This window comes from Chlorobium sp. (genome assembly GCF_021740465.1).
Taxonomy (GTDB): Bacteria; Bacteroidota; Chlorobiia; order Chlorobiales; family Chlorobiaceae; genus Chlorobium.
The window spans coordinates 57531-150292 of record NZ_JAIOZR010000005.1 but is presented as its reverse complement, the minus strand read 5'-3'; the positions used below and the strand labels follow the sequence as shown (position 1 = coordinate 150292).

Sequence of the window (92762 nt, the reverse complement as noted above, 5' to 3'; positions counted from 1 at the left end):
TCTCCTCTGATCGCCTCAAGCGCCACTTTGGCCTTGAATTGTGCCGTAAAACTTTTGCGGTGCTTTTCGCTCATATCTTGTCCCTTTTTTGGGCAAGTTACCACCTTAAACCTTTGTCTGAAAATCCGGGTCCACTATAACGGTTCGGGTTCTTCGAACTCAAATACTTCCTCGACAAGCTCCGGCAGCTTGAACTGCCGTTTGAGAAAACTCATGATTTCCAGTTCAATGCCAGTTATTTGACGCAGGACGGCTGACACCGGAAGAATTTCTGGTTCAGGAAACGGGGGCACGTCCAACCCAACCCTAATACGCTTAAAAACAATGGACACAATTTCACCTAATAATACGCACCCTAAGGGTAAGTAGGCCGGGGGAATTTCACCCCCAGCCTCTCGCAGAACCGGACGTGAACGTCTCCGCTCATCCGGCTCCCATTATCCAGCCTTTGGGAATGTACCCCAATTTCCAATGCACAAACGCTAATGGCTTTGCTCTCGCTATCCGTTCAAGCACACCGACTGCGCGTTTGAGACGACCTGCAAACTGTTGGTGTTTCCGCATCAGCCACCTTGTCAGATACAGATTGACATGATGCCATACCGGTTTCATTGCCGAGGCGTTGAATCGACAGAAGTAGTTCTTCCACCCCCTCAGTACCGGGTCGATCGCTTTTGATAGTTCCTCAATCTGCTTATCGCTTTTCAATTGCAGATGCCAGCTTCTTATGGTTCTTCGCATCGTTTTCAGCGATCCCGAACTCACCGCCGGTGTGAACCCCACGAATATTCGGCCATGTTTATCCTTCACCTGTCGTGGTCGAAAGGTATAGCCTAAAAACGTAAAGCTCGTTACCGGATGATCTTCCTTTCGTTTGTCATCCTTGCAATAGACGATCCGTGTTTTGTCCGGGTTTACTCGCAATCCGCACGCTTCAAACCTTTCCGTTATCTTTTTCATGACCAGTTCCGCCTGCTCTTTGCTTTTACAGTGCAGCACCCCATCGTCGGCATACCGACAGAACGGCACACCGGGAAGATTTTCGCTGACCCACCGGTCAAAGGCATAGTGCAGAAACAGATTCGCTAACAGTGGGCTTATTACCCCGCCTTGCGGCGTTCCCTTTGTCCGCTCTACCAGATCTCCTTCCGGGCTCATCATCGGCGCTTTCAGCCAGCGCTCGACATAGAGCAACACCCATTCGATCTGGCAGTGCTTCCTTACTGCTCGCATCAACAGCTCATGATTCATCGTGTCAAAGAACTTGCTGATATCAAACTCGACTACCCAATCATACTTCCAGCACCGCTCTCTCACCACTCCCACGGCATCCAGTGCACTTCGGTTCGGACGGTATCCGTATGAGTCCTGGTGAAAGATCAGTTCCAGCCGAGGTTCAAGTGTCACCTTGCCTACCGTCTGGGCAACCCGATCCGCTACTGTTGGTACGCCCAGCATCCGTATGCCGCCGGTTTTCTTGGGTATGCCTACCCCTTTGACTGGCGGCGGGAAATAGCTCCCGGAGCTGAGACGATTCCAGAGCTTGTACAAATTACCTTTCAGGTTCTTCTCGAAGGCTTCGATCGATTCCTGATCTACTCCGGCACCTCCTCTGTTTGCTTTGACCGTTCTGTATGATTCCAGAACGAGGTGTTTGGAAATCTCATAAGGCTTTGTCATTGCAGACAGCTCCTCCTGCTTGCACAGTTGACCAACTCCAATGACCGGATAATGCAATCCCTTCGCTCCAGTTCCATTACAGAACCTTCATTGCTACTACGAATTGCTCCGTCCCTTGATGACGCTTCGGTACTTTCAGCCTCGTTTTTCACACTTGTGCCTTTCCCTTGACATCGCCATCGAAGGTTCCCGCAGTTCCACACAAGAGCCCGAATCAGGATCACGCCACCTCTACGCCGGACACCGCCTGACCAGTAAACAGGTTCCCGCCAGACTTTTCCTGGAGTTACGTCCAGCTCCAGTTTTGATGTCAGTGTGTTACTAACGACGCTTGTACGGTGGTTCACTTGTGTTCGTCTTCCTTGATTCATACCTGACACCTTAAATGGTGCCTTTTCCGTAACGCTCACGACCGGGGCTTTTGACCCAAGCCGCTTACGGTGGTTTGCAACCTGCTCCTGCAAGCCGATTGCGAGGGGCCGACCCTCATCTCTCACGCAGCTTCGCTTCGGCACACGGACGTAAGTAAACGAGGTGACTGAATACAACAAGAACCTGTTTCCAAAACCTTTTGCTCATTTGCGACGCAGTAGCTGGCTAACACCTGCCCTTGAAATCCCCAGCATTCTGGCAACATCTGCATGCGATAATCCAAACTCACTAACCAAATTCCCCGCAAATTTCCGACGCAATGCAGAATATTCCCCGCTTCGACTACCTTTCAGCAAGGCACCGACCGACAATCCTTTTGCTTGACACTCCTGTTCGATCAGCTCATGTGCCTCCGACTGCCTCATCCTCACCGGCATCATATCCTTTTGTGCTTCACCTACCTCTCCGAGCACCTTTTCCACGAACGCTCCGCTGCCCAGTATCCGCTCGTCGCTGAACTGGCGCTCTCGCCGTTTTCTCATCGACAGCACTTCAGACCAACCTCCCGCAGAGCGCACCAGCCCGCCTCCCGTCAACTCTGGCTGGCGTCCAAGCTGGAGTTGCTCCTGAACAAACTCACGATAGGCCTTCCGCGCACTCCCTGCCGTTTGGCCAAACTGTTGCAACACATAGCCGGTATCCTGCCAAGAATAGTCAGCTAAACCCACAAGCGCTCTATTGCCACTCCACGGATACCGATCAAGCTCTTTCAGGGAAGCTACCAGTCCGGCGCGCAAGGGATTAAGGTGGATATAACTCACCAGCTTTATGAAATAGGGTTCTTCTTCGCAAAGTATCGACTTATAACGGTTCTGGAACAGATGACCCGATCGGTGATGCCTTTTGTTGAACGATACTGAATAACCTGTCAGCACCTTCCGCATGAACGCCGGTAACCCTTCCGAACCACTTCTGAGCAGTAGGTGAGCATGATTGGTCATCAGCGACCAGGCATAGATCACCGTTCCGGTTTTTTCTGCTGCCAGGCCAATCCGGCATAACATATCCTGCCGGTCTTTATCATCAAGTACAATAGCCGTCCGTTCGATTCCGCGAACCATCACATGATGTAACGATCCCGGAGCGTCAAGTCTCGCTCCTCTTGGCATGGCTAACTCTCCATTACGGGTTCACATTCTTCGAGCATGAACTGCTCCTTTCAAAGAAGATAGGAAATAATTTTAATTACTTTTGTCACTTACGTCCCTGATCTGCAGATCAGCAGAAAAAGAGGTGCCTTTCCGGAAAGGGCTGATTAATGGTTAACAACCTGAAATGCCATGTACGAACCCCGCCACAGCCGGCCGATCACTGCCGGCAAGTTTGTCTTGCGCATAGCCGGACATGCCGGACTGGCCTTTCTCCTGATCGGCGTTTCGCTGCTTATCGGCATTGCCGGATACATGCGCACCGAACAGATGAGGCTGCTCGACGCTTTTCTGAACGCGGCCATGCTGCTTGGAGGCATGGGGCCGGTAAAAACCGAAGGATTGAGCGATAGCGGCAAACTCTTTGCCGGCTTGTACGCACTCTATGCCGGACTGGTGTTCATTGCGGTCATGAGCATCATGCTCGCACCGGTAGTGCATCGGGTGATGCACCGGCTGCACTGGGAGGACAAGGAAGGTGATGTACCGTAGAGCCGGTTACGCGCCGTTGCGCACAACCGTTACCGCATCGCGCACACGCACCCAGTTGAAAAGCTTTTCCGCATCGGTCATGAGCAGGCGCACGCAGCCGTGGGATGCAGGGTAGCCCGGCAGGGACTGCTGGTGCATGAAGTAACCGCCGTAGAAGTTGATGGAAAAGGGCATCGGCGCATTATCGTACTTGATGGAGCGCTTGTGGCGCTGCTTGTAGTTCACGAAAAACCTGCCGGGAGGTGTCGCATAGGTTTTTCTGCCGGTTGAGACCGGTCCCCAGAAAACCAGTTTCCCTTTTTCGTAGGCTCCAAAATACTGACTGTTAAGATAGACCCTTATCTCCCGCTCTCCCCTGCTGTCGGGAATCACTTCGGGAATCGGGGCGTACTGGACGGCTTTTTCAAGGTCAACCGGCAGAAGCACGGTTTTTCCTACCGGAAAATGCCGTTTGTCCACACGGTTCACCTTCATGAAAATGGTCTGGCAGACGGAATCCTCTCCGCAAAGCCTGGCGAGCGATTCTCCCTTTTTCAGCTTCTGTGTTACAAAGCCCTCAGGAACTCCCGGCTGCGCGGCGCCGGAGGCGGAACCGCTCCTGAGCGAATCCGGAATGCCTGCATTGAGTTCATGCTTGAGCATGATACGCGAGGAGTCCGCCAGGGGTACGGATCCGGACAGGGTTTGTGCCGCCGTCTTCGGCGTTTTTTCGGCAAAAACCGGGAATGAAAAAGAGACGAGAAGCAGGAAAATGCCCGTAATGATTGCGCTACCGTAAAGAGAGTGACGATACAATGCCGTATTGTTAGTTGTTCATGACAGTTTTTCAAACAAACACCGTTGAAAGCAGAAGCGTTTCCGGCATCTTGACTACAAAAAAGGAAAGGTATGCCGGCAGACCCGAAAAAAAGAGAACCTGATACCTGCAGAATGTTTGTAAACAGTGAACCGTAACCCGGGCATCGTATCGACCGGCAGACCTGAAACCCCGCCGTTGCTTTGGACATGAGGCCTCCACCAATGCTGCCGCCTTGCGAAACGGAAGACAATGATTTTTGCAGCAATTTTATAGTGGGACAGTTGAATGTAAAACAATATCCGGAAATGGACAAGAAAATCCCCGACAGGAATGCGGCCTCCCGGGAGGGTTGCAGTCCCGCTACAGGCTTATATCAGGGCCATCCTGAAATGCCGGAAAAACCTGGCAGCTCCCGCTCTGCATAACCACCTGCAGCGGACAGTCGAAGAGTGCCGAAAGCATGGCGGAGGAAAGCATCTCCCCGGGGCTTCCGTCGGCCAGTACCCTGCCCTCCCTGAGCATCACAATGCGGCGGATTTCGGGCGGAATCTCGTGTACGTGGTGGGTGACCAGAAGAACGGTTTTCCCGCTCCTCATCAGTTTACGGAGAAGTTCGAGGTAGAGAAACGAAGCCTTGAGATCGAGCCCGGAAGTCGGCTCGTCGAACAGAAGGGTTCCCGGATCGTTGACCAGAGCCCTGGCCAGCAGAAAGCGGCGCTGCTCGCCGGTCGACAGGGAGCCGAACGCACGGCTGCGCAGATCGCCGATACCAAGCATCGCCATAACCTCATCGGCCTTGCGGTACTCCCTGTCGCCGAAAACCTGATTCCGCCAGGTATCGATACTTGAATAAAACCCGGAAAGCACAACATTGAGGCCTGGGGCTGAGGCAAGGTACTCATGCTGCAGATCGTGGGAAACGATGCCGAGACGGGAACGGAGATCCCAGACGTTCCAGCGGTTTCTGCCGAAAAGGCTGAGAGAACTGTCCGGCGAAAAACAGGGGTGCAACTCACCGGATATGAGCTTCATAAGGGTGGACTTTCCCGAGCCGTTCGGCCCCAGGATTGCCGTGCTGCATCCTTCGTCGATCTGCAGCGAAAAAGCGTCGAATACCTGTGTGGCACCGCGAAACGCCTTGATGTTGCGGATGTCGAGAAGGGTGCCCGCACTCCCGGTGAATGCGCTCAGTTCCACCGACCGTTCGATCCACCGAGAGAGTAGCGCCCCGCTCCGAGAAACACGATGGCCAGAGATCCGAAAAGGTAGAGCGTCTGCACCTCGAGCGCGTAGGCTCCGTGCTCGTTGATGGAGTAGAGATCGCCCATATGCACCAGATAAACCGCCATCACCATAACGAAGGCTTCCACCAGAGCCGCGGCCCGTGTATTGAAACCGAGAACGATCATCACCGGAGCGACGATTTCGCCGACGAGAATGCCGTGGGAGAGATACTCCGGAAGACCTGATTTCAGCAGCATTTTTTCCACGAAGGCGTAGCCGTGCTGCAGCTTGCCGATGCCGTGGAACAGCATAAGACCCCCGACGGAAAGCCTCAGGAGCAATTTGCCGAAATCGGTGTTGTTGAATGCTCGATCAAACATGCCGGATCCCTTTTTTGAGAATTTTCGTTTCATGACACTCTTTTTTTTTACCACTCATCCGGCAAGATACGCCGTCAGAAGAAGATCACTACCGAAACCAAGCGGCGCTTCGAAACTGAGCCCCGGAGCATCTCCGGGAAGTGTTACGCCGAGGGGCGCAAAAGCGCTCAGAGCGTCACCGCCGAAGAGTTTCGGCGCGACGAAAACATAGAGCTTGTCGACAAGCACCGAGCGGACAAAAGATGAGAGCAGACGGCTCCCTCCTTCTACCAGAACGGAAAGCACCCTCCGTTCATGCAGCGCATCGAGCACATGCCTGAGATCGAGACCGCACTCGGAGGGCGGCACACCCTTAAGCGTAATACCCTTTCCGGCAAGCCGGAGGGCTTTTTCGGACTGCAGCAATGATGGAGCGGTGAACACCAGGGTTTCAGCTCCCGCATCGAAAATCTTCGCGTCGAGCGGAACGGCAAGCCTCGCATCGAGCACCACGCGAAGCGGATTGCGGCCCGCACAATGCCTTACGGTAAGCTCCGAATCGTCGGCAATAACCGTGGCCGCGCCCGTCAGCACTGCATCGTAGGCGCATCTGAGCCGGTGCACTTCGGTTCTGGCCTCCGCGCCGGTAATCCATTTGGAAGCTCCCGACGAGGTGGCGATCTTGCCGTCGAGCGTCTGGGCGAGTTTCAGGGCCACAAAGGGGCGTCCCTTGCGATGGCTGGTGATAAATGCCTCGTTCAGCTTCTCCGACTCAGCCTCCAGCACCCCCTCGACTACCTCCACGCCGGCTGAAAGCAGCTTTTCGATCCCCTTTCCCGCCACCTTCAGATGCGGATCGCGGCACCCTATCACCACCCGGGGAATGCCCCGCTCGATGATCATGTCGCTGCAGGGCGGGGTCTTGCCGAAATGGGAGCAGGGTTCGAGGTTGACGTAGAGCGTCGAATTCCGAAGCAGCCCGGTATCGGCAACCGAGGCTATGGCATTGACTTCTGCATGGGGGCCTCCATACTCCATGTGGTACCCTTCACCGACAATACAGCCGCCGGAAACGATCACCGAACCCACCATCGGATTGGGGCTCACCGACCCCGACCCTTTCAGGGCAAGCTCCAGACATCGCTGCATATAGAGTTCATGCTGTTGATCCGGCACCGCTCCCCCTTTCACGTTTCTTCGACATGCACCTGCACCAGCCTGACTCCCGAAAGCCTGAGCAGTTCGTCGATGTGTTCTATTTTATAGGGCTTGTCGTAGTAGATGGTTTTGATTCCCACGTTCACGAGCACCTTCAGGCAGTGGATGCAGGGGCTGGCCGTGATGTAGATATCGGCGTCCTTGATCGACACCCCGTGCTTGGCGGCCTGCGCGATGGCGTTGATTTCGGCGTGAATGGTATTGACGCAGTTTTCCTCTACCGTGCCGTCGGGGTGAGTACTGCGGTAGATTTTGCAGTTGGTCTCGTTACAGTGAGGCAGTCCCGAAGGTGCTCCGTTGTATCCGGTGGAGAGAATATTGTGGTCCCGGACGATAACCGCGCCGATATGGCCGCGCGTACAGGTGGCGCGACGCGAAATCAGATGCGCAACGCTCATGAAATACTCATGCCATCCGAGCCGTTTTTCCTGACCTTCGTGGTTGTCGCAACCCCCGGAGCCGCAGCATCCGGACGAACACTGTTCTTCAGACATGGAGATACTTTTTAATACATTGATACCGGAACCACTGCGTCCACCCGGGAATACCCGGTTATGCAATCATCTTTTAAAATAGGGAAAAAGAAACCGTTAAAACAACTGATGCACCGCAATTACTTCACCTTCTACCATGCCGCCACGGAACTCCATGAACGGCTTGCAGGCGGTTTTGTTTTCGAGATTCACTCCCCCCGCAAAGATGAACTCAGTCTCTCTTTTATTACCGCGAAGGGTGAGCATCTGCAGGTCCTTGTGATATCGCGGATTCCGGAACTCTCGTTCTACACGAGGGAAGGCATGAGCCGCAAAAACCCCCGGAGCGCGAGCCTGCTCGAAAGCATCTGTGAACGTGAGGTTACGGGTGTGGAAATGTCGCCTTGCGACCGGGAGATCCTGGTGCGGCTTTCGGGCGAAGAGACCCTGGTACTGCGTCTCTTCGGCAGCGAGGCGAATGTCTTGCTCACGAGAGGAGGAGTTGTCACCGACGCATGCAGAAGCCGGAATACTCTCGTTGGCCGGCCGTACCCGGAATCCGGCGACCATGCAAATGAGAGCATCCTTGGGGAACTCGATCGACTTGCGCAAAGCCGGGAGCGGTTTTTCGGAAGGGTTGCGGAGCATAGAAGCGTCGCAACGGAAAAAAACGCCCTGCCGGATCTGCCGGGTTTCGACCGCGCGCTGCAGCGGAACCTCGTGGAACGGGCCGGCGGTACGGAAAATCCCGAAGCGCTCTTCACGATTTTTCAGGATATGTTCTACGAACTGCTCGACCCGCTGGTGCAGAGCGGCGCAAGCGCGGCGGGAAAACCGCAGTTCAGCCTGCTGCATCAACCCCTTCCGGGTGCGGAGATCTGCAGCTCGGTGCTCGAAGGGCTCAACCGTTACAGTTCGGCCATGTGGAGCTGGCTGCATACGGCGGAAGCGCAGCGGGAGCTGAGCGGAAAACTGCAGCAACAGCTCCGGAGAACGGAGCGTGAACTGCAGGAGTTCAGCCCGCTTGAATCCGAAAAAAAAGCCGCCGAATATGAGACCTGCGGGCATCTTTTGATGGGTGCGCTCTACCGTGAACGCAGTGCACCTGAAAGCATCAATGTGGCCGACATTTTCAACCCCGGGGGAGCGGATGTGGAAATACGCCTGAAGCCCGAACTCAACCTCGGCGACAACGCGGCGGCCTATTTCAGAAAAGCCTCCAAATCCCGGGGCAGGGCCCAATCGATGCGCCGGCGCAGGGGGGAGCTCGAAAAACGCAGGGTCGAGCTTGAAGGGCTTCTCGACGAACTCTCCGGGCTCTCCTCTCCAAAAGCCGTGAAGCGGTTTCTTGAAGCGCACACCTCCTGTCTCAGAAAAAGCGGCATTGTGCCGCCGAAGGCCGCAGACCCATCTTCGCCCTTCAGAACCTTCAGGCTTTCGGCGTCGGCAACGCTCTATATCGGCAAAAACGCCAGGAACAACGAACAGCTCACCTTCACCTTCGCCAAGCCGAACGACATCTGGCTGCATGCACGGGGCAGCGCGGGTTCGCACTGCGTGCTCAGGGGCGCGAGCATGCAGCACAGGGACGAGATACACCGCGCCGCCGGAATCGCCGCATGGCATTCGGCCGCAAAACACTCCGAACTGGTGCCGGTAATGTACACCCTGAAAAAACATGTCCGGCGCGCAAAAAACCTTCCGCCGGGCCAGGTTGTGGTCGAACGCGAGGAGGTGATACTCGTGAGACCTTCGAAAGATGCTCAATAACCCTCCACTGGCCAGGTGCGGGAGGAACGTTCAGCGGCCCGAAACCCTTTTGAGAGACATCCGGAAAAACCAAAACCTTTTACCCCTATGGAAAACTACAAACTCGTGCTGCCGGAACACCTGAACCACTACGGATTCCTTTTTGGCGGAAACCTGTTGAAATGGATCGACGAGGTAAGCTATATTGCCGTCACGCTCGACTACCCCGGCTGCAACTTCGTGACCGTCGGCATGGACAAGGTGGAGTTCCGGAAAAGCATCCGGGGAGGCACAATACTCTGTTTCGCAAGCCAGAAAAGCCGGATCGGAGAAACCTCGATCGAGTATACGGTGAACGTCTACAAGGACAGCATCGAAACCGGCGAACGGGTTATCGTGTTCAGCACGCACATCACCTTCGTCTGCCTTGACGAAAAAGGAGAGAAAAAACCGATCTGCGAAGGCAAACAGTAACCATCAAACGCATAAGCAACAATTATGAGCGCCATCTGGAACAGTTCACACCGCTTCGACCTGAAGGCTGCCGAGTGGGATGAAAATCCCCGGAGAACCGCACTTGCCGAAAGTGTGGCGAAAGCAGTCATCGAAACCGCCAGGCCCTCAGCCTCGATGCAGGCCATGGAGTTCGGGTGCGGAACCGGTCTGCTCACCCTTGCCCTCGCCCCGCACCTCGGCCGTCTTACGGCGATCGACACCTCGGAGGAGATGCTCGGCGTGCTGCAGAAAAAGATCGAAACACTCGGAATCCGGACGGTTGAAACCCGTTGCGCCGACCTTCTGCAGACTTCGAATGCGGATCTGGGAGTTGACGAGCTCGATTTCATATGCAGCAGCATGACCCTGCACCATATTGCTGATACCCAGGCCCTGCTGAACAGGCTTGTGGGACTGCTCCGCAAGGGCGGCACCGTCGCCATAGCCGACCTCGACCTCGAGGACGGCTTCTTTCACGACGACGAAACCGAAGAGGTGCATCCCGGTTTCGAACGTTCCCGGCTGCAGGCCATGCTCGAAAAGGCTGGCTTCGAGCGGGTTTCGTTCAGAACCGCCTGCGAGGTCAGCAAAACCAACCGGGCGGGAGAGATGAAAACCTATCCGATTTTTCTGGTAACCGCCCTCAAGCACTAACCATTCACCTACACACATGCCTTTTAACGCCGTTATTTTCGACCTTGACGGAACCCTGCTCGACACACTTGAAGATGTCGTCAACACGCTCAACGCCGTTCTCGAAGCCCATCACTACCCTACCCATTCGCTCGACGAAGGGCGGTTTCTGGTCGGCCACGGACTGCGGGAACTCGTCAGAAAGTCGCTGCCGGAAAACACCGCTACCGAACCGCTGATCGACGGGCTGCTCGTCGATCTCATGGACCACTACAGCCGCAACTGGAACCGTAACTCCAAACCCTATGAGGGCATAGCCCGGATGCTCGACGACCTCGACCGGAGGGGCTTGAAAAAAGCCATCCTCTCGAACAAGGCCGACCGGTTCACGCAGCTCTGCGCCGCCGAACTGCTCGCCGAATGGTCGTTCGACACGGTTATGGGCCATCACGACGCAATCCCCCACAAGCCGGACCCTGCAGGAGCGCTGCTTGTTGCCGAAAAACTGGGGCACAGGCCGGAGGATATCCTCTATGTCGGCGACAGCGGCATCGACATGCTGACGGCATCGCGTGCCGGCATGTACCCGCTCGGCGTGCTCTGGGGGTTCCGCCCTGAGGAGGAGCTGATTGAATTCGGGGCGAAAACCCTGGTAAAAACGCCTGCCGAGATCACGGAATTTCTCGAAAAACGGGGGTAGCGCACTCCGGTTTCATCCCCGGAGTTCTTCTCAGGCAAGCAGATGGAGGCGGGTGAAAACGTAATCGAGATGGTCCTCGTTCAGCACGATACGGTAAAATCCGGTATTGCCAAGTTCGCTCGGCCGGTTGTCGCGGTCGCTGATGAATTTCCGACTCTGTTTGCCGTTGAACCAGTAGACAAGCCGGATGATGTTCCCCTCGATTTCCAGTGCGGTTATGCCCCGCTTTCCGATGGCGCAGCCCGAATTGAAAACGCTTGGGATGGTGAGGGTATTGTAGAGCCCGCTGCGCAGGCCGATCTTTTTGCCCTGTTTGTAACAGGAGTCGAGCTCCTCTTTCAGGGCGGATATTTTTTCTTCGATGAGGATCCGTTCTTCGCTTCCGGCAGCAGGATAGGCCCGACAGAGCTCTTCGATGCGGTAGTTCAGATAGTCCACTTTCGAAAGGGATTCGAAAAGCGGCCGGTGAGTATGGCCGATCACCGATACGATCTTGGCATTGTTGGAAAACTCGTAAATGGATTTTTCGATGGCAAAGCGCCGGCGGCTGTTGTAGGCTATGGAAAAATTCCTGATGCCGACAGGTTTGGCGATGTATCGGAGAAAAAACACGACGGAACGACTGACCAGCGGATAGGTCTCCCAGAGCAGAACCGATGCCTGATGGCCGTGAAAGCAGAGAATGGTCTCATTTCCGTAGTAAAACTTCAGCGATTCATGCATATAGGGCGCAAGCCTGTACTCTTTCGCCTCAAGCAGCTCCGCATCGTGGTTGCCGTAGGTTTTGAATAAAAACCCGTTCTGGCGGAAGCGGATGAACAGATCGTAAAAATCACCCCACTGGGAGGTAATGCTATCGAGGGAAAACTTGAACAGCTCCTCTACGTCGCCGTTCAGAATCAGGCTGTACCCTTCGGGATGGTAGTAGTCCGCAAGCATGGTTCCGACAAGATCGGCATTCCTGCGGAATTCATCCCTCCGCCCTCCGTTACCCATGTGCAGATCGCTGAGAATGAGCACACGCGAGTTCTCTTCGAGCGAAAGCGAACGGGCGTTGTTGAGCAGACGTTCGAGATGAGGATGTTTTTTATGATGTAAAGGCATAGGTCAATGGTACCACCCGTTTACTCCGACCCACCGACCCGCCCGACATCCGGCGGCGTCGGTGAGCCACACTCCGATATAATTATTTTTTTCGTTCCGGCAAACTCCAGGAACCGTCCGCTTCCGCCTGAAAACAGTCTCATGGCTGCGGGAACTGTCGCCCAATATAGCCCGATCCGAACGATTTCCTCCGTCAAATCCATGTAAAAACAGAGGCATTAAGCCGGCCCTGAAACGCAAACCCGAAACGAAAGAACCCGCTTCTGCGGAAACGGCAGCGTGTATTCCGGAATAAAAAACGGGAAATACGGCAGGTAATTGATAGATTTGATGAATAGTGATTCAGCCCTCACACAAGCAATTCTCATTGACTCCGTTGCCTTCACCTGAACGATTCGGAAAAATCCGTCAGATGCTCTGCCGGCGGCAGACGAGCCTGACCGTTGTCATGGACAACGTCAACAAATCACACAATCTTGCCGCCCTTGTCAGGAGCTGCGATGCTGCCGGCATTCGTGATGTTCACGCCGTATCCTACCGGAAGCACATTTTTACACGCCACAACGCCGCGGCAGGTTCGAGCAAATGGGTCAACCTGAACCTCTACGGGGAGATCGAGAGTGTTTACGGCATTCTCCGCCGGGATGGGATGCAGATTCTTGCCGCAGCCTCGACACAAAACAGTGTGGATTTCAGGGAGATCGATTACACCATGCCGACAGCGCTGGTTCTCGGAGCGGAATGGGACGGGATTTCGGAAAAAGCGGTGCAGGGAGCCGACCGCTGCATTGCCGTACCGATGTACGGCATGGTGGAATCGCTGAACGTATCGGTTGCCGGAGCGGTCATTATTTTTGAAGCCCAGCGTCAGCGGCTGCTCAAGGGCATGTACGACCATCCGGAAATACCCGAAGACCAACTGCATCGGCTCCTCTTCGAATATACCTACCCCCGCCTCGCAGAAAACCTCCGCGAAAAGGGGCTCGACTATCCTCCCCTCGACGAGAATGGTTTCATCGTTTCTCCGCTGACGTAACAGCTCCAGCTGCCGGAACATTTCTGCTCCCGAAGATGGCTGTGCAGCGCACCGAGCAGCTGATCGATTTCCGAGAGCAGGTGACGGTGTTCGAAGGCCAGTGTCACCAGAAAAAGAGGGAAGGAGATATGCTCGCGCCTGAGCTTGCGCAGCACGTTGCCCATAGCTCTGGTCATGACGGGAAAAAAGTGCCTGCCGGCTCCTTCCGCCGTAGTCCGGCACTCCGAAGAAGAGGCATGACGGTAGTGACAGGTGAACAGGAAATCCTCCCTGTCAGTCCACTCGACCTCTATTCTGAACGGTTTTATATCATCCATAAGCAGGCTCATGTTCCCTGAAAAATGACTGTAGGCCAACGAGCTTATGTTACGCAATGCCGCTCTCGCAACCCAGAGTCATTCTGTTACGGTTTGGGAAATCCTGCTGCAACCTCAAAAAAAAGCCGACAAGTTCGGGCCGCCTCCCTCCGGGTTTCGATATTGACGAACAGACGCTTCAGCGCTATCTTGTCCTCTGTGAAGCGTTCCTTTTCATCCACGTAAAACTCCACTCCATCATGGCACTCCGGATTACAGAATCATGCACGTTCTGCGGAGCGTGCGAACCTGAATGCCCGGTCAACGCCATTTCGGCAGGTGACGACATCTATGTTATCGATGCGACGGCATGTACCGAATGTGCCGGATACAGCGACACACCAGCCTGTGTGGACGTATGTCCGGCAGAGTGCATCGTCGGTGTATAAGGCGCACGCTGTTCACGCACCTCGGCTGCGCTCATGGCGGGGATGGCGCCTTCAAAGCGAAAACAGGCTGGGCCGGTTTCTGTCTGTCGGAAAAAAAATCCCTGCGGGTCGCCCTACCGGATGGACTCCAGAAAACGTTCGGCATCGATGGCCGCCATGCAGCCGGAACCGACCGCAGTCACAGCCTGACGGTAGGTGTAGTCCTGCACATCACCGCAGGCGAACACGCCCGGGACACTGGTTTCGGAAGAGCTCTTTTTGGTTTCGATGTAACCGTAGTCGTCAATGGCAAGCTGTCCTGCAAACAGCCCGGCATTTGGCGAATGGCCGATAGCCATGAACACGCCGTCGCAGGCATGTTCGGAAAGCTCGCCGGTACGAACATCCTTCAGCCGTATGCCTGTTACCTTCTGGCCGTCGCCGAGTATCTCATCGATGACCGCGTTCAGAACGGTTTTTATTTTCGGATTCTTGCTGGCGCGCAGGCTCATGATTTTCGATGCCCTGAACTCCTCCCTGCGGTGCACGAGCGTAACCTGTGATGCGAATTTGGTGAGGTAGAGAGCCTCTTCCATAGCGGTATCGCCACCACCTACCACAAACACCCGGCACTCCTTGAAAAAAAAGCCGTCGCAGGTCGCACAGGCAGATACGCCCCTGCCCCGGTAGCGGTCTTCGGATTCAATACCGAGCCATTTCGCATTGGCCCCGGTTGCAATAACAAGGGTGCGGGCAAAAACTTCCCTGCCGTCATCGAGCGTGAGGGAAAACGGGCTTCTGGAAAGATCGGCTTCGACAACACTGCCATACAAAAATTCGGCATTGAAGCGTTCCGCCTGGCTGCGCATTCTCGACATGAGTTCGGGGCCGTTGATCCCTTCGGGAAAACCGGGAAAATTCTCGATCTCGGTGGTAATCATGAGCTGACCGCCGGGCTGCATGCCCTCTATCACAAGAGGTTTCAGGTTGGCTCTTCCGGTATAGATTGCCGCAGTATAGCCGGCTGGACCCGTTCCGATGATGACGACATCACGAATGTCCTTTTCCATAGTTCCGCCTGTAAAATGGAGTTGAGAAAAAAAATCCCGGCAGGTTTTCTGCCGGGATCGATCACGGGGCTGAAGAATCAGCCGATATGCTCGTCGATTTTTTTGGCGATCATGTTTTTCGGCATGGCACCGACCATCTGATCGACAACCTGGCCATTCTTGAAAACCAGCATGGTGGGAATGCTGCGGATACCGTACTGCGCGGCAGTATTGGGGTTTTCATCGACATTGACCTTTGCGATGACGGCTTTGCCTTCGTAATCGGCGGCAAGCTCTTCTATAACCGGACCGAGCATCATGCAGGGTCCGCACCATGCAGCCCAGAAATCGACAAGGGCAACCTTGTCCGATTCGAGAATTTCGGCTTTGAAGTTCTTGTCGGTAGCTGCAAGATATTTTCCGCTCATTGTTATTTCAGTTTAAAATTGTGATGGCACAAACTCTATAGCGATACAAGCAACAAGTTATAAAAGTAACAAAAAAAAACAAGACGAACTGCCAAAACCCCCGGGCGTTTTCCGGAAGTTTCGCCGCACTGCTACCCCGAAATTCTCACGTTGTCGGGGCCGAGAATCTCCTCGAGCTTTTCAATCGTCGCGTCCGCGGCATCAACGGGCATAGAGCGTGCGAATATTCTGAGGGTTTCGATATTTTCCCCCGACTGCGCCTTCACCTCGAAATCGACCGGGGTAGAGCCCCTGTGAGCCTCAAAAAGTTTTTTCAGTTGCACGAGTTTTTCGATCTGGGCCGAATCGTCGGCATCAACTTTCAGAATGATCTTGCGGATGAGGCTGCTGCGCACCTTCCTGATTGGTATCACCTCTCGTACCAGCAGTTTCAGCGTGCCGCCACTCACCTCGGCTTCTGCCACCAGCATCAGCACCTCCTCGGGTTTTATCAGGTGGCCATACTGTTCATAGACACTGGCAAAAACGGTAAAATCGGATTTGCCGGTAAAATCCTCCAGCGCCCCGAACAGCATTGCCTTGCCTTTTCTGTCCTGGTGCGGCTTGACCGACACGACAACTCCGAGCACCTTGTACTGCCGCAAAGGGGTGACCTCCTTGGCGTTGAGCGGCAGGGTCGCAAACGCCTCCCAGTCCCTCCGGTAGGGCGAGAGCGGATGACGACTGAGATAAAAACCAACCAGTTTTTTCTCCTGCAGCAGTTTCTCCGATTCCGGTATGGGCTCCCCCGGATCGAGATCAGGGTAGTGGATATCATCGGTGCCCTCCCCGCCTTCGGAGGTAAAAAAGCCGCACTGGCCGAGCGTTACCGAGCGGTTCTGCATCTGGCCGAACCTGATGGCCTTGTCGACATTTGCCAGGAGCTTTCCCCTGTTCGGATCGAGCTCGTCAAGCGCTCCGGCAAGAATCAGGCATTCGAGAGCCTTGCGGTTCATCACCCGGAGATCGACCGAGGCGGTAAAATCGAAAAGATTCACAAAGTCCCGCTTTTTTCTCATGCGGGAGGTGACGATGGCCCTGGCCGCTCCTCCGACCTGCTTGATGGCACTCAGACCAACGCGGATATAGGGTTTTCCCTTGAGGTACTCTATGGCAAAAAGCGTGTCGCTTTTGTTGATCGACGGAGGCAGCGTCATGATACCGAAGCTTTTGGCCTCGTCGGTCAGGTGCTTCATCCGGTCGGTATCGCCGATTTCGCTGTTGAGAATCGCCGTCATGAATTCGGCGGTATAGTGCGCCTTGAGATATCCTGTCCAGTAGGCAAGCACCCCGTAGGCCGCCGAATGGCTTTTGTTGAAGCCGTAACCGGCAAACTCGGCCATCAGTTCGAAAACCCTTGTGGCAAGAGTATCGTGAACCCCCTGGGCAACCGCACCGCTGACGAATTCCGCCTTGAACTGTTCCATGATTTCAGGCATTTTCTTGCCCATCGCCTTGCGCAGATTATCGGCCCTGGCCATCGAGAAGCCTCCCATAACCTGGGATATCTGCATGACCTGCTCCTGATAGACAATGACCCCGTAAGTCTCCTTGAGAATCTCCTCGAGCATTGGATGCATGTAATCGATAGCCTCCCGACCGTGTTTGCGGTCGACAAAAAGGTCAACGGCATTGCGATGCTCGTCGATTCGCGCATTCAGAGCTCCGGGACGGTAGAGCGCGCTCATGGCGATAATGTCGCCGATCTGCGTGGGCTGCAGCCGGGTCATGTAGTTCTGCATGCCAGACGACTCGAACTGGAAAATGCCGGCCATCTTACCCTCCTGAAAAATGCGGAAGGTTTTCCGGTCGTTCATGGGAACTTTCTCGAGATCGATCTCCACCTGATGCCGTTTCCTGATGAGGTGGAGGGTTTCATCGATCACGGCCAGCGTTTCAAGGCCCAGATAGTCGATTTTAAGCAGTCCTGCGGTTTCAATCCAGTTCTTGTCGAACTGGGTAACCACCTGCTTTTCATCGGCTCCCTCTCCTCCCTTGCCTCCGGCAAGCGCGGTTTCGTCGAGATCGATTTCATCGGCATAACGCCGCACCTCGGTCTCGATCTTGTTTGAAACATAGAGCGGCACCTGGGCTTCAAGCGGCCCGTCGGTGATGACGACGGCACCGGCATGCATCGAAACGTTCCGGGCCCTTCCCTCAAGCGCCCGGGCATATTCAAGCAGCGTGAGGTTCTCGGGAGTGCTTTCGACAAACTGCTTCAGCTCCTTCACGTCGCCGATGGCTTTTTCAAGCGTAATGCCCGGCTTGCCGGGCACAAGCTTTGCAAGACGGTCGACAACCGGCAGCGGCACTTCAAGCACACGACCAGCATCGCGGATGGCGGCCTTGGCTCCAAGCGTACCGATGGCCACAACTTTGGCCACACTCTCCTGACCGTACTTTTCGACGGTATATTCAAGAACCTTCTGTTTACCGACCGGCGTGAAATCGATATCGATATCGGGCATGGAAAGCCGCTCGGGATTGAGAAAGCGCTCGAAAAGCAGCTTGTACTTCAGGGGGTCGATCCTGGTTATTCCGGTAAGATAGGCTACGATACTGCCCGCGGCAGACCCCCTGCCGGGACCGACCGAATAGCCCATCCTTCTGGATGCGGCAATAAGGTCGCTGACAATGAGAAAGTAGGAGCTGAACCCCATTTTCCCTATCACGCCAAGCTCCAGCTCGATACGCTCGCGGACATCCTCCTGGGTGATGCCTTCGGCTTCCGATCCGGCATACTTTTCGGCCGCCCCCTTCCAGGTAAGGTGGCGAAGGTATTTCTCCTCGTCGTCGAACCCCTCGGGAAGGGTGTAGGGCGGAAGGATGGGATCCTTCTTTTTAAAGGCGTAGGTACATTTTTCGGCAATCGCCACCGTGTTGGCAAGCGCCCTCCGGCCCTCGGGAAAAAGCCGGGCCATCTCGGCGGCGGTTTTCAGGTAGTGTTCGCTGCCCGGAAGGGCCTGCAGGTTCTGGCTCGAAAGTTTTTCCTTGGTGCGGTTGGCGATCATTGCCCGGTAGCATCCGGAATCCTTGCGTTCGAGGTAGTGGACATTGTTGGTTGCCACCAGCTCCACGGAGAATTTTTCGGCAAGCGCGATGGTGGCCAGATTGAGTTTGTCGTCGAACGGCATTGCATGACGCTGCAGTTCGAGATAGAAGTTGTCCCCGAAAATCTCCCTGTAGTACCGGGTCACCGTTTCGGCTTCATGGGCGGAACCGGCAAGCAGCGCCCTGCCTATTCTTCCGGAACTGTATGCGGACAGGCAGATCAGCCCCTCGCTGTACTCCTCCAGAAGGCGCGATTCGAGATGCGGCATACCGTTGATGAACCCATCCCTGGAAGCCCTCGATAGCAGGATACAGAGATTCCTGTAACCGGTTTCGCTCTCGACGAGCAGCAGCAGCGAAGGGGAAACGCTGTTTTTGGCGTTCGAATGGGCTCCCGATTCAAGCAGGTAGACTTCGGAACCGATTATCAGCTTCACTCCGGCCTTTTTGGCATCGCTGAACAGTTCCGGCATATTGAAAATCGAACAGTAATCGGTAACCGCCACACTCTGCATGCCGAGCCTGCGGCATGCGGCAAAAAGCTCGCCGGGAAATACCGGACTGCTCTGCATCGAGTAGTGGGTATGAACGTGAAGATGCACAAATTCCATATAACAACCCTTCGGGGAGAGAGTTCATTCAAACGGGATCAACCAGCAGACCTCTGCCCGAAATAGTACAATTTTTTCGGCTCTTTCACCACCCGATAACCCTGTTTACCGGCTTTTTCCCTCAGGAACGGCATCCCCCGAAATCATGCAACCCTCACCCGGAGCAACAGAAGTCTGGCAACGCCTTTGCGGAGGCTGAAAAGGGAAAAATCGCTTGCGAAAAACCGTCATGAGGAACAGTAGTGCAGCACCGCTTTCCTGTTTGTCCTGATTTTATGCGTTTTACGGTAGAGGCTCACCGGAATTTCGTCGTCATAGGGAGCTTTTATGCAAATGGAAATCCTGTCGTGATAGATGGAGAAATCGATATTCCGATCCTGCCACCGGACGGAAAAGGAGAGGCGTTTCCATTTTCCAGGCAGCCAGGGCTTCAGAACCAGCCGGTCCGATTTGATCGACAGCCCTCCGAACCCGTACACAACGGTCTGCCAGGCACCTCCGACCGCGGCCGCATGAATGCCCATGGCGGTATTTCCATGCAGATTTTCAAGATCGAAAAGAGCGGTTTTCATAAAGTAGTGATAGGCCCTCGACCGTTTTCCGACAGACAGGCCCATCATGGCGTGCGTACAGTGGCTCAGGGAGGACTTGTGCGCGGTACGTTTTTCGTAGTAGTCGAAATTCGCCTGCTTTTCCTCCTGGCTGAAGGCGTGGGGAAACAGGTGCATCATCAGCAGCACGTCAGCCTGCTTGATGAGCGTCGTCGATCCGATATTCCTGTAGGTTACCCCCCTGGGCAGCTTCGGGTGCCCTTTACGGTCGAACCCTTCAATAACGTAGTCGCGAAGTCTGAAATAACCGTCGAACTGCTCTACGAGCATGTTGACGGGATCGAGGGAGAATTTCAGACTCCTGCTCACCGAAAGCCACCCGGCGACCTCTTCTTCGGCAAGTTCTATCTTGCGGCAGAGCGGTTCGAGCCGTTCGCGGTGTCGCTTCGTCATGTAGGTGAAAAGCATGCAGGCAAGTCGGAGATGCCATTTCACCATGTAGTTCGTATAGGCGTTGTTGTCGACATGCTCATGGAATTCATCGGGACCGATAACCCGGCGTATTTCATAAATGCCCTCGCTGAAAACCACCCGGCTGGCCCAGAATCTTGCCGTCTGAAAAACCATTTCAAGCCCGCACTCGAAGAGAAACTCTTCGTCGCCGGTTACCCGGAAATATTTCTCGACCCCGTAAATGACATCCGAGACGATATGATCCTCCTCCATGCCGGTATAGATGAGCCGGATGGTGCGTTCGAGTTTCGAGGCGAATCTCGGCGTCACATCCTCGCCTGTTGAGGCGGACTCCCATGCATATTTGGCTCCCCGATAGCCGTTCCTTTCGGCGTTTTTCATCGCCCCCGGCAGCGTCGCATACCGGTAGTGCAGCATGTTGCGCGCTGTTTCCGGGAAATTGTAGATAAAGAACGGCAGAATGAAAATCTCGGTATCCCAGAACACATGGCCGAGGTAACCCTCCGAACTGAGGAACTTCGCTCCGATGCTGCCTGAAAACGGAGGTCCATTGATCAGCAGCTGGTAGATGTTATAACGCAATGCCCCCTGGGCATGAGGGTCTCCCGCTATGCGGATGTCGGCCTGCTTCCATTTTTCTTCCCATACACGAAGATGAGACGCAAGATGCGCCTCGGCCCCGGTACGGACATATTTTTTCAGCTCGCATATCGAGCGGCTGAACATGCTCTCTTCGGGAATTTCCCGGCTGGTATGCACCACGGCAAGTTTTTCGAACGTATAGGACTGGCCTTTCTCGACTTCGAGGGTCATCTCGCTGGTGAATTTCTCGCCGTAAATTCTCGGTTCGGGATACGCCCTTGCGGATTCGGGAAGTATCAGTTTCCACGATGCTGACTCGGCTATGCGTATGCCCTGCTGCCGGGTCTTCATTTCGAGGTACATGAAATTCCGGCCCCGCTCGATCCTTTCAATCTGCAGATGCTTGATGCGCTCTTCGGGGAAAAAACCCCGGTTACACACCTCTCCGTTAAGACCGCTGAATACCCGCAGGGGAGCCGAAAAATTTCTCGGGGTTATCCTGAAAAGCATATAACCCAGATGAATCTGGTGCATGTATACCAGACGGAGGCTCTCGATGGTGAGAATTCTGCCGATGGAGTTCCGCATGGTTGTAGAACGATGCAGAATCCCTTTTTTCATATCGAGCACCTGTTCGTGAAAAAGCAGGGTGCATGTTGACAGGCTGAACTTCTCTCCTTCGCTCCAGACGGAAACGTCCGTCCACATGGGGCACTTTACCAGCTCCTCGACATCGGCTTCCGAGCGGTCGTAAACACCGCCGATATACATACCGCCTGCATGGCCGTCAGGAAGCTCTTCAAGACTTCCCCTGATGTTGAGATAGCCGTTGCCTGTCGTAAAGAGCGATTCAGCTATCTGGATACTGTTTGCGGTTCTTCGGAATCCTTTGCGACGCATAAGCCAAGCGTCTTCGGACAGCCCGAGAAGTGAGGCGTGCGGCAGTCCCGTACCCGCAAACCCGTTCGATTCAGTTCGGTACATCCTGGTCTCCGGGGGATTGAAAAAAAGACCTGTCTTTTTGCGTGTTTGAATGTAAACAAGGAGCCCTTTCAATTAGTTTACAGGGCAAAGCCCTCTCGAAAAAGGAGCACAAAGAGAAAAAAACAGGTTATACAACCGTAACGCTTTTTTTCTTATACTGTAAACTTTAGTTCCCGGCTGTTCCCTTCAATAAACTTAACCGCCTTGTGAATTTTGGAACAGAACACCTACAGCAATTGCCCGGTATGCCACTTTCCCCTCGCCAGTGACAGCGCTGTCTGCCCCCGATGCGGCAACGATATACTCGAGGATATCACCTCTCTGGATGAACAGAGCATGGAGATCCACCAGCGGAACATCGAGGAAAAAAAAGCCGCATGGTATACCCGATGCATTACGGAAAATCTCGGTGTGTGTGAAACCGCACCGGTGGTACCCGGAGATTGCGGCGTAAAAAACACCGGCAACCGGCACCTCTACTGCAGCCCCGAGGAGATCGAATTCCTCGCCTCATGCACGAAATCCTCACTTCTGGAAGACGGCGGGCTGCGAAGAAAATGGTGGAACAGCCTGAGCGCAGACTGGAAAGAGGTTGTAAAAAACACCCTGAAGCTTGTCAGGGAGCCCTCTGAAGGTGAAATTCTCGACTTTTTCAAAACCACCCATCTGCGTTGCGACAACCGCCGCGTGCACGATCTGCTGCCGGTGCGCATGCTCGATCTGCTCCAGCAGCTCCGCTGTGACGAGTCGCCGGTTGAAAGTCTCGAACCTCTCGCCGGACTCCGGCATCTGCAGCGCCTCTACGCTTTCGATTGCGACATCACCTCTCTCGAACCGCTCGCCAATCTCAGGAACCTGAAACTGCTCTGGGTATCGAGCACGCAGATCACTTCGCTGGAACCGCTGAAAAATCTGGTAAACCTCGAAGAGCTTTACTGCTCGGAAACCATGATCGCCGATCTCTCTCCCCTGCAATCGATCGTCACGCTTGAAAAGCTGAGCTGCTATAAAACGGAAATCAGCTCACTGGAGGCGTTGAGCGGTCTTGTGGATCTTATCGAACTCGGCATCAACAACACCGGTGTTCACGATCTCGCGCCGCTCGAAGGATTGCTGAATCTTGAATACCTCCGCTGCAGCAAAACCGCAATTGCAAGCCTCGAGCCGCTCAGGAACATCGTTGCGCTCAGGGAGCTCAACGTTTCAAGAACGGAGGTCTCTTCGGTCGAACCGCTGGCCGGACTCGTGGATCTCGAGGAACTCGATATTTCACATACCCCGGTACCATCCATAGAGCCGCTCATGCATCTGGAAAGTTTCGAAAAACTCGAGCTTTCGGCCGGGCAGGTTCCCGATACCGAAATCGAACGGTTCATTGAACTCCACCCTGGTTGTGAAGTCCTGCTGAAAAACTGAACCGCACCCGCGACCGGAAAAAGAATTCATGCGATTCCGGTTACAAGGGCTTCCGAAAGTGGAAATCGGGATGGGAGTTGCAGTAATGGCAACACTAACATAGCGAGGATGCGGGGCAAGACCCCGCTTTTTTCCTGTCTTGCCGGGAACGGAACAAAAAAAGGCTGTCCCGGTCTTGCTTCCGGGGCAGCCTCTTTTTGTTCTGCTCTTCTCTATCCGGACCGTGAAGCGCTCCTGATTACCGAGAAGCTCCTCAGGAGCGGTTCATATTACTTCGCGTATGCTATCGACCGCCTCTCCCTCACGATGGTCACCCTGATCTGACCGGGGTACTGGGCCTCGGACTCGATCTTGCTGGCAATGTCGTGGGCAAGCACATCGGCCTGTGAGTCGCTGACGTTGTCGCCTTCGACGATAACCCTGATCTCCCTTCCGGCCTGCAGGGCATAGGTTTTGAGTACGCCGGGAAATCCCTTTGCTATCTCTTCGAGGCTTTCAAGCCGCTTGACGTTCCCGTCGGCCGTCACAGCGCCTCTGGCCCCGGGCCTCGAGAGCGAAATAACGTTGGCTGCATCGATGAGGTCGGCAAGCGGTGACTCCTTATCTACATCGCCGTGATGCGCGGCCACCGCATTGATGACCAGCGGCGACTCGTTGAACTTCTTCAGGAACGCGCTTCCCGTCAAAGCATGCGGTTCGTTGCCCGCCGGAAGAACAAGGCCGATATCGTGCAACAGGCCTGCCCGTTTGGCAAGCCGCACATCGAGCTTGAGCTCGGCGGCCATGAGACCGGCAAGCATGGCAACCTCTTTGGTATGCTGCAGAAGGTTCTGACCGTAAACAGTATGGAATTTCATGTTGCCGATCAGCCGAACCAGTTCGGCGGGCATGTCGGGAAGCTGCAGGGATGCAAGGGTCTCCTCTCCGGCAGTCATGATGACATCGTCGATCTCCTTTTTGGCATCTTCATAGGCTTTTTCGATGGCCACAGGATGAATGATTCCGTCAACGAGCAGCTTTTGCAGGGTAAGCTTTGCAAGCTCGCGACGGAGGGGATCGAAGCAGGAGAGAATCACCACTTCAGGGGTATCGTCAACGATGATATCCACTCCGGTAGCATTCTCGAAAGCCTTGATGTTCCGGCCTTCACGGCCGATAATCCGGCCCTTGAGCTCGTCGCTCTGGATGTGCACCACCGAAAGTGCATTTTCGGTGGCCTGTTCAAAGGAGATTCTCTGGATAGCCGTAAGCAGGGTCTTCTCGGCAAGGCGTTCGGCCTGCTGTTCTGCATCCTCGTGAATGCGATGTATCGTTTCGGTAGCCTCTTCGCGTGCCTTCGTCACCATATTGTCGACAAGCATCTGCCGGGCCTCGTCGGCCTGCAGGTTGCTGATGCTCTCGAGCCGCTGGTTCTGCTCGGCAATGATGAGTTCAAGCTCGGAAGAACGGCTCCTGACCATTTCCATCATCTGCTCGGACTCCTTGCGCTGATCCTGCAGCTTGCGTTCGGCATCCCGGAGATCCTGGCTCTGCTTCTTCAGCTGGCCTTCCTTCTGCTGGATCTGTTTCTGGAGCTGGGTGAACTTGTTGTTCTTTATGACTACTTCCTGGTCGAACTCCCGTCGCTTCTTTTTCCACTCCTGATTGACTTCGGTAACCTTGAGCTCCTTGTATTCGTTAGCCTCTTTCTGGGCCTCCTGGACTATCTGTACAGCCCTTTCTTCGGCTTCAAGAACCCTTGTGGTGCCGATACGTTCAAGAAAATACCGTCCAAGAAAAAAACCGATGACAAAAAACACGGCCGCTGCAAATACAATCAGAAACAGGTTTATGACAATACCCATTACCGTTTACCTCCTTTTAACATGCTCCGCCTCTCAAGAGAAGGAAGCACCGTTTTAAACAAAAAAATCCGCACCAGGGCGGGATGTGTAAGATTCAAGAACCCGTGTGACACGGTGGGCGCCTCCTTCAGGTTTTTTGCTTCCAATGCGGCAGCTCTGGTGACTGCCGATGACACCCGGATAAACCGGAGAGTCAATCAAGGCCTGCAATCAAAAAGAAGAGCTCGGCTCCCGTCTTAATAGTGTTAGTTCTTTTACTTACAATACACCCCTTCTACCTGGTGCGGATATTTCTTCTACTCTAATGTAAATTATTCCTGTAAACTTTGCCCTATAAAAACATTGAGCCGGTTTATTTTCTGCCGTAACGCTTCCAGTTCCTCTTCGAGTTCGATATTCTTTTCGGCAAACGAAATCGCTGAAAGCACAGCAAGTTTAACCGGGTCAAAAGATGGCGCTTTTTCAGCGTACAGCCGCATGGCACGATCCACACCCTGAGCCGCATTTTCTGTCAGCTCACGGCTTCCGGTGCGTAGCGGATAACTGTCGCCGTAGACATTTACATCGATCTTTTCCATACGGCCTTCCTACAAGTTTCGGGGACTTCTCAGTTCCAGCTCGATCTTCTGCAGAATGAGTACAAGCTTCTGCTTGACCCGCAGTTTCTCGGCATAGGTAAACTCGGCTTCCGTTCCGGTCAGGGGAGTCGAGCCGGTATCGGGCAGTTTGCAGGATCTCAGAATGTTCTGAAGGGTCGCAAGCTCCGAACGCAGCAGCTCATTTTCTCTCCGGCATTCATCCAGCCGGGAAACGAGGTTTCCGACATTTTCTTCAAGGAGGCTGACATCAGCCGTGATGGTCTGCCTGTCCTGATCATGCATGGAACAATAAGTATCAGACTTGTCGAATTACCGCACCAAGTTGTTTTCCGGCATTCGTGCCGGCTTTTTCAAGTATACCGTTTATTCTCTCGTCCTGCAGGGTTCTCTCGTGATCGGCAATATCAAGAGCGAGCGCTACACTGCGTTCCCCTCCGTGTTCCGTACCGCGTTCGAAATGGTCGAAAACAGAAACGCCCCTGATAAGGGGATCGCTTGCCCTGACAACATCGACAAGCTTCTGAACAGCCACACCCCTGGGAAGAATAAACGATAGATCTCTCTGGACAGCAGGAAACTTCGAGGGCGGATCGTAAACGACTGAAGCGCTGAACGCATCCTGAAGCACCGCGGTATCGAGTTCCGCAAGGAATACATCCTGCTCGATATCGAATTCGCCGAGCAAAGCGCCCTCCACCATCTGAACCGTCCCTGCACGGCAGATACGGTTTTCCCCCTGTCCGGTCAGCAACAAATCAATACCAACCGTATTTTCATTATATGCAATAAGCGATGATTTGTCAAGTAAATTCAGCTTCTCGAGCAGCATCTCTACTGCACCGCTCATATCGAAAAAATCGCTCTTCACGGCAGGCTGATTCCAGAGTCGGGGATGGCTGGATCCTGTTATGGCCATTACAAGATACTCCCGTTCGCCGAATGCTTCGAGAGGCGACTCTCCTTCACGGGTAACTCCTGCGCCGAGAAAGCCGCTGGCAACCTCAAAAAGCCGGAGGTCCCTGTTGCCATGACGGATATTGTGGGCAATAACCTTAAGAAAAGCGGGAACAAGAGATGGACGCAGAACCTCCAGCCCTTCACTGATGGGATTGAGAGCGGTAACGACCCGGCTGTCGAACAGTTCGGCTTCCGAACGCCTGATGAGCGGATTGGTGAGAATTTCCCGGAAATTGAGCCCGATCAGAATACCCCGGAGATAATCGGGAAAATATTCCGGCACCTTGCGCGACTGCGGATAGGTTGTCATCATCTGGGGCGACGGCTGGATGTTGTCATACCCGTAAACCCTGGCAATCTCTTCGACAAGATCGATCTCGGAGGTCACATCCACGCGCCATGACGGAACGTGAAACTCCATCTGGCCGTCATCCGCCGTTGCAGCACACCGGAACCCGAGACGGACGAGAATGTGCCTCATGGTATCCAAAGGGATGGAGCTGCCGAGCATGGCGTTGACCCTGTCGGGCCTCAGCGTGACCCTGCCGGGCTCTTCAGGCAGAGTACCGCACTCCATGGCATCGGTTATCCGGCCGCCGGCAAGCTCAAGAATCATCGCAACGGCGCATTCCGAACCCCTTCTAACGTTCAGGGGATCGACACCCCGCTCGAAACGGTAGGACGAATCGGAGGAAATTCCGGCTGTCCGTGCGGACTTCCTGATACGGGACGCAGAAAAATAAGCCGATTCAAGCAGAATATCCGTCGTAGCGGCCGAAACCGCCGAATCGAGTCCACCCATAACCCCGGCCAGTGCCGCAGGCTTCGCAGCATCGCAGATAACCGGCATCCCATGGAAAACGGTGCAGTTTTCCTGATTGAGCGCGGTAAATGCGGCGGAGAGATCACTGCGGACCACCACCCGCTCACCGGCAAGTTTATTGAGATCGAAGGCATGCAGGGGCTGGCCCAGGGAGTGCAGGATGTAGTTGGTGATATCGACAATATTGTTTTTCGGGTTCAGTCCGATGCTTTCGAGGCGACGCTTCAGCCATGCCGGCGACTCCCGAACCTCGATGCCGCGAATCACCACCGCGGTATAGTATGGGCAGGCGTCCCTGTCGGCGATTTCAACCAGAGTGCCGATGCCGGAAAAATCGACAGGATGCCGGGACGGCAGGACAATCTCATCGGGTGAGGCAAGTTCGCGGGCCAGGCCGAGGTGCGAGAGCACATCGGGACGATTGGGCGTAACGGCTATATCAAGCATGACATCACTCTCCAGAATAGCCGAAAGCGGCGTACCGGGGGGAGTTGCAGGATCGAGCTCCATCACTCCGCTATGGTCGTCCGACAAACCGAGTTCATCTGGTGCACAGATCATGCCGAACGAGTGTACTCCGCGGATTCTGGACTTCCTGATGGCCAGAACCTCTCCGTCCGCAAGCCGAAGCTTCGCACCGACGGTCGCTACAGGCACCAGCATCCCCTGGCGCACGTTGGGCGCTCCGCAGACAATCTGCAGCGGTTCGTCGCCTCCTGTGGCGACCCGACAGACCGTCAGGCGGTCGGCGTCGGGGTGGCGCTGAACATCCTCGATCCGGCCGGCAACAACCAGATCATCCGGCAGTTGCAGGGCATGCACCTCCTCGACTTCAAGGCCGAGGAAAGTAAGTTTTTCAACAAGGGCTGGAATGTCCGGAGAAAACGACGGGAGGAAATCTTTGAGCCAGTTGACAGATATTTTCATAGGACCGGGAAAATCTGCATTTGAAAATAAAAAAAGCTCTGGACCGGCAACGTACAGAGCTTGAAAAAACAGAAACCGGAAGATACTGTCGCTCCTGCACAACTTCCGGCCGGAAGAACCGGCAGGCGCCGGTGCAGGTTGAACAAACGTGTGACCCCAACGGGATTCGAACCCGTGCTACCACCTTGAAAGGGTGATGACCTAACCACTAGTCGATGGGGCCTTCTGCGGGTGAATGAGGGGACTCGAACCCCCGACCTCCAGGGCCACAACCTGGCGCTCTAACCAACTGAGCTACAATCACCATAAAAAGCCTATGGATACACCTTGTATGCCCGACTGGACTCGAACCAGTAACCCTCAGCTTAGAAGGCTGATGCTCTATCCATTGAGCTACGGGCACAACACATCTGTCAATGAACCCACCCGGTCGGGGCACCGAGACTCGAACTCGGGACCTCCTGCTCCCAAAGCAGGCACGCTACCAACTGCGCCATGCCCCGTTTCCTTAATGGAAGGCTCACAATATAAGATATGGAACAAGATTATCAAATAAATAATCCCGCTCATAAAAAAAACTTACCGACCTCACTTCACAATCCCGAGTTCCTGACTACCGGCTACCGGCACACTGCTTATCGCTCACGTGCCACTAAAAGAGTCCCCGTCAGGCGCATCAGCTGCAGTTCGAGCATTCTTGCCTCATATCTGGCCGATGCGATGCTTTTTCTGGAATCAACCAGATTGAGCTGTGCCTCCCTGAAGGTGGTGCCGGTAGCCTGGCCGAGCACATACAGCTCTTTGGTTCGCCGGAAATTCAGCTCCGCGGATTCAATATTTTTCTCCTTGAAGCGCAGAATTTCACGGCTGTTGCGGTAAGCGTGAAAGGTGTCGGCTATTTTTTTCTCCAGAACACCGGAGGCTTTCTGCCGGAATATCTCACGGTTCAGAAGAGCAAGACGGGCATTCTGGTTTTTTATGGCCGACTGAAATCCGTTGAAGAGATTGTAGCTCAAGGTAACCGAAGCGGAAACGCCCGGCTCGGTATCTCCGATACCCACATCGAAACCGCCTGCGCTCCTGCTCAATCCGTAACCTCCCTGCACATCGATACGGGGAAAAAATTCGGAACGTGCCTGAAACAGTTCAAAGCGTGACTGCTCCACGGCTTTTTGAGCCATGAGATATTCCGCACTGCCCTTGAACGCCCTGGCCCTGAGAGAGTCGAACTCCATCAGCGGCTGAAAGGTTACCGCGCTCACTACAGCGCAGGGTGAGTCTGGAAGACGACCAAGCAGAAGATTGAGCTCTCTTTCGGCGTTCTCTTTGCGGAGACGTGCCTGAAGCCAGGCAACACTGTCGTTATTGGCGTCAACCATCGAGGATAACACCTCCTGGGTGTTTGCCTGACCGTATTCGGAGCGAAGCTTCGCCCTCCTGAACCGTTCGGCGGAAATTTCCACCGCATCTCCCGATGCCCTGAGCTGTTCGATTGCATCGGCAAGGTCGTAATAGGCCTGGCTGACGTCGATGACAATCTGCTCGATGCTGCTGCGCGCCTGGAGCCGTCCAAGATCTCCCGAGGCTTTCAGCTTGCGGAAGGTATAGATGTTGCCGAAACCGTTGAACAGGGTATACGACGCCTGAATCTGCGCCGTGCTGGTCGTCGATTCAATGGCTGAAGGCACCGTGCTTCCGGGATTCTCCGTATAGGCAGCCTTCGAAACCAGATCGATTTTCGGCAGAAGCCCGGCATTGCCTATATGCACATTGTTACGGGCAATGCGTTCTTCATTCCTTGCAACCTGAATATCCGGGTTTTTTTCAAGCGCAAGCGCGATGGCCTGTTCGAGCGATAGAGGTTCCGGGGCAACGGCCGCCCCCGCGGATTCCGGCAGCGCAAAGAGCAGCAGGAACAGGCATATGGAGAACAATGAGTGCTGTATTCGTTTCATGACATGGTGCAGACAGGAATTTGCCCGTATAATTAGTGCGTATCTGAAAACAGTTCCTCCCGAACCGCCGGTTCGACCTCTTCTGCCGTAACCCCCCGTTTTTCCAGCAAAGCGAGAATCCGCTGTTTCGCGCTGTTGAAAAGCACGAGTAGCGCGGGCAGCATGAGAAGGGTCAGGGTGGTACCGAACAGCAAGCCGTAGGCAACGGAAATCGCCATGGGCGAAAGAAATTGCGCCTGCCTGCTCTGCTCGAAAATAAGCGGGCCAAGCCCGGCAACCGTTGTCAGCGAGGTAAGAATAATCGGACGAAACCGGCTTATGCCCGTTTCGAAAAGCGATTCGGTAAACAGCCCCCCCTCTTTGAGGCGCGTATTCAGCGTGCTGATAAAGACAAGAGAGTCATTGACGACGATACCTATAAGCGCGATCACCCCGTACAGAGAGAGCATGCTGAGAATGTAGCCCTGAATGAAATGGCCCCACGCCACGCCGACAAGGCTGAGGGGTATCAGCAGAAGCACAATGAACGCCTGGAGAAAGGAGCGGAAGGTGAACACGATGATGAGGTACATGCACAGAAAAAGCACAGGAAAGGCGATCTTCATGGATCCGGTGGTTTTGGCGCTCTCGCGGCTCTGGCCTTCGAAGTTGAAACTTACGTCGGGATAGTCTGCAAGAACACCCGGCATGATCTCCCTTCGGATGCTTTCAAGCAGATCCGGAACCGCAGTATTCGGGTCCGAGACATCGGCCTCGATTTTCACAACGCGCTGGGCATCGATATGGTTGATGGAGGAAACTCCCCTCGATATGCTGATCCGGGCGATCTCCCGGAGCGGAACCGAGCGACCCTCGCCGAGCTGTATGCGCATATCCTCAAGAGCGCCAAGAGAAGCGCGTTCATGCTCACGGTAACGTACCCACACCTTGATCTCGTCGATCCCTCTGAGCAGACGCTGCGACTCGAGACCGAAATAAGCACTTCGAATCTGGTTCATGACTTCGGAGGTAGTGAGGCCGAGCGCGTATGCCTTGTCACCGAGCTTTACTGAAACCTCCTCGAGGCCGGGGGGATCGTTATCCGAAACATCCTTCAGTTCTTCCTTGCTTTTGAGTGCGATTTCAAGCTTCTCCCTCGCCGCCCTGAGCTGCTGAAGGTTATCGCTCTTGAGCGCAATGGAAACCGGCATGCCCCACATCCCGCCCCCGCCGATCTGGAGTTTGCGGGCGCCGGCGATCATGCCGGTTTTCCGGCGGATTCGATCGGCAATCTCCTGGCTGTCGATTTTGCGCAAACGGCTGTCAACCAGCGAAATCCGCAAGCCGCCCTGATGGCCTTTCGGGCCTATCGTGCGACCTATGGCCGTTACGAGCCCATTCTCGTTTTCCTGCCCTTTCAGATATTCATGGTGCACCTGCCAGACATTCTGTTCCATCGCGGCAAGCACGCTGTCGGTTACGGCATCTCTGGTACCGGCCTGCATTTCAAGGGTCACCTGAATGTTGTCCTGTTCGATGACCGGAAAAAAGGTTGTCTTTATCAGGCCGCCCTTCATGGCGCCGATGGTTATAAACATCAGTGCCACCGGCACGGCGATTGTAATGAGCGGATTTTTTATGCCGAATTTCAGAACGGGCGCATAGAGGATGTCGCGCTGGAAGTGCAAAAACTCCTCGGACTTTTTCAGCAGCCATGTTTTTTTGCCGGGAGCTTCATGCAGCGCACGTGAGTGCGCAATGTGCGCCGGAAGAATGAACACGCTTTCCACAAGCGAGATCAGGAGAGTAGTCACGGCGACGAACGCGATATCCTTGACACGCTTGCCGAGATCGCCGTCGAGAAACAGAAAAAGCAGAAACAGCACGACCGTTGTCAGGACAGCGGCGGCAATGGAAGGAACGACTTCAGCTGTACCGTTGATTGCTGCCTGCATGGGGGACTCCCCCTTCTCGTATCGCTGATAGATGCTTTCGGCAATCACAATGCCGTCATCGACCAGAATACCGACCACAAGAATCATGGCAAGCAACGAAACCACATTGATGGTCAGGCCGTAGATCGAACCGAGAATGAACATGCCCGCAAAAGAGAACGGAATGCCGGCCGCCACCCACAGGGCGAGCCGTGGATTGAGCGAAAAGGAAAGAAAAAGCACAACGAGAATCATACCCACCAGACCGTTGTAGCTGAGAATGTCGGCCCGCTCCCTGACGATCGCCGAACCGTTGCGCAGCACCTCGGCCCGCACATCGTCGTGGCTGGCATCGAATGCATCCATATACCCTTTGACCCCCCCGGCAATGACGAACATGTCTTCGTCGCTGCTTTTTTCAATATCGATGGTGACCGAGGGTTTTCCGTTGAACCAGTTACGATCGGGCACTTCCGACCAGCGGTCCCGAACGGAAGCGACATCACGAAGACGAACCAGGTCCCCGGAGTTTCCCGACCTGACGACGAGATTTTCCAGATCCCCTGCCCTGTAACCCTTGTTGTCCGCCCTGATAAGCAGCTCCTCCCTCCGGCCGCGGATCGTTCCGCCGGTGATCTTGAGATTGGTACGGTTCACCGCGGAGGCTATTTCCGAAAACGTCATGCCGTAGGATCGCATGGCATTTTCGCTTACACTGATCTCGATCTCCTCCTCCGGAAAACCGCTCAGCCTGACTTTTGAGGCAAGCCCTTCGTTACGAAGATCCCTTTCGATGCGACGGGCGTATATCTTGAGCTGACGGAGATCGACATCGCCGTAAAGGGCATATGCCACAACGAAGTCCACCCGGTCCTGCTTGTAAATCTGCAGTTTTTCGAGGCCTGCGGGAAAGGAGCTTATCTGGTCGACCGCATTGGTGACCTCCTGGAGAAGCTCGTTGGCATCTGCACCTTTCTTCAGTTCGACCGAAACGGTTGCACTGTTTTCCGAGGAAACCGATGTCACCCGATCAATCCCGGTAACCCCCTTGAGCTTGTCCTCGATTTTCAGGGTAACCCCCTCTTCGAGCTCTTCGGGAGATGCCCCCGGATAGGTGGCAGTCACATAGATGAAATTGGGAGGGATATCCGGAAAAAAGTTTGTTTTGATCTGGCTGAAAGCGACCAGGCCAAAAAGCATCACGGCAAGATAAATGGCGTTGCCGAGCACCGGATATTTTACGAAAAGTCTGATGGCGCCTTTCATTCAACACTCCCGCCCGCAGGTTTTCGACAGGGAAACTGCATAGAACTAATCATTTAAGGCTTGAGCAAGGGACGGGCATCCATTCCGTCATGGAGTCCGGGAACTCTTTCGGCAGGAAGCCTGGTCCCGTCAGCCACTCCGCTGATTACCGCGCGATCGTTGCTGAGGGCAAGCACCGTAACTTTTTTCAGAACGAAACGCGAGCCCTGCAGAACAAACATCCGATTGTCGTCCTGCAGCAGGGAACGGGGTATGCTGAACGCATCCGGAACGGTAAGCGACATACGTGCCGTCAGGTACATACCGTCTCTCAACCGGGAATCGGCAACATCGACATACACCGATACAGACTGGGTGTTGGGCGTGATGTTCGTGTTGATTCTTTTGATCACGCCGCGCAAGCTTCCGGCAAAATCGTCGGAAACAACCGTAACAGGAGTATCCGGGGAAAGAAACTCTGCATCCCTGATGCCGACCGAGGCCTGAAGCTCATAGCTTCCTGTGGCGGCAAATTCACCGATTTTCTGCCCGGTACGGATAAGTGCTCCCGGATTCACTTCGGAGATGGTCACGACGCCATTAAAAGGCGCTTTTATGCGGTATTTGCCGAGTGTGGCCTCCATGCTACGGATAGCATAGAACCGGTTGTAGAGGTTTCGTGCCGCAAGATAGTTCCTCTCCCTGTCGGTTGCCGGTTCAGGAAGCGGCCTGAGCGGAGACTCGATACGGAACGACTCGGTATAGCGCTTCCATTTTGCCGACGCTTCGGGAAAATCGATAATGACATCGGGAAGCACGAGGGTCAGCAGGTTAAGAAAACTGCTTTTCTCGGCAAGCAGGCTGTTGCGGTAGACCTCATCGTCGATCACCAGCAGCGGTTCCCCCTTTCGAAAGGAGCTCCCCTCCCTGAAAGGACGTGCAGCATCGCGGAAAACCCCGGAAACCTCTGCATAGATTTCGATTTTCCTTACCGCTGCAAGTGTTCCGCTCATCTCGAAGGGAACCGTAACAGGGCCGTTCTGCACCGTCAGCAGCTGCATGGGCGCAGCCTTTTTTTCCTTTTTTTCCGGCTGCTCGTCCGGCTTCAGTTTTCCGAGCACGCCGCCGACCAGGATACCGGCAAGGATGATCGCTCCGGCAAAAAGTATTGATCGATATTTTTTCCCAGCCACCATTCGAATTCCTTGTATTATTATGATTTTTTCAACAAAAGGCGGCTCTTTCCACTTCGGAAAACAAGCCCTTCTGGTAACGGCGTCAATGCCGGTTGATTCCGAAAAAACCCGAAACTATGGCTTTCAGTTCATCATGGTAGAGCATATCGAAAGCTTCCCCGGGAGAAACCACCCGGCGCTCGCGAAGATGCATCTCATCCCATTCGTCAAGCATGGTTTCTATGAAGAAAGGAAAAACCGTCACGGAAAACTGTTTTCCGAACTTCCTGTAACGGTACTCTCCAATCTCCTTGTAGCGGACACGGCCGACAAGACCGGCCTCTTCAAAGGCCTCTTTGGCAGCAGAATCCGCCGGAGACAGCCCCTTTTCAACATATCCCTTCGGAATGATCCACCGGTCGGACCTCCTTGCCGTAATCAGCACCATCCTGTCCTCAAGAACAGGAACCACCCCTGACTGTTTAAAAAGTCTTTTCAATTTCACACACGGAAATTTCTTGTTTTTGTCTCTCTTGCCGATAAAATACAATTGATTTCCATATTTCCGAGATTGAGCGTGCATGGGTGCATGCACTTCGGAATTACCCTTATTTTCATTAAAATGTAATCATAAGGTTTTTTCAACCCAGCTTAAGACCCCACAACCATGAAAGCCATCATCCCTGTTGCCGGAGTCGGCACGCGCCTGCGTCCGCACACCTTCTCACACCCCAAAGTACTGCTGAACGTAGCCGGAAAGCCCATAATCGGCCATATCATGGACAAGCTCATCGATGCGGGCATCGATGAGGCAATCGTCATTGTGGGGTATCTCGGCAACATGGTCGAAGATTGGCTGAGAAAAAACTACTCCATCAAGTTCACTTTCGTGAACCAGTCCGAACGGCTTGGGCTCGCTCATGCCGTCTGGATGTGCAAACCCCATGTAAACCAGGATGAACCGCTCTTCATCATCCTCGGAGATACGATTTTCGACGTCGATCTGCAGCCGGTACTGAAAAGCCCTGTATCATCACTCGGGGTTCATGAAGTGAAGGATCCCCGCCGGTTCGGCGTTGCGGTTACGGAAAACGGAAAAATCGTAAAACTGGTAGAAAAACCCGACGAACCGGTCAGCAATCTTGCCATAGTCGGTCTCTACTTCCTCCGGCATGCTGCGCTTCTCTTCTCCTCGATCGATCGCATAATCGAAAGCGAGACAAAAACAAAGGGAGAATACCAGCTCACCGACGCCCTGCAGCTCATGATCGAGCAGGGAGAACCCTTCACCACCTTTGCCGTCGAGGGATGGTACGACTGCGGAAAGCCCGAAACCCTGCTCTCAACCAACAAGACCCTCCTGCTCGACAAACAGCCGAGAACAAAGGAGTACCCCGGCTGCATCATCAACGATCCGGTTTTCATTGCGGAAAACGCATCGGTTGAAAACGCCATCATCGGGCCCAATGCCACCATCGGAGAACATGCCGTGGTAAGCGATACCATCGTCAGGGACTCCATTATCGGCAACGGCGCACGGGTGAGCCACATCATGCTCGATCACTCCATTGTCGGAAACAATGCCTCCATCAGCGGCAATCCGCACGAAATCAATATCGGCGACTATTCCGAAATACGCGTGCGGTAAGAGAGTTGTTGCATGAATGCAGCCGATTGCTTACATTTTTGCTTTGTCAAGCAACGGCATCCCCATTACCTATGGACACGGTGCCGCAGGCTCTTCCGGAAATGCTGTTTCCGGTTGCCTGAGGAAAATTTTTCCGTGTCCAGAGTCTCTCCCGCTGAACTCCCGTTCACTGAAAATTCTTTTCCTGAAGCTGTTTTCTGCAGTTGTTTCTGTTGTTCGTTTAACCAAACCATTACCAGAACCATGTCACAGTCAAGGTATTTCTTTACCTCTGAATCCGTATCAGAAGGACATCCGGACAAAGTTGCCGATCAGATTTCCGATGCCGTGCTTGATGAGTTTCTCCGCCAGGATCCCAATTCACGTGTAGCATGTGAAACCTTCGTCACCACCGGTCAGGTTATCGTCGGCGGCGAAGTCACAACCAAAGGTATTGTCGATATCCAGAAAATCGCCCGCAAGGTTGTTACTGAAATCGGTTACACCAAGGGCGAGTATATGTTCGAAGCCAACTCCTGCGGCGTGCTTTCCGCACTGCACAGCCAGTCGCCCGACATCAACCGCGGTGTCGACCGCAAGGAAGAGATCGCCGACGAGTTCGACCGGGTCGGAGCCGGCGACCAGGGCATGATGTTCGGTTACGCCTGCACGGAAACTCCGGAACTGATGCCGGCCGCCATCCAGTTCGCCCAGCAGCTCGTCAAGAAGCTTGCCGAAATCCGCAAGGAGGGCAAAATCATGACCTACCTCCGCCCCGACTCGAAAAGCCAGGTGACCCTCGAATATATCGACGAGAAAGTCGCCCGCGTTGATGCCGTGGTTGTTTCAACCCAGCACGATCCGGAGCCTGCAGGAATGAGCGAAGCCGATTTCCAGGCCGTGATCAGGAAAGACATTATCGAGAATGTAGTGAAAGTGGTCATTCCCGACGCCCTGCTCGACGCCAACACCAAATTCCACATCAATCCGACCGGCCGTTTTGAAATCGGCGGACCTCACGGCGATACCGGTCTGACCGGACGCAAGATCATTGTCGACACCTATGGCGGCGCAGCCCCTCACGGCGGCGGTGCATTCAGCGGCAAAGACCCGTCGAAAGTCGACCGCAGCGCGGCATACGCATCGCGCCACGTCGCAAAAAACATCGTAGCTGCAGGCCTGGCAGATAAATGCACCGTTCAGGTCTCCTATGCCATCGGCGTCGCCCGTCCGGTATCGATCTACATCAATACCCACGGCACCGCCAAAAACGGCCTTAACGATGCCGAAATCCAGGAAAAAGCAGAAAAGATCTTCGATCTTCGCCCGGCAGCCATCATCAGACGCTTCAACCTCGACAGACCTCACGGCTGGTGCTATCAGGAGACCGCAGCATACGGACACTTCGGCCGCGACATCTTCCCGTGGGAAAAAGCCGACAAGGTCGAAGAACTCAAGAAAGCCTTCGCCATGGCCTGAGAACTATCAGACAATACCATTTAAAACCAATCGACTCTTATGACAATCGAAGCGGAAGTGCTTGACTATAAAGTAGCGGACATCTCCCTTGCCGAATGGGGGCGCAAGGAGATTGAGATCGCTGAAAAAGAGATGCCCGGCCTGATGGCCACGAGGCGGAAATATGCCGGTCAGAAGCCCCTCAAAGGCGCACGGATTACCGGATCGCTGCACATGACCATCCAGACTGCGGTACTGATCGAAACGCTGGTGGACCTCGGAGCCGAGGTTCGCTGGGCAAGCTGCAATATCTTCTCGACCCAGGACCATGCCGCAGCAGCTATTGCCAAAGCCGGAGTCCCTGTGTTTGCCTGGAAGGGTGAAACCCTCGATGAATACTGGTGGTGCACCCGCCAGATCCTCGAATTCGAAGGCGGCAAAGGACCGAACCTCATCGTTGACGACGGCGGTGACGCAACCCTCATGATCCATCTCGGCTACAAGATCGAGAACAACCCCGAACTGCTCGAAAAAACTCCCGGCAACGCCGAAGAGAAAGCGCTCTTCCAGCAGCTCCGTGAGGTGTACGGCGAAGATTCGCAGCGCTGGCACAAGGTCGCTGCAGAAATGAAAGGCGTGTCGGAAGAGACCACCACCGGTGTTCACCGCCTCTATCAGATGATGGAGAAAGGCGAACTGCTCTTCCCTGCCATCAACGTCAACGACTCGGTCACCAAATCCAAATTTGACAATCTCTACGGCTGCCGCGAGTCGCTTGCCGACGGTATCAAGCGCGCCACGGACGTCATGATCGCCGGAAAGGTTGTTGTGGTGCTTGGCTACGGCGACGTCGGAAAAGGCTGCGCCCACTCCATGCGCTCTTACGGCGCACGGGTGATCGTAACCGAAATCGACCCGATCTGCGCCCTGCAGGCATCTATGGAAGGCTTTGAAGTAACCACCATGGAAGAGGCCGTCGGAGAGGGCAACATTTTTGTTACCACCACCGGCAACAAGGATGTCATAACCCTCGAGCATATGAAGCAGATGAGGGACGAAGCGATCGTCTGCAACATCGGCCATTTCGATAACGAAATCCAGGTCGAGATGCTCAACGCCTATGCCGGAGCGACCAAACTGAACATCAAGCCCCAGGTCGACAAGTACACCTTCGAAAGCGGCAACTCGATATACCTGCTTGCCGAAGGCCGTCTGGTGAACCTTGGCTGCGCTACCGGACACCCGTCGTTCGTCATGAGCAACTCCTTCACCAACCAGACCCTCGCCCAGATCGAGCTCTGGACAAAAGAGTATGCAATCGACGTGTACCGCCTGCCGAAAGAGCTTGACGAAGAGGTCGCAAGACTGCATCTCGGACAGCTTGGCGTCAAACTCACCACCCTTTCGAAGGAACAGGCCGACTACCTCGGTATTCCCGTTGAAGGACCTTACAAGCCCGACCATTACCGCTACTGATTCACCATCAGCAAAACAGAAAAGGCAGCCCGCAAAGGCTGCCTTTTCTGTTTTCTTTTTTGATCGGTCGGATCGGTCAAATCAGTCGAATCAGACTGATCTTGCTGATTATATGCTGGGGCGGCAGGATTCGAACCTGCGAATGTCGGCTCCAAAGGCCGATGCCTTACCACTTGGCGACGCCCCACTCTTAAAGATCGGCTTTGATAATACGGATAATTAAGGGAAATCACAATACGCCGCAGAGGGAGTGATTACCTGAAAAAATGCATGAAACACGGCATGATATTTCTGATCGAACAGGCTTATATTCCATCAAATCCATTATGTTTCAGTTATGGTTAAAGTGAAAATCTGCGGCATAAAAAGCCTTGAAGATGCCCTCTGCGCCTGCAGGTCGGGAGCCGATGCGCTCGGGTTCAATTTCAGCAGGAAAAGTCCCCGTTATATCGAGCCTGAAAAGGCGGCGGCAATCATCGCTGAACTGCCACCATTTATCGCCTGTACGGGAATTTTTGTCGAACAATCACCTGGAGAAATCAGCTCGATATGCAGCACATGCCGGCTGCAGGCAGCGCAATTGCACTCAAATCGCTACACGGCGGAAAAAGCGCTGGAAATCTCCAATGTCAGGATCATCAGGGTTTTTCGTCCGGAACCCGGCTTTGATACCGCAATGGTGAGAAGATTTGCACTGGAAAGCAGGGTCAACAGTTTCCTTTTCGATGCCTGCCGTCCCGGAATGGAGGGAGGCACCGGTGAACGGATTGAACAGGGGCTGGCGGCGGAAATCTTCGAGGAACTCAGAGGATTCGGTTACGCAATTCTTGCCGGAGGCCTCAACCCCGAAAACGTAGCATCGGCGGTGCAGTTGGCCCGACCCTGGGGTGTGGACACCGCAAGCGGTGTTGAACTCTCACCCGGCATCAAAAGCCCTGAAAAAATCAAGGCGTTCATAGATGCAGCAAAAAAAGCCTGACCGAAACGCGGCTCAATTCTGAAACACCTGCCGGAGAATCAGTTCTGAGGCCGTATCGGGAAGTTCGACGGTAATCAGATGGCCGCACTCCGGAACACAAACGTAACTCCCCTTCTCGGTCATCTCCTGCAGTTTAAGGGCATTCTCGCAGGTCATGATGACATCCCCTTCACCGGCGACAAACAGCACCGGCATATCTACAGCTCTTACCATATCTGGTACAGAATCCGTGATCTCGAAAGAGGTAATCTGCCTGGTCGTTTGCTCTATTGCCTCAGGAGCGCACAAGCCGAGGCTCTTGAAGCCAATGAGAATATCGTGCAGCATGACCGTGTTTTTTGCAAGCACAAGACGGGCGAAAATATATGCAGGAAGCCACCAGGTAAGACCCCGAAGCAGGTTGTTGAACATAAAGGTGATCGAGGCGGGAGCCACGGCTGAAATAAAGGCATTGTTCGGCAGGTAACCGAAATTGAAAAAGGTCATCGAAAGAATCCTTCCGGGAGCCGAGCGGGCATAATCGAGAGCCACGAAAGGGCCGAACGAAAAAGCAGCGATGTGGAACCGATCGAGAGCGAGTTTATCGACCATTTGACCAAGATCCTTCGCAAAAAAATCGATGTGGTAGTGGTTGCGGGGGTCGTTGTCCGACCAACCGTGGCCGCGCATGTCGTAGGCGATGGTCCTGATCCCCCGGTTGTTCAGGTCCCTGATAACATGATGCCACCACATCCACCAGCAGTCCCATCCGTGAATGAGTACCACAACTGTTTTTGCATCCATCGGACCGGAATCGTGATAATGGTGTACAATACCGTTGAGTTCAATAAAATGGCTCTTCTCCATCATCTCGAGTTCGTAGCGAGCACGTTTTACTTCTGATGTAGTGGCTGCATCGAGCTGTTCAAGGAGTTGGCGATGGTAATTCCTGAATTTGGCGGTGGCCAGAGGCGGGAGAGAGTGCTCCATAACGTTACTGCTGAAGTTATAAGGAACTGCAGAGATCAAGCGCAAGGCGACAAATAAATATACAAAAGGAATCCCGTCATTGTTACGAAAATATCATCACGCATGGACAAATGCTTCCTGAGATTCGTCAGATTATACCGCTTGCAGCAGGATACACCCTGCCGGTCAGGTTCAGACCTGTCTGGTCAGGGCGGCAGGAGGCGTCTGGAAAAAAATCTTTTCGCATTCACGACGGATGATCTCCTGCTGTTCGAGAATCAGCTCGGGCTCGACTGTAAAGTGGTTAAGCAGCTGGGAAAAGATCTGGATGGAGGTTTCAAACTTTTCGGTCACCACAACATCCGCTCCCGCTTTATAGAGACTGTCGACCTCGTCGAGCGTTCTGGCCCTTACGATGACAAATGCCTTGGGATTGATTTCACGAATCACCGGGATGCATTTGCGAACAGCGCCGTTGTCCGATATGCCGAGCACCACAGCGCGGGCATGATCGATCCCGGCCCGAAGCAGTGATTTTTTCTCCGTACAGTCGCCGTAATAGATCGGTTCCCCTTTGCGGCGCATGGTTCTGACGATTTCACGGTCAACCTCAAGCACCGAATAGGATATATTTGTCGCGTGAAGCACCGCAGCGACATTCTGCCCGTTCACGCCGAATCCGATAATAGCCGCATGAATCTCCCCTGCGCAGATAATGGTGCTGTCGGCAGGGCGGACAGGGGCTGCACCGGAATCCCTTTTCGGAAGAGGAATAAAACCAAGTACGGGAGCAACCTGGTCGGCGACCTTGGGAGCGATTGCTATCATGGCCGGAGTGACAATCATGGTCACCACAATAATGGCAAGCATGGCCTGAAACACCTCGTTGGTGATGATCCGGTTATTCAGACCGGATTCGGCCAGCACAAACGAGAACTCGCCGATCTGGGCGAGCGCCATGCCGGCCATCATACTTACCCGAAGAGAGTAGCCGAGAAAAAGCGAAACTCCGGCAACAAGCAGGCCCTTGACAAGCAATACGCCGAGAGCGATGGAGACAAAAAGCGGCAGATTAATCATCTTCACATCGAGCAGGAGGCCAACGGAAATAAAAAAAATACTGGTGAAGGCTTCACGGAAAGGATCGATGGTAAGACTGATCTGATGGCTCTCGTCGGTGCTTGCGATCACCATACCGGCAACGAAAGAGCCGAGCGCAAGGGAGAGCCCGGCAAGCGAGGTGAGATAGGCCGCACCGAAACAGATGACCAGCGCACCGATAACGAGCACCTCCCGGGCGTGCAGGGAAGCAATCAAACGCACCATTCTGGGCATGAACAGCCTGAAACCGGTAAAAATGGCCGCGCCGAAGAGCAGAATAAATCCGACTTTTCTGAAAATATTCTCTACTGAAGGAGCCACATCGGGGCTGAGAAAGTTGATGCCGATCATCAGGGGAACAATGGCGATATCCTGAAAAATCAGAATGCCGAGGGCTATCTTGCCGTGCGGCATGGCGAGTTCTTCCCTGTCGGTAAGAATTTTCAGACAGATGGCCGTACTGCTGACGGAAAAAGCGAAGCCCAGGAATATGGCCGCCTCAACGGTTATCGCTTTGCCGATACCGTACAACAACCAGAAAGCCAGGCAGCTGACGGCAAGTCCGGTCACGAGGATCTGAACGATACCGCCGACCAGCACGATTTTTTTCAGCCTTTTGAGCTCTTCCAGGGAAAACTCCAGCCCGATGGTAAAAAGCAGGAGAATCACACCCAGCTCTGCAAGGGTTCCGATGAGCTTCTCGTCATACACGGCGCCGATGCCTGAAGGACCGAGCACGATACCGGTAAAAATCAGACCGATAACCGGCGGGATCCTGAGCCGCTGAAAGATGAGGATAATAGCAATCGCCAGAACACCGATAAGAACCAGCTCGCCGAGAAAATCAAATTCGTGCATAAAAAAAACTGCGGATTCCAATCATCAACTGTTTCAGGAGGGCCGCACACTCCATTGAGACTTTTCGACCGGAGCATGAGGTCAGCTTGCCTCCGGGAGCGGGTCCTTTATTTTAGTTACAAAATATCGGGCAGGTAAAGAAGCAAAAAGGCGGTCTTTTCAACCGCCCTTGCATGAAATGTTCAGAAGAAAATCATACCTGAACGTACACCGACGATTTTGCGCCGCAGATCGGACACTTTTCCGGCGGAGTGGCCAGTTCGATGTGGCCACAGATGGGGCAAAGCCATACTTCGGTTGCGTTGATATCCTGACCGTTCTGTACCGCCTCCATAGCTTTCCGGTAGAGTTCGGCATGCACCTGTTCGGCTTTTACGACGAAAGCGAACATGCGCTTTGCCGGATGGTCTTCAGCGATGGCCTGCTCAAGCATTGGGGGATACATCTCGGTATGCTCGTAGGTTTCTCCCCCGATTGCTGTCTGCAGGTTTTCAGCGGTAGAACCGATGCCCCCGAGAGCAGCCAGATGGCCTTCGGCATGAATCAACTCGGCCTGTGCGGTTGTTCTGAACAGTTTGGCGACGTTGACAAAACCTTCCCGTTCGGCTTCCTTGGCAAATGCGAGGTACTTCTGGTTTGCCTGGCTCTCACCGCCGAATGCTTCCTTAAGGTTCTCTTTCGTTGTAGGCATGGTTGTGCTCTTTTTATGATTGTTCTTCGAGATTACGTGTGGAATGGGTGGACTACACTAATTAAACAAGCCGGTGCCGGCAGAAAACAAGGTATAAACAAGAGTAGTAATGATTCGCAAATAATCCAAAAGGAACGGTAACTATCTGTTTTTTTTATAATAGCCTTTCGAGCGAATAAGACTGAACCACTCTTTTGCTTTTTTCTCGGCTGTAGTGTCCGACATCCAGTGAATGAAGTTCGCGATATCCCTTACGGCAACCTTTCCGGTACCGGGAATATCGACAAGCCTTGTTTCACCGAGCCGCCAGGCCTGGGGATTGCGCACCCGACCTTTCTCGGGATGGACGTACTCCACCGGAGGAAAAACCTTGTCGAGGGAACGCCCACGCCACTCCTCTTCGGAAAAGGTGATGCTTGCCGCAAAATCCCCCGCAGGCTTCATCGCTGCAAAACCGGCGGCAAGCATCAGGGGTCTTCCGTAAACCGACACGGTGTACTCTCCCGGCGAACCTGTAAAACCCGCGACAACCGTTCCGGAAGCAATACCGATAGCCGGACTGAAACCCGGCTCATCGTTTTCACCAAGTATTCTGGATACCTGCAGGGCATCGAGAAAAGGATCTTCGGAACCGAATGCCTCTGAAAAAAGCATTACCACAGCATGGTCGATAAACCGCTCTACCATGCAGAACCGCTCCTTCTCAAGCAGCCTCCGGATCCATGAAAGAAACATGTTCTCATAGATCAGCACTTCGGAAGGCTCCAGTTCGAGGGAGAGGCGGGAAAAACCGGAAACCCCGACATAGAGCGCTATTCCCTCAAATTCAAGACCCTTTACGGCGAACGGTCCAGACCAGGCATCCTCGATTTCAACATCGACCGTCAGCGGCTGAGAGAGCAGAAGGTCCTGAACGGTATTGAACGTATGCGGTGTTTTCACTCGTAACCGCCTGTTTGGTTGGAGAAATACAACATTTTTTGCAGCACCGACCGCAAATGGTTGAAAGACAAGGGTGAAACAGTTATATAGAATTTCTCATTTAACCTTTTCAAAACCAAAACAATACCTGTTCATTTCCATCACTTCAGCGTCGCCATGTTCAAACCCAAGCTCTTCAGCGTTCTTTCGGAATTAACTCCGCAGCAGATTTCCCGTGATATCACGTCAGGCATTCTTGTCGGTATTGTCGCGCTGCCTCTGGCTATCGCCTTTGCCATCGCATCCGGAGTATCACCGGAAAAGGGCCTCATCACGGCAGTTATCGGCGGCTTTCTCATATCGTTTCTCGGTGGCAGCCGGGTACAGATAGGCGGTCCGACAGGTGCCTTTATCGTTATTCTTTACGGCATTGTCGAGCAGTACGGTATCAACGGCCTCATGATCGCTACCATTATGGCCGGTGTCATTCTCATGCTCATGGGGTTCGCCCAGTTCGGCTCGCTCATCAAGTTCATCCCCTACCCTGTTGTGGTAGGCTTCACAAGCGGCATTGCAGTCATTATCTTTTCAAGCCAGATCAGCGATTTTCTCGGACTTGCCATCAATAAGGTTCCCGCCGACTTTATCGAAAAATGGATTGCCTACGGACGCCACCTGTCGACCCTCAACCCGGAAAGTTTTCTGGTCGGCATGCTCTCGCTCCTCATTATCGTTTTCTGGCCGAAGGTTTCCAAAAAGATACCCGGATCGATCGTCGCCATCATTGCGGCAACGGCTCTGGTGCACTACCTCAGGCTCGACGTTGCAACCATCGAATCACGCTTCGGAGAGATCCCCTCCACCCTTCCGGCGCCATCCTTACCGGTGTTTGATTTAGCCACCATAAAACAGCTCGTCATGCCGGCCACGACCATCGCTCTCCTGGGAGCTATAGAGGCACTCCTCTCAGCCGTGGTATCCGACGGCATGATCGGCAGCAGGCATAAATCGAACATGGAGCTGGTCGCCCAGGGTGCGGCGAACATCATCTCTCCGCTTTTCGGAGGAATTCCGGTCACCGGAGCCATCGCACGCACGGCAACCAACGTCAAAAATGGCGGGCGCACACCGGTTGCCGGCATGGTTCACGCGCTGACACTGCTGCTGATCATGATGCTGTTCGGAAAATGGGCTAAACTCATACCGATGCCTGCACTTGCTGCCATTCTCATCGTGGTCGCCTGGAACATGAGCGAACACCATGTGTTCCGCAAGCTCCTCAAAAGCCCGAAAAGCGACGTCGTCGTTCTCCTGACGACTTTTGGTCTGACCGTCGTTTTCGACCTGACTGTGGCTATTGAAATCGGCATGCTTCTTTCGGTATTTCTCTTTATGCAGCATATGGCCAGTCTTGCCAACGTCAATATCATTACCAGGGAACTCAAAGACCGCGAGGAGGAGGATGACCCGAACACCATCAGTACCAGAAACGTACCGGATGGCGTCGAGGTGTTTGAAATCAGCGGTGCGATGTTTTTCGGAGCGGCTTCAAAGTTCAAGGATGCCATGCATATCGTGGAAAAAGCGCCGAAAATCCGCATCATCCGCATGAGAAATGTACTCTCGATCGATGCAACCGGCTTAAACATGCTCGGTGAACTGCTTGCAGACTCCCGAAAAACCTCCACACATCTCATTCTTTCAGGTGTGCATGCCCAGCCGCTGTTTGCCATGCAGCAGTACGGTATTTACGATGAAATCGGGGAAAATAATGTTTTCGGACATATCGACGATGCTCTCGACCGCTCAAGAGAACTGCTCGGCCTGCCGAAAATGGGCAAACAACCGGATTTCATCCCGTCGGTGCAGCGGGAAACCCCCGAACAATCCTGAAAAAAAGGCCGGCTTCAGTAAACAAGCCGGCCCCTCCCGAAAACTCTTATTTTTGCCTGTATCCCTGAAATGGCGACAAATGCTTTCTGTTCCTGTCTCCAGACTCCCGACTACTGGCTACTGGCTACTTACTCTTTGCTGCTGTACGTCCGGATGCTTGCAACCGCCTTCATATCGTAGTAGGTATTGACTGCCAACCCGTCATCCCCCTCTTCGGTTACACGAAGAAACAGATCGCTGATGAAAAAAACTGCATTTTCATAGATTTGCCCCTCATTGATCTGCAGCTTGACGCCTTTACGAATTTTCCGCGACATGGTTCCATGCAGCGGCACAGATGCGTACTCAAGAATCTTTTCCCATGCCTGCATATTGCTCTCTGCCATACTGTCCTCCTTTTTTTGATTGTTACAAAACCGGAATTTTATATTACTTTATTCGGTTTAAAAGCTAAATAAGCTTCATTTTTTATTAAAAAAAAATAATAGCCTTATTATAAAAGCATATAAACCTATATCGCCTGAAAAAATCATGGCAAATATTCTATTTTTTGAAAAGCCGGGATGCCGCAACAACAGCAGACAGAAAGCCATGCTTCAACTTTCGGGGCATACAGTCGAAACCCTGAATCTGCTCGAATATCCATGGACAAAAGAGGAACTCGGCTGTTTTTTAGGGGAAAAGCCGGTTGCCGAATGCTTCAATCCTGCGGCTCCCTCCGTAAAATCCGGCGAAACCGATCCGTATGCCTGCAGCAGGGATGAAGCCCTCGACGCCATGATCGGCAATCCGATACTCATCAAACGTCCTCTCATGAAAATCGGAGGTCACTGTATTCAGGGATTCAACATGCCGCTGCTCAGAAACCTGATAAGCCTCTCGCCGCTCCCCGGAGCCGAAAAGGTTGTCGAATCGTTACGAATGACCGATATGGACAATTGTCCTCATCTTGCCAATTTTTCATGCACAAACCAGAACCATTGACCTATGGAACAATCATTACGTCCTCTCGGAACCGTCATGCAGCTGCTCGAAGAGCTCGGCCATGAAGTCACCTATGCATACGAAGACCTTGTCTTCGTAAACCACAGCGATTTCCTCCTGCAGTTTGGGGAAACCGGATCGGTCATGCATCTTTTTTTCAACAGCGACTGCCCGAAAAAAAATGCCGACAGCATTGAAGAGAGCCTTATTCCGGCTGCCGATAAAAAAGGGCTCTCCATTTCAAAAAAAGGGCGCTACAGCCTCAGCGAACAACCGGACGAAAACCTGCAGATCCGGTTTTTCGACATGTGAGTGCCGCCACGGGATTCCCCGGCAGCAACAAAAAAGTTCTGCCGGGAAAGGAACCATTTCGACAGGGAAACTCTTGTATGAATAATGACAGCTGATGGCGTTCACCCGGACGACACCACATTTATAAAGCAGTTTCCCCGCTTATGGCTACCTGGTACGACAATCTGAAAAAACCGCGTTTTACACCGCCTAAAACCGTATTCGGGCCGGTGTGGACAGTGCTTTACATCTTTATTTTTTCCGCGTTGATCGTCTATTTCCTCTCCCCGGCAAAAAGCAATCTCATTCCGGCAACGTTTTTCCTTCTGATCCACTTCTCGGCAAGCTTCAGCTGGACAAGGCTCTTCTTCGACCGAAAAAATATCCTTCTCGCCCTGCTCGATATTCTTGTTATCGACCTGACTCTCATTGTGGTGATGACCATGTTCTTTCAGGTCAATACCCTCGCCGGCATGCTCCTTGTTCCCTACCTTGGATGGGGGCTCTTCGCCGCATATATCAATTGGGGAATTTACCGGCTGAATCCCGATGACAAGAAATTGAAGCAATAAACTGGCGGAACCAACGAAGTGCAAACCCCATGAAATACTCTGAAGCACGCCAAGGCCGAATATTCGTGATCCGTCTTGAAGACGGTGAGACGGTGCACGAAAAACTTGAAAAGTTTGCACGCGATCACGCTGTCGAACGGGCACAGCTCATCATCATCGGTGGAGCGGACAAGGGAAGCTCTCTTGTAGTGGGACCTGAAGAGAGCCGGGGACTACCGATAATGCCGATGACTCACGAACTCTATGACGCACACGAGATAACCGGAACAGGCACCATCTTCCCTGATGACGAAGGATCTCCCGTTCTGCATCTGCACATGGCGTGCGGACGCGAAGAAAATACCGTTACCGGATGCATCCGCAATGGCGTCAGGGTTTGGCATGTGATGGAGGTCGTCATGACCGAGCTACTCGAAAACACCGCATCCCGTCAGCCGGATCCGCTTACCGGGTTCAAACTGCTTATCCCCTGATGAAATTCAGAGAAAGGGATTCTCGGTAAAAGGCCTGTCAAGAGAATCCGCAAGCGCGCGATGAGTGATGGAGCCGTTCCAGATGTTCAATCCTCCGGCAAGTCCCGGCGTCATCACCATTGCGCTCTCAAAACCAAGATCGGCAATACGCCGGATACAGGGAAGCGTGGCACCGCAAAGTGCCTCCGTGGAGGTTCTGGGGTATGCCGCCGGCATGTTGCTGACACAGTAATGGATGACTCCCTCTTCGACAAACACCGGAGCTTCGTGGGTCGTCGCTCTGGAGGTCTCGAAACACCCGCCCTGATCAATGGAAATATCGACGAAAACCGCTCCTTTTTTAACCGATCGCAGCATGCCGCGCTTCACGAGTTTCGAAGCAGCCGCACCGGGTACAAGCGCCGCTCCGATCAGCAGGTCGAGCGAGGCAAGCTGCTCGTCGATATGCTGCTCGGTTGAATAGAGCGTATGCACCTGCGGAGGGAGAGCTGCTTCCAGAAAACGCATGCGTTCCTGGTCGAGTTCGAGTACCGTCACATCCGCACCGCAAGACGCAGCCGCTCTGGCAGCCTGCATGCCTGCCGAACCACCGCCGAGTATGGCGACCTTTGCCGGCAGCACACCGGGAACCCCCCCAAGCAGTATCCCCTCACCTCCATGCTGGTGAGCCAGATAATAACCGCCCATAAGCACGCTCATCTTCCCGGCAATTTCGCTCATGGGTGCCAACAGCGGCAACCTTCCGTTATCCTGAACGGTTTCATAAGCGATGGCGGTCACACCGGCAGAGAGCAACTCCTGCGAGAGCTCCGGATTGCCGGCAAGATGCAGAAACGTGAAAATAATAAGGTCGCGCCTGAAATAGCGATACTCCTCCCTGAGCGGCTCCTTCACCTTCACGACCAGTTCGCTCTGCCAGACCTCTTCACTGCTTTCAGTCATAACTGCTCCCGCCCTGCGGTACTTGTCGTCGCTGAAACCGCTGCTATGGCCTGCGCCGAGCTGCACCACAACCCGATGACCACCGCTGACCAGGTGCCGCACAGCCGAAGGGGTGCAGGCAACCCTTGTTTCCATCCGTTTTATCTCTCTTGGTACCCCGATATGCATAATTCACGTTTTTTGTTCAATAACCCTCACTATCGGCAAACGGTTCGCGATAAAAACTCCCCCATCATCCTCCGCAACTGAATCTCCGGAGCGGAAAAAAGCAAAACCCTTATGGTTTTTTCCGGCAGGGATACCTATTATGCAGGACAAGACTGCAACTCCGGAACCTGAAATCGTGAACTTCAGTTTTTTTTTCGACACCATCTGGTGGCTTCTCCTGACAGCCGCCCTCATCGCGGCGGCAATACCCTCCCTTATCCGACCGTTCAGGGCTCTCCCTGTTTTCTTTTCAGCCCTCTTCTGGTTTGTTGCAATTGCTTTCGTATGGACTCGCCACGACACTCCAGCCGCTCTGGCGGCCGCGATGCTTTCACTTGCCGGAGGAATAACAGTGTTCCTTCTGGCGATTTTTTTTTCAGGCCTCAGGCTGATGACCAAAAAGCGCTACCGCTGAGAAGTTTGTCGAAAAAAGCAAAGAGCTCCGTACTGCCGGATGACACATTTCAGAAATGACCGAGATGAAGAAAAAGATTCACGCCTAAAGGCTCACTGTAAAGGGTAACCTGTTCTTCGGAGACTCCGGAGAGTGTTGCAAGAACGCATCAGATGCCGGTAGAGAACAAAATTCCTTCCCGGAAAATCCGGTTTTTCAAGCTTGAAAAGCACCACGATACATTGAGCGACCCCGACAAGCCTTACAGGAAGGTTCTCCCGATTGTTGTGCGGCAGGTACTTATAGACGAAAAACAGCATGAAATGGCCGGAACCGCCGATAAGGCTGCTGCAATAATATTGTACCGTGAAATCTGTGTCCCTGCAGGGAAGGAGGAACGGAGCTGATCAATAATGTTCATACAACAACATATCTCTTGAGTAATGGGGGTTACTATCGAAACAAGGCCTGATGCACAAAACGACAAGACCGGAAAGGCACACGGCGGGTACCCTCTGGCTTGAACAAAGGGGGTACTGCCAGGCATAGTCACAAACTTGCAAAAAATAAGGGGATGGGAGAATCAGCGTAATATAGCGCTTTTTACGATTACCAGACAAGCATTGGAAGCGAATACGGAGAGAAACGGGGCCTGGGGGAAAAAGATTCTTCAGGCCACCCTCAGACTTCGACCCAGCGCGGCACGAACTTCCATGCCGTTTTCAGATCGCGGTCGTGCTCTTTCCATGATGGATCGCAGGCGGTAAGAAGCTGTTTGAATGCTGCCGAGTGGTTCATATGAACCGTATGACACAGTTCATGGAGTATCACCGATTCGGCAAGAGGCCGGGGAAGAAAAAGCAGTTTCGAGTTGAGTGATATGGTACCTTTGGAGGTACAGCTTCCCCATCGGGATTTCTGCAGACGAACGGCCGCCTTTTCAAAACGGAAACTGTGTTTCAAGGCAAGATCCTGAAGCAGCGGCACCAGATCACTTCCGGCCTTTCTGTTCAGCCAGAGCCGGAGGGCAGACCTGCAAAGTTCGGCATTTTCAATTCGCCCCTGCAACACAAGCTCCCTATCCGGCGATTCGACAACCTTCACCCTCTTGCTGTTTTCCTGTTCAAAATATACCACATGCCATCGCACATCCGTGCACTGAAAGACAACAACCGCCGGGAGCAATGCCGAAGAAGAGGCAGCATCCATCGAAGCATGGACACCATCGATTCTTGCCATGGCATTCCCTATCCACTCACAGTGGCGAACGACAAGCGTATCGACATGGCGCATGTCGTAACGCTGCGGCACCACCACCACCAGCCCCTCGTGGGGCACCATTTTCAGGCGGGGATGAACCGCTCTTGAACTGACCCTGACCGTATAGAACAGTCCGGGAACCGCGGCACTCTCATGCCGGCTGATTTTCGCCGTAATACTCTTCATACCCTGCTACTGCTATTCGACAAGCATGACAACTCCTGAAACAAAGGAACCCATGATCAGGATAACCCCTCTCTCCATATTATATTTTCCGCCAGCAAAGAAAAACAAAACCCGCGGATTTTCTGCACAAGATTATTCCGATTGTATTATCAAACAAGATTTTTTTATTACACTTTGCATGCAAAAGAGGAATTTTCAAGAGAACACTCCGCCACAATGCGCATTTCACGAAAAATAGAGATCGATTACGGCCACACACTGCCCAACAGTTTTTCGTTCTGCAACCAGCTGCACGGCCATCGCGGCGTGGTAGTCGCCACCGTAGAGGGAAATGTAGTCCGGCGCGAAGGAGACGGCGAAGAGGGCATGGTAATGGATTTCAAGTTCCTTAAGGAAATCATGGTCGAACGAATCCATGACTTGCTCGATCACGGTTTCGCGGTCTGGAAAGATGACCTGGAGGATCTGGAGTTCATCATGAAACGGAACTCGCGGGTGCTGGTTACCGATGAACCACCAACCGCCGAGTGCCTGGCGAAATGGGCCTTCAACCAGATCAGGGACCATCTGCCCCATGGCGTTTCGCTCAGGGAGGTACGCTGGTACGAAACGCCGAATAACTGGGCGGATTACGACGGAGAAAACTGAATAAACAGACTGACAACCGAAAAAAACCATCAGAACCGCTTTTTCTTTCTTTTCCGGAAAAATTGTATTCCGAAAATTCCGCAAAGAAACAGATACCAGCCTGACAACATCAGAATATCGGCAGTAAAAACATCGGTCATGGCGATTAGCGCCCCTGGGGTGAGGTTAAAAAAGCATATGCGTAATTATACAAAAACTTATAACGAAAATAAACGTATTCAACAAACAAAAAGATACTTTAATTTAATAGGCCAATCGGCAACATGATCTGCTGAAAACTGAAAACCATACCGACACTTCCGGGAGGTCAGGAGGAAATAAAATTCACCATTACGCAGGGTGTATTACTGAGGGGTTACGGTGCCAACAGCTTGATTATACGGATAAAATCCGGTTTATCAAAACAGCCCAACGCCATGACATCTACCCTGTCAGAGGCGGGAACGTATCAGGCGGGGATCCAGAAAATCTCACCAGCCTGCTCGAGTGTTGCGAACCGGCCGCTGGCGAACAGCTCCTTCATGGTTCGCTCGACCTCTGCCCGGTCACCGAAAAAACGGGCAAGCAATGCGATTGAAAGCTCCTTTTCCTGAACCGGATGGCGTGAAACGATTGCAGTAACGGCTTCGAGCAAGTCAGCCGCACTACCGAGGTCCATACGGCCTTTTACCGGGTGCATGACCGGCGCCGCCGTCGAGAGGATGCTGACGGCACGCTCGATGCGCTCTTCGCCCGGCAGGGTAACCTGCTGGTCGGGCGCAGGACGTGTCGGAAGAACGAGATGCACCATATCGGGTGCGACCTGCTTCATGGCCTCGGCAAGTTCATGCAGGGCTTCATCGGAGTCGTTGAGGCCTCCGAGGAGCATGACCTCAACCCAGAGCCTTCCCTTGTACTCTTTGCGGAATTGCGCCAGACCGTCAAGGTGCTGCCGGAAGGAAAACCCCGGAGCGGGACGATCGATCTTTTCATAGAGAGCTTCCGATCCGGCGTTCAGGGAGGGCAGAACCGCATCGGCCTGCATAAGCTCGCGGCGGACTTCGGCGAGATGAAAAAGCGATCCGTTGGTGATCACTGCAACGGGAATCTCCGTCATCTTTTTTACCTCTTCGATCAAATGCCCGATCCCCTTGTACAGCAGGGTTTCACCGGATCCAACAAAGGTTATCCAGTCAATATGCGCGCCACTCTCGATAGATTGGCGGATTTCGGAAAGAATCTCCCCTGGCGGGTAAAACTCCCTGCGCAGGGTTGTATAGCGTTTCGTCCGGCCGAGCTGGCAGTAGACACAGTTCCAGGTACAGCTCTTCATGGGAACCAGGTCGACTCCGAGCGACTGGCCGAGCCTTTTCGAGGATACCGGCCCGAAGACATGGCTCAGTACCGACGGATCTTTTTTCCTGTCGAGAGGCATGGCGTTCAGGCCTCCCCTGCGGTCTGCATTTCGGCGATTTTCGCCTCGCTCTCTGCCTCGAACGCCTCTTTTGAAATATGCGGCAGCACGAGGCTTGAAACCGTAAAAGCGATGATTTCCATCACAAATATCGCCGCATAGGCCCACACATAGGTGCCCGAAAGATGGTAGACCACATCGCGGATGATGCCTGCCCCGAAATGGCCGAGAAATATCGCAAGACTCTGGGCGGTTCCCCACAGGCCGATATAGATACCGCTCCTTCCTGCCGTCATGGTCATCATCATGGAAATATTGGAAACACTGGCCGCACCCAGACCGATGCCGGTTACGACAAGGGCTATGCGCAGAAACTGTTCATCGCGCATGAAGCCGGCGGCAATAAGCATGGCGAAGCCGATAATGCCGAAAAAGTTGCCTATATGTGCACCGCGTTTCTGACCGATCCGGTTGAGGAGAAAACCGACAAGCAGCATGAAAACAAGCTGGGTACCGCCCATGGTAGGCCTGAAAAGCTTGGTTGTGGTGCCTACCGGCATACCGAACACATCACCGCCGAACGGGTCCATGACGATCTCGTTGGCGAAGAGCGCAAAAATGGAGATGAAGACGTAGAAGGCAAACTGCAGGGTTCTGGGAGATGAGGAGAGCAGCCTGATCGACTGGGAAAAGGTGATGGAGTGCTTGCTCTTGCCCGCCTTGACTTCGGCGTTGCGCTTCTCGACTCCCAACACCGCGAAAAGGCCGATGCAGAGGGCGATAAAGCCTCCCACCTCGGCAACGGCAATGAGGCGTTCGGGCGTAAAGACATCGAGATAGGAACCAACAATACGGGTTGCCACGATGGTGGTAAGCACCATCAGCGTCCAGCTCGCACCGGTAACCTTGCCGATATGCTCCTCCCCCACCGTATCGGCAAGCAGGGCGTAGTAGGCGGTGGTTGCCACCTGAAGGCCGAAGCCGAAAACAAGGAAAATCACGGCCAGCTTCAGGAGGCCGGTGTCGGTAATGACCGCAATGAACAGATCTGAAAAGGTTTTGCCGGCTATGCTCACCTCATAGGCGGCAGCCGGAGCGAAAATGAAAGAGAATACGCAGCTCAGGAGACCAAGCAGGATGTAGGGAGTGCGCTTGAGGCCGAAAATATGCGAACGGTCCGACATGTTGCCGGCCCATACCTTCACGCCGAAAATGGCAAGCAGTTCCTTGAGGCTTATGAGACCGAACACGATGGTCGAAGAGATCCCGAGATCCGTAGTCATGACACGGTTGAGGGTGTCGTGCAGAAATCCGAGCATGATGCCGAAACCCATCTGGAAAAGCGAAAGGCGAATCAGATTCAAGGTCTTCATAAAATAATCGATGATAACAGTTTCCGTCGGATAGCCGTCGTGAAGCCCTTAATTTACATAAATCCCCTTGCCGCACAAGCGACCTCGAGGGTGCTCCCCTTGTAAATCATGGGGTTTTTCTTTATCCTGCTGTCAGTATCGGATAACTCCGCTTTTCGCCTGCCAGGCGGTTTTTCCTGAGTTGTCCGTCATCTTGGGGGTGCTGCCAGTTCCTGGGCCCGGAAAGGGAAACCGGAAAGCGGCTGAGATCAAACCCTTGTAACTTGATGCAGGTAATGCTGCCGCAAGAAAAGATGAAGCTGATTTTCTTCCTGCAGACGCTTCTCTTTGCCTTCCGGGCTGTATGACTTGCCTTTTTCTACGTGTAACCCACAGCCATGAACACCTTTTCGGAAAACATCCACTGCCCGGAGCACCGCATGTACGGGAACGCTTCGGAAAAAACCTATACAAAAGGGTGCATCCATCCCATAGAAGTAGGCATGAGAACCCTCAGGCTCACGAACACCTACACATGCAGGGGAATGACCTTCTCCTCCATCCCGCTCTACGACACCAGCGGTCCATATTCCGATCCGGCCAAAACGGTAACCCCCGAAAAGGGACTGGATCCGGTTCGCGACAACTGGAACTTCAATCGGGAATACACGGAACCTGCGACCGACCGAAGCAACGGAACTTCAGCCGACAGGATGCCCATCCGGGCAAAGGAAGGGTGCTCACTCACGCAGCTCGCTTACGCGCGCAAGGGTGTCGTAACTCCTGAAATGGAGTACGTGTCGATCCGCGAGAACCAGCGACTCGAAGAGTGGATCGCCGCTTTCTCGATAGGGGGAAAAACCTTCGAACCTTTCACCCCGGAGTTCGTAATGCAGGAAATTGCTGCCGGCCGGGCAATCATTCCGGCCAACATCAACCACCCCGAACTCGAACCGATGATAATCGGTCGCAGTTTCAGGGTGAAAATCAACGCCAACATCGGCAACTCCGCCATGGGCTCCTCCATCGGGGAGGAGGTCGAAAAAGCTGTCTGGGCCTGCCGCTGGGGAGCGGATACCGTGATGGACCTGAGCACCGGAAGCAACATCCATCAGACAAGGGAGTGGATTCTGCGCAACTCGCCGGTGCCCATCGGCACCGTGCCGATGTACCAGGCTCTGGAAAAAGCCGGGGGTGTTGCAGAAAACCTCACCTGGGAGCTCTACCGCGATACGCTCGTCGAACAGGCCCTGCAGGGTGTGGATTACTTCACCATCCATGCCGGCATCCTCCGGGAGCACCTGCCCGCCGCCGACCGCCGCATGACCGGCATCGTTTCGCGCGGCGGAGCGATCATGGCCCGATGGTGCAAAGCCAACAACCGGGAGAACTTTCTGTACACCCATTTCGACGAAATCTGCCGGATACTGAAGAGCTACGACATAGCAGTATCGCTCGGCGACGCCCTCAGGCCGGGCTGTATCGCCGACGCCAACGACGAGGCGCAGTTCGGCGAACTGAAAGTGCTCGGTGAACTCACACTCCGGGCATGGGAGCACGACGTGCAGGTGATGATCGAAGGGCCGGGCCATGTGCCGCTCAATCTCGTGGAGGAGAACATGCAGAAGCAACTCGACCTGTGCCACGGAGCCCCTTTCTATACGCTCGGACCACTCACTACCGATATCGCGGCCGGCTACGACCACGTCAACTCGGCAATCGGCGGCACACTGATTGCCGCATACGGCTGTTCCATGCTCTGCTATGTCACCCCGAAAGAACACCTCGGCCTGCCGGATCGCAACGACGTGCGCGAAGGTGTTGTGGTGCACAGGGTGGCCGCGCATGCTGCCGATATCGCAAAGGGAAACCCAACGGCATGGCTGCAGGACGAACTGATGAGCCGAGCCCGGTACGCCTTCGCATGGGAAGACCAGTTCAACCTGTCGCTCGATCCGCTGAAGGCAAGGGAGCTGCACGCCGAAAGCATGGCCGCAAGCGGCCAGAAGGTCGAAAATCCTGATTTCTGCACCATGTGCGGCCCGGATTTCTGCTCGATGAAGCGCTCGCAGGCAAAATGAAAGGCGGGAATTCCCGCTCCTTCCGGAAACCCTCGCCCCGAGGCCGCCGTGCTCTTCGGCACTCCGGGAAATAAATCCCTGAAACAGCAGAAGGTGCCCTATCGGAGCACCTTCTGCTGTTTATCTCGTATTCACCACACGAAGCCGGAAAACCGTCGGCGTCAAGAGGCAGCTTTGACGATAGCCGCAAAATCCGCTGCGTTGAGGCTCGCTCCGCCGATAAGCCCTCCGTCGATGTCCGGCATGGCGAACAGCTCGGAGGCGTTCGAAGGTTTCACGCTGCCTCCGTACTGGATGCGCAGGCCGTCTGCGGCTTCCGCACCGTAAAGTTCGCTGACCGTCCTGCGGATAAGTGCATGGACTTCCTGCGCCTGATCGGAAGTTGCGGTTTTGCCGGTACCGATAGCCCATACCGGTTCGTAGGCGATCACCAGATCGCCGATGCCCGCAATGCCTGCAAGTCCGGCCCTGACCTGACGGGTCACCACGTCGCCGGTAATGCCGCTTTCACGCTCTTCAAGCGTTTCGCCTACGCAGAGAATGACCTTGAGCCCTTCCTGAAGCGCTTTCGATACCTTGCGGTTGACAACCTCGTCGGTCTCGCCGAAAAGCTGACGGCGCTCGGAATGGCCTATAATGACGTAGCTGCAGCCTGCGCCGAGAATCATCCTTGCCGATACTTCGCCGGTGAACGCACCGTCGTTTTCGTAATGGCAGTTCTGTGCGGCAAGAAAAAGCGGGCTTCCGGCAAGCAGTTTTCCTGTCTCGTAAAGAGCGGGATAGGTCGGCGCGAGGCCTGCCTCACAGCCCGAAAAGCCGTTTCCGAGTTCTGCGATAACCGCCGCAGCAAGCTCCACGGACTCGGCAATGGTGAGGTTCATTTTCCAGTTGCCGGCAACGATGTTTGTGCGCTTCATATGTTAATAATCTGTTTTTACCTCGCCGTAGATCTTGTCGATCTGTTCAAGGCTGAAGGTGTGTTTGCCTTTACGGGCGTCTTTCAGTTCGATTCCGCTGCTGCTGACGGAGGTTACCACCCCGTGCCAGACGCGCTGTTCTTTGGTGACAAGATTGATTTCCCGGTTCACAAGAGCCTGGTTCCCTCCGATCCGTGCCGGACGGTAGATGATTTGACGTTTACCCATAAGTAAGCGATGGTTGGTTGAACAAGCTTCTGAATATAACAAAAGCCCGGTTTTTCCCGAGCCATTATTTAACGACACTTCAGGACACGATACGCCTCAATTTTTTCCCGCATTATAGCTTTGCATTGAACCAAAAGCATGCTGATCGGCCCAGGCTGTTGTCATCAAAAAAAAAGCCCTGCACTCCGGAGCGGGAGTACAGGGCAATGTCCTGGAGGATATCCGGGCATGAAAGCCCGAAAACAGCTTATTTCACGAAAATATCGAGGATCTCGTAGTGCAGCTCGCCTTTGGGAACGGTGATGTGCACTTTATCGCCTACGGATTTGCCGATAAGCGAACGTCCGACCGGAGAGCGCACCGATATTTTTCCGAGATCGGAATCGGCCTCTTCGGACGAGACGAGCGTATATTCAACTGTCTCTTTCTCGTCCTGCAGGTTTTTCAGCTTCACCGAGGTCAGAATGTACACCTTGTCGGTCTTGATCTGCTTGGGATCGAGTATAGTTGCCGTAGAAAGCTTGTTTTCAAGGTCGGCTATACGAGCTTCGGTCTGCGACTGTTCCTCCCTTGCCGCATCGTACTCCGCATTTTCGCTCAGATCGCCATGAGAGCGGGCTTCAGCAATCTTCTCCAGAACCTCCTTTCTGGTTTGATGAACCAACACATACAGCTCATCCTTGAGCCGGTTGTATCCATCTCGGGTCAGGTAAATTCTGTCACTCATGTTGTGTGCTCTTAATGGTTAGCGATAAACGGATCGGTTAGAAGCTCACTTCCTGCAGATCACCATGAAGCCGTTTCAGGAGGAGCCGGAAGGTCAGATGGCAACAAAAAAAGTAAAGTCAGCTGCCTCTGCGGCTGACTTTACTCCCTTTCAATGTACAACACTAAACTCTTCAGGACAAGAAACTTTTACACATTGAAGGCAAAATACACCTTGCTGCCCCGACGGTCGACGAGCAGAAAAACAAGGTCGCCGCTTTTGACTTTACGCAGAAGCGCAGCATACTGCGCGTAGGATGTTACGGGCTGTTTGTTGAACGACACGATAACATCACCGGCACGCAGGCCTGCACTGAATGCGCTGCTCGACTGATCGACGGCGGTGACCACAACCTTGCCTGTCGAACCCTGCAGCTTGAACTGCCCGGCAAGCTGAGGGGTCAGTTCCGCCGCGCGGATACCGAACGCTTCGGAAGCCGGCTGCTGCTGCGAAGGGGCAGGCACCGGCGCTGCCGCCGCGGAGGGCTGCTCCTCGAGCCGGACGTTGAACACCCGCACTTCGCCGTCGCGAAGAATCCTGATTTTGGCCATGGAACCCGGAGAGAGACCGGCGATGGCGTTGCGAAGCTCGACACTCGACAGGGCCTTCCGGTCGTTGAAATCGAGAATCACGTCGCCGGTACGGAGGCCCGCCTTTGCAGCGGGACTGCCCGACACGACGGTGCCGACAAGTACGCCCTCACTGCTCTTGAGCTGCATGCCCCGTGCGATGTTCTCGTCGATATCCTGAATGCTGATGCCGAGGTAGCCGCGGGTAACCTTGCCTTTGGTGATGAGCGAGGTCAGCACCTTCTGGGCCATATTCGAGGGAACCGCGAACCCGATACCTTCGAACCCGCCGGTACGGCTGGCGATCGCCGTGTTGATACCCACCAGCTCGCCGTTGATGTTCACCAGCGGACCTCCGGAGTTGCCGGGGTTGATGGCAGCATCGGTCTGGATGAAGTCTTCATAGTCCGCAAGACCTACGTTGGAACGCCCGATAGCGCTCACGATGCCCTGGGTTACGGTTCGGGCAAGGCTTTCGCCGAGCGGACTGCCTATGGCGATCACCCACTCCCCTACCCTCAGCTTGTCGCTGTTGCCGATAAGTATGGGTTTAAGCCCCCGTTCGTTCACCTTGATGACGGCAAGGTCGGTCTTGGGATCGGTGCCGATGACTTTAGCCACGATCTTCCGGTTGTCGGAAGTGCGGATGTAGATGGCGTCGGCTTTGTCGATTACGTGATTATTGGTAAGGATATAGCCGTCGGAAGTGACGATCACTCCGGACCCCAGTCCGCGCTGTACCTCCTTGCGCGAGTTCCGGCCTCCGTCCTTCGGCGAACCGAAAAACTCGTCGAAAAAAGGATCACGGCCGAAAAACTCGAAAGGACTGATGACCCTCCGGTTCACGGTCTTTTCGGTAAAAATGGTCACAACAGAAGGCGTTGCGGATTCGGCGATCTGCACAAATGCCTCGTTGAAATCCCTGAGCGTCTCTATCGGTGAATTTTCGAAGTTGTTTTTCGCCGTGGCATAGTTCGGTTTGCTGCTGAGCCTGAAACTGGTATCGGGCCCGGAAAAACTGAACTCGATGTTGGCGAAGACAAGGCCTCCCACGGCTATTCCGAGCAGGAGCAGCAGCAGGTATTTCACTCTGTTTCCTCTTTTTTTCATGGTTAGTGTATTATTTCTTCGTTTGTTAAGGCAATTCTCCCGGATCAGTACAAATCAACGGACACCATCTGGAGCTTCGATATTCTCTACCGCCGTCAGTCCGGCCCGCATCTTGCTCATGGTCTCTTCATATTCGCTTTCGGGTTTCGAATCAGCTACGATTCCTCCGGCAGCCTGAAAATAGATGGTGCCGTTCCTGACGACCATGGTCCGTATCGTTATGGCTGTTGTGAGATTCCCCTTGAAATCCAGATAACCTACCGCACCGCCGTATATGCCGCGTTTCTCCTCTTCCAGTTCGTAGATGATCTCCATGGCACGCACTTTCGGAGCCCCGGTCAGCGTGCCTGCCGGAAAGCACGACCAGAAGGCGTCCATGGTTCCCAGATCGTCACGGAGCTCGCCGCGCACATTGCTGACGATGTGCATGACGTGAGAGTATTTTTCGATGATCATCATCTCGTTGGTCTCGACCGTGCCGACCTTTGCGATGCGACCGATATCGTTGCGGCTCAAATCGATCAGCATGAGATGCTCGGCGCACTCCTTCTCGTCGGCAAGCAGCTCTGTGGCTATACGGGCATCCTCCTCGAAGGTGCTCCCGCGTTTTCTTGTCCCGGCGATGGGCCGGGTATCGACGATGCGGCGTCCGCCCTCGTCGCGCTGGACCTTTACAAGCAGTTCGGGAGACGAACCCACGATCTGCGCATCGGGAAGATCGAAATAGTAGAGATACGGAGATGGATTGACCGTCCTGAGCATCCGGTAGACGTCGAAAGGACGGGTGGTGAGCGGACGGCGCAGACGCTGGGAGATCTGCACCTGAAAAATGTCCCCCTGGAGGATGTACTCCTTTGCTTTTTCAACCTTGCCGAGATATGCATCCCTTGTGGTATTGGAAACCACCTCTGCAGGGCGCTCCGGCTTCAGCACCACCTCGTCACGACTCAGCGGACGCAGCATCTGTTCGGCAATGGCCTCAAGACGCGCTTCGGCCTCGGCCCTGTCGCTTTCGTCGATATAGTTGGTCGTGATGAATACCTTTCTCATGATGTTGTCAAACACCACGAGCGTGTCGCAGAAAAGCAGCACGATATCGGCCATGCCTGCGGGGTCCGGCATGACAGGCTCGGGTATGCGTTCGACCAGATGCATGGCATCGTAGCTGAAATAACCGAAAACGCCGGAAGTGATCATGCGGGGTGAGCCGTTCTTGCTCCCCGGCAATTCAAGGGTATCGAACTCCCCCAGACAGCGGTCGATGACCTTGCGCAGATTGCGCTCTTCGGCGGCGATGGACTTCAGGGTGCTGAAGCGGTCATTGAACACCTCAAGCGAAACATCTCCTCCTACAGACCCACTGAGAACAGCCACGGGATCGATGGCGATATAGGAAAACCGGGCAAGACGCTCTTCTCCTTCCACCGACTCGAGAAGGCATGAATAGGGCCGCTGCAGTTTGAGATAGACTGAAACAGGGGTCTCGGTATCGGCATGAACCTCCCTGATAAGCGGCTTGAAAACAAACGAGGGAATCCGGGGCTGCACTGACATAAAAAAGAGTACGGGTTTGATAAAAGGGTTCTTCGGAGCGATCTACACAGCAAACAGGGTTGCCTGTAATAAAGAGAAAAAAATTGTATCATGGAATAGTAATACCGGTACGCTTCATGTTCCGTGCCGATGCCACCGAACCTTGACCATGATCCTCCGTTCACCTGAAAATAACGTCAATCCGCGATCCTGGATAAAGGCATTGCTCCTCTCTCCGGGTATGCTGTTCCTGTTCGGATACGTCGGCATCTACAGCGCCGCATCGATCCGGATGAATGGGTCCTTCAGGGAGCTTCTCCAGCAGCAGTATCCCGGCTCCAGCGGAAACACCCACACCCTCACCATCGGCTCGATCGAACCTGAGTTCGCAATGAACGCCATAACACTCAGCCAGGTCGAGATGACCCCGACAGAAAACTGTCCGGAAAACCTGCGGCGTCACATAAGCATAAAAAAACTCGCCCTCGCCTTTCCGGAACTTGAAAAAACGCTGTTCAGCCGCCGGAAGCTTCAGGAATCAACCGCTCTCGTCTGCAGGAAAATCCGGAAGATGGAAACAACGGTTCAATGAACCATCAGGCCGATTCGCTGCCATCTTGCCGAAAAAATCTTACCCAACGGGTCGAACAGCAGTGGAATACCAGGGTCCCACGACCAGTAAACCATCATTGCCTCACCCACAATGTCCCGTTCCGGCAGAAAACCCCAGTAACGACTGTCGAGGCTGTTGTCGCGGTTATCTCCCATGGCAAAATAATAGTTGTCCTGAACGGTATACTGTTTTACCGGAACGCCGTCCACATAGACCTGAACCCCCATAAGAGAAATATCATGCCCTTCATCGGCCACAAGGGAGCTGTAAAGCTGGTAGGTTTCTGCATTGAGAACTATCACGTCACCCTTGCGGGGTATGCGCAATGGGCCGTAATTATCCTTGTTGAAACTCGAATATTTAGGAAAGATCTGGAAATCGGCGGCTGCGGGCGGCACCTTCTGGCCGATGAACTGAGCATGCTCCGGAAGCGGAAACGCCTTGCCGTTCACATAGAGCTGCTGCTCCCTGATTTCGAGCGTATCGCCGCTGACGGCGATACAGCGCTTGATGTAGTTCAGCGAGCGGTCCTTGGGAAACTTGAAGACGATGACATCCCCCCTGTCGACGCTCTCTACAGCCGGAAGCCGGAAGCCCGCAAGCGGCACTCTGGCTCCATAAACATATTTGTTCACAAAAAGAAAATCGCCGGCAAGCAGCGTATTTTCCATCGAACCTGTTGGAATCCTGTATGATTCGACAACAAATATTCTCAGCACCGTTGCAAAAATCGCTGCTATCACGAGAGCTTCAAACCACTCTCTCGAATGTTTTTTAGCCGGTTTTTCATGTTGACTGCTCAAAACGAACAATGGTTATATTGTTTTGTATGATAGACTTTCACGTCCTTTTCCCCGTAATAAAACAACCTCTCGAATATATGACGTTCTTTTTTTTTCGTTCCGGCGATTTTTCACCGGGAACCCTGAGTGTATTCCGACCACCCGTCTCCTGCCTACCGGCTACTGACTACCGGCTACTGATTCCTCACTCGTCGATATTGAGAATGGCAAGGAATGCCTCCTGCGGCACCTCGACCCTTCCTACCTGCTTCATGCGCTTCTTGCCCTCTTTCTGTTTTTCAAGCAGCTTGCGCTTGCGACTGATGTCACCGCCGTAACATTTCGCCAGCACGTTCTTGCGCATGGCCGAAATGGTCTCCCGTGAAATCACCCTGCTGCCGATCGCCGCCTGGATGGCAACTTCATACATCTGTTTTGGAATGATACCCTTCAGTTTCTGGCAAAGCTTGCGGCCCCATTCATAGGCCTTGGAACGGTGCACGATGATGGAGAGCGCATCGACCGGTTCGCCATTAAGCAGCACATCGAGCTTTACGAGATCAGACTCCCGGTAGCCGATGTACTCGTAGTCCATCGAAGCGTACCCCTTGGAAATGGACTTGAGGCGATCATGAAAATCGAAGACGATTTCGGCAAGGGGAAACTCGAAATGCATGTTCACCCTGGTGCTGTCGAGGTAGTCGGTATTTCTGTATTCACCGCGCCTCTCCATGCCAAGCTTCATGATGTTGCCGATATACTCGGAAAGCGTGATGATCTGCATGCTCACATAGGGCTCTTCGACATGGCTTATCTTGGCCGTATCCGGCATTTTCGACGGGTTATCGACCTCAATGACATCGGAATTGGTCAGAACAACCCGGTATTCAACATTGGGAACCGTCGTGATGATGTTAACCCCATACTCTCGTTCAAGGCGCTCCTGAATGATCTCCATATGGAGCAGACCGAGAAAACCGCACCGGAAACCGAAACCCAGCGCAACTGAGGTTTCGGGAGTGTAGACCAGAGAAGCGTCATTCAGCGAGAGCTTTTCGAGCGATTCGCGAAGGTCCTCGAACTCGTTCGAGTTGATGGGATAGAGGCCGCTGTAAACCATGGGCTTGACATCCTTGTAGCCGGAAAGCCGTTCGGCTGCAGGAGCGTCGGCATGCGTTACCGTATCGCCGACCTTGGCATCCTTGACATCCTTGATCGAGCAGATCAGGTAACCTACATTACCTGCGGCAAGCCTTTCTTTCGGCTGGCGCTTCAGGCTCATCGTACCGATCTCATCGGCAGTATAGAGATGGTCGTTGGCGAAAAAGCGAACCCGGTCGCCCCGGTTCAGCACACCGTCAACGATTCTGAGATAGACCACCGCGCCGCGATAGGCGTCGAAGACCGAATCGAAAATCAGCGCCCTGAGAGGAAGATCCTTGTTGTCTTTCGGAGCGGGAATCCTGGCGATGATAGCGTCCATCAGCTCATCGACGCCGGTTCCTGCCTTGGCGGATACCTGAAGGATATCCTCCCGATCGATACCGATCAGGTCGATGATCTGGGAGGCGACCCCTTCGACATCGGAAGAGGGCAGATCTATTTTATTGATGACCGGTATGATTTCAAGCCCGGCATCGATGGCAAGGTAGAGGTTGGCGATGGTCTGGGCTTCGACACCCTGCGTCGCGTCCACGATAAGCAGAGCACCTTCGCAGGCTGCCAGGGAACGGGAAACTTCGTAGCTGAAGTCCACGTGCCCCGGCGTGTCGATAAGGTTCAGAATGTACTCCTGGCCGTCCCGGGCATTGTACTTCATCTGAACGGCATGGCTTTTGATCGTGATGCCGCGCTCCTTTTCCAGATCCATATCGTCGAGCACCTGTGCCGAGCCCATCTGGGTGCGGTCGAGCGTATGGGTCACCTCAAGCAGTCGGTCGGCAAGGGTCGATTTGCCGTGGTCGATATGTGCTATAATACAGAAGTTGCGCGTGCGGCTAACTTCCGAAGAAGACAGGGACATAAAAAAGAGCGTTTAATTTCAGTCCTCGATATTCCAAGGTGGAGAATATAAGAAATAAAGCGGTGGGATGGCAATCATGAGAGCACGAGAGGTACCGGGTACTCTTCGGGACGGAAACCTCGCAGAAATTCGGCCGCTTCCATCATTTTTTTACCTTCGAGTTGCAGCAGCTCCAGACGGATCCATCCATCGGCGGTACGGACAAGAAACCGTCCTTCGTGAATCAGCACACCACCCTGCCCGACATCCTCAGAAGGCGACGGTCCGGAGCAGGGTTGGGCCCTGTAGATTTTCAGGGTTCTGCCACCAAGCGTCGTCCATGCCGCGGGCTTCATGGCCAGGCCCCGGATAAAATCGCAGAGCTCTCCGGAAGCGGAGCTCCAGCGGATGCGGGTATTCTCCCTGGTGAGCTTCGGAGCCCTTGAGGCAAAACGATCATCCTGCCGCTGGAGCTCCACACGGCCTCCGGCAATCTGGCGAAGGGTTTCCAGAACGAGTGAAGCACCGGCAACCGAGAGCTTTGCCGCAAGGGTGGACGCATTGTCTTCCCCGGCGACCGGAATTTTCTTCATAAGGATCATGTTTCCGGTATCGACCCTCTCCTGCAGAAAAAACGTGGTCACGCCGGTCTCCTTTTCTCCCCTGATGATCGCCCAGTTGATCGGGGCAGCTCCCCTGTAAGCCGGAAGCAGCGACGCATGCAGATTGAAGGCCCCCTGAGAGGCGAGAGTGTAGAGAGCGGGAGGAAGAATGCGGAACGCAGCCACGACAATCACATCCGGCCTGGCTGCTGCTACTGCAGCGGCCAGTTCGGAGCTCGATGGGTCATCGGTCGCATAAACCGGAAGACCGAGCCGCAGGGCAGCTTTCTTTACCGGAGTGGGCTCCTCCGGCGCATTTTTTTTGCGGCGGGGCTTGTCGGAGCCGGTAACAACAAGCACGATATCAAAATCCTGCTGTTCCGATGCGATACTCTCCAGCGAAGGAACCGCAAAATCCGGGGTTCCCATGAACACGATTCTCATGAACGGTCGGGGGATAATAAAATTAATGATGCATTCCTCATACCTGACCGATGTGAAGCGAAGTCGGCACAACCGGATAGGAAGCGCTGAAGCGCCCTTCGGCAAGCGCATCGAGCTCTTTCTGCACTTTTCTCCGATCCCTTCTCTGCAGGCGGTCTACAAACAGCCGCCCGTCGAGATGATCGATCTCATGCTGCAGCACCCTTGCCAGCATGCCGGAGAACTCACCGGTGCGCTCTTCGAAATGTTCATCCCTCCAGGAAAGGTTGATAGCGGCAGGCCTGACCACATCCCCCTGCACGCCCGGAAGACTCAGGCACCCCTCCTCCATGGCCCTGTATCCCCTGGAGTCCAGAATGCCGGGGTTGATCACCACCATCGGCTTTACATTTTCATACTCCCTGATACAGGAAATATCGACTATGAGAAGGCGAAGGGAACGGCCAACCTGCGGAGCGGCAAGCCCGATGCCGGGAGCGTTGTACATGGTTTCGAACATGTTGCCGAGCAGCTCCTCTATATCTGCGTCAACGCCCTCCAGAGAAACGGCCTGCCGGCGAAGAACCTCGTCGCTGTATATGTTGATAGGTACTATCATAATACGTTATCATGAAATATTCAGTCACAATGCACACTTCCGGAACCGCTTCGAAAAACAAAAAGTTGCGGGCGTCCCTGCGGAAGGGAAATAATCATTTTCAGAGCTAAAAACCGCTTGTTGCGCGCCACTTTTCATCCTGCAGGTACGGAGATGCTGACATTCCATACAAAATTTGTAAATTTATCGAATAAAGCGTAAAAAACCTGATCCCAACAGGGATACCATCTATGATAAGCGCCTTTCCGGAGACTCCAGGCTGAAGATGCAGCAATTCATTATAAATCGCACCTTGATTATTCGATGACGAGACAACCATTACCGAGCCGGAAGGAAGCAAACGAAAAACTCCTGCAGGCTGAAAGCCTCTTCAAGGCGTATATGAAAGAACACGAAATGCGCTGTACCAACGAGCGCATTATCGTTCTCAGGGAGATCTACAAGTCGAGCAACCACCTCGATGCCGACGAAATATTTGTCCGTCTGAAAAAGAAGGGAATGAGCATATCGAGAGCCACGGTCTACCATACCCTTGACCTGCTCTTCAAATGCCATCTGGTAACCAAGATCGACCTCGGCCACAAACACACGCACTACGAAAAATCACATGGCGTGGCCAACCACCTGCACATTATCTGTGAACATTGCGGCAAGGTAGTGGAGGTAACCAGCAACGAACTGGCGGCAATGCTCGAAGAGCTGTGCCTCGGCAACGGTTTTGCACTCGAAAGCTTCAGCCTTCAGGTTTTCGGAAAATGCATGGATCCGGATTGCGAAAACAAACCGAAAACGTAATCCCTTCCCGATCACTCACTCCGGAGGATTGCGACGAAACGATATTTTCTTCAGCGGGATTCTCTTCAGTACTTTTTCCATCTGTGAACGCACAGGAACGACGCTGAACTGAATGCGTTTCGGCAGCCTGATTTCCGGAAACTCGATCAGCTCCTCCTCTCCACCGGTCTGAACCGGATAGATCAGTATAAAGCTGTTCCTTTCGAAATATCGGCCGAGATAGCCCGGTATTTTTGACATTCTCGAGTGCCAGGAGCGGTGGTTCCTGCGGCTCATCACCACAACAAGGTTGTCATCGGCTCGTATCTCTTTGGCAAGCCCCGAAAAATCGTCGAGGTTCCGGAATATTTTGTACTCCGAATTGGGAAAACGCGTGCCATGATGCTCCTTCAGGTAACCGAGCGTCTGCGGTGACCCGTAAAAAAGCAGTTTCGAACCGGTATTGTCCACCATGCTCGAGAGCCGGTCGATCCACAACAGGAATCCCTCCTCACTTTCGGCGCCCTGGGGTATGACCGCAATGGTTCGCCTGATGGTTGCAAGCGGTTGAGCCGGTTTGTATATGAAGGTCGTGACGTTACATGCGACAAGGAGCTCTTCCGAAAGGCTGCCGAGAAACGAATCGGCAAGGCTGGTCTTGTGATGGAGGCCGAGAATGAGGTCGGTGATCTTCTGCTCCCTGACAACCCCGGCGATGCCGTTGGCGACGCTGCTGTCGTAACGGAACAGTCCTGTGAGCTGATTGTCGGTCGAAGCAGCCGTCATCACGGCCTTTTCGAGGACTTTTTCCGCATGTTTTTCGACCGGTCCGCCAGAAACGGCACTGTCGGCGACATGGAGAGCGAAAAGTCCGTCAAGGTTCTGTCGCGATTTTATGGTGACTCCAAGATTGACAAGCTCTTCGACCGTCTTGATGTCGTTCATGGGAATGAGAATTCTTTCGGCGCTCACCTTCAGGCCTTCCCCGGCACGGAAATCGCCGGTTTCGGCTGCCGCGATGTTCTGCGCCCCTTTTTCACCCACAATGGTCGCCAGGGTGCAGGTGACAAGGATGAAAAGGATCGTACCGTTGAGAACGCTCTCGTCGAGCAGCCTTACCGGAGTACCGTCGAGTGTATAACCGGTGACGATATTGTAGCCGATCAGTACCGTTGCGAGGGCTACGGCCGCATGGGCGCTGATGAGGCCGAAAATCAGCCTCCTCTGATCCAGAGAAAACCCGTAAATTTTCTGGGTAATCCATGCGGAAACATACTTGGCAAGGGTGGCGGCAACGGTGATGACCAGGGCGACCCTGATGGTGGCGACATCCTTGAAAAACGCCCTGAAATCGATCAGCATGCCCACTCCGATAAGAAAAAAAGGAATGAAGATGGCGTCACCGACAAACCGGATCCTGTTCATGAGGGGCGAAGTGTGTGCTATGAGCCTGTTCAGGGCGAGTCCGCCGAGAAATGCGCCGATAATGGGTTCGACACCCGCGGCTTCGGCAAGAAAGGCCGCGAGAAAAACCATGCCGAGTACAAAAAGGTACTGCAGGACGCTGTCGTCGAAACGCTTGAAAAACCAGCGGGTCAGAACAGGGAACAGCAAAAGGACGATAAGACTGAAAACCATGATGCCGATAACGAGCCTTATCCAGAAAACGGACGACAGCTCCCCGTCCGAACTTCCGGCTATGACGGCAAGCACAAGAAGGGCAAGCGTATCGGTGATCATGGTACCGCCTACGGCAATATTGACCGCCTTGTCCTTGGCGATGCCGAGACGGCTGACGACCGGATAGACGATAAGCGTATGGGACGCGAAAATACTGCCTATAAGCACCGAGGAGAGCAGGGAAAAATGCAGAAAGTAGAGAGCGACGAAAATACCGAGCAGCTGCGAAATGAGAAAGGTATAGAGCCCGAACAGGATACTCTTTCCGCTGTTTTTCTTGAAATCGGCTACGTCGATCTCGAGACCGGCAAGAAACATGATATAGAGCAGTCCCACGGTGCCGAACAGCACGATGCTGCTGTCGCGGAGCATCAGGTTCATGCCGTGCGGCCCGACAACAGCTCCGGCGATGATCAGGCTGATCAGGCTGGGAATTCTCAGACGCTTGAAAAAAAACGGAACGAAAAGAATGATGAACAGGATCAGCGAAAACTGCAGAACAGGATTCTTGAGTGGCAGGACAATTTCCGTAAGGCCGGCTAACAACATGGCTTCAGCGGTCTTATTGACAAATGGTGCAGCATTTGAAACGCACCTGTTTAAGGGAAGATAGGCATAACTCGGGCGAAGAAAAACCGGCGAAGCGGAATGAAGCGTCCGGTACGGTGTTTTTGAGCCAAAACGACGGGCACTTTATATATCTTCTTTACGGCATCGGGATTGACCTTTGCCGAACGGGCCGGACCAAGGCCAGCTTCATGAGCCGGCCCGAAGGGGATGGAAAAGGAATATTTCCCGATTTTCATTATTATCGGCACAGGAGCCGCAAATTCCGGAAAGGGAGATGCGCTCTCCACCTTGTCAACTGCCGCAAACGATGGTTCGATTGCAGCGGCCAACTGTTTTCAAGACCTGTATGAAGCACCTGCATCCTGTTTACAATAAAATAGTCATCAAGGTCGGGACGAACGTCATCACCGACAGGGAAGGCCATCTCGATCTCCATGTTCTTGAACAGCTTACAGCTCAGATAGCGGAGCTGCACCGGCAGGGGGTACAGGTAATCCTTGTCTCCTCAGGCGCAGTCGGTGCCGGACGCTCGATCGTGCAGCTGAGCGGCAACCTCCCTCCCGTTGCGGCCCGTCAGGTTCTGGCGGCTACGGGCCAGATCAGGCTGATCGATACGTATACAAAACTTTTTGCAGCCCACGGGCTGGTTACGGCACAGATTCTCGTCACCAAGGGTGATTTCAGCGACCGGCTGCACTACCTGAACATGAGAACCTGTTTCTCCGCCCTGCTGCAGCAGAAAATCGTTCCCGTAGTGAACGAAAACGATGCCGTATCGGTAACGGAACTGATGTTTACCGACAATGACGAACTTTCGGGACTTATTGCCTCGATGATGGATGTGGACGGATACATCATCCTCTCCCATGTAGACGGACTGTTCGACCTCAAGACCGGAAACGGATCGATCATAAGGGAAATTCCGCCCTCCACGAAACATTTCCACCAGTACATCAATCCCGGAAAATCCGAATTCGGCCGCGGGGGCATGCTGACGAAATGCCATATCGCCCAGAAACTCTCCCGTCTCGGCATTACCGTTCATATCGCCAACGGCAAGACACCCGGCATTCTGCGCTCCATTCTGGAGGGTGAAAGCCCCGGCACGACATTCCTGCCGGAAAAACCGACCTACGGGCCGAAGCGCTGGATAGCGCACACCGAAGGCATGGAGAAGGGCGAGGTAGTCGTCAACGAAGGGGCGCGCAACGCGCTGACGGCAGCTGAGCGGGCAAACAGTCTGCTTCCTGTCGGAATAGAATCGGTGCAGGGAACATTTCTGAAAGGGGACATTATCAGGATATCGGCGACAGACGGCACGGTGATCGGATACGGACTGGCACAGTACAGTGCGGAAAAAACCCGTATGCTGATCGGGCAGAAAGGCCAGAAACCGTTGATCCACTATGATTATCTGTATATTATCCAGTAACCCCTGCCCGGCAGACATCCATTAACCTGTTACCTTAACTGCAACCGCAACCCGTATGCAGCGAACCCTCACCGAACTCTTCAAGGCCGCACGCCAGGCCAGCCGCGAGCTGGTCATGCTCGATGAAGCCGGAGTCAACGCCGTGCTTCTGGACCTTGCCGCTGAAATTCCGGCTGCCACTATCTCGATACTCGAAGCGAACAGAAAGGATCTCGACTGCATGGATCCGTCCGATCCGATGTACGACCGGCTGCTGCTCAGCGAAAGCCGACTCGAAGCCATAGCCGGGGATATCCGAAACGTGGCGGCCCTCCCTTCTCCGCTCGGACTCGTGCTTGAACAGCGCAGACTTCCCAGCGGCCTGGAACTGACGAAAGCCTCCGTTCCGATAGGAGTGATCGGCATCATTTACGAAGCCCGTCCCAATGTCACCTTCGACGTGTTCGCCCTCTGCCTTAAATCCGGCAACGCCACCGTTCTCAAGGGTGGAAGCGACGCGCACGAGTCGAACTCGGCCATTGTGCAGTGCATCAGAGCCGTACTGGAACGTCACAGCCTGAACCCCGACACCGTCATTCTCCTGCCTTCCGAGCGGGAAGCCGCCGGAGAGATGCTCAATGCCGTGGATTATATCGACATGATCATTCCAAGAGGCAGCCAGAAGCTGATCGATTTCGTGCGCATGAATGCAAAGGTTCCGGTCATCGAAACCGGCGCCGGCATCGTGCATACCTATATCGACAAGGCCGCCGACGTCGCAATGGCCGCCGACATAGTCTTCAACGCCAAAACCCGCCGACCGAGCGTCTGCAACGCCCTCGATACGCTGCTCATCCATGCCGGACGGCTTGACGACCTTCCGGCAATCGTAGCTCCCCTCAAGGAGAAAATGGTCATCATCTACGCCGATGAAGCCGCCTATGCCCGGCTGCTGGGCTCCTATCCGGAAACCCTTCTGGTAAAAGCCCTGCCGGAACATTTCGGAACGGAATTCCTCTCGCTGAGACTTTCGGTGAAAACCGTCGCATCCCTTGAAGAAGCGCTCGACCACATCGCCGCCCACAGCTCGCGTCACAGCGAAGCCATCGTCACCGGCGACCCCGCTGCAAAAGCGGAATTCCTCAAACGCGTCGATGCCGCTGCGGTCTACGCCAACACCTCGACAGCCTTTACCGACGGAGCCCAGTTCGGACTGGGAGCGGAAATCGGCATCAGCACGCAGAAACTGCATGCACGAGGGCCGATGGCGCTCAGGGAGCTGACCAGCTACAAGTGGATCATCGAAGGCGAGGGACAAACAAGACCACTGTAAACCATGCTTTTTGAAGCAAGAAACATCCGGAAATCCTACACCCTGCCCGGACAGGCGCCGATTCCCATTCTCAGGGGCATCGACCTCAAGGTCCGTCCGGGAGAGATGCTCACGATAATCGGCGCTTCGGGAAGCGGCAAGACCACCCTGCTCAACATGCTCGGCACCCTCGACACGCCGGACGAGGGTGAGCTCCTGTTCGAGGGCAAGGCGCTCTTCCGCAACGAAAAATACCTTTTTTCGCAGAAGGAACTGGCAGCGTTCCGCAACCGGAAAATCGGCTTTGTCTTCCAGTTTCACCACCTGCTTTCCGACTTTACCGCCGTAGAAAATGTAGCCCTGCCGGAGTTCATTGCCACTGGCAAGCTTGCCCCGGCAAAAAAACGCGCCGAGGCACTGCTTTCGGAACTCGGCCTGAAGGAACGATACGAACACCTCCCCTCAGAGCTTTCGGGCGGAGAACAGCAGCGCGTCGCGATTGCGCGCTCGCTCATGAACAGCCCGAAGCTGATCCTCGCCGATGAACCAAGCGGCAATCTCGACAGCAGAAACAGCCGCATGCTCTACGAACTGATGGCCGGACTGTCGAGGGAACGCCGGACCTCCTTTGTCATCGTCACGCACAACGAGGAGTACGCCGCCCTGGCCGACCGTTGCCTGCACATGCAGGATGGCCTGCTGCACGAATTGAACGCTGTCGAACCTGCATCCTGAACGAAAGACATCCAGAACCCCTTTATGCCCGAACAAGAAAAGCTTCACCGTCTCGGACCGGTTCAGTTAGCTCCGTCCATTCTGCCGCGCCATGCGACGACCTTTCTGTTTTCGGCGTTTTTCTCCATCGCCCTGGTCACCTTCGTCTCTATCGGGCAGGCTTACATCCTCAATGAAAACCTGAAAATACCCGTCGCAGAACAGGGCACCATCAGCGGCGACCTGGTATTCTGGACGGAAATCGTGACCCTGCTTTTCTTTGTTCCCGCCGGCGTCCTGATGGACCGCATCGGCCGCAAACAGGTTTTTTCCGCCGGCTTCATCCTGCTCGCGCTTGCCTACGGGCTCTACCCGACCGCGTCGTCTGTCGGAGAACTCACGGCATTCCGCGTGATCTACGCGCTCGGCATCGTAGCCGTTACCGGAGCGCTCTCCACCATCATGGTCGATTACCCTGCCGAACGTTCGCGCGGCAAGCTGATTGCCATCACCGGCTTTCTGAACGGACTTGGCATCGTCGTCCTGAACCAGTTTTTCGGCGCCCTGCCCCATCGCCTCACCGCCACGGGCATGAGCGGCACTGATGCCGGTCTCTACACCCACCTGGGCATAGCCGCCGTCGCACTGCTTTCGGCCGTTGTCGTGGGAGTTGGTCTCAAAAGCGGAACCCCGGTAAGAAAAGAGGAACGCCCTCCGCTAAAAAAACTGCTCGGAAGCGGCCTCAGCTACATGAAAAACCCGAGAATCCTGCTCTCGTATGCTGCGGCGTTCGTCGCGCGCGGCGACCAGTCTATCATCGGCACCTTCCTGCCGCTCTGGGGTACGACGGCAGGCATCGCCATGGGCATGGATCCTGCTGAAGCGGTCAAGAAAGGCACACTCATTTTCATCATCTCGCAGGCAGCCGCACTCTGCTGGGCTCCGGTCATCGGGCCGATAATCGACCGGATGAACCGGGTCAGCGCGCTCGTGCTCTGCATGTTCCTGGCCAGTGCTGGCTACCTTTCACTTGGTCTCATCGGCAATCCGCACGAACCGCTTTCGCTCCTGTTCTTCATTCTGCTCGGAATAGGCCAGATCAGCTCCTTCCTCGGCGCCCAGTCGCTGATCGGTCAGGAAGCCCCGAAAGCCGAACGCGGATCGGTGATAGGCATGTTCAACATCAGTGGAGCCATCGGCATTCTCATCATTACGACGACAGGCGGCCGGCTTTTTGACGGCATGAGCCCGAAAGCTCCCTTTCTGGTTGTTGGCGCAATCAACCTGCTGGTAATGATTGCCGGAATTTTCGTGCGCCGTTATGCGCCGGGAAAGGCGGCGGGAGGAGAAGCGTAAAGGCGCGCCGTAAACCCGGCGCACCGTTTGCCCTCAGAAACAGGAGGCGATGACCGAGCATATCTTCCCGATCTCCTCATCCGGAAGATAGGGGTGCATGGGCAGGGAAAACACCCTCCGGCTCATCTCTTCCGAAACCGGAAAATCACCTTCACGATACCCCAGAAACGCAAAAGCCTTCTGCAGATGCAGCGGAATCTTGTAGTAGATCACCGAAGGGATACCCCCCATCCTGAGCCGATCCATAATCGAGGCGCGCTCCTCCTCTCCGGAAGCCAGAAGCGAGTACTGTGCCCATGCGGAAACAGACCCTTCGGGAATTTCAGGCACGACGAGCCTGCCCTTCAACCGTGAGCTGTAGGCTTCAGCCACCCGCTGACGCGAAGAGAGCTCCTCATCGAAAATCACGAGTTTTTCAAGCAGAACCGCAGCCTGAATGGAATCAAGGCGGCCGTTGATGCCGATCCTGTCGTTGCTGTATTTGTCGACACCGCTTCCATGCACCCTGACCGAGCGCAGAAGAAAATCAAGCTCTTCATCGTCGGTAAAGACCGCGCCGCCGTCTCCATAGCAACCGAGAGGCTTGGCCGGAAAAAACGATGTGGCCGCAGCAAGCCCGAAACTTCCGGCCCTGCGGTTCCGGTATGTCGCGCCGAAACTCTGGGCGGCATCCTCGAGAATCCAGAGTCCATGATCGGCAGCAACGGCTTCGAGACGGTCGTAATCTGCAGGAAGTCCGAAAAGATCGACCGGAATCAGCGCTTTCGGGTTCAGCCCTCTCTCTCTGGCCAGAGCGACGGCATCGGCAATCCTGTCGGGGTCGATATTGAACGTTCCTGGAGAAATATCGGCGAAAACCGGAGTGGCACCAACCAGACTGATAACTTCAGCTGTTGCGATGAAGGTGAAGGGCGTAGTAATGACGGCATCACCGGGCCCGATACCTTTTGCCATGAGCGGCATGAGCAGGGCGTCCGTGCCTGAGGAACAGGAGACGCAGAAACGGGCCCCGGTGTAGGCAGCCAGCCGGGACTCCAGCTCGGCCACTTCCGGACCCATGATATACTGACCGTGGTCGACAATCGCCTCGATGCGCTGAAGCAGGGCTGCACGTATCCGGTTTTTCTGGGAGATCAGGTCGATGAATTGCATAGGCTGTTTTCGTTTGGAGAAGATGATCAAAGGATGGTAAAATAAGGATTGCAGGCATCTTTTTTTGCATACGGAGGCATTTTCTCCGCAACCGCACGGCTCCGCTGCCAGGGGCAACCTCTTTTAACGCAACCCGCTTGTGACCGAAAGGCATTTTCTGTATAGTAAAACAGAACAAACCCTTGAAAAAACCCTTTCGCACATGAGTTCCATCTACTTTCTCGGAATTGGCGGTACCGCCATGGCTTCGGTTGCCGTAGCCCTTTCCCACTCCGGTCATGCCGTCAGTGGCTCGGACAGCGCGCTCTACCCGCCCATGAGCACCTATCTCGACATGCATAACATCCGCTATTTCAACGGCTACTCCGAAGAGAACATCCTCCGTGCACTTCCCGACCTTGTCGTTGTCGGCAACGCGGTCAGCAGAGGAAACTGCGAACTCGAATATGCGCTCGAGCACCGGATAGAGCTGATCTCCATGCCGGAACTTGTACGGAGGGAACTCATTGCCGGCAACACCTCCCTGGTGGTGACCGGAACCCACGGAAAAACCACGACAACCTCCCTTCTGGCCTGGCTGCTCGATTACGGCGGCCTGAAACCGGGCTTTCTTGTAGGGGGTATCCCCGAAAACTTCTCTATGGGCTGCCGGGCTTCGGGAATGCAGGAACAGGGGTTTTTCGTTACTGAAGGCGATGAATACGACACCGCATTCTTCGACAAGCGAAGCAAATTCATGATCTATCGGCCCGACATCGCAATCATCAACAATATCGAATTCGACCATGCCGATATCTTCGACTCCTTCGAGGACATTCTCAGGAGTTTCCGGCGGTTCGTCAACCTCATCCCCCGCAACGGCAGGCTTTTCGTCAACGGCGACGACCCGGCCGCATGCGAAGTATCCGAGAGAGCCTTCTGCACAATCGAACGGTTCGGATTCGGCGAAAACTGCGAGTGGACCGCCCGCGACATATCGGGAAACGCCGACAGGACAACCTTCACCATCTGCTACAGGGAAAACCCCGAAGCCACCCTCAGCGTGCCCCTGTTCGGCAACTACAACATCATGAATACACTGGCGGCCGTTGCTGCGGCTAAACATGCGGGCGTCAGCATGGAGAGTGTCGTGCATGCACTGCCGCTTTTCAGAAGGCCCAAGCGCCGTATGGAGATCACCAGCGGTCTGCAATCCGGAGTAACCCTGATAGAGGATTTCGCCCACCATCCGACGGCTGTCAGGGCGACCCTCGAAGCCGTTGCCGGACTCTACAGGAACAGGCGGATCATTGCCTGTTTCGAGCCCCGCTCGAATACCACGACACGAAACATCTTCCAGAAGGAGCTTGCCGCTTCGTTCGGAGCGGCATCGGTGGTGGTGATGGGCAAGGTGCACCGGCCCGAACGGTATGCCAGCGAACGGCAGCTCGATATGCCGAGGCTCGGAAGGGAACTGCAGGAACAGGGCAAAACCGTTTTTCTGGCCGGATCGGACCCGGAAAACTATCCGCAGGATATCGTGAGTTTCCTTGAGACGACCATCCGGAAAAACGATGTCGTCGTCCTGATGAGCAACGGCAGTTTCAACAATCTGAAATCACTTTTTCTCGACAATTTTGGTTAATATTGATTTTGATGTTATATCTTGTCAGATATTTTTCAACGCTGGACACAACCAATGCCGCGGATACGACACTGGTAACCTCTTAATTCTAATACACATAAGCTATTATGGCAAAAGTAAAAGTAGGCATTAACGGATTCGGCCGGATCGGACGACTGGTATTCCGCCAGGCCATGGATAATCCGAAATTCGAAATCGTCGCCATCAACGACCTCTGCGACACCAAAACCCTCGCACACCTGCTCAAGTACGATTCGACCCACAAGAAATTTCAGGGCGAGGTTTCCACCGAAGGCGACAATATCATCGTCAACGGACAGACCATCACCATTTCGGCTCAGAAAGATCCTACCCAGCTACCCTGGCAGGCGCTCGGCTGCGATCTGGTTGTAGAATCGACGGGTATTTTCACCAGCCGCGAAGCTGCTGCAAAGCACCTTACGGCCGGAGCGAAAAAAGTCATCATCTCGGCACCGGCCAAGGACAAAATCGACGCAACCATCGTAATGGGCGTCAATGAAAACTCCATCACCGGCAGTGAAGAGATCATTTCCAACGCAAGCTGCACGACCAACTGTCTTGCTCCTATGGTAAAAGTGCTGCAGGACAGCTTCGGCATCACCAAAGGGTTCATGACCACCGTCCACGCCTATACCAACGATCAGAACATTCTCGATCTTCCGCACAAGGATCTCCGCCGTGCACGTTCCGCTGCAATGTCGATCATCCCGACAAGCACCGGTGCGGCGAAAGCCATCGGCGAAGTCATTCCCGAACTGGTCGGACGTCTCGACGGTTTCGCCATGAGAGTCCCGGTACCGGACGGCTCGGTTACCGATCTGAGCGTCATTCTCGATCGCGAGGCATCGAAAGCCGAAATCAATGCGGCGATGAAGGCCGCTGCAGATGGCCCGATGAAAGGATATCTCCAGTACTGCGAAGACCCGATCGTCTCCCAGGACATCGTCGGCAATCCCCACTCCTGTATTTTCGATTCGCTCCTGACCATGAGCTCGGGAAACATGGTGAAGGTTGTCGGCTGGTACGACAATGAGCTCGGCTACTCCACCAGGGTTGTCGATCTGCTGGAAATCTATTCGAACTTCGTATAAATCGAAGCCGGATTCATCAGATCATCCCGGATCTTGAGGGCGGTTTTACCGCCCTCTTTTTTTTTCCTCCCGACTACCTTTCCCCGTCAGCCCGATTAGCGTTTTTTCGGTGAATGTGTTATAATTGAGAACTATTCAATCAACGCACATCACTCTTTCCACATGACGAATTCAACCCAGCAGCAGATGAGGGCCATTATCCTGTATGACAGCCGTACTTCCGGAGGATCTACAGACCGGCTCATCGATTCCATAGGCACGGAACTTGCCGAGAACGGAGCCTACGTCGAAAAAGCAAAATGCAAGGCTTCCGGCGATTACAGTTTTCTGCAGGATTTCGATGTCGTCATCATGGGAGCGCCTATCTACTACCTTCTTGTTTCGTCGCAGCTTCTCGGAGCCCTGATCCAGAGCAACATGAAAAAGTATCTCAAGCGCAAGAAAATCGCCCTCTTCCTCACCTGCGGCAGTCCCGAACCGATGGCAACCCTGCTCTATCTCCCGCAGCTTAAAATGCATCTTGTCCGGAACCGGATTCTTGCCGAAAGGATTTTTGCCCCCCAGCAGATCTCCGACCCCGAGTTTATCGAGTCTTTTGTGGATGAACTGTGCGATGCCTATAAAAAAGACACCCGAAGGCGCAATGCGTCGATGCAGTGGACAGACGAAGCCCTTGAACTGCTCGACAGCATACCATCCTTCTTCAGGAACAGGATCAAGATCGCGACCGAGGAGTATGCCGAAGAGATGGGATACCGGGAAATCACCCTTGAGGTGGTGGAGGAGGCAAAATCGGAAACCGGCGGACTCTGAAAGGATTCCTCACCAAGAAATCAGATCGAAAACATCAAAGCCGGCCTCCTGAGGAGACCGGCTTTGATGTTTTTTCCAGTTGTGGCCCGTCAGGTGAAAATATCCCGGGCCTTCTCAAAAAAACTCTTTTCCTCCCGGTCGCTGCCCCCTGTAGGTGAAAACGCCCGGGATTTCCTGAGCTCTTTAAGCAGCTCCTTATCCGGGTTCGAAAGATCCCTGGGAACATAGACGTTGACCCTGACCAGCTGATCGCCTTTTCCCGAACCCCTCAGATGACCGATACCGTGACCGGCGATGCGCAGCATGGTGTCAGGCTGCGTAGCGGGAGGAATGGTGAGCTTCACTGCCCCGTCAAGCGTCGGCACATCGATCTTGGTCCCCATGACCAGGTCGGGATAACTCACCGCAAGATCATAGATCACATCGTTGCCGTTCCGCCTGAAGAGATCATGCGGTTTCTCTTCGATGACCACGATAAGATCGCCGGGCGCTCCGCCTCTCGGCCCGGTATTGCCCTGCCCCCTGAGGGTCAGGTAATTGCCGTCCTGGACACCGGCCGGAACGGTAACCTTGACGGTCACTTCGCCCTGTTTGATGCCTTCGCCATAGCATGAGGTGCAGCGGTCCTTGACAACCCGGCCTTCACCGCCGCATGTCGGGCAGGCAGCAATGTTGACGAACTGGCCGAACATGGTTTTCGATGCCTGACGAACCTCGCCCGATCCGTGACAGGTCTGGCAGGTCTCGGTTGTACCGCTCTTCGACCCGCTGCCGTTGCACTCCTTGCAGGGAACCTGCTTTCTGATTTTCAGGGTTTTTTCCACACCTCTGGCAATCTCCTCAAGCGTAAGCTTGAGGCGGATCTTCAGATCCGTGCCGGGAATACCGGACGATGCCCGACCTCTCTTGCCTCCGCCGGCACCACCGAAAACCTCCTCGAAACCGAAAGGCGCACCGCTGCCCCTGGCGCGGCCACCACCAAACATGTCGTTAAAGGCGCTGAAAATATCGCTGAAATCATTAACCCCTCCGCCGTAGGCGCCGCCAGGCCCGCCTGCCCCGGAAGCTGCCGACGTGCCTACTCCGGCATGACCGAACTGATCGTAGCGGCGGCGTTTGTCGTCGTTGCTGAGCACCTCGTAGGCCTCGTTTACCTCCTTGAAATGCTCTTCGGCATCCTTGTTGTCGGGGTTCTTGTCCGGATGGTACTGCAGTGCGAGTTTCCGGTAGGCCTTCTTTATTTCATCCTTCGATGCCGAGCGGCTGACGCCGAGCACCTCGTAAAAATCTTTCTTCATTATACAATACCCTCTATTGCTCTATTGCTTCACATTCCGTCATAATTTTATAAAACCGGCCTCGTTATCCGGCCACAATAACCCGTGCATGCCGGATCACTCTCTCGCCGAGCAGATACCCGGTCTGATACTCCTCAACAATGGTTTCGGGCTCGGTATCAGGTATCTCGATCATGGAGATGGCTTCGTGATACTCGACATCGAGCTTCATGCCGATCGAACGGATCTCCGTTACTCCCTTTCCGGCAAGCCAGTTGTCGAAATTACGCTTGAGCAGCTCGACACCTTCGACGTAGGGTTTCGCCTCGGCCGTTATTTCAAGAATACGGGGAGCGTTCGAAAGCACCCGCTTGATATCGTCAACAAAAGGAAGAAGCTCCCTGATGGTGTTTTCAAGAGCTTTCGTACCGGCGGCCATGGCTTCACGTTCCTTGACCTTCCTGAAATTCTCGAAATCGGCAGCCCTGCGAAGCAGTTCGTCTCGTAATTTATCGAGCTGTTCCTTCTGTACAGACAGTTCCGCTTCGAGTTCGGCAACTCTCTTCCTGGCCTCAGCCTCTTCAGCCGGAACAGTAACGGGAACGGTTTCATCAATTCCGGAGGCGCCGGAGCTAACCGATCCGGCAGCAGCCGGTTCACCGACGTTTTCCGGATGAATATCCTGACCTGCAGATGCTTTTTTTCTCATAAACGTGAAATACGGTTAAAAATACTGTTTTAATTCGCTTCAGACAGCGTCACCGAAAGGCAGTCCGCCATATAGTTAAGCACGCGCACTGCATGCTCGTAATCCATTCTTGTTGGCCCGAGAATGCCGAGTTGCCCGACCATCCCGCTGACATAGTAGGGCGTCGAGACAATGGTCAGCTCGCCGGCGTTTCTTTCACTGTTCTCCCGACCGATGCTTATGGAAATATCCATGCCCGGAGGCCTCTGGGCCTCTACCCCTGCGGAAGCTCGCTCCACAAGTTTTGCCACGCTGGTTTTATCCTCGATCATGGAAATGAGATCACGAACCTTCTCCGGCTGCTTGAACTCCGGCTGATCGACAATATACTCGGCCCCGGAAATATACAGCCTCTCAATAATGGGAGTTTCATCAAAAATTTCTCCGGAGGAGCGGATCACCCTTTCAAGAAGCGTCCGGTCGCAGGGACAATCGCCAAGTCTTGCGGCAATGCTTCTTCTGATTTCGGCAAGCGTCAGCCCTGAAAGCCGTTCATTGAGAAAAACCGTAATCTGATCGACCGTATTGCGTGAAACCTCGATATCGAGTTCCATGACGATGGTCCTGAGAAACAGTGAGCGGATCGAAAGAATCACCATCATTCTCGAAGAGGTAAGCAGCACCATGTCGAGTTTCTCGAAAACCGCGTTTGAAAAAGCCGGAGAGAGCACCACACTGAGCTGACGGGATATGCTGCCGAGCACCTTGGCCGCCGAGAGCAGAACGTCGGAAGAGGTTCCTTTCCGATCGGAGTTGATCTGACCGAAATCCTTGTCGATTCTGCGCTTCTCTTCGTCGTTGACCCGCTGCACATGCATGATCAGATCGACATAGCAGCGATAACCCTTGTCGGTAGGTACCCGTCCTGCCGAAGTATGCGGCTGGCTGATATAGCCTTCATCCTCGAGATCCGCCATAACGTTGCGTATGGAGGCATCCGAAAGGCCAAGGTTATAGTTCCTTGCAATATGTCTTGACCCAACCGGAGCAGCAGAAACAATATAGGACTGGATGATAATGCCCAGCACCTGCCGTTCCCGCAAGGTAAGTTCACGAGAATCCATTATCCATGCAAACATCTTGTTTATCCGGCTGCCGGAGTCACCCGTCCGGCCCTACCGAAAAAATTCTGCCCGCATCTGCGAAACGGGCAAACTATAGTATACGAATGCCGACGAAAACCATCAAGAGCCGGAACGACCGGAAAAACACCTTCTTCACCGGGGGCCCTGTCACCCCGGAAGTGACGTAAACACCGTTAATTGTAACGCAACTCGCCGGCAATAAATTTCAGGCTCCCAGGCGACCTGAAACGATCCTGTCGAAGCCGGCGTAATCCTTCAGGACAGAAATGTCCCGGAATTTTTCCGACTCCATGAGAGCGCATACCTGCATAGCCGCATCGGCATGAATCTCCAGACACAGCAAGCCTTCCGGCTTAAGCAGTTCGGATGAAGCACGGCAGATGGCAAGGTATGAAGCGGTGCCTCCCGGAGTGACGAGTGCATCTCTCGGCTCGAAACGCCTGACCTCCGGCTGCAGCTCCTCCCATTCCGTTTCGGGAATATAGGGCGGATTGGAAACAATCATATCAAACGGCCCGGCACAGCGTGACGCCAGTTCGGGGTCGAACAGATCGGCCTCAAGAAAATCTATTCTCGAAAGCATTCCATGGCGCATTGCATTGGCTCGCGCAACATCGAGAGCCGGAGCCGAACGATCGATGGCTGCAAGCTGCAGAAAAGGCAAAAGCGAGGCAAGCGTGACGGCAATGCAGCCGCTTCCCGTTCCGATATCGAGCAGCCTGTACTCCCCTTCCGGATTGAGCTCCCTCCCTGCTGAAAGAAGCCCGGCGGCATGCTCGACGAGCAACTCGGTTTCCGGTCTTGGAATCAGCACTCGCTCATCGACCATGAACGGCTTTCCGTAAAAATACTGCTCGCCGGTAATGTACTGAACCGGACGGCCATCGAGACGCTGCCGGCAAAACTCCCGAAAAACCGCAAGCTCGCTGTCCGATACCGGACGGTTATGGTTCAGGTAAAGCCAGAGCCTGTTTTCGCCGAAAAGGTGCGACAGAAGCATCTCCGCGCCGAGGCGGGGCTCATCGACCTCCTTCAAGGCAAAATACTCTGCGGTGGTCTTCAGAAGATCGACAACACACCACTCTCGCCGGCTATCCCTCGTCATGCACCATTAATAATGAAACCTTCCGCGAGGCGCTTCCGGTTTGAAACCCCGATATAAAAAAGCGCCTAAAAACCTCTCCCCTCAAAAAGCTTTGAAAATAATTCGTTAGCTTGCAGGTTGTTACGTATTCGAACACGTATTTTGCCTGCCATGCAGCAAAGAAGATACCAATTATTAAAACATTAGCTGTCGTTACGATGAAAAAAGCCCTGATTCTCATGACGCTCCTTTGCGTAACCCTGTTTTCCGGTACCTCCCAAGGGGCCGCCAGGTTCACAGGCCTTATGGATATGATGCTGAAAATGCCTGGCGGAAGCGCCGATGTCACCTATTATTTCGGAACCGGCGCTCAGCGCATGGATATGGTCATGAACATGACCCGAATCCCCGAGCCGCTGAAAACCACCGTCATCACCAAAGCCGGAAGGCCGGATGAAGCCATTCTGATCAACCATGAAACGAAAAACTACAGCGTTGTCAACCTGAGAACTGCAGCCGAGAGCGCCACCCTGCTCGACTTCGACAGCAACTACAAGCTCAGGCGACTTGGAAAAGCGGTGATCAAGGGGTACCAGTGCGAACAGATCAGCCTGACCAGCACCACTGAAAAACTGGAGCTCTGGGTAACTTCGGACCTGGGCGACTTTTCAACATTCCGGATCCTGCAGTCCCAGAATCCGAGACTTTCGAACACCTCGCTTTCGCGGACGCTCAAGGATGCCGGCGTCGAAGGGTTCCCGGTTAAAATCGTGCAGCAGAACGACAATGGGGTTTTCACGATGCAACTGACATCAATAAAGCCAAGGGAACTGGCCTCTTCGGTATTCAGCATACCCGGGGGATACAGAAAAACCGAAGTGAACCGCAAGCCGGTAAGCGGCGCCCAGAAGGAACACCTGCGCAACCTCATGGAAAAGATGAAGAAGTTTGAGGAGTAGGTCTTATATTTTCAGCCTTTCACCTAACCAATCATAAAACAGTACCGTGGCAGACACCATCACTACCCGAAGCAAGGACTACTCACAGTGGTATATCGATCTTGTGCGTTCGGCGAAGCTTGCCGATTATTCCGATGTACGCGGCTGCATGGTCATCAGGCCAAATGGCTATGCGATATGGGAAAAAATGCAGGCTGCACTCGACCGGATGTTCAAGGAGACCGGCCATGTCAATGCCTACTTTCCTCTTTTCATCCCTGAAAGCTATATCGCCAGGGAGGCCGAGCATATCGAGGGGTTTGCCCCTGAATGTGCGGTGGTGACCCATGGCGGCGGCGAGGAACTTGCCGAAAAGCTCTACGTACGCCCGACCTCTGAAACCATCATCTGGGCGTCGTACAAGAAATGGATACAGTCCTATCGCGATCTCCCCATTCTGATCAACCAATGGGCCAACGTTGTGCGCTGGGAGATGCGAACCCGCCTTTTTCTGCGGACATCGGAGTTTCTCTGGCAGGAAGGCCATACCGCGCATGCCACGAAAGAAGAGGCGGCTGAAGAGGTGCTTCGCATGATCTCCATCTACAAGAAATTTGCCGAAGAGTACATGGCCCTGCCGGTCATCATGGGAAAGAAAACCGACAGTGAAAAATTCGCCGGTGCGGATGAAACCTACTGCATCGAAGCCCTGATGCAGGATGGAAAAGCCCTTCAGGCGGGGACTTCGCACCATCTCGGACAAAATTTCGCCAAAGCGTTCGACTGCCAGTTCCAGACCTGTGAAGGACGGCTCGACTACGTATGGGCAACCAGCTGGGGCGTATCGACCAGGCTGATCGGCGCACTGATCATGGCGCATTCCGACGACCGGGGACTTGTGCTCCCCCCAAAGCTCGCCTCGCGGCAGGTGGTGATCATTCCTATTCTCCGGGGCGACAAGGCTGCGGTGATCGAACAGGCGGAAGCAATCGCCTGCTCGCTGAAGAAGCACGGCATACCGGCTTTCGTGGACAGCAGCGAACAGAACTCGCCCGGATGGAAATTCGCCGAATACGAACTGCAGGGTATTCCGTTGCGGATCGAACTCGGCCCGAGAGACATAGCCGAAAAAAAATGCATCGCCGCAAGGCGCGACACACTTGAAAAAACCGAACTGACCCTCGACGACAGCCTGCCGCTCGAAGTCAGTGAAATCCTCAACACCATCCAGCAGAACCTCTACGACAGGGCGCTCCTGTTCCGCGCCGAACACACCGTTGAAGTCAGCGACTATGAGGAGTTCAAACATTCTGTCGAGAACGGTTTCGTCATAGCCCACTGGGACGGCACAGCCGAAACCGAGGCAAAAATCAAGGAGGAAACCAAGGCTACCATCAGGGTTCTTCCCGAAGAGGATGATTACATTTCAGCCTATGCCATGCACGAGCCAGGCACCTGCATCTATTCCGGCCGGCCGGCGGCGCGAAAAGTCGTTTTCGCAAAGGCCTACTGAGCAGAGAGAGGCACCCCGAAGGGCTTCCCTGCTGCAAACCTAAAAGCTCCGGCATGCGCCGCATCGGCCGCATGCCGGAGCTTACAGAAGTGAGTTGTTACTTTTCGCTGAAAAACGCCTTCAGACCGGCATCGTCCGGCTTCATGGTTTTATCGCCCTTATTCCAGTTTGCCGGGCAGACCTCGCCGAACTCTTCGGTAAACTGCAGGGCATCGACCATTCTGAGAACTTCGTCCACATTCCTGCCAAGACCCAGATCGTTGACCACCTGATGGCGCACAACACCCTCCCGGTCAATCAGGAAAAGTCCGCGCAGCGAAACCCCTGCATCTTCGGCAAGCACATCGTAATCACGTGAAACCGTCTTGTTGATATCGGAAAGCAGGGTGTAGGTGACACCTTCGATACCGCCGAGATTTTTCGGGGTTCGCAGCCATGCATGATGCGAAAATTTCGAATCCACCGAACAACCTATCACCTCTACATTCCGTTTCCTGAACTCGTCGAGCTTTTCCTGAAATGCGTGCAATTCCGTCGGACAGACAAAGGTAAAATCAAGCGGGTAGAAAAACAGTACAACATACTTGCCCAGGTAATCCGTCAGCTTGCACGAATCGACAAACTGTGAACCCCCGGTTACCGCTTCCACATTGAATTCCGGTGCCTTTCGGCCAACTAATACGCCCATATCGATCCCCTTTATTTTTTTATTTTGTTTAACAAAAGATAAATAAGACTTGTTTTGTCCATTATAATACATTTTCATCTTTCCTACAACAATAAAGCGTCTACCCTGACAGCTTCCCTTTCATGCTAACGGCCTGGAAGCGGGAAGCGTTTCGGAAAACGAGAAGTAAATTCGCAGAAAAGTTCGGACGGCCGCAATAAAACAGCTCCCCTGGTGTTCCGGCTTGAGCTGCCCGTTACATCGGAGATTCCTTTTCACGTTTACGGTTCCCCGTTTTCGCTCTTTATGCTTATCTTGTTTTCTATCAGATTGTTACCTCAACCCCGGAAAAAACATGCAATCTTTTTTCAATTTTCAGGCGCACCGCACCAGCTACCGGCAGGAGTTTCTTGCAGGAGTAACGACGTTTTTCACTCTCTCCTACATCATCATAGTCAACCCGGCAATCCTTGCCGCGGCGGGAATACCGAAAGGCGCATCGATGACGGCAACCATCCTGACGGCGGTTTTCGGAACCTTTCTGATGGCGGTCTATGCAAAGAGACCGTTTGCCGTCGCTCCGTACATGGGAGAAAACGCCTTTATCGCCTATACTGTCGTGAAGACCATGGGCTACTCATGGCAGACCGCAATGGCGGCCATTTTCATAAGCGGCGCGCTCTTTACCCTCCTGACGCTCGGAGGGATGCGTCAGTGGCTTGCCGGTGCGATACCTGGTTCACTGAAGCACAGCTTTTCGGTGGGAATCGGCCTCTTTCTGGCGTTCCTCGGCCTTAACGATATGGGCATCGTCGCACTCGGCGTTCCTGGTGCACCGGTAAAACTCGGCAACATTGCAAAACCCGAAGTGCTCATCAGCATGGGCGGGCTCCTCGTCATGGTGATGCTCCTCGTGCAGCGAATAACCGGCGCAATTCTTATCGGCATAGCCCTCATCACATCGGTGTTCCTCATGCTCGGCCTCTCCCCCCTGCCTGAAGCGATCGTCAGCAAGCCCCCTTCGATAGCTCCAATCTTCATGAATATCGATGTCCCCGGAGCATTGACCTGGGGATTTGCGGGCGTTATAGCCACAACGCTGGTGATGGATTTTGTCGATACCATGGGCACGCTTTTCGGGCTCTCGTCGAGGGCGGGCCTGCTCGACGGCGAGGATAACCTTCCTGAAATCGAAAAGCCCATGCTCGTTGACGCGCTGTCGACCGTTGCGGCTTCGCTTCTGGGAACAACAACGGCAGGAATCTACATAGAATCCGCCGCCGGCATCGAACAGGGAGGAAAAACCGGCTTTACGGCTCTGGTCGTAGCCGGACTGTTCCTGATGGCGCTGTTTTTCTCGCCGCTTTTGACTATCGTGCCCCCCTACGCATACGGGCCGGCACTGGTGACTGTCGGCATGTTCATGTTGCAGTCTGTCACCCGACTTGACTTCAACGATTACAGTGAGCTGTTTCCTGCATTTCTGACCATCGTGCTCATTATCTTCACCTACAATATCGGGGTAGGCATCACGGCCGGATTTATCGCCTTTACTGCGCTTCGCTCCATTACCGGAAGAATCAGGGAGGTACATCCCGGAATGTGGATTCTGGCCCTGCTTTCGCTGATCTTTTACTTTTTCTACCCATACCACTGAAACCGGAGAATCGATGCTGCATGCAACCATGAGAATAGCTCAAACCGGAAGCGTACTTGCCAATTTCAACGAAAATCTGGAACGGCACTGCCTGGTCATCGAGAACGCCATAAGGGACGGCGCCGATGCCGTGGCCTTCCCGGAGCTGTCGCTGACAGGCTACAATGTACAGGATGCTGCACAGGACATCGCCATGCACATAGAAGATGCACGGCTCGACCCGCTGCGGGAACTGAGCAGGAAGATTTGCATCATCTGTGGAGGCATCGAACTCAGCAATGATTACGGGGTGTATAATTCAGCTTTCATGTTTGAGGACGGCCGGGGAGAAAGCATCCACCGAAAGATCTACCTGCCGACATACGGCATGTTCGAGGAGCTCCGATATTTTTCCGCCGGCCAGCATATCCGGGCGGTGGACTCAAAACGTCTGGGAAGAATAGGCGTGGCCATCTGTGAGGATTTCTGGCATGTATCGGTTCCCTACCTGCTTGCCCAGCAGGGAGCGAAAATGCTTGTAGCGCTGATGTCAAGCCCGCTGCGCATGTCGCCCGGCAGCGGCAAACCGGCAATCGTATCGCAATGGGAGACCATTGCAGGCACCTATGCATTTCTGTTCAGCACCTATGTGGCCTGCGTAAACCGTACCGGAAACGAGGACAGTTTCACGTACTGGGGCAACTCTTCGCTCACCGGGCCTGACGGAAAGCTGATTGCCGAGGCTCCTCTCTTCAGGGAGAAGTTTCTCGATGTCGCGCTGGATTTTACGGAGGTGAAACGGACACGCCTGCACTCATCGCACTTTCTCGACGAAGATCTGCGGCTCTTCGCTTCGGAACTTCGACATATCGTAAAAAAGAGCAGGCCTGACTGAAGTGGCCCCCGAAGTCTTACCGTTCCATGGAAAAGCCTGGCCCGGTAAGGCTGACCCGATAGTTCTGACGCTGCATCATGGCTGCGGCCGCCGCCGCCTCCTCCCGGCGGTCAAAAAAGCCGAACACCGCCGAACCGCTTCCCGAAAGCGAAGCAAAAAAGCCACCCTGATCGAGAAGATCCTGCTTGACCTTTTTAACCAAAGGATAGTGGTCGAATACCGCCGGTTGGAAATCGTTTTCAAAAGCTCCGAGCCCGGAACGCTCCCCGGCGGTGCAAAGCCTTCGGACAAGAAGCTTCAGATCCGGCACGCTTCGATCGAATCTCGCATAGAAATGCTTGTAAGCCCATACCGTGGAGATGTGTTCCTCGGGAAAAACCGTAACAATATGGAACGGGAGAGTCAGGCAAAGATCTTCAAGTTCGTCACCGATCCCCCGTGCAAACGCAAGACCCTTCATTTCAAGAAAGTAGGGCACGTCTGCGCCGAGACCTACGGCCAGGGAGTGCAGGTCGGAAGGGGAAGCACAGGCGTTCCAGAGCTCGTTGAGCGTTCTGAGCACGGTTGCCGCATCACTGCTGCCGCCGCCAAGACCGGCACCGAAAGGGATCCGCTTGTCGAGGGTAATGGAAACGCCCGCGCTGATCCCTGCCGATTCCCGGAGGGCTTTGGCCGCCCTCATGCAGAGATTGCTCTCGTCTACGGGAAGAAGAGGATCGGTACAGCGCATCGAGAGCGTGGCGGACTCCGAAAACGTAATGGTGTCGTACCAGTCGATCGGAGCAAAAAGCGTTTCAAGCGTATGGTACCCGTCGGCTCTTCTGGAGGTGATCAGGAGACCGAGATTGATTTTAGCGAATGATTTCACCGAAAAAGGGAGCATAGCGAAGTATGATTTGAAGGAAAAAATAAAATATTTGTCATATTGGCTCTTATAAACCGTGTTACCGGGAGGCATGGCCATCTCCCCTACTGCAACTATTCCAGCATGGAAACGATGCTCTCTTTTCGCAAGCTCACCAGGAAACTCATCATCGTACTGCCGGCAGTGTTCTGCCTGTCGAACCCGAGGCTTTATGCAGCACCGACATCCTACACTCCCCAGATTCTGCAATATGTGAGTGAAGATAAGGTTTATTTGTTAGAAAATATCCGAAAGAACATCTCCATCCCTTCCGAAAAACTCGTTGTGGACGCACTGCTTTCGGAAGACGGCCCCCAGGCCGCATACCTTTACCGGAAGCAGCTTGCCGAGTATCCCGATCCTTCGCTCGACGAACTCAGCAGAACCCGGCTCTCCGCGTTCCAGTTCGTCCTTAGCGGGCCGCTTGCCTTTCCCGAAAGCGTCCCGCCGATGGCGCCGCCTCCGGATGCCGGCAAACCCGCAGCGACAGTCCCGGTAAAAGAGAAACCGGTTCAGCAGAAAATCATAGCGACCCCTCCGGCAACACCTGTTTCCGAAACCGGCCTCTACACCCTCCAGTTCGGCAGCTTCAGCAACCGGGCAAATGCTGAAAATCTGGTATCGGAACTTTCAGCATACGGTTCGGTATCGATCATTCAGCAGGGAGGTCTGCACAAGGTACGTCTGCAGAAAAGCTGGCGGACAGAAAAGGAGGCGAAAATTGCCGGAAGCTCGATTCCCTTCACCTCGGTTGCCGTACCTCTGCGGTAAGCGGTCACTCAAAGAACTGCGTTTTCATGAAAGCCGCAAGAGAACAGCGCGACCTGATCGGCAACTCCACCCTGATAACCCGCCTCAGGGAGCTGGCCTCGCAGGTGGCGGAAACAGATATTACCGTCCTCATTTCCGGAGAGACCGGATCGGGCAAGGAGGTGCTTGCCCGGTTCATCCACGAGCACAGCCGGAGACGGGCAAAAAACTTCATTCCTGTCAATTGCGGAGCCATACCCTCCGGCCTTCTGGAGTCGGAGCTTTTCGGGCATGAAAAAGGCTCCTTCACCGGAGCGATCCAGGCCCGAAAAGGGTATTTTGAAAGTGCAGACCAGGGCACCATCTTTCTTGACGAAATCGGGGAAATGCCGCCGGAAACACAGGTAAAGTTTCTCCGTGTACTTGAAAGCGGAGAGTTCCAGCGGGTCGGTTCATCGGAAACCATCTATTCGGATGCCCGCGTCATCGCCGCTACCAACAAAAACCTCTACCAGCAGGTCGCGGAAAACAATTTCCGCGAAGATCTCTACTACCGGCTCCGAAGCGTTGAACTGCAGCTCCCTCCTCTCAGGGAAAGAGGTCGCGACATTCTCCTGCTCACCGAACATTTCGTGCGCGAATCCGAACGGCAACACGGCATCACTTTCGAAGGGTTCGACCCGGAAGCCGTCGAGGTCATGCTGCGCTACCCCTGGCCCGGCAACATCAGGGAACTGCGCAACCTGATCGACTCGCTGCTCGTTCTGGAGAAAGGGAAAAAAATAACGCCGGAGATTCTTGAAAAGCATCTCTTGCAGCGCAGCCGCCATAAAGGACTTGTGCACGATCCATCACAATCTGAAAAACAGGAGTTGAACCTGATCTACAGCAGCATTATCCAGCTCCGTCAGGAAATGAGCGAAATCCGCCATCTCCTGCAGATGCTGCTGCATAACCGC

Annotated in this window: 84 protein-coding genes, 5 tRNA genes and 1 riboswitch (1 of these 90 only partly in view); of the genes, 37 read left to right on the top strand and 52 right to left on the bottom strand. The window is 54.0% G+C overall.

What is annotated here, in order from left to right:
* Nucleotides 1-423 precede the first annotated feature (423 nt).
* Nucleotides 424-1680, bottom strand: coding sequence for a group II intron reverse transcriptase/maturase (ltrA, locus tag K9G39_RS04030; RefSeq protein ID WP_363319359.1), 1257 nt, complete (start codon nt 1678-1680; stop codon nt 424-426).
* 575 nt (nt 1681-2255) lie between these two features.
* Nucleotides 2256-3221 carry a transposase gene (locus K9G39_RS04025; protein WP_292003645.1) on the bottom strand — a complete coding sequence of 322 codons (966 nt, stop codon included), beginning with the start codon at nt 3219-3221 and terminating at the stop codon, nt 2256-2258.
* A gap of 171 nt (nt 3222-3392) precedes the next feature.
* On the opposite strand from K9G39_RS04025, the gene K9G39_RS04020 reads away from it, so the two are divergent.
* Nucleotides 3393-3752: a hypothetical protein gene (locus tag K9G39_RS04020; protein WP_292003644.1), complete on the top strand. Its 360-nt coding sequence runs from the start codon at nt 3393-3395 to the stop codon at nt 3750-3752.
* Between the two features lie 6 nt (nt 3753-3758).
* On the opposite strand, the gene K9G39_RS04015 is transcribed toward K9G39_RS04020, so the two are convergent.
* The 5 genes from K9G39_RS04015 to K9G39_RS03995 all read right to left on the bottom strand — a co-directional run bounded on the left by K9G39_RS04015 (nt 3759) and on the right by K9G39_RS03995 (nt 7846).
* The gene (locus tag K9G39_RS04015) at nt 3759-4547 is read right to left on the bottom strand and encodes a L,D-transpeptidase (RefSeq protein WP_292003643.1); all 789 of its coding nucleotides are present in this window, start codon (nt 4545-4547) and stop codon (nt 3759-3761) included.
* Nucleotides 4548-4911: 364 nt separating this feature from the next.
* Nucleotides 4912-5748 (bottom strand): ATP-binding cassette domain-containing protein, encoded by an 837-nt coding sequence (locus K9G39_RS04010; RefSeq protein WP_292003642.1) that lies wholly within the window; start codon nt 5746-5748, stop codon nt 4912-4914.
* Nucleotides 5739-6155, bottom strand: coding sequence for a DoxX family protein (locus K9G39_RS04005; RefSeq protein WP_292003641.1), 417 nt, complete (start codon nt 6153-6155; stop codon nt 5739-5741). Before K9G39_RS04005 ends, K9G39_RS04010 begins: the two co-directional genes overlap by 10 nt.
* A gap of 54 nt (nt 6156-6209) precedes the next feature.
* Entirely contained in the window at nt 6210-7310 is a 1101-nt protein-coding gene (gene ribD, locus K9G39_RS04000) for a bifunctional diaminohydroxyphosphoribosylaminopyrimidine deaminase/5-amino-6-(5-phosphoribosylamino)uracil reductase RibD (RefSeq protein WP_292003640.1), read from the bottom strand.
* Between the two features lie 11 nt (nt 7311-7321).
* Nucleotides 7322-7846, bottom strand: a complete 525-nt coding sequence (locus K9G39_RS03995; RefSeq protein WP_292003639.1) for a dCMP deaminase family protein — start codon at nt 7844-7846, stop codon at nt 7322-7324.
* Nucleotides 7847-7954: 108 nt separating this feature from the next.
* On the opposite strand from K9G39_RS03995, the gene K9G39_RS03990 reads away from it, so the two are divergent.
* From K9G39_RS03990 to K9G39_RS03975, 4 genes are all read left to right on the top strand, one after another.
* The gene (locus K9G39_RS03990; RefSeq protein WP_292003638.1) at nt 7955-9595 is read left to right on the top strand and encodes an NFACT RNA binding domain-containing protein; all 1641 of its coding nucleotides are present in this window, start codon (nt 7955-7957) and stop codon (nt 9593-9595) included.
* 87 nt (nt 9596-9682) lie between these two features.
* The gene (locus tag K9G39_RS03985; RefSeq protein WP_292003637.1) at nt 9683-10048 is read left to right on the top strand and encodes an acyl-CoA thioesterase; all 366 of its coding nucleotides are present in this window, start codon (nt 9683-9685) and stop codon (nt 10046-10048) included.
* Nucleotides 10049-10072: 24 nt separating this feature from the next.
* Entirely contained in the window at nt 10073-10723 is a 651-nt protein-coding gene (locus K9G39_RS03980) for a class I SAM-dependent methyltransferase (protein WP_292003636.1), read from the top strand.
* A gap of 16 nt (nt 10724-10739) precedes the next feature.
* Nucleotides 10740-11402, top strand: a complete 663-nt coding sequence (locus K9G39_RS03975) for an HAD family hydrolase (protein ID WP_292003635.1) — start codon at nt 10740-10742, stop codon at nt 11400-11402.
* Nucleotides 11403-11432: 30 nt separating this feature from the next.
* On the opposite strand, the gene K9G39_RS03970 is transcribed toward K9G39_RS03975, so the two are convergent.
* Nucleotides 11433-12506, bottom strand: coding sequence for a metallophosphoesterase (locus tag K9G39_RS03970; protein WP_292003634.1), 1074 nt, complete (start codon nt 12504-12506; stop codon nt 11433-11435).
* 367 nt (nt 12507-12873) lie between these two features.
* Between K9G39_RS03970 and trmH the strand changes: the two genes are divergently transcribed.
* Nucleotides 12874-13542 carry a tRNA (guanosine(18)-2'-O)-methyltransferase TrmH gene (gene trmH / locus K9G39_RS03965; RefSeq protein WP_363319358.1) on the top strand — a complete coding sequence of 223 codons (669 nt, stop codon included), beginning with the start codon at nt 12874-12876 and terminating at the stop codon, nt 13540-13542.
* Here trmH and K9G39_RS03960 read toward each other — a convergent pair.
* Nucleotides 13494-13859 (bottom strand): hypothetical protein, encoded by a 366-nt coding sequence (locus K9G39_RS03960; protein WP_292003633.1) that lies wholly within the window; start codon nt 13857-13859, stop codon nt 13494-13496. The two genes, trmH and K9G39_RS03960, sit on opposite strands and share 49 nt — an antisense overlap.
* A 239-nt stretch (nt 13860-14098) precedes the next feature.
* On the opposite strand from K9G39_RS03960, the gene K9G39_RS03955 reads away from it, so the two are divergent.
* Nucleotides 14099-14287 (top strand): 4Fe-4S binding protein, encoded by a 189-nt coding sequence (locus K9G39_RS03955; RefSeq protein WP_292003649.1) that lies wholly within the window; start codon nt 14099-14101, stop codon nt 14285-14287.
* A 113-nt stretch (nt 14288-14400) separates the two neighbouring features.
* On the opposite strand, the gene trxB is transcribed toward K9G39_RS03955, so the two are convergent.
* The 4 genes from trxB to K9G39_RS03935 all read right to left on the bottom strand — a co-directional run bounded on the left by trxB (nt 14401) and on the right by K9G39_RS03935 (nt 22035).
* Nucleotides 14401-15336: a thioredoxin-disulfide reductase gene (trxB, locus tag K9G39_RS03950; protein ID WP_292003632.1), complete on the bottom strand. Its 936-nt coding sequence runs from the start codon at nt 15334-15336 to the stop codon at nt 14401-14403.
* Between the two features lie 77 nt (nt 15337-15413).
* Nucleotides 15414-15743, bottom strand: coding sequence for a thioredoxin (trxA, locus tag K9G39_RS03945; protein WP_292003631.1), 330 nt, complete (start codon nt 15741-15743; stop codon nt 15414-15416).
* Between the two features lie 131 nt (nt 15744-15874).
* Complete coding sequence (dnaE, locus tag K9G39_RS03940; protein WP_292003630.1) at nt 15875-19444, bottom strand: DNA polymerase III subunit alpha; 3570 nt, start codon at nt 19442-19444, stop codon at nt 15875-15877.
* A 227-nt stretch (nt 19445-19671) separates the two neighbouring features.
* The gene (locus tag K9G39_RS03935; RefSeq protein ID WP_292003629.1) at nt 19672-22035 is read right to left on the bottom strand and encodes a glycosyl hydrolase family 65 protein; all 2364 of its coding nucleotides are present in this window, start codon (nt 22033-22035) and stop codon (nt 19672-19674) included.
* Between the two features lie 213 nt (nt 22036-22248).
* On the opposite strand from K9G39_RS03935, the gene K9G39_RS03930 reads away from it, so the two are divergent.
* Nucleotides 22249-23451, top strand: coding sequence for a leucine-rich repeat domain-containing protein (locus K9G39_RS03930; protein ID WP_292003628.1), 1203 nt, complete (start codon nt 22249-22251; stop codon nt 23449-23451).
* Nucleotides 23452-23720: 269 nt separating this feature from the next.
* On the opposite strand, the gene rny is transcribed toward K9G39_RS03930, so the two are convergent.
* The 12 genes from rny to K9G39_RS03870 form a co-directional block, all read right to left on the bottom strand.
* A complete protein-coding gene (gene rny, locus K9G39_RS03925; RefSeq protein ID WP_292003627.1) occupies nt 23721-25295 on the bottom strand; it encodes a ribonuclease Y in 1575 nt (524 codons plus the stop codon).
* A gap of 311 nt (nt 25296-25606) precedes the next feature.
* The gene (locus K9G39_RS03920) at nt 25607-25873 is read right to left on the bottom strand and encodes a cell division protein ZapA (RefSeq protein ID WP_292003626.1); all 267 of its coding nucleotides are present in this window, start codon (nt 25871-25873) and stop codon (nt 25607-25609) included.
* A gap of 9 nt (nt 25874-25882) precedes the next feature.
* Entirely contained in the window at nt 25883-26176 is a 294-nt protein-coding gene (locus tag K9G39_RS03915; protein ID WP_292003625.1) for a hypothetical protein, read from the bottom strand.
* Nucleotides 26177-26189: 13 nt separating this feature from the next.
* Nucleotides 26190-28601: a phenylalanine--tRNA ligase subunit beta gene (gene pheT / locus K9G39_RS03910; protein ID WP_292003624.1), complete on the bottom strand. Its 2412-nt coding sequence runs from the start codon at nt 28599-28601 to the stop codon at nt 26190-26192.
* A 151-nt stretch (nt 28602-28752) separates the two neighbouring features.
* Nucleotides 28753-28824: transfer RNA gene (locus K9G39_RS03905), tRNA-Glu, on the bottom strand.
* A gap of 6 nt (nt 28825-28830) precedes the next feature.
* Nucleotides 28831-28906 (bottom strand) — tRNA-His (locus tag K9G39_RS03900).
* 25 nt (nt 28907-28931) lie between these two features.
* Nucleotides 28932-29004 (bottom strand) — tRNA-Arg (locus tag K9G39_RS03895).
* A 27-nt stretch (nt 29005-29031) separates the two neighbouring features.
* Nucleotides 29032-29104, bottom strand: a tRNA-Pro gene (locus K9G39_RS03890).
* Nucleotides 29105-29236: 132 nt separating this feature from the next.
* The gene (locus K9G39_RS03885) at nt 29237-30556 is read right to left on the bottom strand and encodes a TolC family protein (RefSeq protein ID WP_292003623.1); all 1320 of its coding nucleotides are present in this window, start codon (nt 30554-30556) and stop codon (nt 29237-29239) included.
* A 32-nt stretch (nt 30557-30588) separates the two neighbouring features.
* Nucleotides 30589-33735 carry an efflux RND transporter permease subunit gene (locus K9G39_RS03880; RefSeq protein ID WP_292003622.1) on the bottom strand — a complete coding sequence of 1049 codons (3147 nt, stop codon included), beginning with the start codon at nt 33733-33735 and terminating at the stop codon, nt 30589-30591.
* Nucleotides 33736-33788: 53 nt separating this feature from the next.
* On the bottom strand, nt 33789-34910 hold the full coding sequence (locus K9G39_RS03875; protein ID WP_292003621.1) for an HlyD family efflux transporter periplasmic adaptor subunit: 1122 nt from the start codon (nt 34908-34910) through the stop codon (nt 33789-33791).
* Between the two features lie 82 nt (nt 34911-34992).
* The gene (locus K9G39_RS03870; RefSeq protein WP_292003620.1) at nt 34993-35394 is read right to left on the bottom strand and encodes an NUDIX hydrolase; all 402 of its coding nucleotides are present in this window, start codon (nt 35392-35394) and stop codon (nt 34993-34995) included.
* A 162-nt stretch (nt 35395-35556) separates the two neighbouring features.
* Here K9G39_RS03870 and K9G39_RS03865 point away from each other — a divergent pair, with 162 nt between their 5' ends.
* The 3 genes from K9G39_RS03865 (at nt 35557) to ahcY (ending at nt 39450) form a co-directional block, all read left to right on the top strand.
* Entirely contained in the window at nt 35557-36537 is a 981-nt protein-coding gene (locus K9G39_RS03865; RefSeq protein WP_292003619.1) for a sugar phosphate nucleotidyltransferase, read from the top strand.
* Nucleotides 36538-36780: 243 nt separating this feature from the next.
* Nucleotides 36781-37995, top strand: a complete 1215-nt coding sequence (gene metK / locus K9G39_RS03860) for a methionine adenosyltransferase (RefSeq protein ID WP_292003618.1) — start codon at nt 36781-36783, stop codon at nt 37993-37995.
* Nucleotides 37996-38034: 39 nt separating this feature from the next.
* Nucleotides 38035-39450, top strand: a complete 1416-nt coding sequence (ahcY, locus tag K9G39_RS03855; protein WP_292003617.1) for an adenosylhomocysteinase — start codon at nt 38035-38037, stop codon at nt 39448-39450.
* A 115-nt stretch (nt 39451-39565) separates the two neighbouring features.
* On the opposite strand, the gene K9G39_RS03850 is transcribed toward ahcY, so the two are convergent.
* Nucleotides 39566-39637: transfer RNA gene (locus K9G39_RS03850), tRNA-Gln, on the bottom strand.
* A gap of 150 nt (nt 39638-39787) precedes the next feature.
* On the opposite strand from K9G39_RS03850, the gene K9G39_RS03845 reads away from it, so the two are divergent.
* Complete coding sequence (locus K9G39_RS03845) at nt 39788-40429, top strand: phosphoribosylanthranilate isomerase (protein WP_292003616.1); 642 nt, start codon at nt 39788-39790, stop codon at nt 40427-40429.
* Nucleotides 40430-40441: 12 nt separating this feature from the next.
* Here the strand turns inward: K9G39_RS03845 and K9G39_RS03840 are convergent, their stop codons facing one another.
* The 4 genes from K9G39_RS03840 to K9G39_RS03825 form a co-directional block, all read right to left on the bottom strand.
* Nucleotides 40442-41398: an alpha/beta hydrolase gene (locus K9G39_RS03840; RefSeq protein WP_292003615.1), complete on the bottom strand. Its 957-nt coding sequence runs from the start codon at nt 41396-41398 to the stop codon at nt 40442-40444.
* A 171-nt stretch (nt 41399-41569) separates the two neighbouring features.
* On the bottom strand, nt 41570-43336 hold the full coding sequence (locus tag K9G39_RS03835; RefSeq protein ID WP_292003614.1) for a cation:proton antiporter: 1767 nt from the start codon (nt 43334-43336) through the stop codon (nt 41570-41572).
* 193 nt (nt 43337-43529) lie between these two features.
* Nucleotides 43530-44027: a rubrerythrin family protein gene (locus K9G39_RS03830; RefSeq protein WP_292003613.1), complete on the bottom strand. Its 498-nt coding sequence runs from the start codon at nt 44025-44027 to the stop codon at nt 43530-43532.
* Between the two features lie 141 nt (nt 44028-44168).
* Nucleotides 44169-44969 (bottom strand): adenylate cyclase, encoded by an 801-nt coding sequence (locus K9G39_RS03825; RefSeq protein ID WP_292003612.1) that lies wholly within the window; start codon nt 44967-44969, stop codon nt 44169-44171.
* Nucleotides 44970-45125: 156 nt separating this feature from the next.
* Between K9G39_RS03825 and K9G39_RS03820 the strand changes: the two genes are divergently transcribed.
* A complete protein-coding gene (locus K9G39_RS03820; RefSeq protein WP_292003611.1) occupies nt 45126-46841 on the top strand; it encodes a SulP family inorganic anion transporter in 1716 nt (571 codons plus the stop codon).
* A 128-nt stretch (nt 46842-46969) separates the two neighbouring features.
* Here K9G39_RS03820 and K9G39_RS03815 read toward each other — a convergent pair whose 3' ends face one another.
* Nucleotides 46970-47227 carry a hypothetical protein gene (locus K9G39_RS03815; protein WP_292003610.1) on the bottom strand — a complete coding sequence of 86 codons (258 nt, stop codon included), beginning with the start codon at nt 47225-47227 and terminating at the stop codon, nt 46970-46972.
* 145 nt (nt 47228-47372) lie between these two features.
* Here K9G39_RS03815 and K9G39_RS03810 point away from each other — a divergent pair, with 145 nt between their 5' ends.
* The 4 genes from K9G39_RS03810 to K9G39_RS03795 all read left to right on the top strand — a co-directional run bounded on the left by K9G39_RS03810 (nt 47373) and on the right by K9G39_RS03795 (nt 49161).
* Nucleotides 47373-47825: an ArsC/Spx/MgsR family protein gene (locus K9G39_RS03810; RefSeq protein WP_292003609.1), complete on the top strand. Its 453-nt coding sequence runs from the start codon at nt 47373-47375 to the stop codon at nt 47823-47825.
* Between the two features lie 3 nt (nt 47826-47828).
* Complete coding sequence (locus K9G39_RS03805; RefSeq protein ID WP_292003608.1) at nt 47829-48137, top strand: hypothetical protein; 309 nt, start codon at nt 47829-47831, stop codon at nt 48135-48137.
* A 143-nt stretch (nt 48138-48280) separates the two neighbouring features.
* On the top strand, nt 48281-48688 hold the full coding sequence (locus K9G39_RS03800) for a TspO/MBR family protein (protein ID WP_292003607.1): 408 nt from the start codon (nt 48281-48283) through the stop codon (nt 48686-48688).
* A gap of 29 nt (nt 48689-48717) precedes the next feature.
* The gene (locus tag K9G39_RS03795; protein WP_292003606.1) at nt 48718-49161 is read left to right on the top strand and encodes a PPC domain-containing DNA-binding protein; all 444 of its coding nucleotides are present in this window, start codon (nt 48718-48720) and stop codon (nt 49159-49161) included.
* Between the two features lie 6 nt (nt 49162-49167).
* Here the strand turns inward: K9G39_RS03795 and ald are convergent, their stop codons facing one another.
* Complete coding sequence (gene ald / locus K9G39_RS03790; protein ID WP_292003605.1) at nt 49168-50271, bottom strand: alanine dehydrogenase; 1104 nt, start codon at nt 50269-50271, stop codon at nt 49168-49170.
* 139 nt (nt 50272-50410) lie between these two features.
* Between ald and K9G39_RS03785 the strand changes: the two genes are divergently transcribed.
* Nucleotides 50411-50725, top strand: coding sequence for a hypothetical protein (locus K9G39_RS03785; protein ID WP_292003604.1), 315 nt, complete (start codon nt 50411-50413; stop codon nt 50723-50725).
* A 152-nt stretch (nt 50726-50877) separates the two neighbouring features.
* Entirely contained in the window at nt 50878-51111 is a 234-nt protein-coding gene (locus tag K9G39_RS03780; protein ID WP_292003603.1) for a hypothetical protein, read from the top strand.
* Between the two features lie 274 nt (nt 51112-51385).
* Here K9G39_RS03780 and K9G39_RS03775 read toward each other — a convergent pair whose 3' ends face one another.
* Nucleotides 51386-52150, bottom strand: a complete 765-nt coding sequence (locus K9G39_RS03775) for a YgjP-like metallopeptidase domain-containing protein (protein WP_292003602.1) — start codon at nt 52148-52150, stop codon at nt 51386-51388.
* A 216-nt stretch (nt 52151-52366) separates the two neighbouring features.
* Here K9G39_RS03775 and K9G39_RS03770 point away from each other — a divergent pair, with 216 nt between their 5' ends.
* Nucleotides 52367-52798, top strand: coding sequence for a 6-carboxytetrahydropterin synthase (locus tag K9G39_RS03770; protein ID WP_292003601.1), 432 nt, complete (start codon nt 52367-52369; stop codon nt 52796-52798).
* Nucleotides 52799-53246: 448 nt separating this feature from the next.
* Here K9G39_RS03770 and K9G39_RS03765 read toward each other — a convergent pair whose 3' ends face one another.
* Together K9G39_RS03765 and K9G39_RS03760 are read right to left on the bottom strand one after the other, a co-directional pair.
* Nucleotides 53247-54212, bottom strand: coding sequence for a radical SAM protein (locus K9G39_RS03765; RefSeq protein WP_292003600.1), 966 nt, complete (start codon nt 54210-54212; stop codon nt 53247-53249).
* A gap of 5 nt (nt 54213-54217) precedes the next feature.
* Entirely contained in the window at nt 54218-55564 is a 1347-nt protein-coding gene (locus K9G39_RS03760; RefSeq protein WP_292003599.1) for a BCD family MFS transporter, read from the bottom strand.
* 185 nt (nt 55565-55749) lie between these two features.
* Nucleotides 55750-55871, top strand: a riboswitch (TPP riboswitch).
* 70 nt (nt 55872-55941) lie between these two features.
* Between K9G39_RS03760 and thiC the strand changes: the two genes are divergently transcribed.
* Nucleotides 55942-57624 carry a phosphomethylpyrimidine synthase ThiC gene (thiC, locus tag K9G39_RS03755; RefSeq protein WP_292003598.1) on the top strand — a complete coding sequence of 561 codons (1683 nt, stop codon included), beginning with the start codon at nt 55942-55944 and terminating at the stop codon, nt 57622-57624.
* A gap of 161 nt (nt 57625-57785) precedes the next feature.
* On the opposite strand, the gene tpiA is transcribed toward thiC, so the two are convergent.
* From tpiA to trpE, 5 genes are all read right to left on the bottom strand, one after another.
* Nucleotides 57786-58541 carry a triose-phosphate isomerase gene (tpiA, locus tag K9G39_RS03750; RefSeq protein ID WP_292003597.1) on the bottom strand — a complete coding sequence of 252 codons (756 nt, stop codon included), beginning with the start codon at nt 58539-58541 and terminating at the stop codon, nt 57786-57788.
* Nucleotides 58542-58544: 3 nt separating this feature from the next.
* Nucleotides 58545-58769: a hypothetical protein gene (locus K9G39_RS03745; protein ID WP_292003596.1), complete on the bottom strand. Its 225-nt coding sequence runs from the start codon at nt 58767-58769 to the stop codon at nt 58545-58547.
* Nucleotides 58770-59016: 247 nt separating this feature from the next.
* Nucleotides 59017-59496, bottom strand: a complete 480-nt coding sequence (gene greA / locus K9G39_RS03740; protein ID WP_292003595.1) for a transcription elongation factor GreA — start codon at nt 59494-59496, stop codon at nt 59017-59019.
* Nucleotides 59497-59684: 188 nt separating this feature from the next.
* Complete coding sequence (locus K9G39_RS03735) at nt 59685-61214, bottom strand: DegQ family serine endoprotease (protein WP_292003594.1); 1530 nt, start codon at nt 61212-61214, stop codon at nt 59685-59687.
* A 54-nt stretch (nt 61215-61268) separates the two neighbouring features.
* Nucleotides 61269-62768 carry an anthranilate synthase component I gene (trpE, locus tag K9G39_RS03730; protein WP_292003593.1) on the bottom strand — a complete coding sequence of 500 codons (1500 nt, stop codon included), beginning with the start codon at nt 62766-62768 and terminating at the stop codon, nt 61269-61271.
* Between the two features lie 148 nt (nt 62769-62916).
* On the opposite strand from trpE, the gene K9G39_RS03725 reads away from it, so the two are divergent.
* On the top strand, nt 62917-63339 hold the full coding sequence (locus K9G39_RS03725) for a hypothetical protein (RefSeq protein WP_292003592.1): 423 nt from the start codon (nt 62917-62919) through the stop codon (nt 63337-63339).
* On the opposite strand, the gene lepB is transcribed toward K9G39_RS03725, so the two are convergent.
* The 4 genes from lepB to def form a co-directional block, all read right to left on the bottom strand.
* Nucleotides 63333-64163 carry a signal peptidase I gene (gene lepB / locus K9G39_RS03720; RefSeq protein ID WP_292003591.1) on the bottom strand — a complete coding sequence of 277 codons (831 nt, stop codon included), beginning with the start codon at nt 64161-64163 and terminating at the stop codon, nt 63333-63335. The genes K9G39_RS03725 and lepB overlap by 7 nt on opposite strands.
* 184 nt (nt 64164-64347) lie before the next feature.
* On the bottom strand, nt 64348-66165 hold the full coding sequence (gene lepA / locus K9G39_RS03715; protein WP_292003590.1) for a translation elongation factor 4: 1818 nt from the start codon (nt 66163-66165) through the stop codon (nt 64348-64350).
* A gap of 74 nt (nt 66166-66239) precedes the next feature.
* Nucleotides 66240-67190 carry a methionyl-tRNA formyltransferase gene (gene fmt, locus K9G39_RS03710; protein WP_292003589.1) on the bottom strand — a complete coding sequence of 317 codons (951 nt, stop codon included), beginning with the start codon at nt 67188-67190 and terminating at the stop codon, nt 66240-66242.
* 37 nt (nt 67191-67227) lie between these two features.
* Complete coding sequence (gene def / locus K9G39_RS03705; RefSeq protein WP_292003588.1) at nt 67228-67788, bottom strand: peptide deformylase; 561 nt, start codon at nt 67786-67788, stop codon at nt 67228-67230.
* Nucleotides 67789-68091: 303 nt separating this feature from the next.
* Between def and K9G39_RS03700 the strand changes: the two genes are divergently transcribed.
* Nucleotides 68092-68583 carry a transcriptional repressor gene (locus K9G39_RS03700; RefSeq protein WP_292003587.1) on the top strand — a complete coding sequence of 164 codons (492 nt, stop codon included), beginning with the start codon at nt 68092-68094 and terminating at the stop codon, nt 68581-68583.
* Between the two features lie 15 nt (nt 68584-68598).
* Here the strand turns inward: K9G39_RS03700 and K9G39_RS03695 are convergent, their stop codons facing one another.
* Nucleotides 68599-70791, bottom strand: a complete 2193-nt coding sequence (locus K9G39_RS03695) for a cation:proton antiporter (RefSeq protein WP_292003586.1) — start codon at nt 70789-70791, stop codon at nt 68599-68601.
* Nucleotides 70792-71019: 228 nt separating this feature from the next.
* On the opposite strand from K9G39_RS03695, the gene K9G39_RS03690 reads away from it, so the two are divergent.
* Genes K9G39_RS03690 through K9G39_RS03670 form a run of 5 tightly spaced genes read left to right on the top strand, consistent with a single transcriptional unit; the run spans nt 71020 to nt 75605 of the window.
* Nucleotides 71020-71187: a hypothetical protein gene (locus K9G39_RS03690; RefSeq protein WP_292003585.1), complete on the top strand. Its 168-nt coding sequence runs from the start codon at nt 71020-71022 to the stop codon at nt 71185-71187.
* Nucleotides 71159-72244, top strand: coding sequence for a glutamate 5-kinase (gene proB / locus K9G39_RS03685; protein WP_292003584.1), 1086 nt, complete (start codon nt 71159-71161; stop codon nt 72242-72244). Before K9G39_RS03690 ends, proB begins: the two co-directional genes overlap by 29 nt.
* A 55-nt stretch (nt 72245-72299) precedes the next feature.
* Nucleotides 72300-73556, top strand: coding sequence for a glutamate-5-semialdehyde dehydrogenase (locus K9G39_RS03680; RefSeq protein ID WP_292003583.1), 1257 nt, complete (start codon nt 72300-72302; stop codon nt 73554-73556).
* Between the two features lie 3 nt (nt 73557-73559).
* Nucleotides 73560-74270: an ABC transporter ATP-binding protein gene (locus K9G39_RS03675; protein WP_292003582.1), complete on the top strand. Its 711-nt coding sequence runs from the start codon at nt 73560-73562 to the stop codon at nt 74268-74270.
* Nucleotides 74271-74294: 24 nt separating this feature from the next.
* Complete coding sequence (locus tag K9G39_RS03670; RefSeq protein WP_292003581.1) at nt 74295-75605, top strand: MFS transporter; 1311 nt, start codon at nt 74295-74297, stop codon at nt 75603-75605.
* A gap of 33 nt (nt 75606-75638) precedes the next feature.
* Here K9G39_RS03670 and K9G39_RS03665 read toward each other — a convergent pair whose 3' ends face one another.
* Complete coding sequence (locus tag K9G39_RS03665) at nt 75639-76757, bottom strand: DegT/DnrJ/EryC1/StrS family aminotransferase (protein WP_292003580.1); 1119 nt, start codon at nt 76755-76757, stop codon at nt 75639-75641.
* A 202-nt stretch (nt 76758-76959) separates the two neighbouring features.
* Here K9G39_RS03665 and K9G39_RS03660 point away from each other — a divergent pair, with 202 nt between their 5' ends.
* The 3 genes from K9G39_RS03660 to K9G39_RS03650 all read left to right on the top strand — a co-directional run bounded on the left by K9G39_RS03660 (nt 76960) and on the right by K9G39_RS03650 (nt 80306).
* Nucleotides 76960-78381, top strand: coding sequence for a Mur ligase family protein (locus tag K9G39_RS03660; RefSeq protein WP_292003579.1), 1422 nt, complete (start codon nt 76960-76962; stop codon nt 78379-78381).
* Between the two features lie 107 nt (nt 78382-78488).
* Nucleotides 78489-79493: a type I glyceraldehyde-3-phosphate dehydrogenase gene (gene gap, locus K9G39_RS03655; protein WP_292003578.1), complete on the top strand. Its 1005-nt coding sequence runs from the start codon at nt 78489-78491 to the stop codon at nt 79491-79493.
* Between the two features lie 162 nt (nt 79494-79655).
* Nucleotides 79656-80306: a flavodoxin domain-containing protein gene (locus K9G39_RS03650; protein ID WP_292003577.1), complete on the top strand. Its 651-nt coding sequence runs from the start codon at nt 79656-79658 to the stop codon at nt 80304-80306.
* Nucleotides 80307-80395: 89 nt separating this feature from the next.
* Here K9G39_RS03650 and dnaJ read toward each other — a convergent pair whose 3' ends face one another.
* The 4 genes from dnaJ to prmC form a co-directional block, all read right to left on the bottom strand.
* On the bottom strand, nt 80396-81604 hold the full coding sequence (gene dnaJ, locus K9G39_RS03645; RefSeq protein WP_292003576.1) for a molecular chaperone DnaJ: 1209 nt from the start codon (nt 81602-81604) through the stop codon (nt 80396-80398).
* 64 nt (nt 81605-81668) lie between these two features.
* Nucleotides 81669-82292, bottom strand: coding sequence for a nucleotide exchange factor GrpE (locus K9G39_RS03640; protein ID WP_292003575.1), 624 nt, complete (start codon nt 82290-82292; stop codon nt 81669-81671).
* 29 nt (nt 82293-82321) lie between these two features.
* Nucleotides 82322-83395: a heat-inducible transcriptional repressor HrcA gene (hrcA, locus tag K9G39_RS03635; RefSeq protein WP_292003574.1), complete on the bottom strand. Its 1074-nt coding sequence runs from the start codon at nt 83393-83395 to the stop codon at nt 82322-82324.
* A gap of 226 nt (nt 83396-83621) precedes the next feature.
* Complete coding sequence (gene prmC, locus K9G39_RS03630) at nt 83622-84521, bottom strand: peptide chain release factor N(5)-glutamine methyltransferase (RefSeq protein ID WP_292003573.1); 900 nt, start codon at nt 84519-84521, stop codon at nt 83622-83624.
* Between the two features lie 197 nt (nt 84522-84718).
* Here prmC and K9G39_RS03625 point away from each other — a divergent pair, with 197 nt between their 5' ends.
* Nucleotides 84719-85459, top strand: a complete 741-nt coding sequence (locus K9G39_RS03625) for a DUF4412 domain-containing protein (RefSeq protein ID WP_292003572.1) — start codon at nt 84719-84721, stop codon at nt 85457-85459.
* 46 nt (nt 85460-85505) lie between these two features.
* Entirely contained in the window at nt 85506-86951 is a 1446-nt protein-coding gene (gene proS, locus K9G39_RS03620) for a proline--tRNA ligase (protein WP_292003571.1), read from the top strand.
* 97 nt (nt 86952-87048) lie between these two features.
* On the opposite strand, the gene K9G39_RS03615 is transcribed toward proS, so the two are convergent.
* Nucleotides 87049-87639 carry a peroxiredoxin gene (locus K9G39_RS03615; protein ID WP_292003570.1) on the bottom strand — a complete coding sequence of 197 codons (591 nt, stop codon included), beginning with the start codon at nt 87637-87639 and terminating at the stop codon, nt 87049-87051.
* Between the two features lie 334 nt (nt 87640-87973).
* Between K9G39_RS03615 and K9G39_RS03610 the strand changes: the two genes are divergently transcribed.
* Both K9G39_RS03610 and K9G39_RS03605 read left to right on the top strand, forming a co-directional pair.
* Nucleotides 87974-89275 (top strand): NCS2 family permease, encoded by a 1302-nt coding sequence (locus K9G39_RS03610; RefSeq protein WP_292003569.1) that lies wholly within the window; start codon nt 87974-87976, stop codon nt 89273-89275.
* 13 nt (nt 89276-89288) lie between these two features.
* Entirely contained in the window at nt 89289-90149 is an 861-nt protein-coding gene (locus K9G39_RS03605; protein WP_292003568.1) for a nitrilase-related carbon-nitrogen hydrolase, read from the top strand.
* A 16-nt stretch (nt 90150-90165) separates the two neighbouring features.
* Here K9G39_RS03605 and ispE read toward each other — a convergent pair whose 3' ends face one another.
* Nucleotides 90166-91032, bottom strand: coding sequence for a 4-(cytidine 5'-diphospho)-2-C-methyl-D-erythritol kinase (ispE, locus tag K9G39_RS03600; protein ID WP_292003567.1), 867 nt, complete (start codon nt 91030-91032; stop codon nt 90166-90168).
* Between the two features lie 42 nt (nt 91033-91074).
* Here ispE and K9G39_RS03595 point away from each other — a divergent pair, with 42 nt between their 5' ends.
* Nucleotides 91075-91824, top strand: a complete 750-nt coding sequence (locus tag K9G39_RS03595; protein WP_292003566.1) for an SPOR domain-containing protein — start codon at nt 91075-91077, stop codon at nt 91822-91824.
* A 26-nt stretch (nt 91825-91850) separates the two neighbouring features.
* Nucleotides 91851-92762, top strand: the 5' portion of a protein-coding gene (locus K9G39_RS03590) for a sigma-54 dependent transcriptional regulator (RefSeq protein ID WP_292003565.1). 264 nt of this gene lie beyond the right edge of the window; only the first 912 of its 1176 coding nucleotides appear in the window; the start codon lies at nt 91851-91853; its stop codon lies beyond the right edge, outside the window.

What these genes read in the sequence shown, in the direction of transcription:
- ltrA (WP_363319359.1), bottom strand. Translation starts at nt 1,680, where the DNA reads ATGACAAAGCCTTATGAGATTTCCAAACACCTCGTTCTGGAATCATAC.
- K9G39_RS04025 (WP_292003645.1), bottom strand. Translation starts at nt 3,221, where the DNA reads ATGCCAAGAGGAGCGAGACTTGACGCTCCGGGATCGTTACATCATGTG.
- K9G39_RS04020 (WP_292003644.1), top strand. Translation starts at nt 3,393, where the DNA reads ATGTACGAACCCCGCCACAGCCGGCCGATCACTGCCGGCAAGTTTGTC.
- K9G39_RS04005 (WP_292003641.1), bottom strand. Translation starts at nt 6,155, where the DNA reads ATGTTTGATCGAGCATTCAACAACACCGATTTCGGCAAATTGCTCCTG.
- K9G39_RS03995 (WP_292003639.1), bottom strand. Translation starts at nt 7,846, where the DNA reads ATGTCTGAAGAACAGTGTTCGTCCGGATGCTGCGGCTCCGGGGGTTGC.
- K9G39_RS03990 (WP_292003638.1), top strand. Translation starts at nt 7,955, where the DNA reads ATGCACCGCAATTACTTCACCTTCTACCATGCCGCCACGGAACTCCAT.
- K9G39_RS03985 (WP_292003637.1), top strand. Translation starts at nt 9,683, where the DNA reads ATGGAAAACTACAAACTCGTGCTGCCGGAACACCTGAACCACTACGGA.
- K9G39_RS03980 (WP_292003636.1), top strand. Translation starts at nt 10,073, where the DNA reads ATGAGCGCCATCTGGAACAGTTCACACCGCTTCGACCTGAAGGCTGCC.
- K9G39_RS03975 (WP_292003635.1), top strand. Translation starts at nt 10,740, where the DNA reads ATGCCTTTTAACGCCGTTATTTTCGACCTTGACGGAACCCTGCTCGAC.
- K9G39_RS03970 (WP_292003634.1), bottom strand. Translation starts at nt 12,506, where the DNA reads ATGCCTTTACATCATAAAAAACATCCTCATCTCGAACGTCTGCTCAAC.
- K9G39_RS03960 (WP_292003633.1), bottom strand. Translation starts at nt 13,859, where the DNA reads ATGGATGATATAAAACCGTTCAGAATAGAGGTCGAGTGGACTGACAGG.
- K9G39_RS03955 (WP_292003649.1), top strand. Translation starts at nt 14,099, where the DNA reads ATGGCACTCCGGATTACAGAATCATGCACGTTCTGCGGAGCGTGCGAA.
- trxB (WP_292003632.1), bottom strand. Translation starts at nt 15,336, where the DNA reads ATGGAAAAGGACATTCGTGATGTCGTCATCATCGGAACGGGTCCAGCC.
- trxA (WP_292003631.1), bottom strand. Translation starts at nt 15,743, where the DNA reads ATGAGCGGAAAATATCTTGCAGCTACCGACAAGAACTTCAAAGCCGAA.
- dnaE (WP_292003630.1), bottom strand. Translation starts at nt 19,444, where the DNA reads ATGGAATTTGTGCATCTTCACGTTCATACCCACTACTCGATGCAGAGC.
- K9G39_RS03935 (WP_292003629.1), bottom strand. Translation starts at nt 22,035, where the DNA reads ATGTACCGAACTGAATCGAACGGGTTTGCGGGTACGGGACTGCCGCAC.
- rny (WP_292003627.1), bottom strand. Translation starts at nt 25,295, where the DNA reads ATGGGTATTGTCATAAACCTGTTTCTGATTGTATTTGCAGCGGCCGTG.
- K9G39_RS03920 (WP_292003626.1), bottom strand. Translation starts at nt 25,873, where the DNA reads ATGGAAAAGATCGATGTAAATGTCTACGGCGACAGTTATCCGCTACGC.
- K9G39_RS03915 (WP_292003625.1), bottom strand. Translation starts at nt 26,176, where the DNA reads ATGCATGATCAGGACAGGCAGACCATCACGGCTGATGTCAGCCTCCTT.
- pheT (WP_292003624.1), bottom strand. Translation starts at nt 28,601, where the DNA reads ATGAAAATATCTGTCAACTGGCTCAAAGATTTCCTCCCGTCGTTTTCT.
- K9G39_RS03885 (WP_292003623.1), bottom strand. Translation starts at nt 30,556, where the DNA reads ATGAAACGAATACAGCACTCATTGTTCTCCATATGCCTGTTCCTGCTG.
- K9G39_RS03880 (WP_292003622.1), bottom strand. Translation starts at nt 33,735, where the DNA reads ATGAAAGGCGCCATCAGACTTTTCGTAAAATATCCGGTGCTCGGCAAC.
- K9G39_RS03875 (WP_292003621.1), bottom strand. Translation starts at nt 34,910, where the DNA reads ATGGTGGCTGGGAAAAAATATCGATCAATACTTTTTGCCGGAGCGATC.
- K9G39_RS03865 (WP_292003619.1), top strand. Translation starts at nt 35,557, where the DNA reads ATGAAAGCCATCATCCCTGTTGCCGGAGTCGGCACGCGCCTGCGTCCG.
- metK (WP_292003618.1), top strand. Translation starts at nt 36,781, where the DNA reads ATGTCACAGTCAAGGTATTTCTTTACCTCTGAATCCGTATCAGAAGGA.
- ahcY (WP_292003617.1), top strand. Translation starts at nt 38,035, where the DNA reads ATGACAATCGAAGCGGAAGTGCTTGACTATAAAGTAGCGGACATCTCC.
- K9G39_RS03845 (WP_292003616.1), top strand. Translation starts at nt 39,788, where the DNA reads ATGGTTAAAGTGAAAATCTGCGGCATAAAAAGCCTTGAAGATGCCCTC.
- K9G39_RS03840 (WP_292003615.1), bottom strand. Translation starts at nt 41,398, where the DNA reads ATGGAGCACTCTCTCCCGCCTCTGGCCACCGCCAAATTCAGGAATTAC.
- K9G39_RS03835 (WP_292003614.1), bottom strand. Translation starts at nt 43,336, where the DNA reads ATGCACGAATTTGATTTTCTCGGCGAGCTGGTTCTTATCGGTGTTCTG.
- K9G39_RS03830 (WP_292003613.1), bottom strand. Translation starts at nt 44,027, where the DNA reads ATGCCTACAACGAAAGAGAACCTTAAGGAAGCATTCGGCGGTGAGAGC.
- K9G39_RS03820 (WP_292003611.1), top strand. Translation starts at nt 45,126, where the DNA reads ATGTTCAAACCCAAGCTCTTCAGCGTTCTTTCGGAATTAACTCCGCAG.
- K9G39_RS03815 (WP_292003610.1), bottom strand. Translation starts at nt 47,227, where the DNA reads ATGGCAGAGAGCAATATGCAGGCATGGGAAAAGATTCTTGAGTACGCA.
- K9G39_RS03810 (WP_292003609.1), top strand. Translation starts at nt 47,373, where the DNA reads ATGGCAAATATTCTATTTTTTGAAAAGCCGGGATGCCGCAACAACAGC.
- K9G39_RS03805 (WP_292003608.1), top strand. Translation starts at nt 47,829, where the DNA reads ATGGAACAATCATTACGTCCTCTCGGAACCGTCATGCAGCTGCTCGAA.
- K9G39_RS03800 (WP_292003607.1), top strand. Translation starts at nt 48,281, where the DNA reads ATGGCTACCTGGTACGACAATCTGAAAAAACCGCGTTTTACACCGCCT.
- K9G39_RS03795 (WP_292003606.1), top strand. Translation starts at nt 48,718, where the DNA reads ATGAAATACTCTGAAGCACGCCAAGGCCGAATATTCGTGATCCGTCTT.
- ald (WP_292003605.1), bottom strand. Translation starts at nt 50,271, where the DNA reads ATGCATATCGGGGTACCAAGAGAGATAAAACGGATGGAAACAAGGGTT.
- K9G39_RS03785 (WP_292003604.1), top strand. Translation starts at nt 50,411, where the DNA reads ATGCAGGACAAGACTGCAACTCCGGAACCTGAAATCGTGAACTTCAGT.
- K9G39_RS03780 (WP_292003603.1), top strand. Translation starts at nt 50,878, where the DNA reads ATGCCGGTAGAGAACAAAATTCCTTCCCGGAAAATCCGGTTTTTCAAG.
- K9G39_RS03775 (WP_292003602.1), bottom strand. Translation starts at nt 52,150, where the DNA reads ATGAAGAGTATTACGGCGAAAATCAGCCGGCATGAGAGTGCCGCGGTT.
- K9G39_RS03770 (WP_292003601.1), top strand. Translation starts at nt 52,367, where the DNA reads ATGCGCATTTCACGAAAAATAGAGATCGATTACGGCCACACACTGCCC.
- K9G39_RS03765 (WP_292003600.1), bottom strand. Translation starts at nt 54,212, where the DNA reads ATGCCTCTCGACAGGAAAAAAGATCCGTCGGTACTGAGCCATGTCTTC.
- K9G39_RS03760 (WP_292003599.1), bottom strand. Translation starts at nt 55,564, where the DNA reads ATGAAGACCTTGAATCTGATTCGCCTTTCGCTTTTCCAGATGGGTTTC.
- thiC (WP_292003598.1), top strand. Translation starts at nt 55,942, where the DNA reads ATGAACACCTTTTCGGAAAACATCCACTGCCCGGAGCACCGCATGTAC.
- tpiA (WP_292003597.1), bottom strand. Translation starts at nt 58,541, where the DNA reads ATGAAGCGCACAAACATCGTTGCCGGCAACTGGAAAATGAACCTCACC.
- K9G39_RS03745 (WP_292003596.1), bottom strand. Translation starts at nt 58,769, where the DNA reads ATGGGTAAACGTCAAATCATCTACCGTCCGGCACGGATCGGAGGGAAC.
- greA (WP_292003595.1), bottom strand. Translation starts at nt 59,496, where the DNA reads ATGAGTGACAGAATTTACCTGACCCGAGATGGATACAACCGGCTCAAG.
- K9G39_RS03735 (WP_292003594.1), bottom strand. Translation starts at nt 61,214, where the DNA reads ATGAAAAAAAGAGGAAACAGAGTGAAATACCTGCTGCTGCTCCTGCTC.
- trpE (WP_292003593.1), bottom strand. Translation starts at nt 62,768, where the DNA reads ATGTCAGTGCAGCCCCGGATTCCCTCGTTTGTTTTCAAGCCGCTTATC.
- K9G39_RS03725 (WP_292003592.1), top strand. Translation starts at nt 62,917, where the DNA reads ATGATCCTCCGTTCACCTGAAAATAACGTCAATCCGCGATCCTGGATA.
- lepA (WP_292003590.1), bottom strand. Translation starts at nt 66,165, where the DNA reads ATGTCCCTGTCTTCTTCGGAAGTTAGCCGCACGCGCAACTTCTGTATT.
- fmt (WP_292003589.1), bottom strand. Translation starts at nt 67,190, where the DNA reads ATGAGAATCGTGTTCATGGGAACCCCGGATTTTGCGGTTCCTTCGCTG.
- def (WP_292003588.1), bottom strand. Translation starts at nt 67,788, where the DNA reads ATGATAGTACCTATCAACATATACAGCGACGAGGTTCTTCGCCGGCAG.
- K9G39_RS03700 (WP_292003587.1), top strand. Translation starts at nt 68,092, where the DNA reads ATGACGAGACAACCATTACCGAGCCGGAAGGAAGCAAACGAAAAACTC.
- K9G39_RS03695 (WP_292003586.1), bottom strand. Translation starts at nt 70,791, where the DNA reads ATGTTGTTAGCCGGCCTTACGGAAATTGTCCTGCCACTCAAGAATCCT.
- K9G39_RS03690 (WP_292003585.1), top strand. Translation starts at nt 71,020, where the DNA reads ATGGAAAAGGAATATTTCCCGATTTTCATTATTATCGGCACAGGAGCC.
- proB (WP_292003584.1), top strand. Translation starts at nt 71,159, where the DNA reads ATGAAGCACCTGCATCCTGTTTACAATAAAATAGTCATCAAGGTCGGG.
- K9G39_RS03680 (WP_292003583.1), top strand. Translation starts at nt 72,300, where the DNA reads ATGCAGCGAACCCTCACCGAACTCTTCAAGGCCGCACGCCAGGCCAGC.
- K9G39_RS03675 (WP_292003582.1), top strand. Translation starts at nt 73,560, where the DNA reads ATGCTTTTTGAAGCAAGAAACATCCGGAAATCCTACACCCTGCCCGGA.
- K9G39_RS03670 (WP_292003581.1), top strand. Translation starts at nt 74,295, where the DNA reads ATGCCCGAACAAGAAAAGCTTCACCGTCTCGGACCGGTTCAGTTAGCT.
- K9G39_RS03665 (WP_292003580.1), bottom strand. Translation starts at nt 76,757, where the DNA reads ATGCAATTCATCGACCTGATCTCCCAGAAAAACCGGATACGTGCAGCC.
- K9G39_RS03660 (WP_292003579.1), top strand. Translation starts at nt 76,960, where the DNA reads ATGAGTTCCATCTACTTTCTCGGAATTGGCGGTACCGCCATGGCTTCG.
- gap (WP_292003578.1), top strand. Translation starts at nt 78,489, where the DNA reads ATGGCAAAAGTAAAAGTAGGCATTAACGGATTCGGCCGGATCGGACGA.
- K9G39_RS03650 (WP_292003577.1), top strand. Translation starts at nt 79,656, where the DNA reads ATGACGAATTCAACCCAGCAGCAGATGAGGGCCATTATCCTGTATGAC.
- dnaJ (WP_292003576.1), bottom strand. Translation starts at nt 81,604, where the DNA reads ATGAAGAAAGATTTTTACGAGGTGCTCGGCGTCAGCCGCTCGGCATCG.
- K9G39_RS03640 (WP_292003575.1), bottom strand. Translation starts at nt 82,292, where the DNA reads ATGAGAAAAAAAGCATCTGCAGGTCAGGATATTCATCCGGAAAACGTC.
- hrcA (WP_292003574.1), bottom strand. Translation starts at nt 83,395, where the DNA reads ATGGATTCTCGTGAACTTACCTTGCGGGAACGGCAGGTGCTGGGCATT.
- prmC (WP_292003573.1), bottom strand. Translation starts at nt 84,521, where the DNA reads ATGACGAGGGATAGCCGGCGAGAGTGGTGTGTTGTCGATCTTCTGAAG.
- K9G39_RS03625 (WP_292003572.1), top strand. Translation starts at nt 84,719, where the DNA reads ATGAAAAAAGCCCTGATTCTCATGACGCTCCTTTGCGTAACCCTGTTT.
- K9G39_RS03615 (WP_292003570.1), bottom strand. Translation starts at nt 87,639, where the DNA reads ATGGGCGTATTAGTTGGCCGAAAGGCACCGGAATTCAATGTGGAAGCG.
- K9G39_RS03610 (WP_292003569.1), top strand. Translation starts at nt 87,974, where the DNA reads ATGCAATCTTTTTTCAATTTTCAGGCGCACCGCACCAGCTACCGGCAG.
- K9G39_RS03605 (WP_292003568.1), top strand. Translation starts at nt 89,289, where the DNA reads ATGCTGCATGCAACCATGAGAATAGCTCAAACCGGAAGCGTACTTGCC.
- ispE (WP_292003567.1), bottom strand. Translation starts at nt 91,032, where the DNA reads ATGCTCCCTTTTTCGGTGAAATCATTCGCTAAAATCAATCTCGGTCTC.